The sequence below is a fragment of the Microbulbifer variabilis genome (assembly GCF_056232115.1).
Genome location: NZ_CP174325.1, coordinates 1,235,931 through 1,322,500 on the forward strand (window position 1 = coordinate 1,235,931; position 86,570 = coordinate 1,322,500).

An 86,570-nucleotide genomic window follows, 5' to 3' on the forward strand; every position below is an offset into this window, starting at 1 on the left:
ACTGCCCTGTGCCATCACCTCAAAGCCCCACAGCACCGAGGAGGCAAAAGCCTCCTCCACTGCACGACGCTCGGCAGGATTACTAGAGGTGGCACGATAGCGGGCATTTAGCTGGTGCAGCAGCACCTTGTTGCCAACTCGCTGGAATTTTACCAGGCGGCTCTCGCCAATCTGGTTGCGATCCAGTCCTACCGGGTTCGAACCAAGCCCCTGGGCCAAGCCAGTGAGGAGTAAAAACTCGCGCTCAAACTCCTCCACTTGTAACAGTACACGACCAGTACTTACATCCCAATAGAAGTCATGATATCCACCGTATTTACGCATATCCGCTGTGTAATCGACAATATCCTTCGCCTGTACAGTTGTGCCACACAACACCAGATACAATGCCACCAAGAGCCTACCTAACGACATTTCCTACCCTCATTTTTATTGAATTTTATAGCGTGCCTCTGCGGCGACACAGCGGACACCTGGACCGCCGGCAAGGTTATCACTTAATTCCAAAGCGATAACTCCCAATATCGCTTGAAAATCAATCAGATAATTTTTTCAGCTTACCGCATCTGTTCCCCACAGAAGCAGCGTCAAAGGGTGAAAGGTTAAATAACAGAGGCACTTGATATGTGGAAACCGCTCGCAATCTCGGCTCTTATCGGTCTGGGCACAGCTGCCCAGGCGCATGACAAAATTGAAATCCATACCGATGACTGCAATGTATCACTGGACTACTCAGTAAGTGTCGGCCCAGATTTCTTTATAGTGACGCCGGAGGATGACGACCAGCAGCTGGTGTACTTCAACTCTCCAGATCGGCTTCTGGTGGATGGCAATCAAACCTCTCTCACTCCCCAGCAGCAACTCCTGATGCAGGAATACCGGCAACAGTTGCATGTGGCCGGGCGTGATACCCTGTTGATTACCCTGGAGGCGGTAGATATCGCCATGAATGGCTTATCCATCGCAATTACCGCCCTAGCAGGCCCAGATCACCCGGATACCCTGGAACTCCAGCAGTTTTCTGCAGACCTGTTGCAGCGTACCGAAGAGCGCTTAAACCGCGAAGGAGAAATATACCAGCTGGGAGCTTCCGAAATCGGAAATTTTGTCGACGAGACTATTTCAACGGAATTTGAACCTCGTATAGAACGATTGGCCAAGGAGTCCGCTGGAACCATTGCCTGGCATGCCCTGAAAGCGGTATTTACCGGAGGTCACAGCATCGAAGAACAAGTGACAAAAGACGCAGAACGAATGGTAGAACAGCGTGCAGATGTGATTGAGCAGAAAGCAGAACAACTTTGCACGTCACTGGAGACTATCGATCAATTAGAGACAGAAATACATAAAGCTATCCCAGCTCTAAGTAACTACGATTTGGTGCAGACAAAATAAGCTTCATCCCCCCAACTGGGCCGCTCTGCGGCCTTTTTTTATCCATTACAAATCCTATCGATTGCCTTTTAAAGGAAAGCTAACCCTTATCAAGTGATAAAGCAATTGAAATTATATTTCAAAATATAACCCCAAAGCCTCATAACCTTAGTCCAACTAATATTCTTGTTCTTTAGCTAGCGAATTTTTATTTCAAGAGGTGGTGAAAATTAGGGGTACTAAAGATATTTTAGCTAGCAAGGCTTTAAAACTGCAACAGTTACCAGTGTACGTTTTCTCGGCAGCTATTCTCAGCCATAGGGAAAAGTTAATGTTAGGGAAAAGTGGATTTTTTAGCCAAATACCAACTCGATTGAAAGCTTCAAAAGCTTGCAAACGATTAAAGTGGGTTATGATAAGAAATCAGAAAGGCGAATATTCTGCAAATAAATACACATTGGATATTTCATTAGAATCAAAAATAGTTTCTTATACAACAAGCAGCCAATACCCTATAGTAAAGTAATTTTTATCCAGTAGAATTTATAAGAAAGTCTTGATTCAGGATTCCACAGTAAAAAGGCACAAACAATATTCGGCTAGTATAATTTCCAATCAATCATGAATTGAGAGCTTGAACTCGACCACATATTGGCTTCCCCCAGCTCTCAAATCAAATTATTTTTACTCTTTACTAATTTTAATTAGCACTTACATCTAAATAGGCGGGTAAGCCTTCTTGACCAGCATGGTCTATCGCAATAATTTTATATCGATAATTAGCACCCTGCTCCACATCAGAATCCTTATAGGATAATTGACGTGTTTTATCTATAAGCTCCTCGCCACGAAAGATCTTATAGTGAAGTACGCCACCATTTTTGATGGTTTCATTCCAGGATAATTTTACCTGCTTATCAGAAACTGTATATTTAAACCCTGTAACTTGAGCGGGCGGTGGATGGTTACCAAAAGTACAGGGTACTATATCCCTACCTAAGCCGTCGGTACATTGATCAACATACTTATCTCTCTTTTTCGAGGCATTCCAGTTTGTTGACTTTCCACCAGTACACATATTGTCAACACAGAAAGGAATATCATAATTAATACAGGTTCTACAAGTATCAAAACCATAGTTATCAGTGAAAGGTATCTCAGCCTGATTCAACGCAGGGAAATAATTACAGACTAAAACATGTGCGCCATCATTGTAGGCAGGGTTATTGGAGCCTATAACACTATCGCACTCTGCCACAGCACAGCCTACATAACGAGTTTCCCCATGACATACTTGGGCCCAATGCCCGCAGGTGTCATCGTGACATCGCATCGCATCCCAGTCATAAGCGTGGCTTTCAGCATACCAGGATTTAACTGATCCGCCCCAATGGTCAGCATCATATTGCGACGCTGGTGGGTTAGATATGTAAATTGAAACATTTTCTCCAATTGCAATATTACCAACAGGAAGAACGAAAGAAACTTCGTCTTTAACTTTCTCAAAAGCCTCTCGAATACCAGCAGCTCCATTTAAGTGACCAAAGTAACAAGCTGATGCTCTTTCTTTCGCCACTTTAGCCAAGGCATTATCCCAGAAAAGAGTCTGCATATTACCGGCGCTTTTGGGGGCATTGTCCCCCTCACCGGCCTCACCCTTAGCACATCTCTCACGATACTCATTATGGGTATCCAGCATTACACGCTTCTGTTCCACTGAGAACTCAAAGGATCCATTGCCATTAGGATCAACAGTAACAACAGAAAAAACAACGGATTGTTCTGCACCATCAGTTAATGTGAAAGTGATGGTATCTGTGACTGCATCCCCCGCACTGAGACTATGTGCTTTGTCATTTAGGGTATATTCCCAATCACCAACACCGGTAATCCTAAAATCACCGTAATTCCCAGCACTGCTACTCTCAACAAATCCCGGGGTATTGCCGTCGACATCTATGATTGTCAGAGTACCCTTGGCATCTGCACTGCTCCCCACGAGCAAAGTGGCAAGAGGGGATTCGGGGCTAAAAGTGTAAACATCATCAGCACCTGTCACCTGAATAGTAATTAATGTAATGTCATCACCTGTTCCAACACCAACCATAAATTCATCAATTGCCAATTCATCAGCACTCAAGGGGTCAGCCAGGCCCGCATCCAGGGTATAGCTCCAGGTACCATCAAGAGAAACATCAAGCAGACCGTATTTTCCCCATTCATTAAGCTTTTCAAAAGTTTGCTCGGCATCAACACTATCAATCAACTTGCCAGAGGTAGAAGTCTCATTATCCTCGCTAACGCTACCTTCACCACCACTAATGGGATCGGGATCGGGATCGGGATCGGGATCGGGATCGGGATCGGGATCGGGATCGGGATCAGGATCAGGATCAGGATCAGGATCAGGATCAGGATCAGGATCAGGATCAGGATCAGGATCAGGATCAGGATCAGGATCAGGCATGCCACCACCATTATTATCAATGATGCCAGGATTATTATCTTTCTCACTATCAGAACCGCCTCCGCCGCCCCCGCAGGCAGTCAAGAGAACGGACAAACAGATAGCTGTTATTAGCTTGAAGGAATCATTCATGTCAGCCCCAATAACATGTTGTACTTTTTAGAAAATTGGGGCGAATTATAGAGGGGCGTTTTCGGCATTCTGTGAAGCATGGCATATATTTTATAGCAGCCTAATCAGAAACCATCTGATCGTGCAGAAAGCTGTTTAATTAATGAAAATATAATTTTTTATTCATTTATTCTTATCAGGACTTGATTTTCAAAAAGCAAACAAAGCGCTCACCTTAAAGTTAACTACATGAATATTAAAAGCAATTTATACTCAACAGATCAGATGTTTACTGGCCTCTATTAGACAAACAACCCAAATACGATTTCAATCTACCATCAAAATAAAAAATGAACTCAAGACAGGCATCCACTGAATTTTTAGTTGGTTTCTAATTCAACACAAATCATTGCAACCCTTTAATAAATTTAATTGTATCATCGGCACTGATTTTTGCATTTTCAACATGGGCCATATGCCCGATATTTTCATAAGTTATCAATTGGCTGCCAGGTATTTTGTCTGAAAAATAACGACCCACTTCCAAGGGAATAATTTGATCATCTGCGCCCCAAATGAATAGAGTGGGAGTTTTTATATTTTCAAGACCATTAAGCGGTTGAAAATTTACACTGGCATTAGCCACCAAATTAAGAGCTGTTCCCCGGTTTTTTTCATAACGGGAAAGTAGGTATATGCGCTCTACCAATGTCTCTGACAAAGCGTGCGGATCGTAAAACATCTTGGAGTGCAGTATTCTACGTATCAGACCACGGCTACCCAGATGTGAGACCAAGTGTCGCCCCCAGTGACTGATAACAAAACGAGCCATACCGGTTGGCATCTCCAGTCCCTTATCACACCTATAGCCTCCAGGCGACACAAGGATTGCAGCCTCAACAGTGTCTGGATGTTCGATCAGATAACGTAAAACACTATTGCCTCCGAACGAGTGACCAATCATCACGAACTTCTCGAGTTTCATTGCCTCGATAAATTTCGCAATAAAATCAGCAAAATGCTTTGGTGTATAAGTTCCGCCCGGAAGAGGGTCAGTCAAGCCGTGTCCGGGTAAGTCCACCAGAATTAAATGATAATCTTCAGAGAGAATCTTAACCCAATCATTCCAGGCACTAAGCGAATCCCCACCACCGTGAAAGCATAAAAGTACCGGATGTCCCTCTGGTCCTATTTCTCGATAATTTACTGAGAATCCATTTTCCATTGATAACTGATTAAAGGAGTATTCGGATAACTCATTTCGGCTCAGGCTGGGACTAAAAAATGCCATCCAGACAAGCCAGATCAAAATCAACAGGAGTATCAGAACAAGCCAGAATATCATAGTTCGCTAGGGCCTCCCTGGCCCGCAACAGTGCAATCTATATACAGAAAAACCATGTCAGATGGAATGTCAAAAGGAGATTTTTAGTACTATCTTAGTCATCTTAAATAAAGTCGTCTGCCCTGTATTTCATCTGGAGCCAAACATAATCTCCAAGGCCCCCAGATAACCTCAAATCCATATCGTGTTGATCTATTTCTACAGTTCCTATCTATAGCTATAGTTCTTTATATAAGAATAGACCGCAGGCTGGGATAAGCTTCCTTATCGCTTTGGGAGATCAGGCGAACTCCATTAGAAGTTCCATTTTGCGCCTATAATCTCCCTGGTTACCTCGCGAATGGACTCCAGTGATAAGGCAATATCCCTCTTATTTATTGCCCATGAAGAGACACTAAGGCGCAGTGCCAATTTTCCCTGCCAGACTGTGGTGCCAAACCAACATACTCCCTCATCTTATATTCTTTGCACGATACGATGCATGTCGTCCTCACCTCCAATTGTGGCCACAACCTGATTCAAAGCGACATCATTGAGCAGCTCATAACCCATTTCCATTAATCCTTGTGCCAAATGTTGAGCATAGGAACAGCAGCGCTCAACCAGATCTCCCACACGATTACTTCCCATCTCCCGGATCGCAGCCCAAACCTCAACACCGCGCGCACGGCGAAAAGATTCCGGTACCATATCCTTGGGCGGTGGTTCAGTACCAGCTTGTAAGTAAGGCGCCTGAGTTGTCATAACCCGGTTTACAGCCCCTGCATCACGACAAATTGCCACGCCACAATCGTATGGCGTGTTCAGCCACTTGTGACCATACACCGCCCATGAATCCGCCAGTTCGATATCGGCGGTCAAATTAGCTTTAGCAGGAGAAGCCGCCGCTCATAAAGCAAAAGCGCCATCCATATGTATCCAGGCTACAGCTTCACGAGAAGGACTGACCCGCCTTTCACGAATTTTTGATAAATACTCTTCAGCACATTGAATTGCCTAAGATAAAGCATTTAGGGATTCTTGGTTATCAGTAGTTTTATTGCTATCCATACTATCGTCACACAGTATTTCAATAATTTTCTTCGGCTATTTTTAGCATACGAAGAAAAACTGCAATTGAGTACTTATATAATCCAGTACTTGTAGAAAAGGATGGGAACTTTAAAAAAGATAAGAGTGGACAGAAAAGCTAAAGATAATTTTTGCAGACAAAGTCCCAGGTTTGCTCATAAAGTAACTGATGACCGCTGGGGTTTGCGTGAAGACCATCCTCAGAAAGTAGCTTATACAGTGGCCTGTTACGCCATAATTTATCGAAATCCAATATTGGAATCATTTCTATAGCCGCCACTTCTCTCACAACCTGAGTATAAAGCTTGGCATCAGATCTAAAAAAATAGCTATCACTATTGTGAAAGGGCGTAGTCCGGAGTTCATCAAACGGAATACCGGTCATTACAAAGGTTGGAGCGATCATTTTGGAGGTTTGCAAAAGCTGCAACATAGCTTGGCGATATGAGTCCAGAGCTATGGCAGTCTCTTCCATTACTCCTCCTACCCGGCAGATATCATTGAACCCGGGATATATTCCAATTAAATGGGGCCTCCTCAGAGGCAGCTCGTGGGAAGCTCTAACAATAAGCGAGGCCACCGCCTCACCAAACACACCGAGAGAATAAACAAGATTCTTGGGGTTTAAATCTTCAAAGCGAAGGCGAAATCTCTGTACAAAACCACCCAGTTCTGAATCTCCTCTTCCATAGACAGAACTGGAACCAATAAAGATAATTTTTCTAGGTATCTTTCTCGCCATATAAGCCACAAAACTGACTCTATGTTTTAATTTGTTGTCCACATCACATAATGCCCCAGAATTACCCTGCGGGCACATTTAGCATAGGAAAAGATAATGTCAAAACGCAAAGAAACCAAGAGTATGAAAGCACCTGAAAAAAACAATCATATGCTTTGAGCTATATGATATGAATTTTAAGTGATTGAGAAAAATGATATCAATGGAAAAAGAGGCCCCATACTTATTACATTTAAATGGTGATGAAGCTCTATTTAAATGTCACACTTAGTTGAGGGCCTTTAATATCAGATACGTACCGTCCAGAACAGGCGGATTACATTGGCTGAAAAACTATAGGCAGGTTCACTTCCCGGAGTAATAGCCGTACTATCACCATGCACCGTAACATCGAGGAAATCCTCGTAGTCAAACAGGATATGATCCCAATATAAGTTTATAGTATTCCTGCGATTTAGCAGGGACCAGCGTTGTGGCAATTCATAAGATACACCTACGCCCAGTGCTAGCGTGGTATAGTTACTCAATTCTTTGTCACGTGCTCGGAAATTGGTAGCATTCGAATAGGGAAACAAGTCGCTATAAAAATCAGCGCTGGTTTGCTGGTAATAGCGTATCTTACCTTCAAGGATCCATTCATCCTGCTCTTCTAGCGGGTGAGTGTAACGAAACTCGACATTATCCGCAGTTATTCCCCAGCTATCCGCATAGCGGCGATACTCACCTTTTATTGATGCACGGTAAGGTAATCGATATTTTAACCTAATAGCTGCCGCATCACTATTTCTGGTCCTTGGATAGTTTTCAGGTTGATAACTAAATCCCTGTGAAACTGTTGGATCAAGAAAACGCACCGTTCTGTAAGGATTATTAAGATAACCTTCATCGGTGACCGTCTCTACGCTTAATTCAGCAATTAATTTTTGTGTAAGAATCTGATTCCAGCTCACCCCATAGCGACGGTGTTGGGCTTCATCAGAAAAATACTCATCATCATTGCGAAATACTTCATCACTACCATAGCTGACACGCAGATCAATAGTACTCAAGTCTCCAAAGAATCCCTGACTAATACCAAAGCCAACTGTTTGCGCCTCATAATCACTCTCCGAGCTATTGGTATAGCCGAAATTAATGGTGGTTTTATCCACCAAATAGTCCACCCCGAGAGAGTACTGATCACGCCTTTCAGTATATTCACTAGCAGTTGCCTCAACATCAATTGAGGCCCCGGAAATCATATCCACATAGTAATTTGCGGAAAAGGAGACATTGTTGCCAATATTTTTACGAATCAACACCGAGGGGCCATCTATGGTAACCCCCCCGCCACTATAGGCATGATACAGGTTATCAGCTCGCTCCTCAGGTAACACAGCAGCAGAAGCATAAACGGGGAAAATTAACCCTAAAGCAAGGCAATAACGCAACAATTTAGTTACAACCACATCCGCCTCCACTACCACCTTCCGCTCCCCTAGCCGCTTCCCGGGCTTCATACACATGGTTCATGTAGCTGGCGGCAACTGGATCTCTCTCAAAACCCATAATTGGATCCGCCAGGTACTGACGCTCGTAAGGAGCCACCCAGGGCGTTACTGTGCAACCACTGAATAGCGATACCGCCAACAGCGGCAACAAGTAGCGCAACATGATATTACTCCCGGATTAATTCCTTAATGATTTTCTTATATGCCGCTTCATCGCCATCACGATAGCCTTTATGGATATGACGAACATTCCCATCTCGATCTATAAAAACCGTGCTCGGCATAGCGTCAATACCATACATTTTGCTCACCTCACTGGTGCTATCGAATAAAATGGGGAAATTCACCGGTATTTTTCCCAATAACTTCTCTGCATCAGATCGGTGTGCATCCACATTTACACCCCAGACTTGGAATCCAGCCGCGGAATAACGCTCGTGCAACTGGTCCAGCAAAGGCATCTCCTGACGGCAGGGCCCACACCAGGATGCCCAAAAATTCAGCATAATCACCTCACCACGCTGCTCCGCCAAACGCAGGTTCGCACCTTGATTAGAAGCTAAAGTAAAGTCTTTAGAAGGCTCAGAAGCACTGGCGCCTGTCGAAAATACAAGCAGCGCAAATACAGCAACAATTCGTAACATATAAAAAATCCTTATTGTTAATTTTTAAAACAATCAGAAAAATACAGTAAGTCCCAATTGGGTAGACAGGTTATGAGTAGTTTGCGCCTCACCAAATAATTCGTGTTCAAATACGTGATCACGCACATCAAAGCGTAATGCCAACCAATCATTTGCCAATAAGCGCACTCCGGCACCGAAGTTATAAGTAAAGTGCTCTTCATCGGCAAAAGAGGTATTACCGGCACCACTCACCAGATAAAAATCAGTATTAAATGCCCAGTCATCAGAAATAAAGTATTCCCCTTGAAAAATATTCCAACCTAAAGAAAAGTTGTAATAGCTCAGCTCCCGTTGTTCATCGGTCAACAAAGGAGCGGCACCACTTAAACGCTCAAAGCTGGATTCACCCAACTCAGTCTGCGCATAAGTGCCTTCCATAAAGAAATCTTCAGTAATATGGTAAGAAACTGACGTGCCATAGAGGGCATTGGAGCCAAAATCTTCTACATTGATAACCCCGGCAAAGACACCCAGTTCAATATTCTCACTGTCTATCAGTGCATCACGTACCTCGCGACGCTCCAAATCTGGAGAGACAATATCTGTTATAACTTCCTCACCTTGTTGGGCAACACAGGCATGAGCACTGAATAGTGCGGATAGGGTTGCTGTGCCTACAGATATACGTCGAAACCAAGTTTCCACTCGACTATCTCCTGATTATTTTCCCGCGAGGTGAGCAGGTAGTGATTCGTGTATTCCGCCTTAACGGCAAAGCGGCGCGATAGATAAGTTTTTATCCCTATGCCCGCCAGCATTACTGTGTCCTGGCGATCTTCAGTTGCGATAATAGTCGCGTTGGGTGATGTGATATTCAGGCCGGCACCAAGCAAAAAATAAGGAGATAGTCGCCAGCGTGGGAACGGCTGGTGTAGTACTGCCATTTGATACACTTGGCTATCAGAAAATTTACCAACTGCTTGAGTAGCACGCAATTCAGTAGCCAAATTAGAGGTAAACTGGTAGCCGAGTGTTGTTCCCAAGGAGTTGGCACCTGCAAAATCGCCGTAGGAAAAACCCAAATAAAAGTAACCCGCTTCCACATCCCTGAAATCTGGCAGGGGAACCCGTACCAACTCACCCTCCTCACCATAAATTTCCTGCAGATCCGCAACTCTTACCCAACCGGTTTTATTGCGCGACGCCAATACTTTTACCCAGTCGGTACGGCGCTTAAGCAGCCAGATTTTTTCACCATATTCAGCCACATGAAAAATCGGATAGCCTCGGCCAGGCCCTCGATAAATATTGATAAACGCATTACCAACGGTAACCCGTTCAGCGTCATCAGGTATATCGCCCATCACATCAATAGCAACGGGAATTATCGGCTCCGGGTTTTCTTCTTCTGCCGGGAATTCCTCAGGTACCTTTCCCGAAGATATTTCCACCTCCACACCCTCGACCACTTGCGCCACTTCACTCCCTTCTGCAAACGCGAAAACTGAAAGTAAGTTGGCTCCCAATAGTAGAGAGAAAATAAAAAAGTATTTCTTAATAATGGACATGGATCAGTCAGCCGGTGCAGCAAAAGGATCGTTATAGTACTGAGCGCCGATATCCAACCATTCAGCAATCAGGCGTAATTCTGCCGGCTGCAAGTAACCTGCGTGCGCCCCCCCGGAGGAGAACACTGTGAAAAACGTACTTTCTGCTGCAGTATCAGCCAGAACTGAAGTACTTGTTACAACGACCATCACCGGAATAGGATCACCATTGGCATCAAGTATTAAATTGCCATCTTCATCAGTTTCAAATACCGGATTACCCTGATTATCCGTCTCCTGTCTCAGCCGCGGAGTTAAAATTCCATCGACAAGATCCAAGATAGGACTATCAACCAGCAGTTCGGCATAGGAGGTAAACCAAGCATCGTTCACAATGGATGCACTGGCGGTCAGATCCAGTTGCGCAGCAGGAACTCGCGTAGCGCCAGCGGCATCTACTGGTGAGTGACAGGCAGTACAGGTGTTATCACTAATCACCGTGCCGACATTATCTACAACTTGGCGTGGCAGCTCCCAGATTGGCTGGATATGCTGTTCGTAGTGAATAACACTACGACAACTGCTATCCCAATTATCCAGGCAGGCCAGCGGTGCAGGGATTTCAGTCAATAAATCAGCGTAAGCCAGAGAAACATCAGTATCTTTGGCACGAACTGCTGGATCGGTCCACACGTCAGAAAACTGTACGTCTCCCGTTAATCCAGCCTCTCCAATAACCCGAGCCAATAACTGCGCCATGGTTTCACCCATTTCCGCTTGTAGCGCAGGCTCAGTATTAGCGAAAGGCGCCGCAGAGGTTGGTGCCCCACTCCAGGCAGATTCCAGCTGCATATCCACGCGACCATGAGCATTTTCACTCTCACTGGTATGGCAGCCCACACAGCTGCGTACCTCACCGGACCGTAACTGCAACCAGTTATTGTGCTGCTCAAAAATTCTCCTGCCCTCGGCATCTACCACTGAAATTGCAAAGGGAATATCGGCAGGTATTTTGACTCGTACCGAACCATCCGGTTGGATAGGCGTATACCCCAGGATTTCGCGCATACCCTGGCTACGGTTACGACCAAATGCCGAGCCATCAAAATCCAGAATGTCATCATCTGGAATCGCTACAGCTTTTACAATACGCAGGAAACGCGCGGGACGTTCATCAGCGCTGGTCAAAGCCGGATCAGCGAGCACTTCTATTCCGGCTATATCCTCACCATCAAAATCGTAGACGCTACGGATATCCAAAATACCCACAGATTCCTGCACCAGATCGCCATCCACATCCACCCCGGGAATTGGGTCAGGAATATAAGCTGGCTCTGTACGGGGCTCCAAAGTCACCCCCTCGGAGATCATTATGCCTTCTTCTGCGACAATAATTGGCAATTGGGTACCGGCCTCATAATCATAGATCCACAAGCCGTAAAGAGGATCAGCTAATACCAGCTCCTCTTCACCCTCCAAACTTTCCGGACAAGGACGCAGCAGCTCCGTCTCTTCCTCCACAATGCGACATTCGCTCCAAGATACCAACAGTCTGCTGGTACCATCGTAGAAAGGCCAAGCTGTGGAGAATGTGCCATGGGGAGAGAGTGTCCCATCAGTAACAACCTCAGCAAATGAGACAGAGGACTGGCCAACCAGCTCACCCTCACCACCGGCTTCACTGTAGGCTTCGCTGTAATTTACCCCATCGATAGCTACCAGATCGCCGCCGTAACTTATTCCTGCGGGCGAACGCAGGTTTACCAGTAAACGTCCATCTGGCATCTCACGCGGCCTGGAGAAAGTGGCAGTAGAATTTTCGGTGCCGGTTTCCTGGCTGTGATAACCATAATGGAAAGACAGATCACTACCATCTGGTTTAATGGTATAGAGACTTAAACGGTCTACACCGGCGGCATTATCCCAGCGATTAAACAGGATACGCCCATTGTTCAGTACTGTGGGATTAAGATCGTGGCTTTGATTGAAAGAGATCTGACGAATATCACTGCCATCTGCCTCCATCACATGTAAAACAAAAGCAGGCTCATCCTGATCATCTGTCAAAGCAGAAAATTGCGGCTTGTTATCATCCAATAACAAAGCGCGGGCACGACGTTGGCGACTAGATGAAAATACAATACGCCCATCTGGCAGAAAAGCCGGGGCAACATCCTGCCCTTCCTCAGCAATAAGGTCGGACTGTATGACTCTTTTCAGCTCTTTGGTCTCAAGGTCATATAACCAAATATTCCAGGTGGGCTGCTCATCGTCATCAACATTCTCCAATTCAGGTGCGCGCATTGCGAATATCAGGCGCTGCCCATCGGCGGAGGTATTCAAATCTTTAACATCGTAATCGCCGATAAAAATCTCTGCGGTAATTACCGTCTCAGCAGCACTCGCTGTAGCGCGATCCTTCAGGACCAGCTCAGCACCGGGGAAAAAATCCTGGGGTTGGTATACGCTGTCTGGCTCCAGAGCCCCTTCATCATCCTTATTAAGTTGACGACGCACAAAGGCAATAGGGTAATCCACCACTACTGGATCTTCCGCCTGTTCTCCACCACTTGAGGAGTTGCCACCACCACTACAAGCGGCCACGAACAGCAATAGTGGCACTGCACGCAAAAATTTCATTATTTTTTATCCACCCGGCATAGGCACCAGCAATATGCCGGTAATATTTGCTGAAGGCCCTACATTATTTTGTGTGCGGTTTTTACCGCTAAGGGTAATTCTCGCAAGTTGCGCACAAAAAGTTTGCCAACTGGGACGCAAATATTGAAAGTCATTCTGACAGTGTTGAAATTCGCTTTTAGTATGCCTTGCTATACCCCACTGACCCCATCAATAAAATAATCCAATGAAAAATAATTCGTCTCGAGCGCATGTGATCCAGCTCACAGTGGTAGGCGCAATAATCGGGGCCGGCCTTTGGAGTGGCTCCGCTCTCGCCGCTTCCCAGGATCAGGCCCTACAAATTCACAGCCGTATCACCGGCACAATTCCCTCTGAAAGTGTATTACTGGATATGGCTGAGGATATTGCTAATGGCAATCCTACTAGCGCTGCCTATACAGCCATGCAACACGAAGATTTTTACAATGTGACCCTGAAAAATCTCGCCACACCCTGGACTAACGAAGAGCAGGATGTGTTTGCGCCATTAAACGATTACAGCGCAACCGTTATCGGTATGGTGCGGGACGATATGGATTTTCGCCAATTGTTGTCGGCAAATATCCTGTATACCGGGAATGTTTCCGGACTGCCGGGTTACAGCACCAGTAATAACGATCACTATGAAGCTCTTGAAGCTGGAGGTTATTCCCTAAAAGATAATCTCGCACAACAGAGCCAGTCTTCTCTCAATGGACTTCCTGCCGATGCCACCGCAGGGGTGATCACAAGTCGCGCCGCAGCAAAAGCCTTTTTTAGTGCTGGCACCAACCGCGCCATGTTCCGTTTTACCATGCTCAACCACATGTGTCGGGATATGGAGCAGGTGCAAGACAGCACACGTCCACCAGATCGGGTTCGCCAGGATGTGAGTCGCAGCCCCGGAGGTGACAGTCGGGTATTCCAGAACAACTGCGTTAGCTGTCACAGCGGAATGGACCCTATGGCCCAAGCGTTCGCCTACTACGATTATGTCTACGATGCGGACAATGATCCGGAGGGGGATAACGGAGCACTCGACTACAACACCGCAGGGGATACAGATCCCGAAACCGGCAGTCGTGTGAAAGCCAAAAACCATATTAATGCAGCAAACTTTCCCCACGGATACCAGCTTCCCGACGATCGCTGGGACAACTATTGGCGTGAGGGGCCCAATCTTCACCTGGGGTGGAGTAGCGCCCTCCCCGGTAGCGGTAACGGAGCAAAATCTCTCGGTGAGGAGTTGGCCAACAGCCGTGCTTTCGCCACCTGCCAAGTCACCAAAGTTTTTCGCCAGGTGTGCTTACGTGAGCCCGAAGATGCCAGTGATCGCGCACGCATAGAATCCATCACTGACGATTTCAGCAGCTCCGGTTACAAACTGAAGCAGGTGTACGCCGATGCTGCAGTTTATTGCGCGGGGGACTAATAACAATGAAAACTTTAAAGAGCCTGCAAATATCAACCCTTTTATACACAGCGGCATTTGTTGTCGCTTGTAGTGGCGGCAGTGGCCAGGACACAGAGGAACAGCCAAATACCAACCAATCCAATAATGGCGTCAACTATTCAGGGCCAGCACCTGAAACTGATGACGTCAATCAGTACAAGCGCTATATCTGGGATAACCTGGTCGCACAGAATCGCTGTGGTAGTTGCCATATTGAAGGTGCACAGAGCCCTCATTTCGTACGCGGTGACGATATTAATGCAGCCTACGATGACGGGCGCGAACTGGTAAACCTAAGCCTACCGGAAGAGTCGCGCCTGGTGACCAAAGTGGGCGGCGGACACAACTGTTGGCTTTCCAGCGACGACGCCTGCGCTGAAATTATTACCAATTATATTGAAGAGTGGGCCCAAGCCAGCGGCGGCCTCAGTAATACAGTCACACTAACCCCTCCTATAGAACGCGATGTGGGCGCGAGCAAGAGCTTCCCGGTCTCAAGTAGTAACTTCGGTACTACCGTTTACCCGGTATTACGTAACTACTGTGCCAGCTGCCACAGTGAGGATGCCGCACTCGCACAAAAACCTTACTTTGCCAGCTCCGATGTCGACCTCGCCTATGAGTCAGCAAAGAGCAAGATGAATCTGGATACCCCTACGGATTCACGCTTCTCCGTGCGCCTGGGAAGTGAATTCCACAATTGCTGGGATGACTGCTCCGATAACGAAGCGGAAATGACTGCAGCCATCCAAGCCTTTGCGGACAGCATCGCACCTACCCAGGTAAACCAGGACTGGGTTATCAGTAAGGCTCTGCGCCTCACCGATGGCATTGTCGCCAGCAGTGGTGGACGCGTGGAAAATAATGCGATTGCCCTGTACGAATTTAAAACCGGCAGCGGCACTACGGCCTATGACACCTCCGGCGTAAACCCGGCTATTGATCTAGCTCTTTCAGGCGATGTGGAGTGGATTGAGTCCTGGGGTTTGCAGCTGAAAGGTGGTAAAGCCCAGGGGGCGACAGCGACCAGCCGCAAGTTATACGAAACCCTCACCGCCACCGGCGAATATTCCATTGAGGTTTGGGCCGCACCGGCCAATGTAACCCAGGAAGGTCCCGCACGTCTGGTGACCTATTCCGGCGGTGACGATATTCGCAACTTCACCCTAGGCCAGGCGCAGTACAGTTACACATTCCAGAACCGCAGCGACAGTACCGATGCGGACGGTATGCCAGCTCTGATGACTGATGATGCCGACCAGCAAGTACAGGCGAGTTTGCAGCACGTGGTCGCCACTTTTGACCCGATCAACGGCCGCAAACTCTTTGTAAACGGCGCTGATACCGGGGAGATGGACCCCACCGAAGCGGGACTCTTGAGCACTTGGGACGACACCTTTGCCCTAGCTGTTGGTAGTGAAGTAAGTAACGGAAATAGCTGGCAGGGCTCTATCCGCATGCTGGCAATTCACTCTCGCGCGCTCTCTGCCGAGGACGTTGCCACCAACTATGAAGTAGGTGTGGGAGAGAAATACTTCCTGTTATTTAAAGTTGAAGAGCACACCGGCATCGCCGAGAGCTACGTGATGTTTACCGTTCAGCAGTTCGATAACTACGCCTATCTGTTCAGTGAACCTACTTTTATCAGCCTGGACGAAAGCGTAGATCCGAAAGGTATCGCTATCGAAGGCATGCGTATTGGTATTAATGGTCGCGAAGCGGAAGTGGGCCAGTCCTGGGCCGAGTTCTCCACAGAAATTGATGATAGCTATGTACCGCTCCAAGGCCAGCAACTGTCCAGATTGGGCACCATTATCACCCTTGATAAAGGCCCACTATCGGACGAGTTCTTTCTCACTTTTGAGCGTATCGGCAACGCCAGCTTTACTCGTGTAGAGCCCACCCCTGCAGCGCCACCGGAACCGGCAGACCTCGAGGCTCAACCACGTATTGGCCTGCGCCGCTTCGAGCAGATTAATGCCAGCCTGTCTCGCGCTACCGGTATTTCCAGCGCCCACCCGGATGTGATGGAAACCTGGGAAACCGTGAAGCGCCAGCTTCCAGTCTCCAGTGACATCACCGGATTCCTGGCGGCTCAGCAAATGGGTATCACCCAGCTTGCTGTGAAGTACTGCAGCACCCTGGTGGATTCCAATGAGCGCAGCAGCTATTTCCCTGGTTTTGATTTTAGCGCTTCCGCTGGTACTGCTTTCGACAGCGCCGACAAACGAGCACTGGTGATTAATCCATTAATGGAGAGCCTGCTGGGCCACGAAATGAACTGGCACGACGGCAGCCACTCACAGCTGTCTAGCGCACCAGATCTAAGCATCGTGGAAGCGGAATTAAACAGCCTGATCAACACCATGACCGCCTGTGGCAATGGATGTGAAGCGGGGCGGACCGAGACCACGGTCAAGGCCGTATGCGCAGCCGCCATGGGCAGCGCCATGATCCTGATTCACTGATTAAAAAAACGGGCTGTCGCCCAGGTACGGTTTTAAACGCTGTACCTGGGAGGATCAATCACAGCCTAGACCAGATTGTCGAAAGAAAATTTTTAACAATCTGCTAAAAATTCAAAAATAATTTACCGGCACATCGGATAAAAAATCCGGAAAGACTATGAGCAAGAAAAAATATTTTGAGCTGGACCAGCCCCTACGCCACCCGGACCACCACCGCCCGGTAACCCGTCGTGATTTTCTAGCCCAGGGCTTCCGCGCGGGCATGGCGACAGTATTAGGTGGCTCGGTATTCAGTATGTTTGCCAACCCGCATAACGCCCACGCAGCTCTGTCCTCCGATCTGGAAGACCTGCGCAAGAGTAACGGCGGCCCCTGTGATGTAAGCGCTTTCGGCGCCGGTAAAATCCCGTTTATCTGTTTCGACCTCGCCGGTGGAGCCAACATCGCCGGCTCCAATGTATTGGTAGGCAAACAGGGTGGCCAGATGGATTTTCTCGGCACGGCCGGCTACAACAAGCAGGGTCTGCCGGGCGATATGATCCCCTCTGCCGGAGAAGGGTTTGTTAACAACGACCTGGGCCTCGCCTTCCATAGCGACAGCGGTTTGCTACGCGGAATTTTGGAAAAAGTGGGCTCTGGCACTGCCGCGGCTACCAACGGTGCAGTAATCCCGGCGCGCTCGGAAAACGATACCGGCAACAACCCCCACAACCCCATGTACGGTATCAATCAGGCCGGCGCCAACGGTTCCCTGTTGGCCCTGATCGGCTCCCGTTCCAGTGATTCCGGTGGTAACTCCATGTCTCCGTCGGCAATGATCAATCCAGAGGTACGCCCCACCAAAGTGGACAGGCCTTCTGATGTTACCGGCCTCGTGGATGTGGGCGATCTGGTGGGACTGCTCAGCCAGGAAGACACGGTTGCAGTGATGGAATCCATGTACCGTATTTCTGATGCCAAGCTGGGTAAGGTAAACACCCGCGTGGGGGCCGATGCCATTATCAAGGACATGGTGCGCTGCGGTTATATGAAGAGCGCCGATCTGGCGGACCGCTTCGGTAATCCCGCCGATCTGAACCCCGAAGCCGATCCGGATATTGTCGGTCCCTCCGGCATTTTTACCAGCGCTGAACTGAGTGGGGATGGGGAATTCCGAAAAACTGCCTCAGCAATGAAACTTGTGGTGAATGGCTATGCCGGTGCCGGCACTATCACCATGGGTGGCTACGACTACCATACCGGCGACCGTGCCACCGGCGAGATGCGCGACCTGCGTGCCGGCCGCTGTATTGGCGCCTGCCTGGAGTATGCTGCACGTCGCAACCAGCCACTGATGATTTATGTCTTCAGCGATGGTTCGGTATTCTCCAACGGAATGATCGACGACTCTGTCGAAGGTCGTGGCAAGGGGGTGTGGACCGGAGACGATCAGCAAACCGCTGCTTCCTTCTTCCTGGTATACAATCCTGCGGGGCGTCCGCAATTACTCGGTGGTAGCGCCGATGAGCAGGCAAGGCACCAGCAGCTGGGTTATATGCGTTCCTCCGGGGATGTGGAAACGTCCTCAAGCCCCGCCGCCAACAACGTCAACCTATTGGTAGAAACTGTAGTGTTGAACTACCTGGCCCTACATGGTGAACAAGGTAATTTTGCCAGCCTATTCCCCAATCATGGGCTCGGTAACAGTACTCTCATGGACAGCCTGACCGCTTTTGCCCCCATAAGATAATGTGATGCCGAGATGTTGCGTTTTATTCGATCTCTCCTGTTTGGTGGTGCCGCCCTTTGTGCGGCACCAGTATTGGCCGAGTGGCACTATGCCGAGCGTGCAATCATGGGCACTGAAGTCCGCCTTCAGCTCTGGCACGAGAATGCCAGTGAGGCTGAATACCTGATCGAAGAGGTGATGACGGAATTCCATCGTCTGGATAACCAGTTGTCACCTTACAAAGCAGAAAGTGAACTATCCCTCGTCAATCGCGAGGCAGGTAGAATAGCGGTCAATATTTCCGATGAGCTGCTTTCTCTGGTGGATAAGTCTCTCTGGTTCAGCCACCTGACCGATGGAGCCTTTGATATCAGCTACGCTACTCTCGGCAAACACTATGATTTCCGCAACGGGAAACAGGCAGACTCCGCCCTTACCGATTCTCTAATCGAGGCGCTGAACTACCGCCACTTACATTTGAATAAAAAGTCCAAAACCCTGCGCTTTGGTCACAGCGAAACAAAAATTGACCTGGGTGGAATTGCCAAGGGGTATGCTGTGGATAAAGCCATTCAAATTCTCGAACAGGCTGAAGTCTGCTGTGCCAGTGTCAGCGCCGGTGGCGATGCACGTATGCTAGGCGATAAACGCGGCGAACCTTGGCTGGTAGGCATTCGTCACCCACGAGAAAAAAGCAAAAGTGCCGCAGTAATTCCCCTGCGTGACATTGCCATTTCAACTTCCGGTGACTACGAGCGCTTTTTTATCGATGAACAGCAAGAGCGTATTCATCATATTTTCAATCCAAATACCGGGAAACCCGCAGATACAGCAGTTGGAGACAGCGATAAGTTAATCAGTGTCAGTATTATCGGCCCAAGGGGTTTTGATACCGATCCACTTTCCACTAGCGTATTTGTCCTGGGTAAGAAAAAGGGACTGGCGCTCATTGATCGCCTGCCCCAATTTGAAGCAGTGGTTATCGACAGTAACAAACGTCTTTTCTTCAGTCAGGGACTGGCAAACCCACAATAATCGTTTCAGCGTCGTAAAAAATTTGCCAACGGGATCACACCAGATAGCTGCGCCCCTGACATAATTTGCGCCCATTACACAATAAAGCCAAAAGCAAGCGAAAGGCCTTCCATGGGACGCGTTCTCCAGTTGTTTATTTTCTCACTCGCTCTCTTCACAGGCGCAGCGTCTCAGGCTCAGCAAGAGTCTTTTTCCGCTGAAAAGCTGGAAAATCTAAAGCGCGATGTTATTAAGTTAAACCGGGATTTGTTAATCCTGGAAGAGGACCTGCTCTACCCCGCACAAAGCCAAGTGGCTTTTTATGTTTCTGTGGATATCGGTCACTATTTTCAGTTGGACGCTGTTAAATTACATATCGACAATAAACTCACAGCTAGCCACCTGTATACCGATCATCAGCGCAGTGCCCTTGTACGCGGTGGTATCCAACCCCTACACAAAGGCAACCTAAAATCTGGTAACTACACCATTTCCGCTTTCTTCACCGGTCTTGGACCAGAGGGACGCGAGTATAAGCGGGGCGCGACTCTAGAGTTGGAAAAGACCGATGAGCCCGTTGTTATCGAATTGCGCATCTCAGATAAAACCGGCAAACAACAGCCGGACTTTGAACTCATTCAATGGCCCACGCCCTGATTACCCATGAGCTACCGGCCCCTCTCCCGCATAATATCCCTCAGTGTCGCTTTGCTAGGTGTCAGTTTGCCTGCTTATGGCACCGAGACCGAAGTTACCTCGGAAGAAATACCGCCTCAGGAAAAGACGCAATCCGAAGACAAAAAGTATCGCCAAGCTCAGGATATGTCCTACGGGGCAACCCTGTATGAGTACTTTCAAGGCAATAATTTCGATGCCCTCAGCACCCTGCTTGTCGCCAAGCAACGTGATTCAATTAAAGTTCACCGCGACAGTGCCGCATTGATCGAAGGGGGAATCAGCCTCAGTTTTGGTCTGCATCGACACGCTGCCGAACTTTTCGAGCTACAGCTTCATACCGGCAATCAAAATACAGATCCCAAACTTCGCCAGGCTGCCTGGCTGAAGCTGGCAGAGCTGAACTATTTGCAGGGTGACTTTTCCTTAGCGGCAAAAAATCTGGAAAAGTCTGGAGCCATAGATTCCTCCACCCTTCCCCTTAACCTGGCCTTGCGCAGTGAAGAAATCTCCACTGCCCAGGAATTCCTTAAAAGAGCCGATCTGCCGCTGTCAGAGCGCCTACTCGGACACATCAATCTAGGCGCAGCCTTAGCCCGAAGAGGAGAGTTAGTTGCCGCCGCCGAGGAATATCGCTTCGCAAGCACACTGGCGACTGAGCAGGATGAACCCTCAGAGGATATCCTGATACTCGCGGACAAAGCGCATATCGGCGCTGGCTACGCTATGGCATTGTCAGAGCAGTTTTCCCAGGCCCAAGCTGAATTTTCCCAAGTGCGCCTGCACACCCCCTGGGCAACCAAAGCTCTGCTTGGGCTCGCTTGGTCTTCGATCAACAGCGAGCAATACCAGGAGGGGGTAGATGCCCTGCGTTTTTTATTGGCAGAATACCAACACAGTCCCGCCGCACGGGAGGCAAGGGTCGCCCTGCCCTATGCCTATGAAAAGCAGGCTGAACGCAATAAAGCCCTAAGCGCCTATAGTGATGCAGCCACATATTTCGAGAGCACATTGCAGCAGCTGCAGCACTTACAGCGGAAGCTGTCTTCAGAACCGCTGGCGGATGCCAGCCAATTTAGTCAGTCACAACGCTACGGCTGGCTACAACTGGCTCAAGCCGCACCCTTACTGCGGGACAACCAGCATTTTCTCTTACCCATTTTACAGAGCGATCAATTCCAACTGCGCCTGTCGGAGCTGCGCGACCTGCAGCAGATGGATAGGGTACTCAATGACTGGTCACAAAAAATTCCACAATTGCATTCATTGATCGAAGAGCGTCACCAAAGGCGCTCCGGCATCATCGGGCAGTACCAGAGCGCAGAGTTTGACCAGCAACTGCAAATCGCCAAGCAACACTACCGCAATCTCAACGATGCCCTGGCCCAAATAGAAGGGGAGCGTGACGCACTGACTCTGCTCGAAGCTACCAGCAACGGGGAGGGTGGAAATAACAGTGAGATATTCGAGATGCTGGAGATACTCCAGGGCGCTGAGCATCGCTATCAACTACTGCGCAGTAACGGTAAGGGGTCCGACTACCAGGGCGAGACCCTGGCTAAAGCCCGTGGCATTTTATTATGGCAAGCCAGCGAACAGTATCATCACCACTTGTGGCAACAGCGCAAAACTCTGCAACTACTCGAATCCAGCTTACGCGATGGTGAGAAGCAACTAGGTAAAACCTCTGTAGAAGTGGGCCGCGCACCGCAATTGACCCAGCTAACAGAGCGTCTGGCTAGCACTGCGGCGCAATTATCCGGCCAACGCGCAGCCATAGCCAAAACGGCTTCAAAGGTTGAGGCTGCCCTACGCCGGGATATTATTGCTGAGCTGGAGCGAGAGCAGTCGCGGATTCACAGTTACCAGGCCCACACCCGCCTCGCTATCGCGCGCTTACAGGATGCCTCCATGCTAGAGGCCGCCAGCCAGCCTCCGCCAAAAAACCCTGAGAAAAATACTCAGGTGGAAACGCAAGATGGCGAAAATACTCACGAAAAAGGCAAAGCCACAGTAGAGAAAATAACTGAGGAAAAGACCGCAGAAGCTCTATTGCCCGATAATGAAGGGGGGCAGAGTGAATAGGTTTGGTTCCAGAAGCTTTTCCCTGCGCCTGCTCACTGCCGCTATCTGCTGTATCAGTACCGCCTGCAGCAATCAGTCCGCACTGACACTTGCAGATCTGCCCACGGCCACGGCTGCTTCCACTGAAGAACCTGTATCAGCTCCCCCTGAGTTGATATCGGTTGATCTCGCCACTCTCGTGCAGAGCTATCAACAAGCACTGGCCAGCCAGCCAGACCCGCAGATTCGCGCACAGATTCGTTTGCGCCTGGCCGATCTGGAAATGGAGCGACTGGAGCAACATCAGGCGGATAACCCGGAAGTTTCAGTCGGTTTTGCCAGTGCGGTGCAGCACTACCAGACACTCGCCAAAGAGAGCCCCCGAGACGACTATATTCTCTATCGTCTGGCGCGAGCTCGTGCTATGGATGGCGAAATGCCAGGCGCACTGCAAGCACTGGAGCGCATCGCCCAGGGCGCACCTGAGTCACCGTTTATGGGGGAGGTTTTATTCCGCCGAGGCGAAGCGGCTTTCAATCGCAAGGAGTATTCGGCAGCGGCACGGGACTTCCGCGCATTGCTGGAGAAGGGCGAAAGTCCATTTTCCGATAATGCCCGCTATATGCTCGCCTGGTCAGAGTTTAAGTCCAGCGATTATCGCCGTTCCACGGAGATATTTCTCGAGTCTCTGGATATTCTGCAGCAGCGTGCCAGCGAAGCAGAGTTACCTCTGGGCCAGAAGCGCCTGCGCGAGGATAGCCTTCGTGGCCTGGCCCTGAATTTTAGTTACCTGGGCGGTGCCGAAGCTATCGAGTCCTTTAATCCCGATGGTAAGCCACGAGGTTATCAGCACCTGCTGTACAGCGCTCTGGGCAATTGGTATCGAGAAAAAGAGTTATTCCGCAACAGCGCGGATACCTATCTGGCTTTTGTTAAGCACTACCCCAATAGCACTGAAGCGCCATCATTACATTTGCAAGCTATTGAAACACTGCAAAATGGCGGCTTACACGATGAGGTGCTTCCAACCAAGCGGGAGTTTGTACAACGCTATGGTATTCGCAGTGAATATTGGCAGCAGGCAGAGACAAGTCAGCGCGAAGCCCTGGCACAGTCACTGCGCCCCTGGCTTGAGGAGTTAGCCCAATTTGACCACGCGCGCGCGCAGGAACTTGCTCAGTTAGCGACCAAGGCACCGGCTAATAAAAGTAAACAAAAACAGCAGCTAAAAGCTCAGTCTCGCAAAGCTTACCTAGCGGCAGCGGAACTCTACCGGCAGTTTTCACAGACTTTTCCACAGGACCCCCGCACTCCACCAATGGTCTTCCTGATGGCCGAATGTCTCGAGCAGGCTGGCGACTACGCTGGAGCCTGGCGCGCATACAGCCAGGTAGCCTGGGAATATCAAGACAAGAAGCATGGTGCGGAGGCTGGTTATGCAGCCATTCTTAGCTCGGCACAAGTGCATAAAGAAACACCGGGGCAGGATGCCGAGCAAAAAATCCTGTGGCTGGATCGCAACATTGAGGCCAGCCTTAAATTTGCCCAGAGCTGGCCGCAGGATAAAAGAGCCTTACCAGTACAACTATCTGCCGCAGATAAGCTGCTACAACAGTCACGTTTTGCCGAGGCTATTGCCGCCGCACAAGCTGCAGATAAGTGGCAGCCACCAGCGAATAAGGCTCAGCAATTAAATATCGCGATGATCCTGGCTCACAGTCACTTTTCAATGAAAGATTATATGGCTGCGGAAGAAGCCTATACCCGTGCGCTGAATATACAGCCTAAGGATAGCCATTTGCGCGAGGACACACGCAAGCAACTTCAACTTTCCATCTATCGGCAGGCAGAGTTGGCACTTGCGCAACCAGCACTCACCGAGGATGGCAGAGAAATTCCCAGTGAGGAGGCGTTGCGCCACCTGCTGCGAATCAGGGAGAGTGGACGCAGCGAAATTGCAGCCACCGCCCAGTATGACGCGATCAATTACCTGATGGAATTACAGCACTGGCAGCGTGCCAGTGCTGAACTTGCTGACTTCCGGAGTTTCTATCCTGCACATCAGCTGGCACCTACCCTCGCCGCCAAGGCGGTAGTTATTTTTGAAGCCTTGAAAATGCCTGCCGCTGCGGCCGGCGAATTACTGCAACTTGCACAAAATGACCCCGACCGAGAAGTACGTCGCCAATCCTTATTCCTCGCGGCGGAAAGCCTGCAAAAAGCAGGTGAGCATCAAGGTGCCATTGAGAGTTACCGTAACTACAACAAGCTCTGGCCAAAGCCTGTTGAACAACGTCTGGAAGCGCAATATCAGTTAGTGCAACTGTACGGGCAAACCAATCAACCTAATAAACAGAATTATTGGCTACAGCAATTAGCAAAAAATTCAGAAAAATCCCCTCGGGGCCGCTACCTGTCCGCTTATTCCCAAAGCGCATTGGCAGAGCAGAGCTATGAAAAATTCGCTTCATTAAAATTGCACTTGCCGCTAAAAACCAGTCTCGCCAATAAAAAGCGCGCGATGAAAACCACCGTGGCCGATTATCGCAAGGTTCTCGAGCTGGAAATTGCGGAATTCACCACCCAGGCCAATTTCCGTTTAGCTGAAGTTTATCGACAGCTCAGCCATGACCTGATGGAATCTCAACGCCCCAAAAACCTGAATGACCTTGAGTTGGAGCAGTACGAAATCCTACTGGAAGAGCAGGCCTTCCCCTTCGAGGAAAAGGCTATAGAGCTGCATCAGGCCAATATTCAGCGCACCAGTGATGGAATTTACGACGACTGGGTCAAACGTAGTTTTGCCTCACTCGGCGAACTGTTACCCGCACGCTACAAAAAACCGGAAGCAACCCTGGAGTGGAGCCATGCACTGCATTGATTTGCGCAATTGCCCCAGTGGTATTTTTCGCCTCACAGCAACACTACTGATTCTGGCGACACTCAGCGCCTGTGGCAGCCTTCCACTTGGTAAAAATGCTCAACAGAAGGACGCCTCAATTGAGCATGTAATTACCGAAAACCCCTATTTGGCGGATGCCAAGCGGGTTCCCAAAGAGGCCAGCGTCGCTATGGCTCAGGCACACGAGAGCTTTAACAACGGAGATAGCTCAACCGCAGTGCAGCAGCTACAGCAGGTCATTGAACGCTGGCCAGAGCTCTCTGGCCCCTGGCTAAACCTCGGGATAGTACAGCAGAAAAGTGAACAGGCCGAGAATGCGGAAAATAGCTTTCGCAAGGCGATTGAGGTCAATGACGGTAATGTATTTGCCTGGAATCAGTTGGCTGCACTACTACGCGACGCTGGCCGTTTCGAAGAGGCCGAACAGTGCTACCTGCAGGCGCTGAACCTTTGGCCCGACTTTAGCGATGCGCACCGCAATCTGGGTATTCTCTATGACCTCTATCTAAACAGGCCGGAAGAGGCATTACAGCAATACCGTTTGGCCCAGAGCAGTCGAGAACAAGAAGACAAATTACTCGGCGCTTGGATACTGGAACTGGAGCGTAGACTCTGATGCGAGATAAATTAATCATTCTAATGTCCGTAATATGCACCTGCTTCACCGCCCGTGCCGAAGAAATCACCACATTGGAATCCACGGTAATCGGCAGCCAGGAACAGCCCAAGGTGCTGTATATCATCCCTTGGAAGCAAGCCGACAGCCTGCAGCGCCTTGATAGTTCTCTGGCTCAAAATTTTAATACCGTTTTCAAGCACCAGGAGTTCTCAGAATTGAAACGGGAAATTCAACTGCTCAGTGCCAAGCCGGTTATTGAAGCAAAAAATGAATAGAAAAAATAATAATACTCATCAAGCACCACAAACTAATGTAATCGTGCTTTTTTGCTGAAACTCAGCACTCCAGTGGAGCAGGGATAAGCCACCACAGGTATTTCACTTATCAGGAGATGATTGTCGAGCCCTCATCAGGCCCCACAATATTCATCAGTATCATGTCCGATGTCCATGGAATGGCCGTTTGGCAAAAAAATATCGCTAATTAAACACTTACTTCTGTGGAGACACTCATCATGGAATTTACTCAGGCGTTATTGCGCTTTTTCCAGACTGGCGGCCCTTTTATGTACCCTATTGCCCTGGTGCTGGTTATCGGCCTCGCCATGGTAGTGGAACGCTGGATTTTTCTTTCCCGCGCTAAGAGCGCCAATCGCCGCGCTTATCTGCAGGTATTACCACTGCTACAAAAACGCAGTTACCAGAATGTATTACAACTGGCCCGGGACAACGATGCTGCGATGGGTCGCATTGCCGCCGCCGGTATTAATACCCTGCAATTCGCCAAGCGCGAAGAAAATATTGCATTGGCAATCGAAGAGGGCATCCTCGAAGCAGTACCGCGCCTGGAAAAGCGCACCAACTACCTGGCTACCCTGGCCAATATTGCTACCCTACTCGGTTTGTTAGGCACCATTATGGGCCTTATCGCAGCATTCACCGCTGTAGCCGCTGCCGACCCTGCGGAAAAAGCCACTATGTTGTCTACCAGCATCTCCGTAGCAATGAATACCACCGCATTCGGGCTTATCTCAGCAATTCCCCTTCTGCTATTTAATTCCATGCTACAAAACAAGACCAATGAAATTGTAGATAGCCTGCAGATGGCCGGAGTAAAGTTCCTAAACCTGTTGACTATGGGCCGCCCACAAAAAACGGAACAGCAGCGCGCAGTGAATGCCTGAGGGCTCTCGCCATGTTGAAATTAAATATTCGTCGCCGTGGACACGAGGAAGCAGAGCTGGACATCACCTCTTTTATGAGCCTGATGACTATCCTGGTTCCTGTACTACTGCTCAATATGGTGTTTTCCCATATTTCAGTTTTAAAACTCAATCTTCCTGGCATCAGTGATGGAAGCAGTAGTGCAACTGAACAGGAAAATCGACAGTTGGAACTGGTATTACGCACCGCACATGTTGATATCAATTACCCGGCCGGGCAACTAGTCAGGCGAGTGGAGAATACCGATGGTGAACCAGATATGGAAACTGTTTCCCTGATACTGCAGCAGATAAAGCGTAACTTAAGGGAAAAATCCATCGAGAAAGACGACTTGGTCATTCTTTCGGAAAAAGGTACATCCTATAAAACCCTGGTGGCAGCAATGGATACCGCACGCAGTTATCGAGCAGTAGTTGCCGCATCAGTCGTCGATGCCGAGTTGTTCCCACAGATTTCCCTGGGCGATGCCCCCCAGCAAACAACCGTAGCGGGGAAATAAAATGATGCTTAACGCAGCCGCCAAATTACAGGAGCGGCGTCAGCGACAGAAACGACAGCAATCGAAGCTCAATCTGGTTTCTCTAATGGACATTTTCACCATCCTGGTATTTTTCCTGTTGGTGAACTCCACTAGCGATGTACAGGTTTTGCAAACAGACAAAACCATCAAGCTACCCAAGTCCACTTCCCAGCAAAAGCCGGAGGTCACTACGGTTGTGAGGGTCAATAACCAGCAACTATTCGTTGGTGATCGCATGATCGTGGGCATTAATAATATTGATGCTGGTAAGGAAAATATTGAACCCCTCTTGAAGGAACTGGAGTACCGCGCCGAACGCGCCGGTGAACTCAGCGACGAGCAAAAGCAAAGGGGACGCTCGGTCACCATTATGGGCGACGAGCAGGTTCCCTATGAGTTACTCAAACAGATTATGCAGACCTGCGCCCAGGCAGATTACCGCGATATCTCTTTTGCTGTAGAGCAGACAGCACCAATAGATCCTGCGGGGGTGGAAAGTTGATATGAGCACTGCAACCAGCCGCTATGCCCCTTGGCAACTACAGGAAACCCTGTTGCCCTGGTCTGCTTCCAACCAGGAAGACCAGCGCTTTGTAAAATTCCTGCGTGCAGGGCTTATTGTCTTCGCCGTTTGTGGTTCCGTCATTACCTTTGCTCCAGTGCCGGAGCTGACCAGAGAACAGGCAGAACGAGTGCCACCACAACTGGCCAAGGTTATCCTGGAGAAGAAGGAACTCCCAAAGCCTAAGCCCAAACCCAAGGCCAAACCCAAGCCTGAGGAAAAAAAGCCTGAGGAAAAAAAGCCTGAGGCAGAGAAGCCCAAAGAAAAACCGGAACCAAAAAAAGTCGAGAAGGAAAAGCCGAAACCGGCTCCCAAACCCGAGCCCAGCAAAGTAGAGGCACCCCCTGTTGCCACTATACAAAAGGCGCGGGAAAAAGCGGCGAGCAGCGGCATCAACGCCCTGGCCGACGATCTATTGGATATGCGTGAGAGTTTTAACACGGGTGAGGTTACCCGCGGTCAGCTCAGTGCCGGTAACGCCACTGCCGCACAAACACAGCGCAATATGATCAGCGACAAATCCAAAACTTCGAGCGGCGGTGTCAGGGCCGGGAGCATCAGCACTGACACGGGAGGCGTCTCACTGGCGGGCCGACAAACCACCCGGGTTGAGCAGGCCCAAGCGAAGGGCTCCGCCAAGCAGGCAGCCAGGAGAGTCAGGGGTGAGAAGTTGGCGCGAACCGACAATGCCATTCGCGGCATAATGGAGGCCAACAAGGCGGCAATCAATGCGATCTACGATCGTGCCTTACGCCGTGATCCCACCCTGCAGGGTAAAATTACCGTGCAGCTGGTCATTGAAGCAAACGGCACTATTTCGTCCATCAAGTTGATAGAGAGTGAGCTGGACAACCCCGCCCTGGAGCGCAAGCTGCTGGCGAGAATCCGTATGATTAACTTTGGTGCTGCGGATGTTAAAGCCACAACCCGCAATTACTCTATCGACTTCCTGCCATCCTGATCGGGATTATGGATAAATGACATTGGCACAGCGCAGCAAACCTTTAAAGCTTGTCCGCTGTGCCAATTTCTCTTACGCACTGATTAATTCAAATCTGCAGCGTATTGTCGCAGTAGATGCAGAGGTACTATCTTCAGAGCTTTCACATGGGTACGCTGTAAAAAAACTCTCGGTGCCCTATCCTGCTGCTGGGCCTCCAACCAGCGGGCGGCGCACAGGCACCAGCGATCTCCCGGAGCCAATCCCGGAAACCCGTACTCCTCAATCGGTGTACTCAGGTCGTTGCCACGGCTGCGGGAAAACGCCAAGAACTCATCATTCACTTCCACACAAACCGTGTGGGAGCCTTGATCCTCTTTACAGGTGTTGCAGCAGCCATCGCGAAAAAAACCGGTCGTCGGCTCCAGGCTACAAGGAACTAAGGGGTCACCGAATACATTAACCGAGCTGTCCATTTCCATAATTAACCCTCCCGGCCCTGGTCACTGATTAGTTCGATATCCACCAACTGCCAGTGCAGCCCATTGCGCTGCATAAGCACACGTAATTCGGCGCGATCGTTCTCGCCATACTCGGCACTCAGGTGATTGATATCAGTAAAGCGCCAGCTCATGCGTTGCCAGCTACTATTGGAAGTGCCTCCTGTTTCCTGGTCATTTTCCAGGACAGGGGCAGCCTCTTGCTGAGAATCCTGGGCGAACAGCTCCCGCTCAAAAGCCTGCAAGTCCTCACCACCACGCAGTAATCTGGCAACACCTTCCGGGGTAATAAACTGTTGCAGCAATGGCCCCATAAAGAAATTGGCCCCAGCAGTCACTAGTTCATCAAATTCCTGTGGTATCGAATTGCCAATGGAGGAGCGCAGCTGACTTTGCAGGCGAAGCTTTAAATTGTCACGTAATACCGGAAAATCCACATAGCGTTCCAAGGTATCAATACTCTCTCGCCTTGTCTCAGGCTCATCTGCCACAGCCATCTGAGCTGCCCGCTGCAGCTGTTCGAGCGCATAAAAGGGCAACATCACGTAACCCGCAATCAGCAGCACCAGTACCACAGCCCCAGACCACAGTGTTTTCTTCATTATCACCTTCCTCTCAACCTATAAGTCGATTTTATGCTGAGAAAGGTTCATCACCTAATCCGCTACTGTGCTGGCGTGGCATTGTTCCCACATCGCGCCTGTGAGATATTCGCATCCAAGACTCTGCACGCCTACAAAATAAACCTTTAATGAGGACAATATAAGGATGAGTGATATCTACAAAGCTCCCGAGGCCGAGCTTGCTGGAGAGGGTGGAACTGGCGACTCTGGATCACTTGAGAAAGGCATTGCCGGGGATTATTCATTTTCTATTGGTGAAGCCATCAGCGAGGGCTGGCAGCTATCGAAAGGCAAGAAGCGCACAGTATGGTTTGCCATTATTCTCTATGTCATCGCAATTGCTGCAATCAGTTTTGTTGCCGGCCTTCTTACTGGTTACCCGGCATTTGATCCAGTAGAGGCCGGCAACGCTTCTCTCTCATCAACAATCATTTATAACCTGATCACTGCAATCGTAGGGGTTCCTCTGGTTGTGGGGATGATGATGGTGGGCATCAAGATCGCTCGTAAAGAAGAGACCTCTGGTACCGAAGTCTTCGCCCACTTCGACAAAATAGTGCCCTTGTGTGTGACTTACATCATCATGAGTATCCTGATGGCTATAGGTTTCCTTTTGCTGGTGATTCCGGGAATTTATCTGGCTGTTGCCTACATGATGGCTCTCCCCCTGGTAATAGATCAAAATCTGGGGCCCTGGAAAGCTCTGGAAGCCTCCCGCAAAGCCATTACTAAAAACTGGTTTGCTTTTTTAGGTTTCTTTATCGTATTGCTTCTTATCTACCTTGCGGGTGGTCTGGCACTGTTGATAGGTCTGATCTGGGCTATACCGCTGGCTTCTATTGCATACGGCGTCGCCTATCGCAAAGTCTTTGGCGGCCCCCAAGGGACATAATCCATTCGACCTGACAGGAGCGGTGGCTTGCTGGATACCACCTACAACGTCGAAACCCCCGAGGGAATCGACTTGCGTGCACGGGCCGCGGGGCCCGTGCCGCGAATTCTCGCCTTTGCGGTGGATTTGTTTTATCGCACATTGATACTGGCTGGGCTCGGTATAGCCCTGGCCTTTGCCGATACGGCAGGCATTGGTATCTGGCTCGTTTGCTCCTTCCTGTTGGAGTGGTTCTACCCGGTATTTTTTGAAGTGCTGCGCGGCGGTCAGACACCGGGGAAAAAAGCCTTTGGTCTGATAGTGGTAAACGACAACCTGACCCCTATTTCCTGGGGCGCCTCCATAGTGCGCAACCTGCTGCGCTTTGCTGATTTTCTCCCCTTTGCCTATGCTACCGGTGTTATCGCCATGACGATTGGGCGACACTTCCAACGCCTCGGCGACTTGGCTGCGGGCACCCTGGTTGTCTACCGGGAAGAGGACAAGGCACCCATAGCCCTGCCGGACAGCTCACCTGTGCCGCCACCACGCAACCTAAAACAACAAGATCAACGGGCCCTGGTCAGCCTGTTGGAACGCCACAATGACCTCAGTGAAGCCCGCCAACAGGAGCTCGCCAATTTACTCGAACCCATTACCCATAAGAGGGATGGCGCCGCGCTGGGTTATCTGCGCTCAGTAGGCAGTTGGCTATTGGGTGGCAGGGGCTAACGATTTATGCGACAGAGAGACTTCGAAAACCGCTATCGCGATAGCTGGGTGCAATTGGAAACCTGGTTAAAAAGCAGTGGCAAAAATACTGATGCAGCCACACTGGACCTACCCGCAGCCTATCGCGATTTATGCCAACAGCTGGCGGTGGCCAAGGAGCGACAATACTCCAACCGTCTAATTGACCACCTCAACCAGCTGGTAATGGCAGCCCATCACCAGGTCTACCGCCAGCAGACCCTGCGTCGCAAAGGCTGGCTGCACTACTTACTGTCGGGCTTCCCCCAGGCAGTGCGCGCCAACGGCCGAGTCGTAGCACTGGCCAGTGCCCTGTTCCTGCTGCCAGCACTGGTAATGGGCATCGGCACCTACAATAACGACGCACTGATTTATGCAGTGATGTCACCGGGGGACGTGTTATCCCTGGAGTCCATGTACGATCCAGGCAACCGCGTGCTGGGTCGCGAGCGTGGCTCCGACACCGATCTGGCCATGTTCGGTTTTTATATCAAGAACAATATCGGTATTGCTTTCCGCACTTTTGCCGGTGGCATCCTGTTCGGCCTCGGCTCCATTTTTTTCCTGGTTTTCAACGGTGTCTATCTCGGCGCGGTTTTCGGCCACATAACGCGGGTCGGCTTTGTCTCCACTTTTTATCCTTTTGTGATCGGCCACGGCGCCTTTGAACTAACCGCCATAGTCCTGGCCGGTGCCGCCGGTCTGCTTCTCGGCCGATCGCTGGTAGACCCAGGGCAACACCGTCGTGCTGTAGCCCTGCGCCTGGCCAGTATCGAGGCAATGAAAATCATGTATGGCACCTTCTTGATGCTGGTCATTGCCGCCTTCCTCGAGGCCTTTTGGTCATCCAGTACGGCGACTCCGATCAGTATCAAGCTGGGTGTCGGCGGCCTGCTGTGGTTACTGGTTTTTGCTTACTTCACCCTGGCTGGGCGCAGGGAGGAAAACAATGCAGGTTAAAAACCTGGCTGTGCAGGCGCGCCTACGGTCTCAGTGGGAATCCATCGACCTGGGGACGGCGCTGGCGAGAAAATATTGGCTGCCTTTATTCCTGGTGTGGCTGCTACCGGCCGCCCTGTTAATGGGTGCACTGGCAATGCTATTTCCCGGTGCTCCCGGTTGGTCGATGTTTGCTGTGTGGTGGCTTAAACCGGTTTTCGATCGCCTGCCTTTGTTTATGATCAGCCGCGCCCTATTCGGCTCACCGATATCGGCCTCGGCCGCTCTCAAACAGTTTTTCACGCAGAACCGTCACGACTGGCTGCTTTGGATTACCCTGCGCCGCCTGAGCCCAACCCGCTCTTTTGATCTGCCAGTCACCGTATTAGAGCAATCCAGTGGCAAAGCGCGTAGCACCCGTATCAGCATGTTGCACCGCAAGCATTCCAGCGCCGCCACCTGGCTGACGTTGACTGGTGTCCACCTGGAAGGGTTCTTCCTGGTGGCTGCATTTATCCTGATCTACCTGTTTATTCCCGAGCAGATAGCGGCCAACATCGATTGGCAGCCGATATTTAGAGGCGAAACTCTGGGGCTGGAGTGGATCTCTAACGTGCTCTACCTGTTTATCATGGCAGCGGTAGCTCCGTTTTACATCGTCTCGGGTTTCTGTCTTTATATAGGCCGGCGTATTGAACTTGAGGGCTGGGATATTGAAATCCAGTTCCGCGATTTGGTTCAGCGCCACCAGCGCGAACATCGGCCGCGTCAACGCGGCATTACCGGAAACTCGGCCGCATTACTCCTGGTTTTTACGCTCTCCTTCGGCTTCCTGGCTTCAGCACCGGATATCAAGGCAGACGCATTGGAGACACCTCAGCAAGCGCAACAGCACATCGATGAGATTCTCGCAGGCGAGGATTTTCACCGGGTGGAGGAGATCAGTGGCTGGCGCCTGAAGGAGAGGGAAAGCAGGGAACAGAAAATTCCCGAGTGGCTGATTGAATTTATTGAGTGGTTGTTAAACCGCTCTCCTGATGACGACAATGCCTCCACTTCCAGCTGGGGCCCTACTATTGCCCGTATCATCGAGATCCTGTTATGGATTGGTGTAATCGCAGGGATGATCTACCTGGGCTGGCGCCATCACGACACCATCCTGAAGAATCTGCGCTGGCAGCGCAAACCCAAGCCAAAAGCCGCCGTGCCAGAAACCCTGTTCGGACTCGATGTACGCCAGTCGAGCCTGCCCGACGATGTGTGCGCAGAAGTGCTGCGCCTGTGGCAGACAGGGGAACAGCGAGCTGGCCTCGGTCTACTGTATCGAGCCACCCTGTCCCACTTGATTGAGGATTTCCAGTTTCACTTTGGCGATCATCTCACCGAAGCAGAATGTGCCCAGCTGGTACACCGGCGCCAGAGCGAGCCCGCGGAAGACCTGCCTTCAGTGACGGCTCCACTGAGCCAGTTTGTACAACAGCTCACCAGCGATTGGCAGCAGCTGGCCTATGCCCACCGTAGTCCGGTCGATGCTCGAATGAGGGCATTGTGCCAGGAATGGCAAGAGGTATTCCGCAATGACAGTTAAACGTCTGTTGATCGGTATCCCACTGCTACTCTGTGCGCTGATGGTATGGGGGTTTTTAACGCTTTTTGAGCGCTACACCGAAGAGCGGGACCGCGGTTGGGCCCCGGAGGCGAGGCGCAACTGGTTCCTGGCAGCGGAGCAGTACCTGGCAGCTTTAGGATTGGAGCCTCGCCAGGCGGAAAACATTTCCGTATTGAATGAACTCTCCCCGGACGCCACCCTATTTATCTCCGATTCATCCCAGGTATACAACCCACAACGAGTGGATGAGCTGCTGGATTGGGTGAGTAGTGGCGGCCATGCCATTGTAGTGGCACGCACGGAGGGTTTTGATTTTGAGGAGCAGCGCAGCGAGGAGCGCGACTGGCTACTGGAGGCATTGGATGTCTCCATCATGGAGGGGCATGGGGAGTACTTCTTCGACAACCCTCTACAACAGCTGCTCGGAGAGGACGCAGAGCTGAGCCCTGAACAGAGCCCTGGCGAAGCCATGCGCGAATATAACCGCAGAATTGACGAAGGCGATTTCCCAGAAGAGAAAAAAGCTGAGACCAGTGGAAAGAAACCCCGCAATCCGGATGTAGGGCCGGAAGACTTGGTCAATCTACCCACAGATAATAGTGGCGAGATCCAATTGCATTTTAATGCCAGCCACCTGCTCTATCACCCAGGGCTGGACGACAATACTGTCGCGGGGGCACCGGTATTCTGGGCCAGGGTGTGGCGCGACGACGAGGCTGTGCCCTTTATACAATTCGAGCGTGGCCGCGGAGTTATTACCCTGCTGACTGACAGCGAAATCTGGCAATCTCACCGTATAGGACACTTCGATCACGCCTATTTCCTACAACTGTTAGCAGGTAATGGGGAATTTGTCTTCCTGACCCGCCCGCGCTTTGATTCTCTCAGTTACCTGGCGCGCAAGTATGCCGCAGAGTTTTTCCTCGCCGGTGCCCTGGCCCTGCTCGGTTGGCTGTTATTGCGCACGCGCCGCTTTGGCCCCCTGCAACCGGCACCGGAAACCGCGCGTCGGTCCCTGCTGGAACATATCTCTGCCTGTGGCCACTATTACTGGCGCCATGATCGCTGCGAACAGCTATTGCGCGGTCGGCGCGCTGAACTTTTACGCCTCCTAAGGGCCACTGATGCCGATTCCACGGACCGGCACAATCTGGCCGTGAGACTCAGTGCCGCTACGGACCTAAGCGAACACAAAATCATCGCCAGCCTGTGGGGCTCACCGGCTACCAGCGAAGAAACTTTTACTGAACAAATGCGCAATCTGCAGCGAATCGAGGCAGCCCTATGAGCGATACTATCCTTCAACCAGAACAGCAAACCCACCGCGACACGCCTGACTGGCAGGCCGCCTCAGCCCAACTGCAGTTACTGCGCAACAATATCAATCGCCTGCTGATTGGCCAGGAACAAGTCGTTGACCAGGTATTGGTGGCCCTGCTGGCTTCCGGCCATGTACTGTTGGAAGGCGTGCCCGGCCTCGGTAAAACCCTATTGGTACGTACCCTGGCCAACTGTTTTGGCGGCAGTTTCCGCCGTATTCAGTTCACCCCAGACCTGATGCCAGCGGACGTCACCGGCCACGCCATGTACAACATGGGCGAGAGTCGCTTCGAAGTGCGCCGCGGGCCGGTCTTCACCAATCTGCTGCTGGCAGACGAAATCAACCGCGCGCCGGCCAAAACCCAGGCGGCTCTGCTCGAGGTGATGCAGGAGAAACAGGTCACTATCGACGGCACAGCGCTGCCTGTCCCCAGCCCCTTTATGGTGCTCGCCACACAGAACCCTATCGAGCAGGAGGGCACCTACCCTCTGCCAGAGGCGGAACTCGACCGTTTTCTGCTCAAGGTCCTGATCGATTACCCCAGCCTGGAGGCGGAGCTGCGACTGGCTGCTGCTGCCAGTAGTGGGCGTATAGAACAGCGCCTGCAGGAAAAGCCGACCGGTGAAATAACCATCGAGCAGCTGCAGCAACTACAAACACTGGTCCCCCAGATAGCCTTGGACCAGCAAGTACTGGACTATGCAGTGCGGTTGGTTCGTGCCACACGGGAGGCCACCCAGCTGCGCAGCCCAGCGGGCCCAAGAGCGAGCATTGGCTTGTTACAAGCGGCCCGCGCCAGCGCCCTGTTACAGGGACGCGAGTTCGTTCTGCCCGACGATATCAAGGCGATGGCAATTCCGGTAATGCGCCACCGTGTCAGCTTATCCCCGGATATGGAGATCGATGGTGAAACCGCTGACAGCGCCCTGGCGCAGATTGTCGACAGTGTCGAGGCGCCTCGGCTGTGACCCAAAGTACTGCCGCCACAGAGGCACAAACTGCCCCAACTCAGCATGGTCATCCGGGACCCAGCCAACGCCTGGTGAAACTTCTCAGTTACTGGTGCCTGGCCGCTCTGGTGATCAGTATTGCGCGCATCTGGATACCCGCAGCAGCGGCACTGATCGAGACAGCTTGGTGGACAGGCGGGACCCTGCTGATCGGTGCTGCACTTTTGGACTTCCTTACCGGCCGCAGAATCACCGGGCTTGAGGGCGAACGCCGGCTGCCAAATAACCTGGCCCTTGGCGTGCGCAACAGCGCACGCTTGAAATTGCGCAACAACGGCCCGCGTACTTTACAACTCTCCGTCTGTGACAGCGTGCCACAACAACTGGCAACTACTGGTCTACCGCGGAGGGCAAAGTTACAGCCGGAACAGGAGGTCTCTATTGAATACTCCCTGGTACCGCATCGCCGTGGTAGTGCCAATTTCGGTCGGATAGAGATCCTCGCTGATTCCCCTTGGGGCCTGTGGCAAACCCGACTATGGCTGGGTCGAGAGCAGTCAGTAAAGGTTTACCCCAACTTTCTCGGTATCTCCTCATTGCAGGCCCTTTCCACAGAGCAGACCCTGCGTATGCTCGGTTTGCACCAGCAACAGCGCCGTGGAGAGGGCATGGACTTTCGCCAATTGCGTGAATACCGCCAGGGTGACAGCCAACGCCAGGTGGATTGGCGGGCCAGCTCACGCCTGCGCAAGTTGATCAGTCGCGAATATCAGGACGAGCGCGACCAGGAAATTATCTATATGCTCGACTGCGGTCGACGTATGCGCGCCAAAGACGGGGAGCTGAGTCATTTCGACCACGCATTGAACGGTTTATTATTGTCCGCCTATGTGGCAATTAAGCAGGGAGATGCTGTTGGTCTGCACGCCTTCGCCGCAGGCCAAGACAGCTCTGGGGGGCAGCTGCCACCAGTCAAAGGGGAAAACGCGATCAATCTGCTGCTGAATAATGTCTACGATCTGCACTCCGGAACCGGTAGTGCCGACTACAGCGGCGCAGCCCAACAGCTCCTGACCAAACACAAGCGTCGCTCACTGGTTATCCTGATCACCAACTTGCGCGATGAAGACAGTGTGGAGCTACTCGCCGCAGTGCGGCTTCTCACCCGTAATCACCTTGTGATGGTGGCAAGTTTAAGGGAAACCGCTGTGGACCGCCTTGCCCAAAAACCTATCGAAGACTTTTCCGGAGCTATAAAAGGGGCCGCTGCACAGGATTTCTTGCACCGACGCGCTCGCCTGCTTCAACAGTTACAGGCCTGCAATGTACTGGTTGTAGATTCACGCCCGGAGCTTCTCCACCAAGCCTTGGTGGAAGCCTACTGGTGCCTTAAGCGTAGCGGCAAAATCTAATCGGTAACCCTTTGGGGAAATTTTCCGGCCTGAGACAAGTAGCGCCAGTTAAGGGATAATAGCGATGTACTAAAAACAACAATTCCCAAACGCAGGGAGCGTAACACAAACATGTCCCGGCTCACTATCGACCAACTCGACCGCGCAGAGGTAAAAACCTCCCCTTATCCTCATTTCTACCTGGAGCGATCTCTGGCCTCTGACGATGCTACTGCTCTTATCAAAGAGTTCCCATCATTACAAAAGGGCGGTAGCTTCAATATCGCAGATGTGGAGGCCTCGGATCGCCTGCGCCATTTTATCCAACAGTTCGACAGCGCCAAGATACGAAAAATACTTGGGGAAAAGTTCGATCTGGATCTTTCTGATAAACCCATGATGGCAACTCTGCGAGGATATTCCCGAGCAAAGGACGGACGGATTCATACAGATTCGAAGAGTAAATTAATTACTGTGCTTATTTACCTTAACGAGGAATGGCCATCGCCCACCGGGCGACTGCGTATTCTACGCAATGGGGACGATATGGAGGACTATACCGATGAGCTGATCCCTGGCCCGGGTTCTCTACTGGCTTTCAAGGTGACAGACAATTGCTGGCACGGCTACCCAAGCTATGAGGGCAAGCGGCAGTCAATCCAAATCAACTTCCTTACCGGCGATAGAGCAAAAAACAAGCACCAGTTTTTCCATGGAATCAGTGCAAAATTGAAATCCATATTTCGCTAATTTAGCAAAAACATTTTTATGAACTGATAAATATCAAGTCAAAGGATAAAAACGGCGATAACATTATTTATCCGGTGATGGAATTTCCCTTTCCAGCAGGAAAACCTGTTGCCACTTGGCACCGGGAAACTAAAATAGATCCCGGCAAATCACAGATCCGCTATTTATGAGCCGTAAGCGCACCCTTCAAAGCTGTCCGCGCCTGTCCCGATGGCAGACGTTGTTGCTTTTATTGGTATTTCTCAGCGTTCGCGGCTTGGCACCGGCTGGATTTATGCCAGCTGCTTTTGCAGCTGGTACGCCCTATGGCCTGTGCCATGGAGATAGTCGCAGCGCCTTGCTTTTAAATGCGCTGGCTACCCCACCTACCCTTGAGCACCATCACAATCACCAGGCTGAACACAGTAGTGGCCATAATCACGATGCGTTGACCGCGCATTCGTTTGCCGACAATCACTGTAATTTTTCTGCCGCTGCTACTGTTGCCAGTGTCCCAGTAGCAGACTTGGATTTATTTTCTGAAGGGCAAACACCTCGCACTTCAACCCCCGGCTTCAACTTAGTTTCTGCTGTCGCCTACACTTTACCCCTTATTCGCGCCCCTCCCCGACCATCCATTATTTAAATATTTTTCGACTGTTTATGTCGTAATTTCCTGAGGCTCCGTAATTCATAACCACTGCTTGTCAGTATGTGGCTTTGACCTGCGTCCGCACATATAGCCTCAGAGGTAAAGGAGCTCCAGCTGGCCCTATTTGCCAGCAGGGAGAAACCCGCGCTCACCTGAAAAATGGGTGCGCCAATGCCTGTGCTCACGATGCAGGCGAATGATGGATAGATCAGAATGCAAAAAGTGATTAAAACCAAGCCTCTCAAGAAAAAAACTGCAGAGAAATTATCCGATGGATTTCACCTGCCCACTCCGCTCGCACTTGCGATTTTTGCCAGTTGTGCCTACCCAAGCAGCCTGTTTGCCAGTGAGACAACTGAGAGCAAGGATGAGGAAATGGAGCAGATGGTTGTTACTGGGGTAAAAACTGAGCTGCCCTTAAACCTGGTGACAGATCCGAAAAAACCGCGTCAGCCATTACCTGCTAATGATGGTGCCGATTATCTGAAAACCATTCCCGGATTTACTGTAGTGCGCAAAGGCGGAACCAGTGGCGATCCATTGCTTCGCGGCATGGGTGGCTCAAGACTGGGGATGCTATTGGATGGTGAATCCATGATGGGAGGCTGCCCTGGCCGTATGGACCCCCCTACTGCTTATATATTTCCCGAGAGTCTCGATGAAATCGAAGTAGTAAAGGGACCACAAACTGTCTTACACGGTCCCGGTAACTCCGCGGGGGTAGTGCTGTTCAAGCAATTGCAGGAACGCCCCACAAAAAATGAATGGGATATGCACGCGAGTCTGCTCGCCGGCAATGCTGAGAGAAAGGATGGGCTACTCGATATCGCCTATAAAACTCCACAGTTCTCTCTACGTGGGTCAAGCTCTTCAGCCTCTGCTGACGATTATGAAGATGGCGATGGTAACAAAGTGCATTCCAATTATGAGCGATGGAGCGGCATGGTAAACCTTGCCTGGACTCCTGATGACGATACCCGCCTGGAATTTGACAGCGCTTTCAGCGATGCCGAGGCGGCCTATGCCGACCGTGGCGTGGATGGCAGTAAATTTGCGCGTGAAAATTATAAAGCCAAATACCGCCACAGTAATATCGGCGATCTGTTGAATGCCGTCGAAGTGCAGGTGTATTACAACTATATCGACCACATAATGGATAATTACAGTCTGCGTGAACCCTCGGGAATGACTGCTAACCCCATCGCGATGAATTTAGACAGCGAAACACTGGGAGGCAAAGTAAGCCTACAACTTACCCCTGTAGATAATATCGAACTGGCTACTGGGCTGGACATGTGGAAAAACCGTCACCGTGGTCGTATGAGCATGAACCAGGCGAGGCTCGATTACCGCCAACTCAACTGGGATGCGGATGCGGAATTTTCCCAGCTGGGCATTTTTTCCGAAGCCAGTTGGCAGTTTTCTCCCGATCAGCGCTGGATCGCCGGTGCCAGACTGGATGATTGGGAAGTGAAAGATCTACGAAAGACCATCTCGGTCTCTATGATGTCCAAAGTAGATAACCCGACCGCTGGAGAGAGTCGCTCCGAGCAGCTACATAGCGGTTTTATACGCTACGAATTGGCGCTGCCGAGTGCCCCCAACAGTTCTACCACTCTTTATGCCGGACTCGGATACAGTGAGCGTTTCCCGGATTACTGGGAAATATTCGCCCGAGAAGGAGAAAACTCCTACAGTGCGCTCGATATTAATTCGGAAAAAACCACCCAATTGGATATCGGATATATTTATCGTAGCGAAAAGCTATCCGCCAGTATATCTACCTTCACCAGTGACATTCGAGATTATCTACTGGTCCAAAACGATTATCAGAAAGCAGCTGTACCCATGGGGATGGGTGACATGACTTCTATGAGCAGTGATATGGACCTGGGGGAAAGCACAGATATCCGTACCACTGCCGTAGTCCGTAATGTGCAAGCCCGCACCTGGGGGCTGGAGCTGGATGCCAGTTACCAGCTGAGTGAAAACTGGCGCACGGAGTTAACCCTAACATCTGTACGCGGCGCCAACGACACAGACAAAACCACCCTGGCCCAACTTCCACCACTGGAAACCCGCCTGGGCCTGCACTATGAGCAGCCCCAATGGTCTGCTGGCGTATTGTGGCGGGCCATATCCAGTCAGGATCGCGTGGATATCGGCAAAGGTAATATTATCGGCCAGGATTTTGGCACAACGGATTCTGCCGATGTTCTCTCTATTAATGCAGGATGGCGGCCCGGTAAAAGTTTGCTGATCACTACCGGTATCGACAACCTACTGGACGAAACCTACGCGGAGCATGTCAGCCGTGCCGGTGCAGAAATTCCCAACTTTCCACAGATATCAAGGGTAAATGAGCCCGGTCGTACTTTTTGGCTAAAGGCAGTTTATCGAATCTGAGATTCGGGGCTCCTTGTGAGCCCCATCTCTCTACCTGGAGCTTGCAAAGCCAGTCACATGATTACGACTTAATACAGGTGGAAAAGAGGAAAATAGCAGCCGGCATTAAGTTATTGATAACGTATTGCAAAAACGAATAAATTTATTGTTTTAAAAACGATAGGAAAAGTTCAAAGTCAACGTGCGCAGGTGTCCTAAATTTACTCTGTAAACAGAACCAATATCGTTATAGTTGTACTCCAGTGAAGTATCAAAATCCTGGGTCCACATAAAACGGTAACCAACCCCTAGATTCCAGAAGGTATCACTGCCACTGGCATCGATGACATGATAATAATAACCATCGTAATACCATTCATCATACCGATCCCCAAAGTGCCATTTGTCTTCATGGTGATACCAGTAACCATATTTGCGCACATCATTTAGATCAATATCTGCATAATTCCAGCCCGCCATCCAGTAGAGGCATTGCACATAGCAGTTCAGGGTGAAATCAATCTTAAAATTAAGCCCAATTTGGCTGATATCCACATGGTTATCATCGAAGCGTGAGGCACGTAGTTCTACCTGCCATACCCCCACTGCCGGAGTAATACCAACGCTGGCATATCCAAAGAAATCCCTGTCACTATTGAGTTGCAGCTCTCCAGAGCCCAGTCCCAAGGTGCCAATAACCCGGTACTCCCCAGATTCAATTCCATCGAAGGGGTTGTTCCACTCTACCGCACTGGCTAAAGGGGCAAGCAGCATGGATAGAAAACACAGAACCACTCTCATTACCACCATCCTTGTAAGGCATCCCCGATACAAGCGCATAGTAAAAATCTATGCACTTTCGACATCAATAATGGCCCAAATGCCACCGGCAAAAGCCGGGTTTTCCTTCAGACTGTCCATCTCCTGAGGCTTGGGCACCGGTTCTCCTGCTCGACGCAGCTCCTCAAGGCGCTGAAAGATAGTCTCCGCCATTTTCTGCAAAGCGCCATCAAGAGTTTCGGCATAGCAATGACAATGCGGAAGGTCTGGCGCTATGGCACCAAAGCCGGCGTATTCAATATTGTGAAGCACAACCGGATAGCGCATTGGAAATTACTCTTATGCATTAACTTTCCAAAGCGTAGACGGGTTTCTATTGCCTGGAGTTTTTTTGGTAATAGAAATCAACGATTTTTTCAGAAAAATTTCTGGCTGTTTTTCCGTACAAAAACTGAGAGGAATAAGGAAATAATTCCACTATCAAGCCCCCATGAAACCCCTTACAGGAAAAATAAAACAGGATTTCCAGAAATCTATCCAGTACTTTTTTATGACTACCAAGGGAGTTTATAAAGGGGAAACTATTGATAAATATTGCCCGGTCGAAAGTGCAAATATGTCACTAAGGGGATTTTAGCAGTTTGAAATCAACGTAATATTCAACGGGGCATACGCCCCAGTAAGGCTCGGCGGGAAAAAACCATGCCATTGTAGGTTCGTTTCAGTAAATCCTGAGTTTCAGAAAATCCATCCTCAAGTGTTTCTGAGCGACGCTGTAACCAATCAATTTCCTGCTCCAGTTGCCGTCGTAGACAGCGTATATCATTGATTTGGCTAACCGCCGATTTCACCTGGTTGGACATGATGACGGCCTTTTTGAAATTGCGCACTTACGCATAAATATTCTGGAAGCGCCCCGCTACAGAAACGCGGGGCAAAGCAAGATTAGTTCACCGAGGATTCACTCGCGAGTAGTTCCTGCCAGTCAAAAGATTTATCTCCAATGACATAAAAGAACGGGTTAAGCAGGGAATCCTTGCTGTTGTAGCGCAAAAGCTGAAATTGCTCGTCAATCACAGTGCCACCAGCGGCCTCAACTACAGCCTGCGCCGCTGCGGTATCCCACTCACAAGTTGGAGCCAGACGCGGATAGAGGTCCGCTGCGCCCTCTGCCACTAGGCACAATTTCAGGGAGCTGCCCATATTTTTGCAAGCCACTGTTCCCAGCTTGGCCTCAATACGCTCCACTAACTGATCCACGGCGCCAGCACCATGGCTGCGACTGGCAACCAGTTCAACTGCCTCACCAGCATCCAGGCGCGGTTTCAGCGGCCGTACATGGATTTCTGATTCGCCCGACTCGGTGCGTTTGAAGGCTCCCGAATCCTTGCAACCGGCATAGGTAATTTCCAAAACCGGCACGTGCACCACCCCCAGAATTGGCTCACCATTTTCAATTAAAGCCACATTTACCGTGAATTCTCCAGTACGGCGAATAAACTCTTTGGTGCCATCCAGAGGGTCGACAATCCAGTAACGTTGCCATTGGCTGCGCTCTGCAAAAGAAGGCATTTCCTGTTCTTCAGATAGTACTGGCACACCCTCGATCAGCTCTGCCAATGCCGGGGCCAGTATTTTGTGCGCAGCGAGATCAGCTGCAGTAACCGGTGAATCATCCGCCTTGGTGTCGATCTCCAGTTCAGCATTGCTGTGGTAAACCTCTAAAATCGCCTCACCGGCGCGTTTGCAGCTTTCAATCACCTGCTCCAATAATGCCTTATTCATTAAAAAAACTTCCTATTTTCAGTGACCGCCATAATAGGGTTTCAGGCGGAAAACAAATCTTTTACTGAAAGGTAGCGCTCCCCGCTATCGTAACTGAACACCAGTACCCGGCTACCCGGAGCAAACTCGCCCTCACGCTTTTTCACTGCGGCCAGGCTGGCGCCGGAAGAAATACCAATGAAAATTCCTTCCTTCACCGCACATTGACGCGCCATTTCAAAGCTGTCTTCCTCACTCACGAGAACAGTGCCATCGAGTACTTCGGTATTGAGCACCTCCGGAATAAAACCAGCGCCAATGCCCTGCAAGCGGTGTAAGCCTTTCTCCCCACCGCTGATTACCGGTGACTTGTCCGGTTCGACCGCAAAAACCTGCAATTTGGGGAAACTCTCCTTCAGGACTTCACCACAACCGGTAATATGACCACCAGTACCAACACCGGTAATCAGGTAATCCAAACCTTCGGGAAAGTCTTCCAGGATTTCTTTCGCAGTGGTACTCCTGTGCACCTGAGCATTTGCGCGGTTGCGGAATTGCTGTGGCATCCAACTGTGTTGATGCTGGGATAAAAGCTCCTCAGCTTTGGCAATAGCGCCTCCCATACCCTGCTCCTTGGGCGTCAGGACCAGCTCAGCCCCCATCGCTTTCATTACCTGGCGGCGCTCCAAAGACATGGACTCAGGCATGGTAAGGATCAGACGATACCCTTTTACTGCTGCCACCATCGCGAGACCTATACCGGTATTGCCTGAAGTGGGTTCGATAATAACGCCGCCAGGCTGCAAAATACCGCGGCGTTCTGCATCCTCAATCATCGCCAGGGCAATACGATCCTTAATACTGCTCCCCGGATTAAAGCGCTCCACTTTCATCCACACCTCAATATCGGGGCGGAACATATGGTTAATTCTTACATGTGGGGTATTGCCGATGGTTTCCAGAATATTGGCTGCCTTCATCGATGAAGCTCTCCGTTAATGACGTCCACGGCATACAAACCAACCTGCCGGGACAATAAATGTCAGTTCGCGAATATTAACCCAGATGCTGCGCATCCTGAGATTTCACAGGTAAAAATCCAAGACTGCTGAGAAAGCTGTTAGATTCCCTCCGGGGATTACATCGGATAACAATAAACAGATCTCAAAGAGTACCGCTATGACCATCAATGCCACTACCACTCCACAGTCAGAGTATCTGTCTCCGGCCACATTCATACTTTGCGCAGCCCTCTTTATGCTGCTAGAAGGCTTAGGGGTTCAGGGCCTGTGGATGGCTTCGCTGAAAGCCCTGCCTATTGCGATACTCGGTCTCATGGCACTGCGCCATCTGGGTGGGCTCACCCGCCGTCTAACCCTCGTGGCCCTGTCCTTTTCCGCCCTGGGCGATGTGCTGCTGGAAATGGATTTTCATAATCAGTTTGTCTTTGGCCTTGGGGCTTTCTTATTAGCGCAACTGGTCTATGCCGCAAACTTCCTGCGCTTTGCGAACTTCCGTAACAGGCGCAGCCTGCTGCGTATTGTGCCAGTAATCCTTGCAGCGGTATTGTTGGCACAACTGATTCTTCCAGCTACGGGAGAGCTGGCGCCGGCGGTATTGGTTTATTTGCTTGCAATCGTCGCTATGGCTCTCGCAGCCGCAGCTCACCGTGGGCACTCTGGCCTGCTGTTCACTGGGGCACTTGTTTTTCTGTTATCCGATACACTGATCGCCCTGAATAAGTTCATCACGCCGCTACCCTTTGCCGATACGGCAATCATGCTTACCTATTACAGTGCGCAACTTGCCATCCTGTACGGAGTCCGTCGGGCGCAGGCATAATAGGCCCTGTCATTGGGAGGAGACGCAAGCCAGCTACACTTTGGCTTCCCGCCCTCACCATAAGGAGGTAGACAGGCCGCATGCTCGACTGGCGAAGTATCAATACCGTATTACTGGATATGGACGGCACCTTGCTGGATTTGCACTACGATAACCACTTTTGGCTCGACCATCTGCCAAAGCGCTATGCGCAGGTACACGGTCTGGACCCAAAGCAGGCACAGCTAAAGCTTGAGAAGGAGATCGATGCACGCCGCGGCACTCTCGAGTGGTACTGCCTGGACTTCTGGGCTGAAGCGTTGCAGCTGGATATCCTGGCCATACTGCGTGAGATTGAAGGACGTATTGCCCTGCGCCCTCACACAGAGGCCTTCCTACAGGGCCTGCAACAGCTTCAAAAACCCACCTTCCTCGTCACCAATGCGCACCGCCTGGGGCTCGACCATAAGCTGGAGATCACCGGAATCGGCCGCTGGTTTGACGATATTATTTCCTCCCATGACTATGGACATGCCAAGGAAAGCGAGCACTTTTGGCACGCCCTGCGCAAAGAGGTGGGATTTGATCCCGAGCGCACTCTCTTCGTGGATGACAACCAAAGTGTGTTGGCTGCGGCACAGGATTATGGCATCGCCAACCTGCTATGCATTCGCCAGCCGGATAGCCGGGGGCCCAGGCGGGAAGTAACCGACTTCCCGGCCATCCATCACTTCGATGAAATAATGGCCCTGGAGACAGGCGCCACTCATACCGGCCAGGGATAAAGCAACACCCTGGCAACGCACTCAGTAAAATTTCGGATTAAATGGAAAAAGTACGTATCGACAAGTGGCTCTGGGCCGCACGTTTCTTCAAGACCCGCAGTATCGCCAAGCAAGCTATCGATGGGGGCAAGGTGCACGCCGATGGCCAGCGAGTCAAAGCCAGTAAGGAAGTCTCCGTTGGAACCGTCCTGAGTATTCGCCAGGGCTGGGACCAGCTTGAGGTCGAAGTTATCGCACTATCCGACCAGCGTCGCAGCGCCGACATCGCCCGCACCCTTTACCGCGAGACCGATGAAAGTATCGACCGACGTGAACGCGAGCGCAGCGAGCGCCAGGCAGCCAATGCGGGTATCCAGCGTGAACGCCCCAATAAGAAGCAGCGCCGCCAGATTCACCGTTTCCTGCGTGAGCAGAAGTAGGCCCAAATAATCAATGTGGTGAAAATTCCGCCATCATTTTTTATAGCTGCTACACTGGCCCAACTTAACCCGATAGAAAACAGCCATGATGAAACGACTGATCGCCATCTCCCTGCTGCTTCTGCTCGGTATGCAGACCGCTGCCGCAGACAGCCGCGAACACGAACAACTAAAACGCTCAATCATCAAGATTTACACCACTGCCGCTGCCCCGGATTACTTTAATCCCTGGGCCCTGTTAAACCCCAAGCAGCTATCCGGTTCCGGCGCAGTTATCCGCGATCAACAGATCCTCACTAACGCCCATGTCGTGGCCAATGGCAGTTTTATCCAGGTGCAGCGCCATGGGGATGCGAAGAAATTCCGCGCACGAGTGAAGTTTGTCTCCCACGACGCCGATCTTGCACTGCTGACAGTGGACGATGAAAGCTTCTTTACCGATACCCGCCCCCTAACACTGGGCAAGCTGCCAGATCTGCAGGAGGAAGTGACTGCCTATGGTTATCCCATCGGTGGTAAATCCCTATCGATTACCCGCGGTGTGCTATCCAGGGTAGAGCACCAGTATTACGCCCACGCAGAAAGTTACCTGATGGCCGGCCAGATCGATGCCGCCATCAACCCCGGCAATAGCGGCGGTCCAGTCATTTCCAATGGCCGTATTGTCGGTGTGGCCATGCAGACCAACCAAAGCGCCGAAAACCTGGGCTACTTCGTACCCCCAAGCGTGATTGCCCATGTGCTCGAAGATGCGAAAGATGGCGTTCATCAGGGCTTTCCAGAGCTGGGAGTAGTTACCCAAAGCCTCGAGAGCCCCTCCATGAAAAAAGCCGCCGGTCTCAGTGAAGATCAGGATGGCGCCATGGTAGTAAAGGTATTCAGTGATGCCCCGGTGGCGGAAGTGTTGAAACCTGGCGATGTGCTGCTGGAAGTGGATGGCTTCAAGGTGGCCGCCGATCGCACAGTAGAGTGGCGTGAAAATCAGCGCACCAACTACCACTATGCCGTAGACCGTCACCACGTGGGAGACGCACTGCCTGTGCGCTTTTCCCGAAACGGCGAGGAGCAAACCGCTCAAGTGACTCTGGCGGCTGCCCCCCCTTCCCGTGCACTGGTACTCAGTGAGCAATTCGACCAACAGCCGCGCTACTACATTTTTGGTGGTGTGGTATTCGTGCCCCTTAATATGAATTTGATCAAGCGCTGGGGGAACAACTGGCACTCCAAGGCCCCTATTGATTACCTTTATGCGCGCAACCAATGGAGCGAGGAAAACCGTCGCGAGCTGGTGGTAGCCCTTAAGGTACTGCCCGCTAATGTCAATTTGGGTTACCACGACTGGAAGAACTGGATTATTGACTCGGTGAATGGTCACAGCGTCGCTGACTTCGACGAATTCGCCCAATTAATGGAAACCAATAAATCCGACTTCGTGGAGCTGCGAGATCGCTCCGGCTACCGCATGGTACTGGATGCCGCAGAGGCCCAGGAACAAGAGCCGCTGATCCTACAGACCTATCATATCCCCCAGCGACACTCGCAAGGGCTGTTCAGCCAGCTGGCCAATAAAGAAAAATAAGGCCCTTACCTGGGCCAGGGAGATACAGTGAAGCCGCTAAGAGGAACCTTTCTATTTACTGTCTGGCTCGGCGGCATGCTAATAGCTGCCGCTGTGAGCTCTGCAGAACTCTACCGCTGGGTAGATGAGGATGGGCGAGTGCACTTCAGTGACCGTCCCCCCTCAGCGGGCAAGGCCGAGAATATCTCCGGTAAACTGGGGCCCATCAACTCAGCCGAAGCCACACGGAAACGGGAAAGTCTGTTCAACCCCAGCTCAGCCAGTATTGACCGGGAGTACGAACAGCGCCAACAGAAGGAACAGCAAGCCCGCCAGCAGGAAATGGAGCAGCTTTGCGCCAAGGCGCGCCAGCGCCTGGCGACCCTCAACGGACGAGTTGCCTTTATTGACAAAAATGGTAAAGAAATACACGTTACGGGGCTCGAGCGCCAGGAAATGGCCAAAAAGCTCCAGCGCCAGATCGCCAGTCGTTGTGGCTGAACACTTTTCAGGCTATCGCATTCAGCCAGTATCCCCTGTACCGGCGCCATAATTACCCAGGCCAGCTACCATTTAGGGATATCCACCTCTAAAATCCCGCGGTTTAAACACCGAGGCACTCGATCTATGTCCGATCAGCTGGAACGCTTTATCTTCTCCAAACACGATATTCGCGGGCAGATGGTGACCCTAACTGAATCCTATCGCGAAGTGCTGGAGCACAACCCCCTACCGGCACCGGTAGCGCGTCTGCTGGGTGAATTCCTGGCCGCAGCCTGCCTGCTTTCAACCACTCTTAAATTCGATGGTGTACTCAGCATACAAGCCCGTGGAGAAGGGGATTTACCTTTGATCATGGCTGAATGTACCCATCACAGCGACTTGCGGGGTATCGCCCGAGTGGCCGAAGATGCACAGATTGACGATGACGCAACCCTGGGCCAAATGATCGGCAGCCGCGGCGCGCTCGCTATTACTCTGGAACCTAAACGGGGTGAACGCTACCAGGGCGTAGTGCCCATGGAAAAAGAGAACCTGGCCGGGTGCCTGGAAGACTACTTTACCCAGTCGGAACAACTGGATACCCGCTTCTGGCTGGAATGCGATAGCAGCAGTGTTGGCGGCATTATGCTGCAGGTGTTGCCAGGCAATAATGCCGCTAGTGCAGAGGAAAACCGCGATGCCTGGGAAACCGCTCTGCACCTTGCCGATACGGTAACTGATAAAGAGTTGTTTACAGTTCCCCACGAGGAACTGATTCACCGCCTGTTTCATCAGTTGGAGCCGGCCACCCTGGGTACCGACAGCATCCGCTTCAAGTGCAGCTGTTCGCGGGAGCGCAGCGCGAGGGCATTGATGTCCCTGGGTGCCGAGGACGTTTTCAAGCTATTGGATGAGCAGAATGGCGAGATTGTTTCAGATTGCCAGTTTTGCAATGCCCAATACCGCTTCGATCGCGACCAGATTGAATCCCTTCTAAACGCCCCCCCCCACACTCTGCACTGAGTGGGCTGCCCGGGCGGGGGCTCCATCCCCCGCCAATTACTATCTACAAAATAGGGTTATTAGCACCACCATTATTCACAAGACAAATTCCACAACAATAACTCATACATCAAGCTGATGATTAATTGCTTAATTTATGGTGACAGCGCTGTCAAAGCGCAAAAAATGACCGTCTTTGCTATCCGCTTATTTTGAATTTTGCCATAATGCGCCCCCCAAATTTTGCCTGGCTGCCTAATACTTGGGCAGCCCTAATATTTTTACTATCCAACATTCACGGGTAATCGACGAATGGCACAGATCGACGACACCGCGCTGGTTTTCAAGAACCTATCACCAGCACAATTGGTAGAGCAGGCTCTTACGCGCGGCGAAGGCAAATTATCTGACACAGGCGCGCTGGTCACTGAAACCGGCGCCCGTACCGGCCGTTCCCCAGCGGACCGCTTCGTTGTGGAAGAGCCCTCCACCGCCGACAGCATCGCCTGGGGCAATGTGAACCGCCCCTTTCCGCAGGATAAATTCGATGCCCTGTGGGACCGTGTAGAGGCATTTGTCTCCGGTGGTGACAGCTTCGTGCAACAGCTCCATGTTGGCCAGGACGAAGATCACTACCTGCCGGTTGTCGTAACCACCCAGACCGCGTGGCACAACCTGTTCGGCCGCAACATGTTTATCCGCGCTGAGAAGTACAACCCCAAGGGCAAGGAAGAATGGCGCATCCTGCACGCACCAAACTTCGTGTGTGAGCCCGAGCGCGACGGCACCAACTCCGAGGGCTGTGTAATTATCAACTTTGGCCAGCGCAAAGTTCTGCTGGCTGGCATGCGCTACGCCGGTGAAATGAAGAAGGCAATGTTCTCCGTTCAGAACTTCCTCCTGCCGGAAAAAGACGTAATGCCCATGCACTGCGCTGCTAACGTTGGTGAAGACGGCGACACCTGTCTGTTCTTTGGCCTGTCCGGCACCGGTAAGACCACCCTATCCGCGGACCCGGAACGCTACCTGATTGGCGACGATGAGCACGGCTGGACCAAGGGTGCAGTATTCAATATGGAAGGTGGTTGCTACGCGAAAACCATCGACCTGAGCCAGAAGAATGAGCCGGTAATCTGGGATGCCATTCGTTTCGGGGCCATCGTTGAGAACGTGGTAACCAACGAACACGGCACTGCTGACTACTGCGACACCAGCCTCACCGAAAATGGCCGCTGCTCCTACCCACTGGAACACGTGGAAATGCGCCAGCTGGAGAACCGCGCCGGAGAGCCGAAAAATGTAATCTTCCTCACCTGTGACGTATCCGGTGTATTGCCCCCGGTATCCATCCTCTCCAAAGAGGCTGCGGCATACCACTTCCTATCTGGTTACACCGCGCGCGTGGGCTCTACCGAGCTAGGTGCAGAAGCCGGTATTCACCCGACCTTCTCCACCTGCTTCGGCGCACCTTTTATGCCGCGCGCTCCTCGCGAGTACGCCGACCTGCTGATGAAGCGCATCGAGGACTTCGGCTCCAAGGTTTACCTGGTCAATACTGGCTGGACTGGTGGTTCAGGCAATAATGGCAAACGTTTCCCGATCCCAGTAACCCGCGCAGTAGTTGCCGCTATCCAGAACGGCGCGCTACAAGGCACCGCCACCGAGCACCTGGAAACCCTGAACCTGGACATTCCTTTGGAAGTACCGGGTGTAGACAAAGCCTACCTGAACCCACGCGAAGCCTGGGATGACAAGGCAGCCTACGACGACCAGGCCGGCAAGCTGGCCAAACTATTTGCCGAAAACATTGAGAAATTCAATGTGAACGATGAAGTGAAGAACGCCGGTCCCAAGGCCTAAGTTCCACTTCCCAGAACACTCCACAACGATATCAAATCGCTGAGGAGTCTAAAAAGCCCCAAGGCCGCAAGGCCTCGGGGCTTTTTTATGCACAGTTCAGCCCACCCTACTCAACTGCCCCGCCGAATTTTGCGGCTATAGTGTTTAAACAAACGCCGACGATTTGGGCGCCTGCGGATCGAAGCCCCGCTCCGCAGTACAGCTCCAGGAGCAGAAGTCTCAGCTCATGTCCGCTGACAAATTTTTGATACGTTTCAACATACTGTACCCATACCGGCCGCCCGGTCGCAGGGTTAACCGGGTGGTGGTTGTATTCCTGACACTACTGCTGGCTTCAATATTGCTGATACTGTGGCTTTTTCTCTACCAAAAGTCCCTGGATAAGCCCTATGTGGAGATAAGGGGCCATCGTGTTGCCAGCGCAGATAATTTTGATGGATTCCTGCGCTACGGCGACAACCGGGAACGGGTACAGGCTCTCAGTCGCTACCTGGCGAGCCGGGGTATAGCAAATGTTGTCCCGGTAAGTAGCTTGCTACGCCAGGGCGGCGGATGGATAGAATTGAGAGAACCTCCTTTTGCTATCCCACCCCAAAGCGAGTGGCACAACATAGTCAAGACTTTGACACTACTGCGGGATCAGATCATTCCTCTAATTGGCTCTGTAGATGTAGTCGCAGGATTTCACAGTGACGCTTATAACCGCAAGCTGGAACACAGTGACAAGGCCCATCATCGAGACTTTTGTGCCCTGGACCTGATCCCCAAATCGAATATCAGTCACCGGGAGCTAGTGGAGGAATTGCGCGCCCTTCACGCGCGCCTCGGCCCGGAGAGCAATTTCGGCCTCGGCCTCAGCGATGGAGTGCGCTTCCATATCGACACCTGCGGCTATCGCATCTGGTAATTGGCGGAGATGCCCATGGATATTCAAGACAACAAAGCTACCGAAACCAATAGCCCGCGTCGCCGATTACTGCTGCTTGCTGCCATTCTCATCGCAGCCATTATTACCGTATTACTTTTTACTTCAGAGAAAACACGGGAGCTCGGCGAGCGTTTAATCAGCCCCATCGATTTACTACCATTACCAGAAATCCCGGATATTTATGATATTCAGGGGTATCCAGCGGCATCTGAGCGGCTCTTCAGCCGCTTTCTTAAACAGGAAGACAACAATATCCTGTTTTCCAAGCTGAAAAATTTCCTGCGCATTAATCAGGTAGACCAGGTTGTGCCCCCGTTTGAATTGTTGCGCCAAGGCAGCGATTGGCAGGATCTGGATGAACCGCCATTTGCCATTCCCCCGGTAGGAAACTGGGGAACCATGGTATACACCCTGCGGGCAGTGCAGCGTGAAATCGTTCCAATTATCGGCCCCGTCACCGTAGTCTCCGGTTGGCGCACCACCAGCTATAACAGTAAGGCCGGCGGCTCCAGGGGCAGCAAGCACCTGCACTTTTGTGGACTGGATATAGTTCCGCAGAAAAAGTTCTCTCGCGAGCAACTGGTACCAGTACTGAAGAATATCCATAAGTACAACGGCCAACAGTGGAACATGGGCCTGGGCATCTATAAAGGTATTCGCTTTCATGTGGACACCTGCGGTTACAGGCGCTGGTAAATCCCTCTTGCTTCTGCTTAGATAGAGCGCAAATAAGGCGCCCGATACCACAGGGCTTTTGCAGAAGCAGAGGAAGTTCCCGTGCAGGAAAAATTGGAAAGGCGCTCGTTTATCCTTTCACTTCTATTGGTTTCAGTAGCCTTCCTGCTACTTGTAAAACCTTTTTTCACACCGATTTTCTGGGCTTGTGCCATCGCCCTGATCTTTTACCCGGTATACCGCCTTCTGATGCAGCGTTTTCCAAACTCGCCCAATTCCATGGCGCTGCTGACCCTGTTCATGTGTATTGTGCTGCTGGTGATACCGGTACTGGTGGTGGCCACTTCTTTTATCAATGAGGCGGTAACGCTTTATCACAAAGTACAAAACGGTGAGATTGATATTTCCAAATCTCTGGAACAGGTGCGCAGCGCCTTCCCTCGGGTCAACGATATGCTTGAGAGCATAGGAGTGGACATTGAGGAGGCCAAGCAGCGCCTACTCGGCGGAGTAATGAATGCGGGCAGCTTTGTCGCCAGAAATGCTATCGAGGTGGGCCAAAACACTGTTAACTTTTTTGTCATGCTGGGTCTGATGCTCTATCTCACCTTCTTTTTAATCCGCGATGGTGAGCGGCTAGTTAACCTGATAATACACGCGCTTCCCCTCGGCGATGAGCGCGAGCACCTGCTTCTGGCCAAGTTTGCCGAGGTCACCCGTGCAACCATCAAGGGCAACCTGGTGGTCGCCATTACCCAAGGCACCCTGGGCGGTATTATTTTCTGGGTCCTTGACCTACCTGCACCGCTTTTGTGGGGGGTCCTGATGACACTGTTATCACTGCTACCAGCAGTAGGTGCAGCATTGATCTGGTTCCCCGCATCCATTTACCTATACGGGGTAGGGGAACCCATTAAAGCCACTATATTGCTCGCCTACGGATTTACTGTGATCAGCCTGGTAGACAACATACTGCGCCCGATTTTAGTTGGGCGGGATACCAAGCTGCCAGACTATCTGGTGCTGTTTTCCACTGTGGGCGGCCTGTTTATGTTTGGTGTCAGCGGCTTTGCCATAGGCCCGCTACTCGCCGCGCTGTTCATCGCCTTTTGGGAAATTTTTATGCGGGAGTTTGTGCACCCGGAAGATATGCTGATGCCACCCAGACCTGATAGCGAGTAAAACTCACCTGGACTCTTTAACGCTCTGAGGGAGCCTGAGACTCCCTTTGACGTAGCGCTTTCAGGCGCTGGTTGAGATCACTCATCGGCGCCTGGTCAACCAGTAACACTCCCTGGTTGGCCCTGTCTAAATCGGCGATCAGCAAAATCACCGTGGCAAAGGTGAGAGCCAGTGCCAGTACAACCTGCACCGAACCACCGCGGCTGATCCCCAGCTGGTAACCAATCGCCAGCATGGCCAGTATTGTCATAAAGTACAGCGCCAGCCACAGGGGGGCGGGAATACGATACTGCAGGCCCACCACCACCCTTGCGCGATGCAAGTCCATCAGGGTGTTTACCGGATCGGAAAATTGGCGCAGGTAATCCGCATTGTAACCCTGGGCAATATGGCTCTGTACCAGTTGCCACAGCTGCCGCTGAATTTCCTCACTGCGTTTGATATCAGCAGAGCTTACCGGTGTAGAGGGATCAAAATCACGCAGATCCACATATTCCGCAAGCAATCCACGGGCGCGCTCACGTTTCATTTTCTCAAGAAAGTCCGCATTCAGGTAGGCCGCCAGGATAGTATTAACCTCCTGCAATAACAGAGCCTTGCGCTCATTAAAGCGGTCCGCGGTCATATTGAAGGTAAACGCTAAAACAAATGCCACCAAACCAAGCGTTGCCGCAACAGCACTGCCAATCGACGACTCACCTGCAACACTCTCTCTTCTCTGGCGCCTATGCCCCCAGAATACCCCTAACGCCAAAGCGCAGAGAACCAGTGCCACTGTAATCAGATATATCAGGGGCAATGGCAGCAAATAGAAAATATTACCCGAGTGCATAAGAGTCCCCACAGACTGAGGAAAGTCTGGCCCAGCGGGGTATCACTGGCCAGTTTTTCCAAGCTCTCTGCAGGGCTAAAGAAGTGGCGTATTTATAATGAACCTACTAGTTTGTACCATATGGCAGCGGTAGCATAGGCGCAACATATCCGAGAGCGAACATACTATGAAATACTGGATTACCCTGGTTTTAACTACGCTGATCAGCCTGCCATTGATGGCCCTTGAGGTTGGTGACAGAGCACCGGACTTCTCTCTTCAAGGATCAGACGGCAATACACACAGACTCGCTGAACACAAAAATAGAAATGCAGTAGTAATCGCCTGGTATCCACGTGCCTTTACCAAGGGCTGCACGATAGAGTGCAAATCACTGGCAAAAAATGGACACAAGATTCGCAAGTTCAATGCTGCCTACTTTATGGCAAGCACCGATGATATTGATGAAAATACACGCTTCGCTAAGCACAATGAAGCCGACTTCCCTCTCCTGAGCGATCCTTCAGGTGAAGTCGCCAAGGCTTACGGCGTGCTAGTTCCAATGATCAATATTGCCCGGCGTATTACTGTCTATATCGGTAAGGATGGGAAAGTCCTGAAAATTGATAAAGACGTTAACCCTGCCACCAGTGCAGAGGATATTGCCAGAAACCTGGCCAAACTAGGCATAGAAAAGAGTGAGCCCTAAAAATATTAATAAATCTGGCCCGAAGCACTCAGGGCCAGATTTATCCGAATCAACTTAATTTATGACATCATTCTATTACGAAAGAAATGCCAAAGCAGCACTTCTCCCCCTCAAAATCCCCAAGCCACTTGCAAACACTTAACGTAGCCTCACCTCGACTGGATTTAATTACGTGCTCTAGTAAATAATCCGGCTCACCGGAAGCAAAGACGCGCTTATCCGCCTCTCGCAGAGCTTGAGCATTTTCCGCCCAAGTTAGTTGAGCGTCGGTTTTTCCCACTACATCCTCACCGGCCAACTCGCAAATTTTGCGATTACCCCAAATATATTTTTCATCTTGATCTTTCACCCAAAAAAGAAACGGCACATTATCAACAACTCTAAGCTCTTCAGCGTTCATAGAACTCCATCTCCAGCCACTACATTCATATTTGAACTGCATTAATAAATGCAAGTGTAAAAGCCAAAGGAGGTTTTGCCTTTATCATTCATTGAGTATTAACATGAAAATTCTTATTTCATCTTTGTCAGAAATAGCCGGAGGCACAAAAATAGTTCTTAATTGCCGCTAATCTCCAGCTCTTTTAATTTTCTTGTCAGGGTATTTCGTCCCCAACCAAGTAAATCTGCGGCATCACGCTTGCGCCCGGCCGTATGCTTTAAAGCAATCTCGATCAGGGCACGCTCAAATGCGGGAACTGCCTCACTGAGTATTTCGCGCCGCCCGGATGACAGGGCTTGATCAGCCCAAATACGTAGGGCTTTTTGCCAGTCCAGTGGGGTTTCGCTCTCCTGCCCTTGTTGGTGCAGTTCCTGGGGCAAGTCTTCGATATGTACTTCACGGCCAGAGGCCATAACAGTAATCCAGCGACAAGTATTTTCGAGCTGCCGTACATTTCCAGGCCAATCCAAACCTGACAGGTAACCCTCTGTTTCCTTAGTCAGGATTTTTGGTTCCACCCCAAGGTCTTTTGCGGCAGCATTGAAGAAGTGACGCACCAGCCTTGGGATATCTTCACGGCGATCGGCCAACCTTGGAATATGAATGCGGATTACATTCAAGCGATGAAATAGGTCTTCGCGGAATTTATGCTGCAGTACCAGCTCCTCAAGGTTTTGATGGGTCGCGGCAATAATCCGCACATCCACTTTTACCGGAGTGTGTCCGCCAACCCGATAAAACTCCCCATCCGCCAATACTCGCAGAAGCCGCGTCTGGGTTTCTGCCGGCATATCACCAATTTCATCCAGGAAAAGGGTACCGCCATTGGCCTGCTCAAAACGCCCGGCACGCTGGGAGCTGGCCCCGGTAAAAGCGCCTTTCTCATGCCCAAACAATTCAGACTCCATCAAGTCTTTCGGAATCGCGGCCATATTCAGGGCGATAAAGGGTTTTTCCCTTCGTGGACTGTGATTGTGCAACGCCTGAGCCACCAGTTCCTTACCAGTGCCAGACTCACCATTGATTAATACAGTGATATTTGAGTGAGAGAGCCTGCCGATCGCACGGAAAACTTCCTGCATCGCCGGCGCTTCACCAATGATTTCTTTATTCTCGGTGCCATTATCCTGTTCAATGCGCTCTTCCTGCGCCTGCTCACTGGCGTGCACCAGGGCACGGCGTGTAACCGCTACAGCCTCATCAATATCAAAAGGCTTAGGCAGATATTCAAAGGCACCGCCCTGATAGGCGGCGACAGCACTATCCAGATCCGAGTGAGCAGTCATAATAATTATCGGCATGTTTGGACGTTCCGCCTGGAAGCGCTGAAGCAACTTGAATCCATCGGAGCCCGGCATACGAATATCGCTAATCACCACGTCCGGTGAATCGCTGTAAAAATCATCCAGGGCACGGTCGCCACTCTCGTAGCATTGGGTTTCTATCCCCTCCCGAGAAAGCGCCCGCTCCAGCACCCAGCGGATAGATCTGTCGTCGTCAATTATCCAAACGCGATTACTCATTCTCTAGGTTCCTGTATTGGCTAATTCGATAGTCAACGGCAAATAGATCTGGAATACCGTGCGACCGGGACGGCTGTCACACTTAATTAGGCCGCGATGCTGACTGATAATGTTCTGTGATATGGATAGCCCTAAGCCGGAGCCCTCCGCGCGCCCTGATATCATCGGGAAGAAGATCCGCTCACGGATCTCCTCGGGAATACCGGGACCGTTATCTTCAATTTCGATACGGCATACCAGTGGACAATTGCGACGACCAATTGTGAATTGGCGCTGGACCCGTGTGCGCAATACCATCTCCCCACTGGCGAGACCGATACTCTCATTTATCGATTGCATCGCATTGCGGGCGATGTTCAGCAGTGCCTGGATCAACTGTTCGCGATCCGCTGGTACATCCGGGATAGAGGGGTCGTAATCCCTGCGGATACTCAGTTCACCATCACATTCCACCTCTAGAAGCTGTGCCACTCGCTCCAGGATTTCATGGACATTGGTCTCCGCCAGTTTCACCGGCTGACGCGGTCCCAACAAGCGGTCCACCAAATTGCGCAGGCGGTCCACCTCCTCAATGATGATCTGTGTGTACTCTTCCAGAGAGGCATCTGGTAACTCTCTCTGAAGCAGTTGTGCCGCACCGCGGATACCGCCGAGGGGGTTCTTCACTTCATGTGCCATGCCCCGCACCAGGTTACGCGCAGTTTCCTGGGTACTGAGCAATGCATCTTCACGTGCAATGCGCAGCAGGCGGTCCATAGGTTGCACCTCAAGCAGTAAAACACCTAGCTCTGGCACAGGACTCACCGAGTAATCCACAGTGCGCGTATCCAGGTTGTGCAGACGCCAACGAGCGCGGCGCACCGTATATTTTTCACAACTGACCAGCGCATCACGCATGGCTTTTTGCGCAGCTGCAGATTCTCGCACGACCTCTTCCAACGGCAATCCGCTGACCCTTGCACTGGATGCCGCCAGCAAATCCTCGGCCGCATTGTTCAAGTAACAGAGTGATAACGTGTCATCCAGCACCATAACGGCTGAAGTGAGACTGTCTAACAGCTGGCGCAGCTGGCGATCATTGAGCATTCAGTGGTTTCCGGTTCTCTGCGGCGGCCGGGGTAGGGTTAGCACCCGGCGCGATAAGCCCTTGTATCTAGCCAGTGCAAAAAGCAAACCAAAATGGCGCACAGGGCTATTCAGGCCCACATTGGTTGCTTCTGATGGGCATTTACAGTGCGCAATCGATAGGATTTGCCTAATCACCCCCAAGAGCATTGGAGCTGCACAGCTCAGCCAGGAGAATGCACCACAATGGTGCGAAGGTCAAAATTTAATCAGCCTGGGGAGGGAAAGGCGGGCTGTGAATTGTTAGCGGAGACCCGCTAACGCCCTTGACGATAGCGGTAATACAAACCAATCAGGGCTGAGACTGGGCCAAACTGGGCCCAAGTGACACTTTGGTTGACTGAGGTGCCCGAAGGATAGAGCTATCCAATTGGGCAACGCTGGGGCGCTGCACATAAACAGTAATGACTTTTGATTGAGCCAGAATGCGCCCACTGGCATCGATAAGTACCGCCTGCACACTGTGACTACCGCGCTCCAGCGCTGAGATATCCAAGCTGGAGCCGGTTGAATTGCCGCGCCAGGGTTGACCATCCACCACCGCATAAAAGCTGGCACCCTTTGGATATGACGGTTGCACATCCACTTGTAGCGGAATAAAACGCTGTCCCGGGGGGATAGTTGCGCCATCCAGGGGGCTCACAATCTGGATTGACATCGGCCCTGCGTAGCTCTCTTTGCTGCCGTCATCCTCTACATCATCTTTAGGGGATAGCTTGCGTGAAGGCAGAGGGCGAGGCAGGGTGATAGGCTGGACATTGATTGGGGCCAGCTCTACCTTTTGCGCCTCACCACTGGCTGGTGGAGTATCACTGAAAGTCACGCGCCCGTCGGGGCCGACAGTCTTGTAGATAGCACCGGAGCTGCTGCCACCATCGGTACCGGCAAAAGCCATCAGGGGGGCGACAAGGAAAAGTGCCTGAAACGATCTCAAAAATCCCATAACGTGATCGACCGCGACGCGGACGCTCCTTTTCTCTTGCCCCAGTCGGGGCCTCAATTGAATGGGGCAACTGCTTCTCAAAGTACCAGATTCGCAGTCGGTAGAATCAACCTCCCCAATAGACAGTTTACCCGCAATAAAAAAGCCCGCACCAGGACGGCGCGGGCTTTTCGCGAACAACTCGGCGGCACCAGTGTGATGCCGTTCGCTATTACACGGAGTAGTACATGTCAAACTCAACCGGGTGAGTAGTCATGTTCAGGCGCTCTACTTCTTCGCGCTTCAATTCAATGTAAGCGTCGATTGCATCATTGGTGAAAACACCACCCTCGGTCAGGAAGTCACGATCCTTATCCAGGGCGTCCAACGCTCCTTCCAAACTGGCAGCTACGGTGGGGTACTCGGCCAGCTCTTCCGGGGGCAGATCGTACAGATCCTTATCGGCGGCATCTCCGGGATGAATCTTGTTCTTGATACCATCTAGACCTGCCATCAGCAAGGCAGCAAACGCCAGGTAAGGGTTGGCAGTCGGATCCGGGAAGCGCGTCTCGATACGCTTGCCTTTAGGCGATGTTACGTAAGGAATACGGATGGAAGCGGAGCGGTTGCGCGCAGAGTAGGCCAGGATAACCGGCGCCTCAAAGCCCGGTACCAGACGCTTATAGGAGTTAGTAGACGCGTTACAAATCGCGTTCAGGGCGCGTGCGTGCTTCACAATACCACCGATGTAGTAGAGAGCAGCCTCAGACAGACCCGCGTAAGCATCGCCGGCAAACTGGTTTACGCCATCCTTGGTGAAGGACTGGTGCACATGCATACCGGAGCCATTATCGCCAACAAGGGGCTTGGGCATAAAGGTTGCGGTCTTGCCGTAGGCGTGCGCTACATTATGTACGGCATACTTAAGAATCTGAACCTCATCCGCTTTCTTGGTCAGAGTGTTGGCTGCAACACCAATCTCACACTGACCGGCAGTGCCTACCTCGTGGTGATGTACTTCCACCTGTAGCCCCATTTGCTCCATAGCGGAACACATTGCGGCACGCACATCGTGAAGGGAATCAACCGGAGGAACGGGGAAATAGCCGCCCTTCACACCAGGACGGTGGCCGATATTGCCCTCACTGAAGTTATGACCGGAGGACCAAGCCGCTTCTTCGGAATTGATTTTGTAAAAGGCGCCGCCCATTTCGGCACCCCAAGTGATATCGTCAAATACGAAGAACTCGGGCTCTGGGCCAAATAGCGCGGTGTCACCCAGACCTGTGGACTTCAGGTATTCCTCGGCGCGCATTGCGATGGAGCGCGGATCGCGCTCGTAGCCCTGACCGGTGACCGGGTCTACGATATTACAGCGAATAATAACGGTGCTCTCATCGGTGAAGGGATCGAGGAAAGCCGTCTCGTCATCCGGCATCAGGATCATGTCGGATTCATTAATGCCCTTCCAGCCGGCGATGGAGGAACCATCAAACATCTTGCCTTCTTCGAAGAACTCTCCGTCAATTTCCGATACAGGGATGGAAACGTGTTGCTCTTTACCCTTGGTATCGGTGAAGCGCAGGTCCACCCATTTTGCTTCACTCTCATTAATCAAACCGAGCGTTTTCGCTGACATTGCTGTCCTCCAGGTCTTGAAAAGTAATTGGTCGCTATGCCTTTGCTGCCGGCATTCACTCTTTACCTGGCGTGAAATAAAGCAAGGAGTGTGCCAAATTAGGGCAACTGCATCGCTGCGGCGGTTGGCGCCGGTGCGGTCGACAGCTTTGGGCCGACTGGGGCAGGATAAATGCATTGTGGCCGAGCGGCCACAGAAAAGCGCACCATAATGACGCAACTTTACCCCAGTATCGCCCGGTAACGGTGCACAACCAAGTTGCCTCCGGCTAGTTTATAATGCCGCACCTTCTATCAACATGCGGTACCCGACGGATTCCCATGCACTTTGTCGTCAAGTTTTTCCCCGAGATCACCATTAAGAGCAACCCTGTGCGCAAACGTATGTCGCGCCAGCTCAAGGACAACCTACAGCGCCTGCTGCGTCAGCTGGACGACCGTATCCAGGTGCGCAAGGACTGGGAAAAGATCGATGTGATCGCCCCGGACGCTGTAGCACACCTGGGCGACCGAATTGAGGAAGTTCTTTCCCACACCCCCGGTATCGCTAACTTCTCCCGTGTACGCCAGTTTCCACTGGGCGATCTGCACGATATGTATGAAAAGACTTTCTCTGTATGGGGCCCGGCCCTGAAGGGTAAGACTTTTTGTGTGCGGGTAAAACGCACCGGCAAGCACGATTTCCAGTCCCTGGATGTTGAGCAGTATGTGGGCGGTGGCCTCAACAAAAATACCGAAGCGGCTGGAGTGAAGCTGAAGAACCCCGATATCACGGTGAAATTGGAAATTCGCCACGACAAGCTCAATGTGATTGAGGAACAGCACCCCGGTCTCGGCGGCTTCCCCCTGGGAACCCAGGACCCAGTCCTTTCATTGGTATCCGGTGGCTTCGATTCCACCGTGGCCAGCTACCTGACCATGAAGCGTGGTATCCGCACCCACTTCCTGTTCTTCAACCTCGGCGGACGCCAGCACGAGCTGGGCGTTAAGGAAGTAGCCTATTACCTGTGGAATAAATATGGCGCATCCCACCGGGTGCGCTTTGTCACTGTGCCATTCGACGAGGTGGTAGCGGAAATCCTCGAACGCGTCGACGATTCCCATATGGGTGTAATCCTCAAACGCATGATGCTGCGCGCTGCCAGTGTAATCGCCAAGGAACTGGAGGTGGACGCGGTGGTGACTGGTGAAGCTATTGCCCAGGTATCCAGCCAGACCCTGAAAAACCTCGCAGTAATCGATAGCGTCACCGATACCCTGGTGCTGCGCCCACTGATCACCTCCGATAAAACCGACATTATCCGCACCTCTCGGGAGATCGGCACAGAGGAATTTGCCGCGAATATGCCCGAATACTGCGGTGTGATTTCAGTAAAACCCACCACACGCGCAAAAATCGAGAAAGTGGAATCCGAAGAGAACCGCTTTGATTTTACCGTCCTTGATCGTGCTATCAGCAATCGCTCTATTCAAAATATCGATGAAGTGATTGAAGAAGTAGACGGACAGGCACCTGAAGTTGAGATTCGCGAAGAGCCCGGTAATGCGGTGGTAATCGATATTCGCCACCCGGATGAAGAGGAAATGGACCCGCTGGAACTGGAGGGCTGTGAAGTACAAACTATCCCCTTCTACCGTCTGAATAACGGCTTCGCTCAACTGGACCAGGAGCGCGAATACCTGCTTTACTGCGCCCGTGGTGTCATGAGCCGCTTGCACGCCTCCCACCTGATGGATGAGGGATACCGCAACGTGGGCGTGTTGCGCCCACAGATCCCCCACAGGCCGGAAAGCATCAAGAAATAATTCCCGAGCGCGGACAGCCCCGCTATCCGCGCTCCCCTCTTAGCCCCTCAAGCCGACACTTCCACAGTGGGCGGTGATTTTTTACTCAAAATCACTCCCAATTGTCATGCGCCCCCCCTATAATCGCCGCCTTTGGCCGGAATGCTGCTGTAGAAACCCCGCAGGCCCCCGCCCCGATTTACCAAGATTTAACGCCCAGAGGCCCCCAGTGATAGAGAATCTGCGCAATATTGCGATTATCGCCCACGTAGACCACGGCAAAACCACCCTGGTGGACAAGCTGCTGTCCCAATCTGGCACTCTCGACCGTCGCGATGAAGGCGCCGAGCGGGTTATGGATTCCAACGACCAGGAAAAAGAACGCGGTATTACTATCCTCGCCAAGAACACCGCCATCCGGTGGAATGACTACCGCATCAACATCGTCGATACCCCAGGACACGCCGACTTTGGTGGTGAGGTAGAGCGTGTACTCTCTATGGTGGACTCGGTACTACTGCTGGTTGATGCAGTGGACGGCCCAATGCCACAGACACGCTTCGTAACCCAGAAAGCGTTCGAGCAGGGTCTGAACCCTATTGTCGTCATCAACAAAATTGACCGCCCTGGCGCGCGCCCCGACTGGGTGATGGACCAGGTATTCGACCTGTTCGACAGCCTTGGCGCCACCGATGAGCAGCTGGACTTCCCGGTTGTCTACGCCTCCGCCCTCAACGGTATTGCCGGCCTCGACGATACCGACCTGGCCGACGATATGACGCCGCTGTTCCAGATGATTGTGGACAAGGTAGAGCCGCCCAGGGTAGACCCCAAAGGCGCCTTCCAGATGCAGATTTCGGCCCTGGATTATTCCAGCTACGTGGGCGTTATCGGCGTAGGCCGCATTACCCGCGGCACTCTGACCCCCAACCAACAGATACTGGTACTGGACCGCGACGGCAACTCCCGCAAAGCCAAGGTTCTACAGGTTATGGGCTACCTGGGCCTGGAGCGCACAGAGGTTGAGCAGGCCAGTGCTGGCGACATCGTATGTATCACCGGTGTGGGCGAACTGAATATCTCCGATACCCTGTGCGACCCGGAAACCCCGGAAGCCCTACCCGCCCTGAGCGTGGATGAACCCACCGTGAGTATGACCTTCCAGGTGAATGACTCTCCCTTTGCCGGCCAGGACGGCAAGTTCGTCACCTCACGCAATATCAAGGAACGCCTGGACCAGGAACTGATCCACAATGTAGCCCTGCGCGTGGAACAAGGCGATTCCCCGGACAAATTCCGCGTATCCGGCCGCGGTGAATTGCACCTGTCAGTGCTGATCGAAACTATGCGCCGTGAAGGCTTCGAGCTGGGAGTCTCCCGCCCGGAAGTGGTTCAGAAAGAAGTAGACGGTGAAATCCATGAGCCCTACGAAGAAGTGGTGATCGACGTTGAAGACCAACACCAGGGTCCGATTATGGAAGAGCTGGGACTGCGCAAGGCTGAGCTCACCAATATGGAGCCGGACGGCAAAGGACGTGTGCGCCTGACCTTTATTGTACCTTCTCGCGGCATGATCGGTTTCCGCAACCAGTTCCTGACCCTGACCAGCGGCTCGGGCATCATGACCAGCATTTTCGACCACTACGGCCCGGTAAAACAGGGTGAAGTGGCCAAGCGCATCAACGGCGTACTGGTCTCCATGGTCAATGGCAAGACGCTGGCCTACGCCCTGTTTGCCCTGCAGGATCGCGGACGCCTGTTCCTCGGCCACGGCGAAGATATTTACGAAGGCCAGGTTATCGGTATCCACTCTCGCGGCAACGATCTGGTGGTCAACCCCACCAAAGGCAAGCAGCTCACCAATATCCGCGCTGCCGGCACCGATGAAGCCCTGACCCTGACTCCGCCCATTCGCCACACTCTGGAGCAGGCGCTGGAGTTTATCGAAGAGGATGAGCTAGTTGAGGTAACCCCCAACCATATCCGCATACGCAAAAAAATCCTTCAGGAAAATATGCGCAAGCGTGCGAAGAAATAACAGGTATTCTCTTCAGCGTAAAAAGGGCCCTGATAGGGCCCTTTTTATTTTTACTCTTGAAGACAAGCCTTGCGCTGGAAATTTAAGCAACCTCGAAAAAATTCTTTATTCGGATAGGCAGTGTTTATTGCCATTTATTTTTCACCAGCACTTAAATTTTTACCTGGAAAATTGCCCTTGTGCATAACCCCAATCAATACTATTGTTATTTTTTTGCTCACATCATAAAAATTAATTCTTGAATCATTTTAAGAGCTCACCATATTGCCCTCAATGTCGTAGAAACTGATTTTATCTTGAAATAAGTAGTTTACTTTTTTGTTTCTTCACTTTCCTTGCACAAATTATCGAGAAAAATTATCTAATTTCAGCGCTTTCCCTAGCTTTATTCGGAACTTTTATCCCCCAATTTTTTCCAATTTTCTCAACTATAAAGTTCACTTCTAAAATACTTGGTTTCATCATCACCAAGGCTCTTGGGAGGTCATTGTCATGTTTTCTTCTCTGCAGTCTCAGGAACGAATAGGGATATTGGAGGGATGTCGCAATGCTTAAAAAAGTAGTAACGCTTGCCACGGCACTCGCTTTAACCGTCAATATCAATGCTCAGGAGATCAAACGTATTTCGGCCTATTGGGCCAACTGGGAGTATTGGGCCGATTCCTCCTTCACCCACGACAATGTGGATTTCTCCAAACTGGCCCATGTGCAATACGCCTTTGCCTAGAATGACGAAGAAGGCACCATCTACTTCACAGATCCCCATGTCTTCTACGGACTGGGGGCCCAGTCTTTCTCCAGCGGTGCAGGCAATGGATGTACCTCATATAGACAAAAACTCCAAGTAAGCCACCCATGAAAGCTTTCGTTACCACAGCTCTCCAACTACGGTATATCAGATATTCACTGTTTTGCAGCGTAATACCTAATCTCCATGCCTTTGTACCTGAAGGATCTAAACATCACATACTTACCTTAATTTGTTTCACATATCAGCAAGTAGTATTTACTTTGCATACCCAATTTAAGTCTAGACATATATTCTCGTCACTCATTTCTATCATATTTTTTACAAAGGCAAGCTCATTAGTAAATTCCAATAATAAAAAATTTTAGAGCTTAAATTGAATATCTGCACTCCGATAGATAGGACTCATTATTCAGCAAGTAAAAATCTGAGAATTTTTATTCTTGCTAAGATTCCATGCACTTTTAATGTGACCAGGGTCAAAATCTATTCCCAGATAAAAACTCGAGACGGCCTCCAAAATATTAAGATGACGACAATTGCCACAACCGAACTCAATAAGCGCTGAGCGCTCTTCGACCGACTCTTGCAGGCAACGGTTTTCCTCATCAAGATATTCACCGAGGTTTAAGTATTTATACACTTTTTGAGCTATATCATCGATTTTATAGGGATCAATCTTAAGCCAAAAATCACATTGAGCACACCCCAGTCACCTTCTATCCCAAGCTACTAAATTCAGCGTCAATTATTTTATTACCTTAAAAAACGTCGCAACCCTGTATCGGGATGACAATCCGTGTAAGCGGCCCGCCCCTTACCAGGAGGCACTACGGCTACTTCGTGGCTCAGCAGCAATTGCATTCCAGGAGAAAATCGATTCGCATATTGCTGTGCGGAGGCGTAGATAGCCTTATGAGTGGAGTGATGGTGCACCCAGTTTTCAAGGTCTTTTAAGGAGGCAAACCAGGCAATTGTTTCAGTATCTGGTCTACCCGGTGCCGGCTGCTCATCACTTAACAGTCGAGCACTGAGACAACGCGACTGAACCGGATGTTTATTCAAGTAGTTTATTCCCTGTTCATATTTCTGACGCAGAGATTTTTGGTAGGCATTCCGTTCTTCAGGGCTGGCAGCAGAATAGCCCTGTACCGTGCGAATCATACATAAATTACCGGGCAGGAATATTTCCTTGTCCGATCGCTCTGCGGCAGGTAGCAACTGTAAGCTTTGTAATTGGCCTGGAAGCCCACTATTTTCTGCAGCGCTTATTCGATCCCGCATCGCACCCCAGTAGGCATGATCATGCTGATCACAAGTATCAAAGTGGCGAAAGATCCCCCAGTCAGCTTCAGGTGTAGAGGCAGAAACCTCGAAATGAGTACGTGGAGCCGTCAATGCCTCATACCATGACCCCGATTTGCCCCGAACTACCCCCTGCAAATCAGTAAAACCTTCCCTCAACCAAGTCATCATGGACTCTTCACAGGACCAGTAGGCAATCGCAATATCGTTATACGCACCCCAAGCATCAATGTGACCTGCCCGCTCATAGTGCATTAGGTCTCGGGTATTGGACAGAGATTCAGTCAATAGCTGAAATAGTGAATCGTCCCGATGGCCACCAACAAACTGTAAGGCAACTTGGCACTGTACATATCGGGAAGTCGGCGGAAGATTCAGTTCCCAGGCTGGATATGGAGGCACAAAATTTTTTGGACGATTTTTCAAACTGACAGATCCCTTTCACAATTTCTCTGTGAATGAAAAATCCCTGTAGATGAGCTTTCCTACTGTCATATTCCAGATTCGTTTTATCAGTAAGAGAAATATGCCCTCCCCAGGCGACATTTCAATACCTTTACTTACAACCATAAAAGCGATGAAAAGTATACTTAGGTGCTGAGGCCTCTTTCATCGTTTTCAGCGAATACTCTAGCTACCTGCTTACTGGCACCATCGTACATTAATAATGTTTGATTAATTCACACGGTGAAGAAACGCCGCTCAACCCGTTTCCACTCTCCGAGGGCAGCGGGAGAGTGCAGGCAAACAGTAAGTTGATCAAACTGACTGGAATATTCATTAAGAACTTCCAGGGCTTCATGCGCGGCAATTGCATGGGGAAAGCGGTTGGTGCCGGCACCCAATGCCGGAAAGAGAATATGTTTTAAACCTTTTTTCCCCGCCAAGCTCAATACACTTTCATAACAGTAGCGGAGCTGCTTAATCGCTTGAGCCCCCCATTGATCACCACTGCTCCACTGTGGAGTAACAGTGTGAAGCAAATAATCTACCGGCATATGGAAAGCATCAGTGATACGCGCCTCCCCCACTGTACATTCCGGTTGTTTTTTACACTGCAGCTCGAGATCTTTACCTCCCAGAGCAAAAACCTGGGCAGAGAGCCCTCGACCGCAAATAAGATGTTTATGTGCAGGACACACAAGTGCATCCCCGCGCAATGTCAGAATATCGCCCCAAGTCAGAATAATTTGTGTCACAGTTTCTCAGTTCTAAAGTTTGGTTTACAGATACTGTAGCTTGCTACTTTGGTCGGTGAACGAATCCTCCTATACTCAGCGCTGCTTCACTCCCCGATGAATATAGTGACGCTACCTGGCGCTTTATCGCCAGCAGAAAGCCTCAGCCTGAAGAGCAATCGAGATAATTATGATTCCAGGGTATAACCAACATAATCCCGCACTGGTCTCACCGGTGGAGGAATTGGAACGTATAGATTTGCGTCGTCGTATCATGGCATCTTCCTATATGCTGATATTTGCCATGGCAGTAACGGGAGCCATGGCAGTCATTGCACTGACAGCAGCCGATATCCTTCAGGCCATCACCCTCTCTGCAGCGGCAGTAGTAATCCTGTTTTCCTATGTGACAATCAATGTAATGGGGCCCAGTGAGAAGACGCCTCTCCTGGTAGGTATCCTGTTGTTAGTACTCTATTTTTATTTGCTGTTATCCGGCGGAGTAAATAATACCGGTTTGATGTGGGCGGTAATGCTGGTACCTGGCTTTATCAATCTATACGGTTACAAGACCGGTACCGCCGCACTCATCGCCATTGGCATAGTTACAGCCACTGTCCTTTTCTACCCAGATTTTCCAGGCCTTACCGCCAAATATGATACCGCCTACCGCGCGCGCTTTATCGCCGTTTTTGGTGCTCTCACGGCACTGACAGCACTACTCGACAGCAGTCGCCATCACACCCAACAATTGCTGGAAAAATTAACCGGAGAGCTGGAGAAAAACGCCTCCACCGATACCCTAACCGGCCTCGCCAATCGCCGTGAGGCCTATCGTGCTATCCACGATATGGAGCGCCGTAACAAGGAGTTGCGTGACCGGTATGTGATCCTGATTGGCGATCTGGACAACTTTAAAGCGATTAACGATACCCATGGACATGCTTTTGGCGATCGTATTTTACAGGATGTAGCCAAGATCCTTCGGGACAATACTCGTACAGAGGATATTGTGGCACGCTGGGGGGGTGAGGAGTTCCTGCTGCTGCTACCCAATACCGACGTACGTGGTGGCAGCGTATTGGCGGAAAAATTGCGGCGAAAGGTAGAGGCCCTTAGCCGTCGCTATGTACAGTCAGTGAAAGTCTCTATCAGCTTCGGCCTGGTTGAAGGCAGCAGTACTGGCAGCCCTCACAACCAATTACTGGCTGAAGCCGATAAACGCATGTATCGAGCCAAGAACAGTGGCCGCAACCGGGTAGTGGCCGCCTGAGAACGATACCTCTCAGCTGATGATATCTCGCAGGAAAAAACCGACTGCCAGGGCTAGCAGGGCCGCACCCCCACCAAACACCAGTGTCTTGACGCCCGCTGCCAGTACCCGCTGTGAGAACACCAGCCCCTTACAAAGGCCTATGGCAAAAAAAGTGCAAGCAGCCAAAGCGGCACTGCTATAGAACTGCTCAGAGGTTTCCAGCGGACGGATAAGATAGGGAAGTAACGGGACTGCGCCCACACCAATAAAGGCCAGAAAGGTCACTATCGCAGAGCCAAGGGGTCTTCGTGCCGAGCGACTAATGCCGTACTCTTCCGCCAACATGGTATCAATCCACAGCTGGCGATTGGCAGTGATAGTTGCGACAACCTCATCCAACACCTGCCCTTGGAAGCCCTTGCGCTGAAAAATCTGGCGGATCTCCTCTCGCTCTCCCTCCGGCACCAAATCAATATGTTGGCGTTCCGTGCGGGCAGCCGCCGCTGCCTGATCCCGCTCTACACTCACTGCCTCGTAGTTACTAACCGCCATACTAAATCCATCAGCGATCAGATTGGCAAAGCCCATGACCAACACCACCGACTCAGTGAATCCAGCACCAAAAGCGCCTGCAACTATCGCAAAGGTGGTAACACAACCATCGATAGCCCCGAGGACAAAATCCGACACTCTCTGGGACCTGGGCTCCTTACCCAGACGGGCGTGAATTCGCTCGGGGCGGTGTTCTTCGAGCAGTGCGCGACGGGATTGTTTAGATTTCTCCTCCCTGCCTTTCATACTCGTAGCGCCTCCCTACCAATTGCTTTATTTCACGATAAAACTACTCCTATCGACACCGGTATTCCCGGTCCTTGCATCATAGGCGTAAACCAATATTTCGTAGGCGCCGGGTAAATCGGTGGGAAAAGGCGCACTGAAGGTATTCATGGTGTCCTGGATTTTCAGCGGAACCGTAGCGAATTTCCGACCATCCCTCTTTACCAGGGCAGTAACCTCTATCTTGCTACCATCCCACAGACCACCATCCGTAAGGGAGCAGCCGCACATCATCACTACATTAGCGCGTATTTCGAATGGGCTCTTATCCAGGCCGGTGTAGAGGTGAGTCTGTGGACTGAGCAAGTCCACTACCATACCCGGTATCTCCACGACCAAGCCTTCACCGCTGATAGGTTTGCCTGGCACAAGCCAAGTCTGTGTTTGTGCTACCACACGAGCCTGCTTCTTAATGTAAGGGGCCAGCACTTCTACAGTAAGAAATACCGGTTCACTGATATCCAGCGCAGCAGTAAAATGCGCAGCTCCCCCGGCGATAGGAGCATAACGTTCGCGTGGTGTCTTCATGATCTTGCCGGTATCACCGGTACTGCCCTGGGTAAGCCCCTTGGCCAGGATTTCTCCGGTATCCGCCTCACGGATAATCACCATAGCCCCCCCGATTGAGGAGCCAATAAATTTGGCATCTTTGGCCTTGGCTCGCACAGTAATTTCAGTTGAGGTCACTTCAGCCCACAGATTAGTGGTAAAAAACTGCACTACTAAGGCACACACTAAAATAACGATTCTTCTCACCTCTAAACTCCTTTTATTCGCCACTAATGACAATGTAAGCTCCAAAAACCACTATGGCCCACAATAAGGCCCCTACTCCTAACCACAAAAAATTCAACAGCGTTAGTTTTGCATTTACTTTGCCCGAGATATCACCACTGAGAGTATTTGCTGCCTTCTGTCCCTCAAAGAGAGGCCAAACCGTCAGAGGCAATAACGCCGGACTAAAAATATCAATCAAAGAGAATTCATCAGAAAGATACGAAATTCTATCGATAATTGAGCCCAGAATCGCAAGAACTATATAAATCGCAGCCATCAGTTTAGGGCGCCATTTATATTCTATTTTTGCCTCTTCTAAGTGGCTCTGTATTTTAATAAAAAGTGAATGGGTAAAAAATATTGAAAAAATCGCACGCATAACAGGCCATAAGCTTTCACCACTTGCGCGCTTGTATTCCCTCCATTGTCGATAAAACCAGTAGACAGAATACAGCCCCATAGTGCCAAGGTTCATCACCCAAAATTTAGCGCTGGACACTACGTAGAAATCAAATTCCTCCGTGGACTCTGTATGTAATTCAGCCTCTGGTGCGCTGTAAATATTTGTATCCATTAAAAACTCCCCAAACCCCAAACGAAGGAAAACTAAGGTTTACCCCCTTCCATTAGTAAACGATTATCAGATGAGAACACACAAAAAAGCCGGGCTATGCCCGGCTTTTTTTGCTGCTAGCAGTATCTATTAAGCGCGCTTAACTGACTCCACCCAGGCAGCTACACGGCTTTCCAGAACCGGTACCGGTAAGGCGCCGCCACTCAGAACGGTATCGTGGAAACCGCGGATATCGAACTTATCGCCCAATTGCTCTTCAGCCTGCTTACGCAACTCCTGGATCTTCAACATACCAATTTTGTAAGCGGTAGCCTGGCCTGGCCATACCAGATAGCGACGCACTTCAGAGCGTACAGCTGTTTCGGGTATTGCGGAGTTTTCCAGGAAATACTCTACAGCTTGCTCTTCGCTCCAGCCCTTGGCGTGCATACCGGTATCCACTACCAATCGGATAGCGCGCCACATCTCAGCGGTCAGGTGGCCAAACAGGTTGTAGGGGTCCTCGAAAGCACCCATTTCCTTGGCCAACTTCTCTGAGTAAAGCGCCCAGCCCTCTACGTATACAGTAAAGTGCGCCTGGGTGCGGAACTGTGGGATACCCTCAAGCTCTTGGGCGATGGAGATCTGCATGTGATGGCCGGGGTTGCCCTCATGGTATGCCACCGTCTCCATATCGGTGGTAGAGTAAGCACTCATATCGGAAAGGTGCGCATAGTAGATGCCCGGACGTGAGCCGTCTGGAGTGCCCGGGTAATAGTGCTGAGCACCACCATCCTGCTCGCGGAAGGATTCCACCCGCTTAACCACCAGCTCGGCCTTAGGCAGCAAGCCGAAGTATTCCGGCAGTTTCTTGGTGATATTGTCGAGAAAAGCCGTGGAGTCATCCAGGTAACCCTGGCGGCCTTCGTCGGTATTAGGGTAGTAAAACTGACCATCTTCACGGATAAAGGTGAAGAATTCCTGCAGGTTGCCCTCGAAGCCCACCTGCTTCTTGATGGTCTCCATCTCGCTGCGGATGCGCGCTACTTCCTTGAGGCCAATACTGTGGATTTCATCGGCGGTCAGGCTGGTAGTGGTGGTATTTGCCAGACGCTGGTTGTAGTAGGCCATACCGTTCGGCAGGCTGCTGGCACCCTGGGGCTCCGCGGAAGCCTTCTGCACATCTTTCTTCAACCAGGCGATCAGATTTTCATAAGCGGGCAGGAACTCACTTTCCAAAGCCTTGCGAGCATTGTCCGTCAGCTTGTCAGCCTGCTTCTGGTCAATCTTACCGGCTTCGAGCAACTCAGCAATCTTGCCCTTGGCACCGGCCCACAGGGGGGCGTCCTCACCATCGGAGAAGGGGGCACCGTCGATCAGCTTGCTGGACTGCTCTATCGCACCCTCGTAAGCGAAGCGCGGCGGACGGATACCCTCTTTAGAGGACTGTTCTGCGCGCTCACGTAACTGGTTGATAGCGCGGGAAATGCCGCCGATACGGGCGATATACGCCTGCATGTCCTCAATATTGTCCACCTTGTGGAAGTTCAGCAGGAAGTTTGGCAGTTGGGACTGTACGCCGCCCATCTGTTCAAAAATATAACCGTGGCGCTTAAAGGGCTCGGCGGCTTTGGCCTGCTCGAACTGGTAGATCCAGATATCGTAGGAAGTTTTCCCCTCCTGGCTGAGCTTTTCGTAGTCAAAATTCTTCTTGAGTTCCGCAACGGCCTTTTCCTTCCAGGCCAGCTGGCGCGCCTCGGCAGCTTCGCTCATATCGTCGATCTGGTCGTACTGCTCCTTGCGGCCGAGATAGGATAGCTGCATGGGACTGAACTGCAGCTGCTCTTCATAGCGCGCATCCAGCCACTCCGTCAGGCGCTTGGTCTCAGCCACCGCATCAACGGCTATAGGGGCTTCGGCAACGGCACTTTGAGCTTTGTCGGCATTCGCTCCTGCCTGAGCGGCCTTATCGCCCTGACAGCCCGCGAGGATAGCGACAGCCAGCAGGCTGGGGATCAAAGGGTTGTTCAGCTTAATCGGCATTTTCCTATCTCGGTCAAAAGTTGTACAAAAAAACGCCGCTAACTTTGACACGAAATCTTTGAACTGTCGATTCTGGCTCTTTCAAACGCCATATCTGTGCGTTGAGCCGTGGGAGAAGAGGTTATTTCACCCCAGTAAAAGGCGTTATCCAGGTCCCGTGTTAGCGCCCCGCGAATTCGCGGGACGACTCCTGCTCCTGGACACATCCTCTCGCAGTATTCGCAGCTCTCTCTGGGGAAAGGGAATAGTTAATCCAGCCTCTTCCAGCGCCGGCTTAAGGCGCTCCATCAGCTCCCAGTAAACACTCCAGTACTGGTCAGTTCCAGTCCAGGCTCGCAACTGCAGGTCCACAGAACTATCGGCCAATGCACGCACCATATAACTGGGTTCCGGTTTAGCGATAATTCGAGGCTCCTGCTCTACCAGCTTACGCAACACTTCCAAACCCGCCTCTATATCATCCCCATAAGCGATACTCGCCACTATCTCAATACGGCGGGTCTTGTTATGGCTGAAGTTAGTAAGTACCCGCCCCCAGATCACGCTGTTGGGCACACTGACATGCAGGCCGTCTGGGGTATCCAGCTCGGTAGTGAAGAAGCCTACCTCACGCACGGTTCCCAGAGTCTGCTCGAATTGAATGACATCACCCACACGGAATGGACGGAGCCCCAACAGGATAAATCCTGCGGCAATATTCTGAAGGGTATCTTTTAGCGCAAATCCCACTGCCAACCCAGTGGCGCCGAGCAGGGCGATTAGGCTGGTGGTGTTGATACCAAAGATATCCAGTACCACCAGCGCTCCAACAATATAAATCGCCCAGGTGGTGATATTTCGCAACACCGGCACCAGGGTGGCATCGAGGCGACTGGGGAGGCGCTCAATGGCACGGCGGACCAAGTGCACCGCAACCAGAGTCAACGCAATCACCAATAAAGCGGCCCCCAGGCGCAGAAGGCCGGTGATCGCCAGGGGCCAGTATTCTGTAACCAGATTATCCGGATTCATGGGCGCCTTCCTGGTGAGCGTGGCGCACTCACCCCCTGCTGTTATCCCCCTACAAAAGCCCCGCACCCTCCGCCTCGTTTACACAGCGTTGGTGGGCGGGGCAGGATTGCAGGTGATCGTTCACCATTCCTGTTGCCTGCATATGGGCATACATAATGGTAGAGCCTACGAAACTGAAACCGGCTTTTTTTAGCGCTTTGCTCATAGCATCAGATTCTACCGTACTGGCAGGTACCTGCTTGAGGGAGGCCGGACGATTCACTATGACGCGGCCATCAGTAAATTGCCACAGGAACTCCGATAGGGATTGCCCCTTTTCTCGCAAAGCCAGGGTGGCGCGAGCATTTTTTACTGCGGACTCCACTTTCAGGCGGTTGCGAATAATGCCCGGATCCAGTAGTAACTTTTCCACTTTTTTGGGTGTATAGCGCGCGATTTTTCCCACATCGAAATCATCAAACAAGCGGCGGTAATTTTCCCTTTTATTCAAAACTGTAATCCAGGAAAGTCCGGCCTGGGCACCTTCCAACAATAGGAATTCGAACAGGGTTTTATCATCTGTAACCGGACGCCCCCACTCCTCGTCATGGTATTGCTGATACAATGGCGTTGACAGACACCAACCGCAGCGCTTCTCCTCCATTATCGACTCCTAAAAAATTGCCATTAATACAAAAAAACCAAAAATCGGGAGATGAATCATTGGATACTGGCGTTTGGTAGATACAGAGGTGGGGCGCTAATGGGCGCCCGAGAAAAAGTAATACTGAATTAATTGCAGAACCAGTAATAAGGCGACCAAAATAAAAATAATATTACCGCGATTCACTTTGACTCCAATAAATTTTGCTGTACTAACCAATCACGACATTCGCATAACATAGTATCCAATGCCACCTGTGATTGATAATCGAGTTCGCGTTCTGCCTTGGAGCTGCTGGCTACAACCCGGCGTGTAACCAGGGTAGCCTTTTCCGGGGTAATGACCGGCTCATTGCCGCTCACTCGCGACCAGAGATCAGAAAACCAGGCAATAGACTGAATAACAAAGGCGGGAGTAGTACGCTTGGGCACAGGCTTGTGTAACAACTCCGCTATTTTTCCGAAAAATTCCAGGAAGCTCGCGTCAGTACCAGCGAGAATATAATTTTCTCCGCAGCGACCCTTTTCCACTGCATTAATATGTGCCCGCGCTACAGCGCCAGCATGGCAAAAAGAACCCCAACCAGGAGGCACTCCCGGTAACTGGTTTTTATCTATCAGAAAAAAAGTCTGAGCCCAACTGGAAGTATCGTATTTACCCACAATTGCACAGGGGTTGAGAAATACCGCATCAAGCCCCTGATCAATTTCCTTGCGTACGGCAATTTCCTCTCGCTTCTTGGTATATAAGTAATGATGACGAGGATCATCGGCCAGTTTTGCGCTCTCCTCCGTGATCTTATCTTTGTGGTAGCCGTAGGCAGAAATAGAGCTGGTGACTACCATACGCCCTACATTTTTTTCCCTAGCCACTTTAGCAATATTTGCTGAACCCTCGACATTGTCTCTCCATTGCTGGACATTGCCACCGCGCCACATACTGGTGTTAGCAGCCATATGGAACAGAGCATCGACATTGTCCGGGATAGCCGAGCGAAGAGAGTCGAGGTCTTCCAACGAGGCCTCTACCAATTCCGCCCCCATAGAGCGCAACATATCCGTATTTGAGGTTCGCCGGTGCATGGCGGTCACCCGCCAGCCATCGTCAACCAGCTGCTCCACCAGATTGGCACCGAGAAAGCCACTGCCCCCGGTTACAAACGCATGTTTCATAAATCCACCGGATGATTAGTTATCGTTATTCATACCCAGTGATGTTCTCTGCTGAAACCGCCACCCTCCGGAAGGGCAAACCGGCTGGCGGTACCGCTGCTCCGGCAGAGCGGGCCGCACACCTAATCCTTCAGTGATACGACCCCAGAAATTCATCCAACTTTTCTTTAATACCGGGAGCCTCAACAAATGGCCTCGGTATCGTTTATGTCGGATTAATTGGAAAGATTACTCGATTTTCATACCGAGCTGGTAGGCGAGGAAGCTCCACTGATTAGCAAAGTCTTCCACCTGCATCCATATCGGTTTGCCTGCGCCGTGCCCCGCCCGGGTCTCCACCGCGAGCCATACAGGTTTATTACAGCCCTGATCCCTCTGCAGGGCGGCAGCAAACTTGTAGCTATGCCAGGGCACCACTCGATCATCGCGATCGGCAGTGGTAATCAGAGTGGCTGGATAGCAGGTACCCCTGCGGGTATTGTGCACCGGGGAGTAAGCGTGCAAGGCTTTAAATTCCTCACGATTTTCACTCAAGCCATAGTCGCTTGACCACTGACGCGCATTGGCGGAAGCCGTATGATAGCGCAGCATATCGAGTACACCCACCACAGGTAGTGCCGCAGCAAACAGGTCTGGGCGCTGCACTAGAGTCGCACCCGCAAGCAGTCCACCGTTGGAGCGGCCACTGATACCCAGTTTCTCTGGAGAGGTAACTTTTTCCTCAATCAGCCACTCAGCTGCGGCAATAAAGTCATCGAATACATTTTGCTTCTGGGTTTTGGTGCCCGCTTGATGCCAGGCATTGCCGTACTCACTACCACCGCGCAAGTTGGCCAGTGCCAGGGTACCGCCCATATCCAGCCAGCCCACAAAGCGATTGTAGAAGCGTGGCAACTGAGCGGAGTTGAAACCACCATAACCATACAGCAGCGTAGGGTTGGAGCCATCGCGTTTCATGCCCTTCTTATGCACCAGGAATAAAGGTACGCGGGTGCCGTCTTTGCTCTTATAGAAATGCTGGCTCACGGTTAAGCCAGAGAAATCTGTCGCGTATTTCGGCCGCTTGAACAGCTTGGTTTCACCAGTCTGCACATTCAGGTGGTAAATGCTCGGCGGGGTTATAAAATTGGAGAAGGAATAAAAGGTCTCCACTTCATCCGGCTCGCCGTAAAAGCCCTTCACGGAACCCACACCGGGTAGCTTCAGCTCGTACTGTTTCTTGCCGTTGGTATCGGTCACCAATACCCGCGACTTGGCGTCTTCCAGGTAATGAAGTACGAAGCGATCGCCGATATAGCTGGCACTCTGCAGGGCACTGTTTGTTTCCGGCACCAGGTCACGCCAGTTCTTGCGTTGCGGCCTATTCAGGTCGATAGCGATCACACGCCCCAGTGGTGCTCCCGCGCTGGTCTCAAAAAAGAAAGTGCTCCCCTTATTGCCAAGATACTGGTACAGACCATCCCAGTCATCCAGCAGCTTAACGACCTTGCCACTTTTATCGCGCAAGTCGCGATAGTAGAAGCCGTTGGAGTCATAGCCATCGAAGATACCGAATAACAGGTAGTTCCCATCGTCACTTACCGCTGCTCCAGGGTTGCGGGTGGGATGATCCGTAATTTGGTATATCAACTGGTCTTGCTTCTGAGCATCCCCCAGGCGGTGAAAATAGACTGCTACCTGCTTGCTATCATCTGCAGTGCCATCCTTGTTGAACGGGTAGCGGCTATAGTAAAAACCAGACTCATCCGGAGCCCAACTGGTATCACTAAACTTGATACCGGTCAGCTGCTCCTCCAAGTCCTTGCCTGTCTCAAGATCGCGAATACGATAGTCGGTCCAGTCAGTCCCACCATCAGAGATACCGTAAGCCAGGTATCGGCCCTTTGGACTGACTTTGAGGCGTTTGGCTGCAATAGTGCCATCCTCGCTCAGGCTGCGCGGGTCCAGCATTGGCTTGCCGTCCTGGGCAAGCTCTGGGGTGCGGTAGAAAATATTCTGGTCCCAGTCACCGTTGTTATAGTCGTAATAGTAACTGTCACCTTTCTTATAGGGCACGCCATATCGCTCATAGCGCCACAGTTCCGTAAGGCGGTCATTGATCTTCTGCCAACCAGGTAAATCCTTCAGACGCGGCAGAGCATGCTCATTTTGGGCCTTAACCCACTCTTTAACCTCTTTGTTGGACATGTCCTCCATCCACCGATAGGGGTCTGCCACCTCGATACTGAAGTATTCATCCACATGTTCGACGGCTTTACTCTTTGGGTAATTGTCTGCCGCCTGCACACTAGCCGCTGTGGTCAAGGCTCCAGCCAGGAGCGCTATTAACTGTTTCCTCATACCGTATTCTCGGTTTCTCTACGTTAGCCAGTCCGCTAATCTAGGCCATTTACTCACAAGGTTCCATAGAGACAAAGAGTTCTGAGATGAAAGGATTGATCCAGCGGGTTAGCCACGCCCGTGTAAATGTGGCTGGAAAGTCAGTGGGAGCTATCGACAATGGATTGCTGCTTCTGTTGGGCATAGAGGAAAAAGATGGTCATGAGAGCGCGGACAAATTACTGAATAAGGTACTGAATTACCGAGTTTTTTCTGATGAAAATGGACGTATGAACCTGAATGTCCAGCAGGCCGGTGGTGGTTTACTGGTTGTCAGTCAATTTACCCTGGTGGCCGAAACTGACCGCGGCTTGCGTCCCAGCTTCAGCCGAGGCGCCAGCCCCCAGCAAGCCGAGGCTCTGTATGATTACTTCGTCAAACGCGCAAAGTCCCAGTTTTCTCCTGTAGCCAGCGGTGTTTTCGCCGCAGATATGCAGGTTTCCCTGCTGAATGACGGCCCGGTTACTTTTATGCTGGAAATATAATTTGCAGCATCACCACTGGGTTTCCGGCAATTACCAGCCTGTAAATTATCGATTACCTAATTGATTCCAGGGCTGTAGTGGAACTTGCTTTAATTCACATTTAGGGAAAAGATTAAATCTCTTATCATTACGGTGGTATAAATCATAACCTGGGGAGAAATTTTCGTATGCTTTTGAAGAGAATGCGTATTCTCTTTATCATCGCGCCTGACAGCAGGGCCTGGGTGAATTTACCTAACCGCTTATCAAAGTAGGTAAATTCAGCTTATTTAGTTAAAGTTGGTAACTATGCAAATCTCTGTAACAAAAAATATTCTCCTCAAACCCCTCACAGATGGAGATGCGCAGGAAATCCATTTACTTATTGAACAAAATCGTTCCCTGTTGGCGAAATATCTCTACTGGGTAGAGTCAATAAAGGATCTATCCAGCACCAGGGAATATCTTCGTCAACGTATTTACAGTAATAATACCGGAGCTGCCTGGTATAAAATTATCGTTGAAGGAAAAATTTCAGGCATTTTTGGTATTAAAGAGGTAAACCCCCAAAAGCAATACGCCGAAATCGGATACTGGCTCTCCGCCCACTGCCAGGGCCGAGGCGTTATGACGAGAGTAGTAGAAAAAATATGTGCGCATCTAAAAAATAGTCAGGGCATTCAGCAGCTGGGTATTCAGTGCCTCTCTGAAAATAAAGCGAGCATCGCCATAGCTAAGCGGGCTGGCGGGATCCACACTGATACAGTTGCCAACTATTATACTATTGATGGCAAAGTCCAAGATCTCAAAATCTATACCGTAGCCCTTTAGACAACACTTTAGGGGAGAGCTCTAAGACAGCAGGCCCAGAACAAACTAAGTATTTGCGCTGCTAGTCTTATTGCGGCTTGGTCTTTACCGGGCTCCACTCCAAACCATCCGCTCCCTGCCCGGCCCTGAATATCCTTCCAACAGACCAATCCTCAGTGTCTATCTCTACTACCTTGCCATCTCTTTGAGATCCCGCAAATAGGAATTTCCCATCTGGAGAAAATAGTAGAGAAGCGGGCTCACGGGCACCTACAGCACCCACGTCAATTGCCTTGATCTCTTTCCGTGTCGCAGCATCATAGATCAGTATCCTATGTCCCTGTAGGTCAGCCACAGCGACTAACTTCCCATCCGGATTAAAGCGGATCCGAATAGGTAAATAGCCTACATCCAAGGTCTCCTTCCTCTTGAGGCTACCAGTGTCGTAGATAAAAATATTTTCCGACTGATTGTTTCCTATCCATAACTCCTTACCATCGGGGCTGACCCAAACTGCCTCTGGTCCCTCACCGGCAGGAAGAGTGGTTTTCAGGTTCATTGACTCTGTATCGATAACACTAAAAGTATCAGAGCCGCGACTGGTGACATAAGCGGTTTTGCTATCCGGTGATAGAGCCAATAAATGGCTGCCTATCTGATCTGTTGAAACAGATCCAATTACTTTTCCCGATGAAACATCAACTTTAATAACATCATTGGTTTCTTCTGTTGTGACAATCACATTGTTACTTTCGCCCAACCAGGCAATACCATGGGGACCCATATGCGGGCTTATTTTGATGACACTAATGCGCCTGCCCGTTGCCACATCAAAAACATTTAATTCCTCACCTACATAGCCGTCCTCAAGATAGGAAACCACTACTGCCTTGCTCTTATCGGGAGAAAGAATCATTTCATGAGGTGCGCCCCCCGTTTCCCGCCGTTTTATTTCCTGGCCATTCTCTAGGTCTATAAAGCTGACTGTACCTTCATATTTATTGCCTACAATCAGCGTACTTGCATTAGAGGCTCCAACCCCTGCAAATAGACTAGCCAGCAAACAAGCGAATACTATTTTCATCAAGAGACCTCAAACTTTAACGAGCCCAGAACTCGGCAAACCAAAATTATCCGCTTCGAAGAACTATAAATATGATTATCTTGAACAAGGACACAAACGAGTCTCTAGTGGCGTCAACTTCCTTTAAGGATAGGCGTTAACTTCAGTACCAAATAAAGACAAAATCTAGAACTATTCTTCATAAAAAATCTTACCAACAGAATCCATGGATAGACCTGTGCATAACTCCGGGATATCCACTTTCAGGCCTTTGTTTCCATAGGGGGTCTTTTAATGGGTAAAAAAACACCACTGATTCTAGGGTGATTTCCACAGGTCGGCCGTTATTAACAGAATGGCTGGATAGACTTGTGTATAACTGTGGTATATCCGCTGCCAGCCTTACAGTTGTGTGACATTGCGCGAGCGCACAAAAAATCACCGGCTTTTTCGTTGGTATTTTTGTGTCACTTTTATCCCTGTCAGACCCTTTTTTACAGCGGAGATAATTTCTTTATTGGGAAGATTTTTTCCGGGAAGACTACTAGTAGTACTGCGGTAAATTATTTGGGAATGCCCTTCCAGGGAAGGTTGCAGTAAAAAATAGCTGGGCGCTCAATTTTTTCAGGAGAGAAAGCCGCGAGGAGAACTCTTTATTTACAGCCGCGTAAACGTGTTCGATTTTTTAGCGGGGTTTTTCCTGTTTAAATTTTTCAAGGGGTTTCTTTGTCACATTGTTTTTCTTTGTTTTTATTTTTATCTTTTTTTTTAATTTTTCTTCGTTTCATCTTTGCCTTTTTTTATTTTTAACTTCTTTTTATTTTTAACTTCCAAGTTTTTGCTTTTCTTCCTTACGGCTCTTCACGGATATTTTTTTACACATAAAAAAAGGGCCACCCAATGGGTGGCCCTTTCGGATTAGAAGCCTGACGATGACCTACTCTCACATGGGGAAGCCCCACACTACCATCGGCGATGTTGCGTTTCACTTCTGAGTTCGGCAAGGGATCAGGTGGTTCCACAACTCTATTGTCGTCAGGCAAACTGGCTTGGGTTGGCGCTGGTCTTATAAGCAATTTGCTTGGCCTGCCGCGTTATCGCTGTTTGCCTCGGTCTGTCGACCGGCGATAACCCCAAATAAGTCGGTAAAACAATCTGTAGTAATACACCGCAAGCGATTGTATGTCTCTAACTCACAATCCGCTAGCTTAGCTAGTCGTTAGTAACCATCTCTGTTGTATGGTCAAGCCGCACGGGCAATTAGTACTGGTTAGCTCAACGCCTCACAACGCTTCCACACCCAGCCTATCAACGTGGTAGTCTTCCACGGCCCTTTAGGGGAATCAAGTTCCCAGGGAGATCTTATCTTGAAGGAGGCTTCCCGCTTAGATGCTTTCAGCGGTTATCCCGTCCGAACATAGCTACCCGGCAATGCCACTGGCGTGACAACCGGAACACCAGAGGTTCGTTCACTCCGGTCCTCTCGTACTAGGAGCAACTCTTCTCAAATCTCCAACGCCCACGGCAGATAGGGACCGAACTGTCTCACGACGTTCTAAACCCAGCTCGCGTACCACTTTAAATGGCGAACAGCCATACCCTTGGGACCGGCTTCAGCCCCAGGATGTGATGAGCCGACATCGAGGTGCCAAACACCGCCGTCGATGTGAACTCTTGGGCGGTATCAGCCTGTTATCCCCGGAGTACCTTTTATCCGTTGAGCGACGACCCTTCCATACAGAATCGCCGGATCACTATGACCTACTTTCGTACCTGCTCGACATGTCTGTCTCGCAGTCAAGCGCACTTATACCATTATGCTCATTGCATGATTTCCGACCATGCTGAGTGCACCTTCGTACTCCTCCGTTACTCTTTGGGAGGAGACCGCCCCAGTCAAACTACCCACCATACACTGTCCTCGATCCGGATAACGGACCAGAGTTAGAACCTCAAACATACCAGGGTGGTATTTCAAGGACGGCTCCACAACAACTAGCGTCGCTGCTTCAAAGCCTCCCACCTATCCTACACAAATAGGCTCAAAGTTCAGTGCAAAGCTGTAGTAAAGGTTCACGGGGTCTTTCCGTCTAGCCGCGGGTACACTGCATCTTAACAGCGATTTCAATTTCACTGAGTCTCTGGTGGAGACAGCGTGGCCATCGTTACGCCATTCGTGCAGGTCGGAACTTACCCGACAAGGAATTTCGCTACCTTAGGACCGTTATAGTTACGGCCGCCGTTTACCGGGGCTTCGATCAAGAGCTTCGCCGAAGCTAACCCCATCAATTAACCTTCCGGCACCGGGCAGGCGTCACACCCTATACGTCCACTTACGTGTTTGCAGAGTGCTATGTTTTTAATAAACAGTCGCAGCCACCTGGTCACTTCGACCGGCCTCAGCTTAGGGAGCAAGTCCCATCACCAAAACCGGCGTACCTTCTCCCGAAGTTACGGTACCATTTTGCCTAGTTCCTTCACCAGAGTTCTCTCAAGCGCCTTGGTATTCTCTACCTGACCACCTGTGTCGGTTTAGAGTACGGTTCACTATTGCCTGAAGCTTAGAAGTTTTTCCTGGAAGCAGGGCATCAACCACTTCGTCTCTAAAAGAGACTCGTCATCAGTTCTCAGCCTTAGGGACCCGGATTTGCCTAAGTCCCCAGCCTACAACCTTAAACATGGACAACCAATCGCCATGCTGGCCTAGCCTTCTCCGTCACTCCATCGCAGCAATAGCGAGTACAGGAATATTAACCTGTTTTCCATCGACTACGGCTTTCGCCCTCGCCTTAGGGGCCGACTAACCCTGTCCCGATTAGCGTTGGACAGGAACCCTTGGTCTTCCGGCGGGGAGGTTTTTCACCTCCCTTATCGTTACTCATGTCAGCATTCGCACTTGTGATACCTCCAGCAGACCTCCCGATCCACCTTCAACGGCTTACACAACGCTCCTCTACCATGCCCGAAGGCATCCGCAGCTTCGGTTACCAATTTAGCCCCGGTATATCTTCCGCGCAGGCCGACTCGACTAGTGAGCTATTACGCTTTCTTTAAAGGATGGCTGCTTCTAAGCCAACCTCCTAGCTGTCTGGGCCTTCCCACATCGTTTCCCACTTAATTGGTATTTGGGACCTTAGCTGGCGGTCTGGGTTGTTTCCCTTTCCACGACGGACGTTAGCACCCGCCGTGTGTCTCCCGCGATTGCACTCCTCGGTATTCGGAGTTTGCATGGGGTTGGTAAGTCGGGATGACCCCCTAGCCCAAACAGTGCTCTACCCCCGAGGGTGAGACGCGAGGCGCTACCTAAATAGCTTTCGAGGAGAACCAGCTATCTCCCGGCTTGATTAGCCTTTCACTCCGATCCACAGGTCATCCCCTAATTTTTCAACATTAGTGGGTTCGGTCCTCCAGTTGATGTTACTCAACCTTCAACCTGCCCATGGATAGATCGCCGGGTTTCGGGTCTATTGCCTGCAACTAAACGCCCTATTAAGACTCGATTTCTCTACGGCTCCCCTAAGCGGTTAACCTTGCTACAGACAATAAGTCGCTGACCCATTATACAAAAGGTACGCAGTCACCCCGAAGGGCTCCTACTGCTTGTACGTATACGGTTTCAGGTTCTATTTCACTCCCCTCTCCGGGGTTCTTTTCGCCTTTCCCTCACGGTACTGGTTCACTATCGGTCAGCTGGGAGTATTTAGCCTTGGAGGATGGTCCCCCCATATTCAGTCAAGATAACACGTGTCCCGACCTACTCGATTTCACTCTAAATGCCTT

General features: G+C 50.9%; 77 protein-coding genes and 2 rRNA genes (2 of these 79 cut by a window edge). 42 read left to right on the forward strand and 37 right to left on the reverse strand.

Going from position 1 to position 86,570, the window contains the following annotated elements:
• Positions 1–414, reverse strand: partial view of a zinc-dependent metalloprotease gene (locus ACJJI7_RS05315; protein ID WP_444902494.1) — the beginning only. The gene continues 1,980 nt to the left of window position 1, outside the view; only the first 414 of its 2,394 coding nucleotides appear in the window; it begins with the start codon at positions 412–414; its stop codon lies beyond the left edge, outside the window.
• Between the two features lie 210 nt (positions 415–624).
• On the opposite strand from ACJJI7_RS05315, the gene ACJJI7_RS05320 reads away from it, so the two are divergent.
• Both ACJJI7_RS05320 and ACJJI7_RS05325 read left to right on the forward strand, forming a co-directional pair.
• Complete coding sequence (locus tag ACJJI7_RS05320) at positions 625–1,395, forward strand: DUF2884 family protein (protein WP_444902493.1); 771 nt, start codon at positions 625–627, stop codon at positions 1,393–1,395.
• A 202-nt stretch (positions 1,396–1,597) separates the two neighbouring features.
• On the forward strand, positions 1,598–1,900 hold the full coding sequence (locus tag ACJJI7_RS05325; protein ID WP_444902492.1) for a hypothetical protein: 303 nt from the start codon (positions 1,598–1,600) through the stop codon (positions 1,898–1,900).
• Between the two features lie 174 nt (positions 1,901–2,074).
• On the opposite strand, the gene ACJJI7_RS05330 is transcribed toward ACJJI7_RS05325, so the two are convergent.
• The 10 genes from ACJJI7_RS05330 to ACJJI7_RS05375 all read right to left on the reverse strand — a co-directional run bounded on the left by ACJJI7_RS05330 (position 2,075) and on the right by ACJJI7_RS05375 (position 13,413).
• The gene (locus tag ACJJI7_RS05330; protein ID WP_444902491.1) at positions 2,075–3,973 is read right to left on the reverse strand and encodes a VCBS domain-containing protein; all 1,899 of its coding nucleotides are present in this window, start codon (positions 3,971–3,973) and stop codon (positions 2,075–2,077) included.
• A 385-nt stretch (positions 3,974–4,358) separates the two neighbouring features.
• Positions 4,359–5,243 (reverse strand): alpha/beta fold hydrolase, encoded by an 885-nt coding sequence (locus ACJJI7_RS05335; protein ID WP_282952201.1) that lies wholly within the window; start codon positions 5,241–5,243, stop codon positions 4,359–4,361.
• Between the two features lie 510 nt (positions 5,244–5,753).
• Complete coding sequence (locus ACJJI7_RS05340) at positions 5,754–6,158, reverse strand: pyridoxal-dependent decarboxylase (protein WP_475717115.1); 405 nt, start codon at positions 6,156–6,158, stop codon at positions 5,754–5,756.
• A gap of 328 nt (positions 6,159–6,486) precedes the next feature.
• Positions 6,487–7,188, reverse strand: coding sequence for a GDSL-type esterase/lipase family protein (locus ACJJI7_RS05345; RefSeq protein ID WP_475717116.1), 702 nt, complete (start codon positions 7,186–7,188; stop codon positions 6,487–6,489).
• A gap of 209 nt (positions 7,189–7,397) precedes the next feature.
• Positions 7,398–8,558, reverse strand: coding sequence for a DUF3570 domain-containing protein (locus tag ACJJI7_RS05350; RefSeq protein WP_353375500.1), 1,161 nt, complete (start codon positions 8,556–8,558; stop codon positions 7,398–7,400).
• Complete coding sequence (locus ACJJI7_RS05355; protein ID WP_020414172.1) at positions 8,545–8,763, reverse strand: DUF4266 domain-containing protein; 219 nt, start codon at positions 8,761–8,763, stop codon at positions 8,545–8,547. The genes ACJJI7_RS05350 and ACJJI7_RS05355 overlap by 14 nt, the downstream gene beginning before the upstream one ends.
• Positions 8,764–8,767: 4 nt before the next feature.
• Positions 8,768–9,244, reverse strand: a complete 477-nt coding sequence (locus tag ACJJI7_RS05360) for a TlpA family protein disulfide reductase (protein WP_444902490.1) — start codon at positions 9,242–9,244, stop codon at positions 8,768–8,770.
• Positions 9,245–9,277: 33 nt separating this feature from the next.
• Positions 9,278–9,931, reverse strand: a complete 654-nt coding sequence (locus ACJJI7_RS05365; RefSeq protein WP_020414170.1) for an outer membrane beta-barrel domain-containing protein — start codon at positions 9,929–9,931, stop codon at positions 9,278–9,280.
• A complete protein-coding gene (locus tag ACJJI7_RS05370; RefSeq protein WP_444902489.1) occupies positions 9,901–10,794 on the reverse strand; it encodes an outer membrane beta-barrel protein in 894 nt (297 codons plus the stop codon). Before ACJJI7_RS05370 ends, ACJJI7_RS05365 begins: the two co-directional genes overlap by 31 nt.
• Positions 10,795–10,797: 3 nt before the next feature.
• On the reverse strand, positions 10,798–13,413 hold the full coding sequence (locus ACJJI7_RS05375) for an HzsA-related protein (RefSeq protein WP_353375498.1): 2,616 nt from the start codon (positions 13,411–13,413) through the stop codon (positions 10,798–10,800).
• A 226-nt stretch (positions 13,414–13,639) separates the two neighbouring features.
• On the opposite strand from ACJJI7_RS05375, the gene ACJJI7_RS05380 reads away from it, so the two are divergent.
• From ACJJI7_RS05380 to ACJJI7_RS05440, 13 genes are all read left to right on the forward strand, one after another.
• Positions 13,640–14,866, forward strand: coding sequence for a hypothetical protein (locus ACJJI7_RS05380; RefSeq protein ID WP_051089521.1), 1,227 nt, complete (start codon positions 13,640–13,642; stop codon positions 14,864–14,866).
• Between the two features lie 5 nt (positions 14,867–14,871).
• Positions 14,872–17,355, forward strand: a complete 2,484-nt coding sequence (locus ACJJI7_RS05385; RefSeq protein WP_282952195.1) for a LamG domain-containing protein — start codon at positions 14,872–14,874, stop codon at positions 17,353–17,355.
• A 157-nt stretch (positions 17,356–17,512) separates the two neighbouring features.
• Positions 17,513–19,084, forward strand: coding sequence for a hypothetical protein (locus tag ACJJI7_RS05390; protein WP_020414165.1), 1,572 nt, complete (start codon positions 17,513–17,515; stop codon positions 19,082–19,084).
• Positions 19,085–19,096: 12 nt separating this feature from the next.
• A complete protein-coding gene (locus ACJJI7_RS05395; protein WP_020414164.1) occupies positions 19,097–20,098 on the forward strand; it encodes an FAD:protein FMN transferase in 1,002 nt (333 codons plus the stop codon).
• A 111-nt stretch (positions 20,099–20,209) separates the two neighbouring features.
• Entirely contained in the window at positions 20,210–20,734 is a 525-nt protein-coding gene (locus ACJJI7_RS05400; protein WP_282952194.1) for an AraC family transcriptional regulator, read from the forward strand.
• Positions 20,735–20,740: 6 nt separating this feature from the next.
• Positions 20,741–22,837 carry a hypothetical protein gene (locus tag ACJJI7_RS05405; RefSeq protein WP_444902488.1) on the forward strand — a complete coding sequence of 699 codons (2,097 nt, stop codon included), beginning with the start codon at positions 20,741–20,743 and terminating at the stop codon, positions 22,835–22,837.
• Complete coding sequence (locus tag ACJJI7_RS05410) at positions 22,830–25,697, forward strand: tetratricopeptide repeat protein (RefSeq protein WP_444902487.1); 2,868 nt, start codon at positions 22,830–22,832, stop codon at positions 25,695–25,697. The genes ACJJI7_RS05405 and ACJJI7_RS05410 overlap by 8 nt, the downstream gene beginning before the upstream one ends.
• Entirely contained in the window at positions 25,684–26,334 is a 651-nt protein-coding gene (locus ACJJI7_RS05415; protein WP_020414160.1) for a tetratricopeptide repeat protein, read from the forward strand. Before ACJJI7_RS05410 ends, ACJJI7_RS05415 begins: the two co-directional genes overlap by 14 nt.
• Positions 26,334–26,612 carry a hypothetical protein gene (locus ACJJI7_RS05420; protein ID WP_020414159.1) on the forward strand — a complete coding sequence of 93 codons (279 nt, stop codon included), beginning with the start codon at positions 26,334–26,336 and terminating at the stop codon, positions 26,610–26,612. Before ACJJI7_RS05415 ends, ACJJI7_RS05420 begins: the two co-directional genes overlap by 1 nt.
• A gap of 239 nt (positions 26,613–26,851) precedes the next feature.
• On the forward strand, positions 26,852–27,520 hold the full coding sequence (locus tag ACJJI7_RS05425; RefSeq protein ID WP_252083686.1) for a MotA/TolQ/ExbB proton channel family protein: 669 nt from the start codon (positions 26,852–26,854) through the stop codon (positions 27,518–27,520).
• Between the two features lie 11 nt (positions 27,521–27,531).
• Positions 27,532–28,059 (forward strand): ExbD/TolR family protein, encoded by a 528-nt coding sequence (locus ACJJI7_RS05430; RefSeq protein ID WP_020414157.1) that lies wholly within the window; start codon positions 27,532–27,534, stop codon positions 28,057–28,059.
• 1 nt (position 28,060) lies between these two features.
• Positions 28,061–28,582, forward strand: coding sequence for a biopolymer transporter ExbD (locus ACJJI7_RS05435; RefSeq protein WP_020414156.1), 522 nt, complete (start codon positions 28,061–28,063; stop codon positions 28,580–28,582).
• Between the two features lies 1 nt (position 28,583).
• Positions 28,584–29,603 (forward strand): AgmX/PglI C-terminal domain-containing protein, encoded by a 1,020-nt coding sequence (locus ACJJI7_RS05440; protein ID WP_444902486.1) that lies wholly within the window; start codon positions 28,584–28,586, stop codon positions 29,601–29,603.
• A gap of 83 nt (positions 29,604–29,686) precedes the next feature.
• On the opposite strand, the gene ACJJI7_RS05445 is transcribed toward ACJJI7_RS05440, so the two are convergent.
• Positions 29,687–30,064 carry a DUF2237 family protein gene (locus tag ACJJI7_RS05445; RefSeq protein WP_020414154.1) on the reverse strand — a complete coding sequence of 126 codons (378 nt, stop codon included), beginning with the start codon at positions 30,062–30,064 and terminating at the stop codon, positions 29,687–29,689.
• A 2-nt stretch (positions 30,065–30,066) separates the two neighbouring features.
• The gene (locus ACJJI7_RS05450) at positions 30,067–30,684 is read right to left on the reverse strand and encodes a DUF2939 domain-containing protein (RefSeq protein WP_282952190.1); all 618 of its coding nucleotides are present in this window, start codon (positions 30,682–30,684) and stop codon (positions 30,067–30,069) included.
• 166 nt (positions 30,685–30,850) lie between these two features.
• Between ACJJI7_RS05450 and ACJJI7_RS05455 the strand changes: the two genes are divergently transcribed.
• The 10 genes from ACJJI7_RS05455 to ACJJI7_RS05500 all read left to right on the forward strand — a co-directional run bounded on the left by ACJJI7_RS05455 (position 30,851) and on the right by ACJJI7_RS05500 (position 42,323).
• Entirely contained in the window at positions 30,851–31,597 is a 747-nt protein-coding gene (locus ACJJI7_RS05455; RefSeq protein ID WP_020414152.1) for a hypothetical protein, read from the forward strand.
• Between the two features lie 27 nt (positions 31,598–31,624).
• Positions 31,625–32,308 carry an RDD family protein gene (locus ACJJI7_RS05460; RefSeq protein ID WP_282952188.1) on the forward strand — a complete coding sequence of 228 codons (684 nt, stop codon included), beginning with the start codon at positions 31,625–31,627 and terminating at the stop codon, positions 32,306–32,308.
• Positions 32,309–32,314: 6 nt separating this feature from the next.
• On the forward strand, positions 32,315–33,286 hold the full coding sequence (locus ACJJI7_RS05465) for a stage II sporulation protein M (RefSeq protein ID WP_353375490.1): 972 nt from the start codon (positions 32,315–32,317) through the stop codon (positions 33,284–33,286).
• A complete protein-coding gene (locus ACJJI7_RS05470; protein WP_444902485.1) occupies positions 33,276–34,853 on the forward strand; it encodes a DUF4129 domain-containing protein in 1,578 nt (525 codons plus the stop codon). Before ACJJI7_RS05465 ends, ACJJI7_RS05470 begins: the two co-directional genes overlap by 11 nt.
• Positions 34,843–36,162: a DUF4350 domain-containing protein gene (locus tag ACJJI7_RS05475; protein WP_444902484.1), complete on the forward strand. Its 1,320-nt coding sequence runs from the start codon at positions 34,843–34,845 to the stop codon at positions 36,160–36,162. The genes ACJJI7_RS05470 and ACJJI7_RS05475 overlap by 11 nt, the downstream gene beginning before the upstream one ends.
• Positions 36,159–37,163, forward strand: a complete 1,005-nt coding sequence (locus ACJJI7_RS05480; protein WP_444902483.1) for an AAA family ATPase — start codon at positions 36,159–36,161, stop codon at positions 37,161–37,163. The genes ACJJI7_RS05475 and ACJJI7_RS05480 overlap by 4 nt, the downstream gene beginning before the upstream one ends.
• Positions 37,160–38,557, forward strand: coding sequence for a DUF58 domain-containing protein (locus ACJJI7_RS05485; RefSeq protein ID WP_444902482.1), 1,398 nt, complete (start codon positions 37,160–37,162; stop codon positions 38,555–38,557). Before ACJJI7_RS05480 ends, ACJJI7_RS05485 begins: the two co-directional genes overlap by 4 nt.
• Before the next feature lie 111 nt (positions 38,558–38,668).
• Positions 38,669–39,286 (forward strand): 2OG-Fe(II) oxygenase, encoded by a 618-nt coding sequence (locus ACJJI7_RS05490; RefSeq protein WP_020414145.1) that lies wholly within the window; start codon positions 38,669–38,671, stop codon positions 39,284–39,286.
• Positions 39,287–39,452: 166 nt separating this feature from the next.
• Positions 39,453–39,911 (forward strand): hypothetical protein, encoded by a 459-nt coding sequence (locus ACJJI7_RS05495; RefSeq protein ID WP_444902481.1) that lies wholly within the window; start codon positions 39,453–39,455, stop codon positions 39,909–39,911.
• Positions 39,912–40,130: 219 nt separating this feature from the next.
• On the forward strand, positions 40,131–42,323 hold the full coding sequence (locus tag ACJJI7_RS05500) for a TonB-dependent copper receptor (protein ID WP_444902480.1): 2,193 nt from the start codon (positions 40,131–40,133) through the stop codon (positions 42,321–42,323).
• 150 nt (positions 42,324–42,473) lie between these two features.
• Here ACJJI7_RS05500 and ACJJI7_RS05505 read toward each other — a convergent pair whose 3' ends face one another.
• The 5 genes from ACJJI7_RS05505 to cysK all read right to left on the reverse strand — a co-directional run bounded on the left by ACJJI7_RS05505 (position 42,474) and on the right by cysK (position 45,826).
• The gene (locus ACJJI7_RS05505; RefSeq protein ID WP_245556707.1) at positions 42,474–43,103 is read right to left on the reverse strand and encodes an outer membrane beta-barrel protein; all 630 of its coding nucleotides are present in this window, start codon (positions 43,101–43,103) and stop codon (positions 42,474–42,476) included.
• Positions 43,104–43,151: 48 nt separating this feature from the next.
• Positions 43,152–43,409, reverse strand: a complete 258-nt coding sequence (locus ACJJI7_RS05510; RefSeq protein WP_020414141.1) for a type II toxin-antitoxin system HicB family antitoxin — start codon at positions 43,407–43,409, stop codon at positions 43,152–43,154.
• A 332-nt stretch (positions 43,410–43,741) separates the two neighbouring features.
• Positions 43,742–43,945, reverse strand: a complete 204-nt coding sequence (locus tag ACJJI7_RS05515; RefSeq protein WP_353375484.1) for a hypothetical protein — start codon at positions 43,943–43,945, stop codon at positions 43,742–43,744.
• Between the two features lie 82 nt (positions 43,946–44,027).
• Positions 44,028–44,867 carry a 3'(2'),5'-bisphosphate nucleotidase CysQ gene (cysQ, locus tag ACJJI7_RS05520; protein ID WP_282952180.1) on the reverse strand — a complete coding sequence of 280 codons (840 nt, stop codon included), beginning with the start codon at positions 44,865–44,867 and terminating at the stop codon, positions 44,028–44,030.
• 41 nt (positions 44,868–44,908) lie between these two features.
• The gene (gene cysK, locus ACJJI7_RS05525) at positions 44,909–45,826 is read right to left on the reverse strand and encodes a cysteine synthase A (RefSeq protein WP_444902479.1); all 918 of its coding nucleotides are present in this window, start codon (positions 45,824–45,826) and stop codon (positions 44,909–44,911) included.
• Positions 45,827–46,025: 199 nt separating this feature from the next.
• Between cysK and ACJJI7_RS05530 the strand changes: the two genes are divergently transcribed.
• From ACJJI7_RS05530 to ACJJI7_RS05575, 10 genes are all read left to right on the forward strand, one after another.
• Positions 46,026–46,688 carry a lysoplasmalogenase gene (locus ACJJI7_RS05530; protein WP_444902478.1) on the forward strand — a complete coding sequence of 221 codons (663 nt, stop codon included), beginning with the start codon at positions 46,026–46,028 and terminating at the stop codon, positions 46,686–46,688.
• An 80-nt stretch (positions 46,689–46,768) separates the two neighbouring features.
• Complete coding sequence (gene yrfG, locus ACJJI7_RS05535) at positions 46,769–47,452, forward strand: GMP/IMP nucleotidase (RefSeq protein ID WP_020414136.1); 684 nt, start codon at positions 46,769–46,771, stop codon at positions 47,450–47,452.
• A gap of 41 nt (positions 47,453–47,493) precedes the next feature.
• Complete coding sequence (locus ACJJI7_RS05540; protein WP_444902477.1) at positions 47,494–47,871, forward strand: Hsp15 family ribosome-associated heat shock protein; 378 nt, start codon at positions 47,494–47,496, stop codon at positions 47,869–47,871.
• 85 nt (positions 47,872–47,956) lie between these two features.
• Positions 47,957–49,450, forward strand: a complete 1,494-nt coding sequence (locus ACJJI7_RS05545) for a S1C family serine protease (RefSeq protein WP_020414134.1) — start codon at positions 47,957–47,959, stop codon at positions 49,448–49,450.
• 27 nt (positions 49,451–49,477) lie between these two features.
• Positions 49,478–49,930: a DUF4124 domain-containing protein gene (locus ACJJI7_RS05550; protein WP_444902476.1), complete on the forward strand. Its 453-nt coding sequence runs from the start codon at positions 49,478–49,480 to the stop codon at positions 49,928–49,930.
• Between the two features lie 126 nt (positions 49,931–50,056).
• Complete coding sequence (gene hslO, locus ACJJI7_RS05555) at positions 50,057–50,935, forward strand: Hsp33 family molecular chaperone HslO (protein WP_020414132.1); 879 nt, start codon at positions 50,057–50,059, stop codon at positions 50,933–50,935.
• Between the two features lie 291 nt (positions 50,936–51,226).
• Positions 51,227–52,774, forward strand: coding sequence for a phosphoenolpyruvate carboxykinase (locus ACJJI7_RS05560; protein WP_020414131.1), 1,548 nt, complete (start codon positions 51,227–51,229; stop codon positions 52,772–52,774).
• A 226-nt stretch (positions 52,775–53,000) separates the two neighbouring features.
• The gene (locus ACJJI7_RS05565) at positions 53,001–53,681 is read left to right on the forward strand and encodes a hypothetical protein (protein WP_282952173.1); all 681 of its coding nucleotides are present in this window, start codon (positions 53,001–53,003) and stop codon (positions 53,679–53,681) included.
• 15 nt (positions 53,682–53,696) lie between these two features.
• Entirely contained in the window at positions 53,697–54,398 is a 702-nt protein-coding gene (locus ACJJI7_RS05570; RefSeq protein WP_282952172.1) for a D-Ala-D-Ala carboxypeptidase family metallohydrolase, read from the forward strand.
• A gap of 81 nt (positions 54,399–54,479) precedes the next feature.
• Entirely contained in the window at positions 54,480–55,559 is a 1,080-nt protein-coding gene (locus ACJJI7_RS05575) for an AI-2E family transporter (protein WP_020414128.1), read from the forward strand.
• A gap of 16 nt (positions 55,560–55,575) precedes the next feature.
• Here the strand turns inward: ACJJI7_RS05575 and ACJJI7_RS05580 are convergent, their stop codons facing one another.
• On the reverse strand, positions 55,576–56,391 hold the full coding sequence (locus ACJJI7_RS05580) for a bestrophin-like domain (protein WP_444902475.1): 816 nt from the start codon (positions 56,389–56,391) through the stop codon (positions 55,576–55,578).
• Positions 56,392–56,557: 166 nt separating this feature from the next.
• Here ACJJI7_RS05580 and ACJJI7_RS05585 point away from each other — a divergent pair, with 166 nt between their 5' ends.
• On the forward strand, positions 56,558–57,079 hold the full coding sequence (locus ACJJI7_RS05585; protein WP_020414126.1) for a peroxiredoxin: 522 nt from the start codon (positions 56,558–56,560) through the stop codon (positions 57,077–57,079).
• Positions 57,080–57,146: 67 nt separating this feature from the next.
• Here ACJJI7_RS05585 and ACJJI7_RS05590 read toward each other — a convergent pair whose 3' ends face one another.
• The 5 genes from ACJJI7_RS05590 to glnA form a co-directional block, all read right to left on the reverse strand.
• A complete protein-coding gene (locus ACJJI7_RS05590; protein ID WP_020414125.1) occupies positions 57,147–57,479 on the reverse strand; it encodes a PAS domain-containing protein in 333 nt (110 codons plus the stop codon).
• Between the two features lie 158 nt (positions 57,480–57,637).
• Complete coding sequence (ntrC, locus tag ACJJI7_RS05595; protein WP_020414124.1) at positions 57,638–59,044, reverse strand: nitrogen regulation protein NR(I); 1,407 nt, start codon at positions 59,042–59,044, stop codon at positions 57,638–57,640.
• Between the two features lie 3 nt (positions 59,045–59,047).
• The gene (gene glnL, locus ACJJI7_RS05600; protein WP_282952169.1) at positions 59,048–60,130 is read right to left on the reverse strand and encodes a nitrogen regulation protein NR(II); all 1,083 of its coding nucleotides are present in this window, start codon (positions 60,128–60,130) and stop codon (positions 59,048–59,050) included.
• 331 nt (positions 60,131–60,461) lie between these two features.
• Positions 60,462–61,112, reverse strand: a complete 651-nt coding sequence (locus tag ACJJI7_RS05605) for a DUF4124 domain-containing protein (RefSeq protein WP_020414122.1) — start codon at positions 61,110–61,112, stop codon at positions 60,462–60,464.
• A 211-nt stretch (positions 61,113–61,323) separates the two neighbouring features.
• The gene (glnA, locus tag ACJJI7_RS05610; RefSeq protein WP_020414121.1) at positions 61,324–62,730 is read right to left on the reverse strand and encodes a glutamate--ammonia ligase; all 1,407 of its coding nucleotides are present in this window, start codon (positions 62,728–62,730) and stop codon (positions 61,324–61,326) included.
• A 320-nt stretch (positions 62,731–63,050) separates the two neighbouring features.
• On the opposite strand from glnA, the gene thiI reads away from it, so the two are divergent.
• From thiI to ACJJI7_RS05625, 3 genes are all read left to right on the forward strand, one after another.
• Positions 63,051–64,535, forward strand: coding sequence for a tRNA uracil 4-sulfurtransferase ThiI (thiI, locus tag ACJJI7_RS05615; protein ID WP_282952168.1), 1,485 nt, complete (start codon positions 63,051–63,053; stop codon positions 64,533–64,535).
• Positions 64,536–64,743: 208 nt separating this feature from the next.
• Positions 64,744–66,552 carry a translational GTPase TypA gene (gene typA / locus ACJJI7_RS05620; RefSeq protein WP_020414119.1) on the forward strand — a complete coding sequence of 603 codons (1,809 nt, stop codon included), beginning with the start codon at positions 64,744–64,746 and terminating at the stop codon, positions 66,550–66,552.
• Positions 66,553–67,099: 547 nt separating this feature from the next.
• Positions 67,100–67,279, forward strand: coding sequence for a hypothetical protein (locus ACJJI7_RS05625; RefSeq protein WP_282952167.1), 180 nt, complete (start codon positions 67,100–67,102; stop codon positions 67,277–67,279).
• Positions 67,280–68,056: 777 nt separating this feature from the next.
• On the opposite strand, the gene ACJJI7_RS05630 is transcribed toward ACJJI7_RS05625, so the two are convergent.
• Both ACJJI7_RS05630 and ACJJI7_RS05635 read right to left on the reverse strand, forming a co-directional pair.
• Positions 68,057–69,031 carry a phenylacetaldoxime dehydratase family protein gene (locus ACJJI7_RS05630; protein WP_020414117.1) on the reverse strand — a complete coding sequence of 325 codons (975 nt, stop codon included), beginning with the start codon at positions 69,029–69,031 and terminating at the stop codon, positions 68,057–68,059.
• 254 nt (positions 69,032–69,285) lie between these two features.
• A complete protein-coding gene (locus ACJJI7_RS05635) occupies positions 69,286–69,804 on the reverse strand; it encodes a macro domain-containing protein (protein WP_282952166.1) in 519 nt (172 codons plus the stop codon).
• 169 nt (positions 69,805–69,973) lie between these two features.
• On the opposite strand from ACJJI7_RS05635, the gene ACJJI7_RS05640 reads away from it, so the two are divergent.
• A complete protein-coding gene (locus tag ACJJI7_RS05640) occupies positions 69,974–71,056 on the forward strand; it encodes a GGDEF domain-containing protein (RefSeq protein WP_020414114.1) in 1,083 nt (360 codons plus the stop codon).
• Positions 71,057–71,068: 12 nt separating this feature from the next.
• On the opposite strand, the gene ACJJI7_RS05645 is transcribed toward ACJJI7_RS05640, so the two are convergent.
• The 8 genes from ACJJI7_RS05645 to ACJJI7_RS05680 form a co-directional block, all read right to left on the reverse strand.
• Positions 71,069–71,836: a VIT1/CCC1 transporter family protein gene (locus ACJJI7_RS05645; RefSeq protein ID WP_353375476.1), complete on the reverse strand. Its 768-nt coding sequence runs from the start codon at positions 71,834–71,836 to the stop codon at positions 71,069–71,071.
• 27 nt (positions 71,837–71,863) lie between these two features.
• Positions 71,864–72,631 carry a hypothetical protein gene (locus ACJJI7_RS05650; protein WP_282952163.1) on the reverse strand — a complete coding sequence of 256 codons (768 nt, stop codon included), beginning with the start codon at positions 72,629–72,631 and terminating at the stop codon, positions 71,864–71,866.
• Positions 72,632–72,644: 13 nt separating this feature from the next.
• Positions 72,645–73,226 (reverse strand): hypothetical protein, encoded by a 582-nt coding sequence (locus ACJJI7_RS05655; protein ID WP_282952162.1) that lies wholly within the window; start codon positions 73,224–73,226, stop codon positions 72,645–72,647.
• A 129-nt stretch (positions 73,227–73,355) separates the two neighbouring features.
• Entirely contained in the window at positions 73,356–75,248 is a 1,893-nt protein-coding gene (locus ACJJI7_RS05660; protein ID WP_282952161.1) for a DUF885 domain-containing protein, read from the reverse strand.
• A gap of 144 nt (positions 75,249–75,392) precedes the next feature.
• Positions 75,393–76,259 carry a mechanosensitive ion channel family protein gene (locus ACJJI7_RS05665; protein WP_282952160.1) on the reverse strand — a complete coding sequence of 289 codons (867 nt, stop codon included), beginning with the start codon at positions 76,257–76,259 and terminating at the stop codon, positions 75,393–75,395.
• A gap of 49 nt (positions 76,260–76,308) precedes the next feature.
• Positions 76,309–76,902 (reverse strand): DNA-3-methyladenine glycosylase I, encoded by a 594-nt coding sequence (locus ACJJI7_RS05670; RefSeq protein ID WP_020414108.1) that lies wholly within the window; start codon positions 76,900–76,902, stop codon positions 76,309–76,311.
• Between the two features lie 182 nt (positions 76,903–77,084).
• The gene (locus tag ACJJI7_RS05675; protein ID WP_282952159.1) at positions 77,085–78,074 is read right to left on the reverse strand and encodes an SDR family oxidoreductase; all 990 of its coding nucleotides are present in this window, start codon (positions 78,072–78,074) and stop codon (positions 77,085–77,087) included.
• Positions 78,075–78,302: 228 nt separating this feature from the next.
• On the reverse strand, positions 78,303–80,414 hold the full coding sequence (locus ACJJI7_RS05680; protein ID WP_282952157.1) for a prolyl oligopeptidase family serine peptidase: 2,112 nt from the start codon (positions 80,412–80,414) through the stop codon (positions 78,303–78,305).
• Positions 80,415–80,500: 86 nt separating this feature from the next.
• Here ACJJI7_RS05680 and dtd point away from each other — a divergent pair, with 86 nt between their 5' ends.
• Positions 80,501–80,938, forward strand: coding sequence for a D-aminoacyl-tRNA deacylase (gene dtd, locus ACJJI7_RS05685; RefSeq protein WP_282952156.1), 438 nt, complete (start codon positions 80,501–80,503; stop codon positions 80,936–80,938).
• A gap of 288 nt (positions 80,939–81,226) precedes the next feature.
• A complete protein-coding gene (locus ACJJI7_RS05690) occupies positions 81,227–81,748 on the forward strand; it encodes a GNAT family N-acetyltransferase (RefSeq protein ID WP_020414103.1) in 522 nt (173 codons plus the stop codon).
• A 67-nt stretch (positions 81,749–81,815) separates the two neighbouring features.
• Here the strand turns inward: ACJJI7_RS05690 and ACJJI7_RS05695 are convergent, their stop codons facing one another.
• The 3 genes from ACJJI7_RS05695 to ACJJI7_RS05705 all read right to left on the reverse strand — a co-directional run.
• Positions 81,816–82,811, reverse strand: coding sequence for a YncE family protein (locus ACJJI7_RS05695; RefSeq protein WP_444902474.1), 996 nt, complete (start codon positions 82,809–82,811; stop codon positions 81,816–81,818).
• Positions 82,812–83,714: 903 nt separating this feature from the next.
• Positions 83,715–83,830: ribosomal RNA gene (gene rrf / locus ACJJI7_RS05700) — 5S ribosomal RNA — on the reverse strand.
• 199 nt (positions 83,831–84,029) lie between these two features.
• Positions 84,030–86,570 (reverse strand): 23S ribosomal RNA (locus tag ACJJI7_RS05705) (it continues 337 nt past the right edge of the window).

Coding starts and splice junctions, on each gene's coding strand:
- ACJJI7_RS05320 (WP_444902493.1), top strand. CDS start 625: ATGTGGAAACCGCTCGCAATCTCGGCTCTTATCGGTCTGGGCACAGCT.
- ACJJI7_RS05330 (WP_444902491.1), bottom strand. CDS start 3,973: ATGAATGATTCCTTCAAGCTAATAACAGCTATCTGTTTGTCCGTTCTC.
- ACJJI7_RS05335 (WP_282952201.1), bottom strand. CDS start 5,243: ATGGCATTTTTTAGTCCCAGCCTGAGCCGAAATGAGTTATCCGAATAC.
- ACJJI7_RS05345 (WP_475717116.1), bottom strand. CDS start 7,188: ATGTGCCCGCAGGGTAATTCTGGGGCATTATGTGATGTGGACAACAAA.
- ACJJI7_RS05355 (WP_020414172.1), bottom strand. CDS start 8,763: ATGTTGCGCTACTTGTTGCCGCTGTTGGCGGTATCGCTATTCAGTGGT.
- ACJJI7_RS05360 (WP_444902490.1), bottom strand. CDS start 9,244: ATGTTACGAATTGTTGCTGTATTTGCGCTGCTTGTATTTTCGACAGGC.
- ACJJI7_RS05370 (WP_444902489.1), bottom strand. CDS start 10,794: ATGTCCATTATTAAGAAATACTTTTTTATTTTCTCTCTACTATTGGGA.
- ACJJI7_RS05375 (WP_353375498.1), bottom strand. CDS start 13,413: ATGAAATTTTTGCGTGCAGTGCCACTATTGCTGTTCGTGGCCGCTTGT.
- ACJJI7_RS05380 (WP_051089521.1), top strand. CDS start 13,640: ATGAAAAATAATTCGTCTCGAGCGCATGTGATCCAGCTCACAGTGGTA.
- ACJJI7_RS05385 (WP_282952195.1), top strand. CDS start 14,872: ATGAAAACTTTAAAGAGCCTGCAAATATCAACCCTTTTATACACAGCG.
- ACJJI7_RS05390 (WP_020414165.1), top strand. CDS start 17,513: ATGAGCAAGAAAAAATATTTTGAGCTGGACCAGCCCCTACGCCACCCG.
- ACJJI7_RS05395 (WP_020414164.1), top strand. CDS start 19,097: ATGTTGCGTTTTATTCGATCTCTCCTGTTTGGTGGTGCCGCCCTTTGT.
- ACJJI7_RS05400 (WP_282952194.1), top strand. CDS start 20,210: ATGGGACGCGTTCTCCAGTTGTTTATTTTCTCACTCGCTCTCTTCACA.
- ACJJI7_RS05405 (WP_444902488.1), top strand. CDS start 20,741: ATGAGCTACCGGCCCCTCTCCCGCATAATATCCCTCAGTGTCGCTTTG.
- ACJJI7_RS05415 (WP_020414160.1), top strand. CDS start 25,684: ATGCACTGCATTGATTTGCGCAATTGCCCCAGTGGTATTTTTCGCCTC.
- ACJJI7_RS05420 (WP_020414159.1), top strand. CDS start 26,334: ATGCGAGATAAATTAATCATTCTAATGTCCGTAATATGCACCTGCTTC.
- ACJJI7_RS05425 (WP_252083686.1), top strand. CDS start 26,852: ATGGAATTTACTCAGGCGTTATTGCGCTTTTTCCAGACTGGCGGCCCT.
- ACJJI7_RS05430 (WP_020414157.1), top strand. CDS start 27,532: ATGTTGAAATTAAATATTCGTCGCCGTGGACACGAGGAAGCAGAGCTG.
- ACJJI7_RS05435 (WP_020414156.1), top strand. CDS start 28,061: ATGATGCTTAACGCAGCCGCCAAATTACAGGAGCGGCGTCAGCGACAG.
- ACJJI7_RS05440 (WP_444902486.1), top strand. CDS start 28,584: ATGAGCACTGCAACCAGCCGCTATGCCCCTTGGCAACTACAGGAAACC.
- ACJJI7_RS05445 (WP_020414154.1), bottom strand. CDS start 30,064: ATGGAAATGGACAGCTCGGTTAATGTATTCGGTGACCCCTTAGTTCCT.
- ACJJI7_RS05450 (WP_282952190.1), bottom strand. CDS start 30,684: ATGAAGAAAACACTGTGGTCTGGGGCTGTGGTACTGGTGCTGCTGATT.
- ACJJI7_RS05455 (WP_020414152.1), top strand. CDS start 30,851: ATGAGTGATATCTACAAAGCTCCCGAGGCCGAGCTTGCTGGAGAGGGT.
- ACJJI7_RS05465 (WP_353375490.1), top strand. CDS start 32,315: ATGCGACAGAGAGACTTCGAAAACCGCTATCGCGATAGCTGGGTGCAA.
- ACJJI7_RS05470 (WP_444902485.1), top strand. CDS start 33,276: ATGCAGGTTAAAAACCTGGCTGTGCAGGCGCGCCTACGGTCTCAGTGG.
- ACJJI7_RS05475 (WP_444902484.1), top strand. CDS start 34,843: ATGACAGTTAAACGTCTGTTGATCGGTATCCCACTGCTACTCTGTGCG.
- ACJJI7_RS05480 (WP_444902483.1), top strand. CDS start 36,159: ATGAGCGATACTATCCTTCAACCAGAACAGCAAACCCACCGCGACACG.
- ACJJI7_RS05490 (WP_020414145.1), top strand. CDS start 38,669: ATGTCCCGGCTCACTATCGACCAACTCGACCGCGCAGAGGTAAAAACC.
- ACJJI7_RS05495 (WP_444902481.1), top strand. CDS start 39,453: ATGAGCCGTAAGCGCACCCTTCAAAGCTGTCCGCGCCTGTCCCGATGG.
- ACJJI7_RS05500 (WP_444902480.1), top strand. CDS start 40,131: ATGCAAAAAGTGATTAAAACCAAGCCTCTCAAGAAAAAAACTGCAGAG.
- ACJJI7_RS05505 (WP_245556707.1), bottom strand. CDS start 43,103: ATGAGAGTGGTTCTGTGTTTTCTATCCATGCTGCTTGCCCCTTTAGCC.
- ACJJI7_RS05510 (WP_020414141.1), bottom strand. CDS start 43,409: ATGCGCTATCCGGTTGTGCTTCACAATATTGAATACGCCGGCTTTGGT.
- ACJJI7_RS05515 (WP_353375484.1), bottom strand. CDS start 43,945: ATGTCCAACCAGGTGAAATCGGCGGTTAGCCAAATCAATGATATACGC.
- cysQ (WP_282952180.1), bottom strand. CDS start 44,867: ATGAATAAGGCATTATTGGAGCAGGTGATTGAAAGCTGCAAACGCGCC.
- cysK (WP_444902479.1), bottom strand. CDS start 45,826: ATGAAGGCAGCCAATATTCTGGAAACCATCGGCAATACCCCACATGTA.
- ACJJI7_RS05530 (WP_444902478.1), top strand. CDS start 46,026: ATGACCATCAATGCCACTACCACTCCACAGTCAGAGTATCTGTCTCCG.
- yrfG (WP_020414136.1), top strand. CDS start 46,769: ATGCTCGACTGGCGAAGTATCAATACCGTATTACTGGATATGGACGGC.
- ACJJI7_RS05540 (WP_444902477.1), top strand. CDS start 47,494: ATGGAAAAAGTACGTATCGACAAGTGGCTCTGGGCCGCACGTTTCTTC.
- ACJJI7_RS05545 (WP_020414134.1), top strand. CDS start 47,957: ATGATGAAACGACTGATCGCCATCTCCCTGCTGCTTCTGCTCGGTATG.
- hslO (WP_020414132.1), top strand. CDS start 50,057: ATGTCCGATCAGCTGGAACGCTTTATCTTCTCCAAACACGATATTCGC.
- ACJJI7_RS05560 (WP_020414131.1), top strand. CDS start 51,227: ATGGCACAGATCGACGACACCGCGCTGGTTTTCAAGAACCTATCACCA.
- ACJJI7_RS05565 (WP_282952173.1), top strand. CDS start 53,001: ATGTCCGCTGACAAATTTTTGATACGTTTCAACATACTGTACCCATAC.
- ACJJI7_RS05570 (WP_282952172.1), top strand. CDS start 53,697: ATGGATATTCAAGACAACAAAGCTACCGAAACCAATAGCCCGCGTCGC.
- ACJJI7_RS05580 (WP_444902475.1), bottom strand. CDS start 56,391: ATGCACTCGGGTAATATTTTCTATTTGCTGCCATTGCCCCTGATATAT.
- ACJJI7_RS05585 (WP_020414126.1), top strand. CDS start 56,558: ATGAAATACTGGATTACCCTGGTTTTAACTACGCTGATCAGCCTGCCA.
- ACJJI7_RS05590 (WP_020414125.1), bottom strand. CDS start 57,479: ATGAACGCTGAAGAGCTTAGAGTTGTTGATAATGTGCCGTTTCTTTTT.
- ntrC (WP_020414124.1), bottom strand. CDS start 59,044: ATGAGTAATCGCGTTTGGATAATTGACGACGACAGATCTATCCGCTGG.
- glnL (WP_282952169.1), bottom strand. CDS start 60,130: ATGCTCAATGATCGCCAGCTGCGCCAGCTGTTAGACAGTCTCACTTCA.
- ACJJI7_RS05605 (WP_020414122.1), bottom strand. CDS start 61,112: ATGGGATTTTTGAGATCGTTTCAGGCACTTTTCCTTGTCGCCCCCCTG.
- glnA (WP_020414121.1), bottom strand. CDS start 62,730: ATGTCAGCGAAAACGCTCGGTTTGATTAATGAGAGTGAAGCAAAATGG.
- thiI (WP_282952168.1), top strand. CDS start 63,051: ATGCACTTTGTCGTCAAGTTTTTCCCCGAGATCACCATTAAGAGCAAC.
- ACJJI7_RS05625 (WP_282952167.1), top strand. CDS start 67,100: ATGCTTAAAAAAGTAGTAACGCTTGCCACGGCACTCGCTTTAACCGTC.
- ACJJI7_RS05640 (WP_020414114.1), top strand. CDS start 69,974: ATGATTCCAGGGTATAACCAACATAATCCCGCACTGGTCTCACCGGTG.
- ACJJI7_RS05645 (WP_353375476.1), bottom strand. CDS start 71,836: ATGAAAGGCAGGGAGGAGAAATCTAAACAATCCCGTCGCGCACTGCTC.
- ACJJI7_RS05655 (WP_282952162.1), bottom strand. CDS start 73,226: ATGGATACAAATATTTACAGCGCACCAGAGGCTGAATTACATACAGAG.
- ACJJI7_RS05660 (WP_282952161.1), bottom strand. CDS start 75,248: ATGCCGATTAAGCTGAACAACCCTTTGATCCCCAGCCTGCTGGCTGTC.
- ACJJI7_RS05665 (WP_282952160.1), bottom strand. CDS start 76,259: ATGAATCCGGATAATCTGGTTACAGAATACTGGCCCCTGGCGATCACC.
- ACJJI7_RS05670 (WP_020414108.1), bottom strand. CDS start 76,902: ATGGAGGAGAAGCGCTGCGGTTGGTGTCTGTCAACGCCATTGTATCAG.
- ACJJI7_RS05675 (WP_282952159.1), bottom strand. CDS start 78,074: ATGAAACATGCGTTTGTAACCGGGGGCAGTGGCTTTCTCGGTGCCAAT.
- ACJJI7_RS05680 (WP_282952157.1), bottom strand. CDS start 80,414: ATGAGGAAACAGTTAATAGCGCTCCTGGCTGGAGCCTTGACCACAGCG.
- dtd (WP_282952156.1), top strand. CDS start 80,501: ATGAAAGGATTGATCCAGCGGGTTAGCCACGCCCGTGTAAATGTGGCT.
- ACJJI7_RS05690 (WP_020414103.1), top strand. CDS start 81,227: ATGCAAATCTCTGTAACAAAAAATATTCTCCTCAAACCCCTCACAGAT.
- ACJJI7_RS05695 (WP_444902474.1), bottom strand. CDS start 82,811: ATGAAAATAGTATTCGCTTGTTTGCTGGCTAGTCTATTTGCAGGGGTT.